We start from the raw sequence: 111,620 nt of genomic DNA on the forward strand, positions 1-111,620 counted from the left end.
GCCCCCGGGGGTCACTCTCTTTTGTGAGTCCCACCCCGCCCCCCCCCCCCCCAAAAAACCACCCAACACCCCCCCCCCCCCCCAGGGGGGTGGGGCAGGGTGGGGCGGGGCAGGGTGGGTGGGGTTGGGGGGGTTAGTCGCGGGTGGGGGTTTCGGCGGCGGTGCTGAGGTTGGGGGCGCTGGCGGGTTCGGCGATGCCGCCCGGGGTTCCGGCGAAGGACGGGTCCTGGGCGGTCTCGGCCGCGACGAGGGGCTGGTCCGGCGGCATGACGTCGGGCACCGTCGGTGCCACGATCACGGCGGTGCCGTAGGCGCAGATCTCCATCCACATCTCGCCGCAGTCGCGGCTGTCGAACCGCATGCCCACGACCGCGTTCGCGCCGAGCCGCCGGGCCTCCTCACCGAGCCGGGCCACCGAGTCGGTACGCCAGCGGGTGAGGTTGTCCGGGGCCGACGGGTCGTACGCGCCACCGCGCAGGTTCTTCACCCCCTCGCGGTAGGGGTTGCGGGTCCTGGCCATGGAGGAGACCACCTCGCCGAGGATCTGGCGGATCTCGTAGCCGGGAAGTTGGTCCGTCGTCACGACCAGCACGTTTCTGATGCTGGCAGTCGATGCGGGTCGCCAACGTGAGGGTTGTTCACCTGATCGGATGCTGCAAAACGACGCGGCGCGGACGGCGGGCGCGTAGCCCACCATCCGCGCCGACCGGGCGCTAACCGTCAGACACCGGCCACCGAGGTGATCCAGGCCCGGTTGAACGCGACACTGCCGTAGTTCTGGATGCTCACACCGTCGGCGGTCGAGGCGACGCCGACCTGCGCGCCGTTGTAGAACTGCGGGCCGCCCGAGTCGCCCCGCCAGGCGTTGCCGTTGACCCGGGTGCTCCGGATCGCCTGCCCGCCGTACGCGTCGGTGACGCTGGTGCTGGTCACCCGCACCGACGCGGTCTTGAGCTGGGGGGAGGCCGCGCAGCCGCTGTAGCAGGTCCGGCCCCAGCCGTAGATCGAGTTGGTGGAGTTGACCGGCGGGTTGCTGCTGGCGAGCGTCACGTAGCTGGTGCTCACCGCGCTGGACAGCCGCATCAGGGCCAGGTCGTAGCGGCCGTAGGTGGCGCTGACCGTGCGGGTGACGCCGCCGGAGGAGAGGTTCACGCTGCCCACCCGGACGGACATGCTGCTGCCGATGCAGTGTTGGGCGGTGAGCACCCACTGCGGGGCGATGATCGTGCCTGAGCAGGTGAACGAGCCGTTGCTGAACACGGCCGCCGCCCAGGGCGCCGAGGAGACGGTGCTGCCGCCGATGATGTACGGGCTGACGGGGGAGGCGACGGCGCCGGAACTGGCGCCGACGACGCCGACCATGGCTGTGGCGAAGGCCACGATCAGGGATCGGATGCGCATCGGTAGGGCTCCTTCGGGGTTCGGTGACTCGGGTTCACCGAGTCGATCTGCGCTGGCGGGAGGGGGTGAACCGCCACCGCTACGCCAATAAATCGACGTATGACGATGTACCGTAGGGCTCGGTGAGGTGTTTCACAAGAGGCGCATCGAAACAATCGGATGTAACAGCCGGATCGTCCGACGTCGGGGAAGGAGGGTCGATTGGTCCCCTGTCGCCCGCCCTGAGGGGGTCGAGACCCGTCCGGACCGGGCCTCCCGGCAACGAACCCGTATCGAGACTGCAACGAACCCGTATCGGTCCCGAAGGCCCCACGCGGGCACGGTCGGACACCGCCCGGACCGCGTCCGGCCGGTGCGTCTGGTGCCGTATCTGCCAGGTAGGCTGGCTGCGCTCGCCCGTTGTGGGTCGGCACCCAACTGCGTACACAGTCAGGAGTGCCCAGTGCCTCGCGTCGTCGTCGACGTCATGCTCAAGCCCGAGATCCTCGATCCTCAGGGCCAGGCCGTCGCAAACGCGCTGCCCCGGCTCGGCGTCAACGACGTCGCCTCGGTACGGATCGGCAGGCGGATCGAGATCGACTTCACCGGTGAACCGGACCTGGACCGGGCCCGGGAGATCGCCGACAAGTTGCTCGCCAACCCGGTCATCGAGGACTTCACCGTCCACCTGGTCGAGGCCGACGAAGCCGCGGACGCCCGCTCGTGACCGCCCGGGTCGGTGTGGTGACGTTCCCCGGCTCGCTCGACGACGGGGACGCGGCCCGGGCCGTCCGGATCGCCGGCGCGGAGCCGGTCCGCCTCTGGCACGGGGACGCGGAGCTGCACGGGGTGGACGCGGTCGTCCTGCCCGGCGGCTTCTCCTACGGTGACTACCTCCGTTGCGGTGCCATCGCCCGGTTCGCCCCGGTGATGGAGAGGGTCGTCGACGCCGCAGCGGGTGGCCTGCCGGTGCTCGGCATCTGCAACGGCTTCCAGATCCTCTGCGAGGCCCACCTGCTGCCCGGTGCGCTCACCCGCAACCAGCACCTGCACTTCCGCAATCGCGACCAGGTCCTGCGGATCGAGGCGACCGGCACGGCCTGGACGAACGTGTTCCAGCCCGGCCAGGAGGTGCTGATCCCGGTCAAGAACGGCGAGGGTTGCTACGTCGCCGACCCGGCGACGCTGGACGAGCTGGAGGCCGAGGGGCGGGTCGTCGCCCGGTACCTCGGCGGCAACCCGAACGGGTCGCAGCGCGACATCGCCGCGATCACCAACCCCGCCGGCAACGTGGTCGGCATCATGCCGCATCCCGAGCACGCGGTGGAGGCGCTCACCGGCCCCTCCCTCGACGGCCTCGGCTTCTTCACCTCGGTGCTCAAGCATCTGGTGGGGACGCCGGCGTGACCGTCGGCTGCGGGATCAACGGTCAGCTCATCCGCCCCGACGGCGGCGAGCGCAACGAGGAGATGTCATGACCACGCATCCGGACCCGGTACGGGAGACCCCGGAGGCATTCTCGGCCGCGCCGGTCCAGCCGAACCCGGCTGCCGCCGCGCCCTCGGCCGTCGTGCCCCGGCACGCCGCCGCGCAGGACGCCACCGACTGGACCGACGGGGTGGACACCGTCCCGGCCGCCGACGGCAGCCCGGACGAGCTACAGCCCTACGCCGAGCTCGGGCTCCGGGACGACGAGTACGACCGGATCCGGCACATCCTGGGCCGCCGGCCGACCCAGTCCGAGCTGGCGATGTACTCGATTATGTGGAGCGAGCACTGCTCCTACAAGTCGAGCAAGGTCCACCTGCGGCAGTTCGGCGAGAAGGCCCCGCCCAGCGACCGGTTGTTGGCCGGCATCGGCGAGAACGCCGGTGTGGTGCAGATCTCCGACGAGCTGGCGGTGACCTTCAAGGTCGAGTCGCACAACCACCCGAGCTTCGTCGAGCCGTACCAGGGCGCCGCCACCGGCGTCGGCGGCATCGTCCGCGACATCCTGGCCATGGGCGCCCGCCCGGTGGCGGTGATGGACCCGCTGCGCTTCGGTGCCGCCGACCACCCCGACACCGCCCGGGTGCTGCCCGGCGTGGTGGCCGGCGTCGGCGGGTACGGCAACTGTCTCGGCCTGCCCAACATCGGCGGCGAGGTCGTCTTCGACCCCTGCTACCAGGGCAACCCGCTGGTCAACGCGCTCTGCCTCGGCGTCCTTCCGGTGAGCCGTCTGCAGAACAAGGCCGCCGTCGGCCCCGGCAACGTCGTGGTGCTGATGGGCGCCAAGACCGGTCGGGACGGCATCGGCGGCGTCTCCGTCCTGGCCAGCGCCACCTTCAGCGAGGGCAGCGAGAAGCGTCGCCCGTCGGTGCAGGTCGGTGACCCGTTCATCGAGAAGTTGCTGATCGAGGCGTGCCTGGAGCTGTACGACGCCCAGCTCGTCGCCGGCATCCAGGACCTCGGCGGTGCCGGGCTGACCTGCGCGCTCACCGAGACCGCCGCGGCGGCCGGCACCGGCATGCGGGTCTGGCTGGAGCGGGTGCCGCTGCGCGAGCCGTCGATGGAGCCGCACGAGATCCTGGCCAGCGAGTCGCAGGAGCGGATGCTCCTGGTGGTCGAGCCCGACAAGCTCGACGCGGTGCTCAAGACCTGCGAGAAGTGGGGCGTACTGGCCACCGCCATCGGTGAGGTCACCGCGCCGCAGCCGGACGGCCAGCCCGGCCGCCTGCTGATCACCTGGCGGGACCACCTGGTGGTCGACGTGCCGCCGGGGTCGCTGGTGGACGACGGCCCGGTCTACGCCCGCCCGATGCGGGAGCCGGCAGACCTGATCCTGCTCCAGGCCGACCGGGCCGAGACGCTGCCCCGGCCGACCGACCCGGACGCGCTGCGCGAGACCCTGCTGCGCATGGTCGCCTCGCCGAACCTGGCCGACAAGACCTGGGTCACCGAGCAGTACGACCGGTACGTGCTGGGCAACACCGTGCTCGCCCAGCCGGAGGACTCGGGCGTGATCCGGATCGACGAGCGGACCGGCCTGGGCGTGGCGCTCTCGGTGGACGGCAACGGCCGGTACGCCCGGCTCGACCCGTACCACGGTGCCAAGCTGGCGCTGGCCGAGGCGTTCCGGAACGTCGCCGTCACCGGCGCGACGCCGATCGCGGTCACCGACTGCCTGAACTTCGGCTCGCCGGAGGACCCGGGCGTGATGTGGCAGTTCGCCGAGGCCGTGCGCGGCCTGGCGGACGGTTGCGCCGAGCTGGGCATCCCGGTCACCGGCGGCAACGTCAGCTTCTACAACCAGACCGGGGCGGCGGCCATCCACCCGACCCCGGTGGTCGGCGTGCTCGGCGTGCTGGAGAACGTGGCCGAGCGGGTCGCATCCGGCTTCGTCGCGCGCACCAACAACGACCACGACCAGCTCTTCCTGCTCGGTGAGACGCACGTGGAGCTCTCCGGCTCGGAGTGGGCCTGGGTCACCCACGAGCACCTCGGCGGCGTACCCCCGCAGGTCGATCTGGCGCGGGAGAAGCAGCTCGCCGGGCTGCTCGCCGCCGCCGCCCGGGTCGGTCACCTCAGCTCCGCGCACGACCTCTCCGACGGCGGTCTCGCGCAGAGCCTGGTGGAGTCCTGCCTGCGCCACGACGTCGGCGCGCGGATCGCGGTGCCGGAGCGGTTCGAGGGCGGCTCGATGCCGTTCGTCTTCCTGTTCAGCGAGTCCGCCGGTCGGGTGCTCGTCTCGGTGCCGCGTGGACACGAGAAGGCGTTCACCGCGCTCTGCGCCGAGCACGGCGTGCCGTGGGAGCTGATCGGGGTCACGGACTCCACCGCCGCCGCGCTCGAGGTGCACGGCCAGTTCCGGATCGAGCTGGACGAGCTGCGCGAGGCGCACACCAACACGCTGCCCAAGCTATTCGGGGGCGTGCAGCAGTTCGAGGTGACCGCGGCGGTGGCCGTCGAGACGCCGGCCGAGGACGAGGCACCCGAGACTGCCGGGTCCACGGACGACGCCCCGACCGCCGAGGCGGCTCCGGTCGCCGACGTGACGCCGGAAACCGCCGCCGTGGCGGACGAGGCGCCGACGTCGACGGACGAGGTCTCCCCGACCGACGGCCCGGTCGCCGAGCCCGAGGAGCCGACGACGCCGACCGCCGAGGCCGAGCCGGAGACCGCCACGGTCGCCGAGCGTCCGGCCGAGCGGGCGACGCCACCGGTCCGGGCGACCGCCGCCGGTGAGACCTCGCCGGTCGGGGACGACCCGGCAGACCGGGCCGGGGCCGAGGTTCCGCAGCCCGGTGCGACCGAACAGCCTGCCGCGCCCGACGAGCGCTGAGGCGGTGGCCTCGGCCGTCTTCGCCCAACCCGGATCGGGAGCCCGGTTCGACTGGGGCCTTGCCGGCGCGGCCGAACTGGGCCGGGTCTGCGCGGCACTGGTGGTGGTGGACGTGTTGTCGTTCACCACCACCGTCGAGGTGGCCGTCGGGCGGGGGATGCGGGTACACCCGTTCCCCTGGAGAGCCCAGGCCGCCGACTACGCACAGCGGATCGGCGCGGTGGTCGCGACCGGTCGCCGGCAGAGCGCCCGACATCCGTGGTCGCTGTCGCCCGCCGCGCTGAGCCGGGCACCCTTCGTCGCCGAGCTGGTGCTGCCCTCCCCGAACGGCTCGGCCATCAGCGCTGCCGCCAGCGCCACCGGCGTACCGGTGGTGGCCGCCAACCTGCGTAACGCCCGCGCCGTCGGGAGCTGGCTGCTGCGCCAGGGGTACGGCTCGACCACCGACCCGATCGGCGTGGTCGCCGCCGGCGAGCAGTGGCCGGACGGCTCGCTCAGGCCGTCGGTGGAGGACCAGCTCGGTGCGGCCTGCGTCCTGGACGCCGTCTCCGGGGTGCCGGGTGGCCTGTCGGTGGAGGCGGCGGTGGCACTCGCCGCGTTGGCCAGCACGCCGGACATCCCTGCGGCGGTCCGGGGCTGTGTGTCCGGCCGCGAGCTGATCGAGGCCGGCTTCTCCGACGACGTCGAGATCGCGGTACGGGTCGGCGACTCCGACGTGGTCCCGCTGCTGCGGCACGGCGTCTTCTCCGCCGCCTGACCGGGTCCCGTCCGGTCACCGTGGACCCCGTGTGAGACCGGGTCCACCGTCGACGACGAGAGCCGTGGACCTTCTCCGGTCCACGGCTCTGCTCGTCGGTGCTCCCGCATCAACGGGTACGCGGTATGGGTCGTCAGTCGTCCATCCAGTCCAGCCGACGCCCGCCCCGCTCCTGCCCCGGGCCGTCCGGCCGACCGCGACCGGCCTGCGCCGGATCGCCGTAGTAGCCGTCACCCTGCTGTTGCTGCTGCTCGTAGCTGTTGTCGTAGCCGCCGCGCTGACGTGGCGGCTCCTGGCCGTAGCCGCCGCCCTGGCCGTAGCCACCCTGCTCGTAGGCGTTGTCGTAACCACCGCGCTGCTGCGGTGGCTCCTGGCCGTAGCCGCCGCCCTGGCCGTAGCCACCCGGGGCGTACCCGGTGGGTTCGTTGTAGTTGTCGTAGCCCGCGCGCTGCTGCGGTGCTTCCTGGCCGTAGCCGGCGGGCTCGTGGTAGCCGCCGGTCGGCTCCGCGCCGTGGCCGTAACCGCCGGTCGGCTCGCCCCGGCCGTAGCCTCGGGTGCTGTCGCCGCCCTGGCCGTAACCGCCGGGCTCGCCCTGTCCGTAGCCTCGGGTGGTGTCGCCGCCCTGGCCGTAGCCGCCGGTCGGGTCACCCTGGCCGTAACCGCCGGTCGGGTCACCCTGGCCGTAGCCTCGGGTGCTGTCGCCGCCCTGGCCGTAGCCGCCGGTCGGCTCGCCCCGGCCGTAACCGCCGGGCTCGCCCTGGCCGTAACCCTGGCCACCCTCCGGCTGGTAGACGCCGGTCGCGTACGGGTCGGCCGGTGCCGGGTAACGGGTGTCGTCGCCCTGGTAGCGCCCGGTCGGCTCGTCGTACCGCTCGCCGCCGTAGCCGGCGGCGCCACCGGCACCGGCCGGCGGGTACTCGGACCCGCCGCCGCCCGCACCATAGTCACGGCTGCCGTAACCGCCACTTGAGGACGGGCTGGCGCCGTAGCCACCGCCCGAGGAGGGGGCGTTGCCGTATCCGCCGCCGGAGGAAGGAGCGTTGCCGTAACCCGGGCCGCCGCCGTAGCCGCCGCCCTGCTCGTCGCCGTAACCGCCCGACCATGCCTGGCCCGACCCGCCGGCCGCGCCGTACGGCTGCGGAGGTGCACCGTACGGGTCCGGCGGGACGTCGTCGACCACCGGCTGGTGCATCATCGTCGGCGCGTTGGCCAGCCCCGGACCACCCACCATGGTCGGGTCCGGAGTGGAGCCGACCCGGTTCACCACCCGGGTCTGGTCGTCCGCCCCAGCGAACGAGCCCCGGGCCGCGGGTACCGCTCCGGCCGGCGCTCCGCTGGTGGGCTCACCGTCGGGATCGGCGTCCTCGTTCTCCCGGCGCTTCATCCAGAGCAGCACGATCGTGCCGACACCGATCGCCACGAACAGACCGCCGAGCAGGATCAGCAGCCAGTTGCCGAAGCCGCCGGAGCTCTCGTTGCCGGCCGGGGCCTGGGCGACGGGGGTCTCACCGGGCGTCTGCGGCTCGTCGGTCTCGTCGTCCGCGAACGGGTCCTCGGTCGGCTCCACCGACTCGCTGGCCGAGGGGGTGGCGCTCGGGCTGGCCGAGGACTCGATGGGAAGCGTGATCCGCCGCCCGGTGATCTGCTGGCCGGCGTTGGCGGTGAAGCTGACCGTGGCCCGCTTGTCGCCGACACTCGCGCCGATGTCGATCCGGCCGGGCGCGATCGGGTTGTCGCTGTTGCCGGTGAAGCGGAAGTTGCCGTTGCCGTCGCTTGTGGTGTCCCGCTGCCGGCCGGCGCTGTCCACCAGCAGCACGTAGGCGTTCGGCACCGCGGCGCCGGACCGCTCCACGATCTTGCCCGCGATGGAACGCACCGACTGCGGCGCCTGGGAGGTGGGCGGGGCGTTGGGCCCGCGCACCGTCATGTCGCGCTCGTCGCCACCCTGGTCGCCACCGGCCCGGGCGGCGACCCGCACCCGACCGGAGCGCTCCTGACCGGCCGCCACGTCGCCCGCGACCAGGTTGACCGTGATCGACACCTCTTCGTTGGGCCCGATCACGCGCGCGGGGATGTTGCAGTCACCCTGGCAGCTCAGACCGTTGAAGGTGTTGACGGAGATGTTGAACGGCGTCGGCAGCTCGTTGTTGTTCTTGACCCGGAACGTCATCGACGTCTGCTGACCGGACTGGAGAGTGCCGTTCGGCAGGTTGGTGATCTGGACGTCCGGGTTCGCGGCGAGTGCGGGTGTGGCGGGGACGGCGAGTAGGGCACCGACAATCAGCGCTACGACCACACCGGCCCGCTTTTGCCAGGCTCGTCGGTGTGTTGACACGTCCACCGCCTTCCGGACTGACCTCCTCGGACCGGCGAGCGCCGGCCGAAGGAACATCACGGTACGAATACGCCGTCGGCAACTATGCCTTGTCGGGGCGGATCGGCGCGACCCAGGGCCATCGTGACGCGCCGGGCGGCCGGGCCGTATCGTCCCGTCGTGTCCTCTCCGTACATTAAGTCCGCCGCGGTGGCCGCGGCGCTGTCGGCGCTCGACGAGGGGCGCGCGCCCGAACGGCCGGTGCTCCGAGCGGCGGTCAGGGCCCTCCTGACCACCCTCGCGGAGCGCGCCCCCGGCCGATCGGTGGAGGTGCGTGTCCCACCTTACGGTGCAGTTCAGTGTGTTCCGGGGCCGCGACACACCCGCGGTACTCCGCCGAACACGGTGGAGATGGATCCGCAGACGTGGGTCGCCCTCGCCACCGGACGCCTCGACTGGGAGCGGGCCGTCACGGAGGGTCGCGTACGGGCGAGTGGTACGCGGGCGGATCTGTCCGCGTACCTGCCGCTCGAACTGGAGTGACGCCTGTGACGTGATGACACTGCGGGGCATCAGTGTGACTGTATGTGGCGACATGGATTCGCGTACACTGTCAGGCGACGACAGTGTGGTTCCGGCCGATGCAGCGTGGAGCGGCCCCGGTGGCTCCGCCAGGCCAGTCCAGACCAGCAAGAGGGAGCGGCAGGTGCCCCGAGGCGACGGCCGGCTGAGCCACGACCTTGATCCCCAACGACCAGGCCCCCAGGACGCGTGCGGCGTCTTCGGCGTCTGGGCGCCCGGGGAAGAGGTCGCCAACCTGACCTACTTCGGGCTGTACGCGTTGCAGCACCGGGGCCAGGAGGCCGCCGGAATAGCGGTCAGCGACGGTTCCGGCGTGGTGGTCTACAAGGATCTCGGCCTGGTCGCCCAGGTCTTCGACGAGCCGACGTTGGCGAGCCTGCGCGGGCACGTCGCCATCGGTCACACCCGATACTCGACCACCGGTGCCTCGAACTGGGAGAACGCCCAGCCGACCATCCGGGCGACCAGCTCGGGCACCACGATCGCGCTGGCCCACAACGGCAACCTGGTCAACACCGCCGACCTCCAGCGTGAGGTCGCCGAGCGGGGTCTGGGCACCGACGGTTCGACCAACGACACCTCACTGGTCACCATGTTGCTGGCCAGCCGTCCTGATCTCTCCGTCGAGGCCGCCGCGCTGGAGGTGCTGCCGCAGTTGCGGGGCGCGTTCAGCTTCGCCTTCATGGACGAGTCGACGCTGTACGCCGCCCGTGACCCGCACGGGGTGCGTCCGCTGGTGCTCGGTCGCCTGGAGCGGGGCTGGGTGGTGGCCAGCGAGACCGCGGCGCTGGACATCGTCGGGGCGAGCGTGGTCCGCGAGGTCGAGCCCGGCGAGCTGATCGCGATCGACGCCGAGGGGCTGCGGTCCAACCGGTTCGCCGCGCCCGAGCCCAAGGGCTGTCTCTTCGAGTACGTCTACATCGCCCGCCCGGACGCGACCATCGCCGGGCGCAACGTGCACTCGGCCCGGGTGCAGATCGGCCGCCAGTTGGCCAAGGAGCACCCGGTCGAGGCGGACATGGTCATCCCGGTGCCCGAGTCGGGCACGCCGGCCGCCATCGGCTACGCCGAGGAGTCCGGCATCACCTACGGCGCCGGCCTGATGAAGAACCCGTACGTCGGGCGTACCTTCATCCAGCCGTCGCAGACCCTGCGTCAACTCGGCATCCGACTCAAGCTCAACCCGCTGCGCGAGAACGTACGCGGTAAGCGTCTGGTCGTGGTCGACGACTCGATCGTGCGGGGTAACACCCAGCGCGCGATCGTCCGGATGCTCCGCGAGGCCGGCGCGGTGGAGGTGCACGTCCGCATCTCCTCGCCGCCGGTCTCCTGGCCCTGTTTCTACGGCATCGACTTCGCCACCCGCGCCGAGCTGCTCGCCAACGGCCTCGACAACGAGGGCATCCGGCGGTCCATCGGCGCCGACACGTTGGGTTACGTCTCGTTGCCCGGACTGATCGCCGCGACCGAGCAGCCGAAGACCCGGCTGTGTCGGGCCTGCTTCGACGGGGAGTACCCGATCGAGCTGCCCGTCGGCAACCTCATCGGCAAGCACGTGCTCGAAGGGATCAGCCGCCGGGTCGCGAACCGCGTCGACGACGACGCCGGTGAGCAGGCCGGCACGACGGCCCGCACCGACGCGAAGATGTCGGCGACCACACACCGCCCATAGCACCATCCGGCTGCGGCGCCGGTCACCGCCGACGCGGCCGCCGAGAACCACTAAGGGGAGAACCGTGACGCACGTGTCCGAGCGCAGCGGCGCAGGAAGCAGCCCGAGCGGCGCCGGCGGCGACCGTCAGCCCTGGACGGGCGGGACCGGCCGTCCCGCTCGCAAACGTTCCGTCTCGTACGCGGACGCCGGCGTGTCGATCGAGGCGGGCGACCGCGCGGTCGAGCTGCTCAAGTCCAAGGTGAAGCAGACCCGTCGGCCGGAGGTGATGGGCGACCTCGGCGGCTTCGCCGGCCTGTTCCGGCTGGACACCACGAAGTACAAGAACCCGATCCTGGCCTCCTCCACCGACGGTGTCGGCACCAAGCTGGTGATCGCCCAGCAGTTGGACATCCACGACACGGTCGGCATCGACCTGGTCGCGATGGTCGTCGACGACCTGGTGGCCTGCGGGGCCGAGCCGCTGTTCCTGCTGGACTACATCGCCACCGGCGAGGTCGTGCCGGACCGGGTCGCCGAGATCGGCGCCGGTATCGCCGACGGCTGCCGGTACGCGGGCTGCGCGCTGCTCGGTGGCGAGACCGCCGAGCACCCGGGTGTGCTGCGCCCCGACGAGTACGACATCTCGGCCACCGGTGTCGGTGTGGTGGAGGAGAGCGAGATCCTCAGCCGGGAGCGGGTCGAGGTGGGTGACGTGGTGATCGCCATGCGCTCGTCCGGCCTGCACTCCAACGGCTACTCCCTGGTCCGGCACGTGCTGCTGGGTGCCGGCCGGATGCGGTTGGACGTGGTGATCGACGACTTCGGCCGGCAGCGCACCCTCGGCGAGGAGCTGCTGACCCCGACCAAGATCTACGCGCAGGACTGCCTCAAGCTGATCGCCGAGGCGGAGGTGCGGTCGCTGGCCCACGTCACCGGTGGAGGCATCCCCGGCAACCTGGTGCGCATCCTGCCCGAGCACGTGGACGCCGTGGTCAACCGCGCCACCTGGAAGCCACAGCCGATCTTCGACCTGATCCAGTCCAAGGGGCGGATCGAGGACCCGGAGATGGAGGCGACCTTCAACATGGGCGTCGGGATGTTCGCGATCGTCTCGGCCGAGGACGCCGACCGGGCACTGGCCACGCTGACCGGCCGCGGGGTGGACGCCTGGCAGGCTGGCGAGATCATCGAGGGCACCGGCGAGGTGCAGATGGTCGGGCAGCACACCCGGGGCTGATCATCTGACGCAGATCGTCCGACCACCTGGTCGGGGGTTCACCCGAGTGGCCGTCGCGGCCTAGCCTTGAGGCTGCTTCGGAGCTGTGGGTGCGCCCGTGCCGTGGTGCGCCCGGCAGCAGCCGTCAACCGGTGAGGAGGGCGATGGCTGCACGGGGACGGTCGTTGCGTGGGATGCGGGGTCTTTCCGCTGTCCCGTCGTACGTCGTGATGCAGCCCACCACCCTGTGCAATCTGGATTGCGCGTACTGCTATCTGCCGTTCCGGGCCGCCGACCGGCGGATGCCGGTGGCGGTGGCGGAGGCGGTGGCCGCCTCGGTGAACCCGTGGGCTGCCTCGGGGCGGTTCTCGGTGGTCTGGCACGGTGGGGAGCCGCTCGCGGCGGGCCGGGAGCGGCTGGCGGCGTTGATGGCGCCCTTCGCCGCCGAGGTGGAGCACCACGTGCAGACCAACGCCACGCTGATCGACGACGCGTGGTGCGAGTTCTTCGCGGCGCACCGGATCCGGGTCAGCGTCAGCGTGGACGGTCCCCGGGCGCGCAACGGGGACCGGGTGACCCGGGCGGGGCACCCGGCGTACGACCGGATCGTCCGGGGGGTGGCGGCGCTGCGCCGGCACGGCCTGCCGTTCTCGGCGCTGGCCGTGGTGAACGACCCGTCGCCGGAGCGTGCGGCGGAGCTGTACGCCTACTTCCTCGACCTCGGCTGCGAGGTGCTCGGGGTCAACATCGAGGAGACCGAGGGCGTCAACACCCGTGACAACGCCCACGACGTCGCTGCGGTGACCGGGTTCTGGGCCGAGCTGGTCGCGGCCTGGCGTCGCGATCCGCGGATCCACCTGCGGGAGGTCGAGTGGTCGCTGCGGTACGCCGCCGCGGTTCTCGACGGTACGGCGGACGGCCTGCTGCCGGCCAGCCTCGACCCGATCCCCACCGTGGCGTACGACGGCGCGGTGGTGGTGCTCTCACCCGAGCTGGCCGGCTTCACCGATCCGCGCCACGGCGACTTCAGCAGCGGGAACGTTCTGGCCACGCCGTTGCACACGATCCTCGCCGGTGCGGCCGGCACGAGCTGGGTCGGCGAGTTCCTGAGCGGCGTGGAAGCCTGCCGCTCGTCCTGCCCGTACTTCGGCTTCTGTGGCGGAGGCCACGCGGCCAACCGCTACTTCGAGCTGGGCCGTTTCGACGGTACGGAGACCGAGCACTGCCGCAACAGCAAGATCCGCCTACTGGAGGGAGTGTTGGATCATGCCCGAGACCACAAGTCACCGGGAGCCGGAGCGGGTGACGGGTAACGAGGTCGACCAGGTCACCGACCGGGTACGGGAGGCCGCTGCCGGGCTCACCGCGCTGCTTCGGGAGGCAGAGGCCGCACGACGGCTACGGGCGGAGGTGACGGGTGGCGACGGGGCGAGCGCGGTCTGCGCCTGGAACCACTTCGAGAACATCCCGACGTTCTACAACTGGAACAACCGGCCTCGCTGACCGGCCGGAGTCGAGGGCCCGCCACGCTCCCGGAATACCTCCGGGCGTGGCAGGCCCTTGAGCGTCGGGTGGTACGCCGCCGCATGCCGGGCACATACGTGAGCACGCGGGGAGTTACCGCGTGCTCGGATGTGACCGGGGGTCAGCGGGTGGGACGGACCCAGGTGTCCGGGTCGTCCTCGGCGTGGTCCTCATCATCGTCGACGTACTCTTTGTCGTCGTCGAAGTGGTGGTCCGACTTGCCGCTGCCGCCGAGTTCTCGCTGCAAGGCGGCGAGGTCGGTGTTCGGGGAGTGATACTTCAGCTCCCGGGCCACCTTTGTCTGCTTGGCCTTAGCACGGCCGCGCCCCATGGCTCGACCCCCTCGCACAGAATGCGGGGCAGCCCGAAGGCGGGCCCCGATGACGTCAGGCATCTCTCGTGGCTCTTACGGTACATGGGGATGCCACCGTTCGGCACCTCGGGTTACCGTCTACCGCCGCCGCGCGTGGCGGTCAACCGGTCGTCACCCATTGTACCCGGTAAGGAGCGATGCCGGGAACGGTCCTGACACGGGGTAAATCCTCACGAACGCGTCGTATCTTCAGTTTAGCCGGATACGCCCGTTGAGGGCGGAAGCAACGCGGCCCGCCCCCAACGCGCGCCGGATTCACCGCAGATGAATCGTGCGCAGCCGGCCGATGTCGGCCATCCGCCGCTCGGCCAGCCGGTCGGCCGCCACGGCGGGCGGTACGCCGTCGGTGTCGGCGAGCCGGAGGATCTCCCGCGTGGTGTCGAAGATGCGGGTCGCCCGCAGCTTGGCGCGGTCGAAGTCGAAGCCCTCGATCTCGTCCGCGACCTGGATCACACCACCGGCGTTCACCACGTAGTCCGGGGCGTAGAGGATGCCCCGGTCGGCGAGCAGCTTCTCCACGCCCGAGTGGGCGAGCTGGTTGTTGGCCGCCCCGGCGACCACCTTCGCCCGCAGCGCGCCCACCGTGTCGTCGTCCAGGGCGCCGCCCAGCGCGCAGGGCGCGTACACGTCGATGTCGGCGGCGGCCAGCGCGGACGCGTCCTCGACCAGCGTCACCTCGGGGTGGGTGGTCCGGGCCCAGTCCAGCGCGCGGGGGCTCACGTCGGTCGCCACCACCTCGGCGCCGTCCTCCAGCAGGTGGCCGACCAGGTACTTGCCGACCTTGCCCAGGCCGGCCACACCGACCCGCCTGCCGTGCAGCGTGGGGACCCCCCAGACGTGCTCGGCCGCCGCCCGCATGCCCTGGAAGACGCCCCAGGCGGTGAGGATCGAGGAGTCACCGGCTCCGCCGTGCTCGACGCTGCGGCCGGTGACGTAGCGCGTCTCGCGGGCGATCACGTCCATGTCCGGCACGTACGTGCCGACGTCGCAGGCGGTGTAGTAGCGCCCGCCCAGCGACTCCACGAAGCGGCCGTACGCGCGCAGCAGCGCCTCGCTCTTGATCTGGTCGGGGTCACCCCAGATGACCGCCTTGCCGCCGCCCAGGTCCAGCCCGGCGAGAGCGTTCTTGTACGCCATGCCGCGGGACAGGTCGAGCACGTCGGCGAGGGCGGCCTCCTCGCTCGCGTACGGGTAGAAGCGGGTGCCACCCAGCGCCGGGCCCAGCGCGGTGGAGTAGATCCCGATGATCGCCTTCAGGCCGGTCTGCTTGTCCTGGCAGAACACGACCTGCTCGTGGCCCGTGGATTCCGGGTCGTCGGAAGTGGCGAATACGCCCATGACTGGCTCCTGTGTCGGCGGGCGTCCTTGTGGGACGCGGACCTCGGTCGAGCCGGCGGGGATGCTGCCGGTGGTGCGAGCCTAGTATCGGCGGGCGTCGGTCGGCCTCTCCCGGGCGTCCGCATCCCGCCCAGCGGGCGTCCGCACCGGGCGTCCGCTGCTCCCGCCGTCGGGCGCATAGCGGGCTCGAAAGCCCCGTTTCGGCTCGCCACGCGGCACCACCCGGGTGACGCCGAGCAACCCTCGGCTTGCCGTTCGTGGGAGGATCGCGCCGTGCCGTCGCTCTTCGCCTCATACCTGCGCGTGTACGAGCCGCTGACCGCCTTCGATCGCGATCGTCAGGCGTACTGGCGGCGCTACGTCGAGCAGGGGCGGGCGGTGGCGCCGGTGGAGGGGCCGGTGCGGCAGCGGACCTCGGTGATCGAGGCGCTCGGTGCCGGCTGGACCCGGCTGCCCGACCTGCCCGACGAGGCGTACGTGCTGGAGACGGACGAGACGCTGCTGGTGTGCCCGTGGAACCTGCGCATCCGGGTGGCCGAGGCCGCGCTGAGCGCCCGGGACGGGGTGCCGGCGGTGCTGGCCGACGCGTTCGTGCCCCCGGTGCTGGCCGGGCAGGCCAAGGCCGTGGTGGACGACTGGCGCAGCGGGGCCCGGGTGCTGGAGCACGGCGTACCCCGGGTGCACGAGCAGATCGCCACCTGGGGCGTGCCGCTGCGCTGGTTCGTGCTGTTCGAGGCGCAGGAGCGCCATCACGTGACCGCGCCGGAGCGCCGCTCGCTGCGCTTCCGGACGGAGATCTCCAAGGCGCGCCGCCGGTCGTCGCGCGCGCTGTCGGTGCTGCGCAAGTCGGTGGGGGACGCGCCCATCACCGAGGCGGTCGAGGAGGCCGCCCGGTGGTTGGAGGAGTTCCATCCCCGTTCGGTGGTGGAGCTGGACTACGGGGGTCTGGTCGAGTTGCTCTCCGACGAGACGCTCGCCGAGGACGACTCGGCGGAACTCGTCGCCGCCGGACTCGCCGGACTGTCCCGCGGCGAGGCGGAAGAGGCGTCTGCGGCGTACGACAAGCTCGTCGCGCGCTGGCGGGCCGTGCAACTTCTGGAACGCTGCAACTAGTCCGCTTTTGCCCAAATTTCGGGCTGTAACATGAGGTGCTCTCGTAGTTGTTGCGTCACGAACCGTGACTATGAGTCCGAATAAGGTACTTTCTGGCGTGTAAAAGTCGTATAAATCGGGCATGGTTCATCCGTCCGTCTAGGGACGTTCGGCCGTTCGGCCCATGTCGGACATCGGGGACTAGCCGGACCATGGGAGACGCGTCGGCCGGCGGGACCCCGGCCGATGTCTCTACATGTGGAGGAGTGACCGATGGCATCGCGAACGCACGAACCAGAGCCGCTACTCACACCGGCCGAGGTGGCGTCGATGTTCCGTGTCGACCCGAAGACGGTGACCCGCTGGGCGAAGGCCGGCAAGCTGAGCGCCATCCGGACCCTGGGCGGCCACCGCCGGTATCGCGAGTCCGAGGTCAGGGCGCTGTTGCAGGGGCAGATCCCGCAGCAGCGCCAGGGGGACTGACTGGCCGGTAGATAGCAGCAACGCGAAGGGCGACGGATCCACGGATCCGTCGCCCTTCGTCATGTTCCGATCCGGTGCGGCACCGGCCTCAACCGGTCAACTCGACCCGGATCCCCACCGTGCCGCCGGTGCCCCGACGCAGTCGGCTGCCGAGCAGCGTCAGCCGCCCGATCACTCGGTACTTCTGCTTGATCAGCCCCCGGATGCGATCGGTCGCTCCGGGGTCGTAGAGGCTCGCCCGGGCGGGCACCGCCTCGCCATGGGGTCGACCGCGCACGTCGCACGGCGCCACCGTGACATCCCCACTGCGCCGGATCCGCTTCACCTTGCCGGCGTCCGCCGCAGACCACACCGCCAGGGCGTCGCCGTCGCGTACCGCCCAGACCGGGGTCGGCACCGCGCGGCCGTCCTTGCGGAAGGTCGTGAGGAGTATGTACTTCTCCGCCGCGAGGCGGTCCAACGTGGTCACGTCGCCCAGGATACGGGCGTCACGCCTGACTGAGCAGCCCGTTAGCGTTACGGACGTGACGGGGGAACCAAAGATCGGTGACGTCTTCGGGGAACTGCTGCGCGACGCGCTGGCGGTGGCGACCGGGGTCGGTCCCCGGCCGCTGGCCGGCGGGCGCCTGCCCCGACCGGTCATCGAGATCATCGAGCGGGACGACGGGCTGGTCAACGGTGCGCCCGCCGCCCACTACCTGGCCGGGCCGCAGGAGTGGCAACCACACGACCATCGGGCCGTGGACCGGGTCCGGGGCGCGACCCTGGACGTCGGAGTCGGCGCCGGCCGGATCGCACTGCTGTTGCAGGAGCGCGGCGTACCGGTGACCGGGCTGGACGTCTCGCCCGGCGCGCTCGCGGTGTGCCGACGTCGGGGCGTACGCGACCTGGTGCACGGCACGGTCGACGAGCACTGCGCCGACGGGCGGCGCTATGACACGTTCCTGCTGCTCGGCAACAACCTGGGCCTGTTCGAGGGCCGGGAACGCGCTCCCGCCTTCCTGGCGGCCCTGGCCGCGATGGCCAACCCCGGGGCGCAGGTGATCGCGCACGGCACCGACCCGTACGGCACCACCGATCCGGTGCACAGCGGCTACCACGAGCGCAACCGTCGACGGGGCCGCCTCGGCGGACAGCTCCGGCTGCGGCTGCGCTACCGCGAACTCGGTACGCCCTGGTTCGACTACCTGGTCTGCTCGCCGGACGAACTCGCCGAACTGGTCCGGGGCACCGCCTGGCGACTGACCGACGTGGACGACCGCGACGCCCCGTACTACCTGGCGACGCTGCGCCTGGGCACCCGGATGTAAGGAAGGGTCCCCTGCTATGCCGTAGGCGTTAGCAGGGGACCCTTCCTTACATCCGACCCGGAGCGTCAGACCTGGACGGTCGGGGGGAGCTGCTCGGGCGGCAGGCCGCCGTCGCCGTCGACGACCTCGTCGGGCTGGCCGTCCTCGTCGATGTCGACCATCGTGACGTCCACCTTGCCGTCGCCGTCGGTGTCGAACTGGAACAGGTCGGCCTTACCGTCACCGTCGGTGTCGACCACCCAGACGTCGGTACGGCCGTCGTTGTTGGTGTCGGCGCGCAGCAACTCGATGCGCTCGTCGCCGCGCGTCTCGACGGTCTCCTGGGTGCCCGCGTCGCCCGTGGTCTCCGGTGCCTGACTCATCTGTTCGTCCTTCCCTTGGCTGTCGGCGGTCTGTACCCGATCCCGTCCGCCCCCACGCATCGGGCCCGGTCGGTGCTGCATAGGGTCGCAGCATGACTGAGCGGAGCGTACGGGCCGATTGCGGCGTAGCGGCGATCCCGCGCGTCGGCGGCGTCGGAGAGCGTGTCGTCGTCACCCTGCGGTGGTGGCACCATGACTGAACGATTCGTGGTGGTGGGTGCCGGCACCATGGGGCTCGGCATCGCGTACGTGGCGGCCGGCGCCGGCCACGCGGTGGACCTGGTCGAGGTGGACGGGGAACGCGGCGCGGCGGCCATGACCCGGCTCGCCGAACTGTGGGACCGGGGCGTCCGGCGCGGCAAGCTGACCGTGTCGCAGGCCGCCGCCAACCAGGAACGCGTCACCCTGCGGGCGGGGCTGACCGAGGTGGCCGCGCAGCCGCAGGTGATCGTGGAGGCGGTGCCGGAACGGCTCGACCTGAAGCGGACCGTGCTGGCCGAGGCGGAGGCGCTGCACCCGGCCCTGCTGGGCAGTAACACCTCCAGCATCCCGATCGCCGAGCTGGCCGAGGGCCTGAGCCGACCCGAGCGCTTCTGCGGGCTGCACTTCTTCAACCCGGTCTGGGCGATGGCGCTGCTGGAGATCGTGGTCGGCGCGGCCACCGCCCCGGAGACCGCCGCCGCCGCCGTCACGCTCGCCACCCGGCTGGGCAAGGACCCCGTGGTGGTACGCGACATGCCGGGCTTCGCCACCTCCCGGCTCGGGGTGGCGCTCGGGCTGGAGGCGATCCGGATGGTCGCCGACGGGGTGGCCGACGCGGCCGACATCGACAAGGCGATGGTGCTCGGCTACCGGCACCCGGTCGGGCCGCTGGAACTGACCGACCTGGTGGGTCTGGACGTACGCCTCGACATCGCCCGTACCCTCCAGGCCGCGTACGGGGACCGGTTCGCGCCGCCGCCGCTGCTCGTCGAGATGGTGGCGGCCGGGCGGCTGGGCAAGAAGTCCGGGAAGGGCTTCTACCACTGGGTCGACGGTGTGCGCTCCGACGGCACGGCGCAGGCCGGGGCGGGCGACGCCCCCGTGAGGGCGGTCCGATGAGCGGCGGGCTGCGGGTCGAGGAACGCCCGGACCGGCTGGTGGTCACGCTGGACCGGCCGGAGAAGCGCAACGCCATCGACGCCGACCTGATCGCCGCGCTGCACGAGGTCTGCGCCGACCTGGAGGCCCGCCCCCGGATGCTGCTGCTGACCGGCGGCACCGACGGGATCTTCGCCGGTGGGGCGGACATCGGCCAACTGCGCGAGCGGGGTCGCCTGGACGCGCTCGCCGCGATCAACTCGGCCGCGTTCGCCCGGATCCGATCGCTGCCGATGCCGACCGTGGCGGCCGTCGACGGTCCCGCGCTCGGCGGCGGCGCCGAACTGGCGTACGCCTGCGATCTGCGGGTCTGCACCGAACGGGCGGTCTTCGGCCAGCCGGAGGTCCGGCTCGGCATCCTGGCCGGTGCCGGCGCGACCCACCGGCTGCCGGCGCTGGTCGGCGAGGCACGGGCCAAGGAACTGCTGTTCACCGGTCGGCGGGTGGACGCGGCGGAGGCGTACCGGATCGGACTGGTCAACCGGGTGGCGGCGACACCGGAGGAGTTGCTGCCGGCCGCCCACGAGCTGATCGACGAGATGGCGAAGGGCTCGGCGCTGGCGCTGCGGCTGACCAAGCTCGCCGTCGACGCGCCGCCCGCCGCCCATCCGCACCTGGACCTGGTCAGCCAGGCGGTGCTCTTCGAGGACGACGAGAAGCACCGCCGGATGACGGAGTTCCTCCAACGGCGTCGCGGACACTGAGACCGACCGCAGAGACAGCGACGGCCGTACCGGAACCCTCCGGTACGGCCGTCGCTGTCGGATCGGTCAGCGGCCCAGCGCGGCCAGCGGCACGTCGGCGTCCGCCAGCGCCCGGATCACCGCAGCCGACTCGCTGAAGCCGATGATGAGTACGGCGTCGGCACCGAAATCCTTGATCTGCTTGGCGCCGTCACTGAAGTTGATCGGTGCGGCGTCGGCACCCTCGCCCGGCTCGTAGCCGAGCAGCGTCACCTTGTCGCCGCCGAACCCGGCCCGCTCCAGCTCGGCCCGGACGGCCTCCTGGAGGCCCTCGCCGTAGGCGTCCTTACGGGCCACGATGGCGATCTTCTGCGGCCCGTCGCGGAGCACCACGTCGGCCAACGCCCGACCCTGCAGGCTGTCCGGCGGCGCGGTACGGAAGTAGAGACCGTTGTCCTCCGCATCGGTCAGCGACGCGGCGGTGTTCGACGGGGAGAAGAGGATGCGGCCGGCCTTCACCACGTCCGGCAGGACGGCGGCCGAGATGCCGGAGGCGCCGGCCCCGATGATCACGTGCACCCCGGCGTCGACGTGGCTGGCGACCGTCCGCTTGGCGACCGTCGGGTCCGTGCCGTCGTCGCCGTCGATCCAGACCACGTCCTCGTCGAGCACACCGCCGGCCGCGTTGATCTCCTTGATCGCCAGCGCCACCCCCGCTGCGATCGGCGGGTACGCCAGGGCCAGGTCGCCGGTCTTGGGCAGCAGACCGCCGAGGACGAGCGGCGCGGTGCTGGTCTGCCGGTTGCCGCGCGGCGGGGCCTTCGTGCTCGCGGCCGACTCGTCGCCGGCACCGACGAACTCCGTCTTGGCGTCGTTGAGCTGCTGGTTGTCGAAGTGCAGCGTGGCGTAACTGGCGGTGGCGGGCTCACCGGCGTCGGTGAACCCGGCGCGGGTGATCGAGACGCTGCGGTACTCGATGTCGTCGCCGTCGCGGGCCAACTTCAGGCACTGGGCGGCGGTCTCGCAGCGGGTGCCCTCGTTGGTGACGCCGACGATCTGCCGGGCGATGGCCGCCGGGTTGGTGCTGCCGGCGAGTTCCGTGGCGAGGGCGCTGATCACCACCGCGTCGTACGCCTCGGCGGCGTAGAGGAAGTCGTTCAGCCCCGAGTCGATGGAGCGCAGCCGGTTCTTGAAGTCGTCCGGCAGCGGAGTCAGGGGAGTGGTGCCCTTCATGCCGTCGACCAGGTTGGCGCGATCCTGCAACTCTTCCGGGTACGAGTTGAGCATGTTGCCGTCCGTACCGTAGAGGCGCACCTGGTCGGCGCCCGCCTCCTCGGCCTGGTCGTTCCCGCATGCGCTGGTGGCGAGCAGGAGGGTGGCGCAGGTGGCCAGGATTGCCGCCCGCGAGCCGCGTGACATGTGCATCGTCGTCCTTCCTACGGCGAAGGTCCGCTGCGCAGACTAACGTGCCGTGACGCCCGGCGGGACCGTGGAGGCCTGTCTATCCGCAGGTCGCCCTCACTAATCACGGAGAGTGACATCCGACGGTGGCTTGACCGGGCCCCCTACCGTGCGGTGGGTGACCGACTCGCCACAGCAGACGTACGACGACGCCGCCGCCGTCCTCAGTTCGGCGCTCGACGGCGACTCCGACGGTGTGGTCGGGACATTCGACGCGGTGGTGGACCGGGCCGGGCTCGTCGGGGCGTACGACGTGGCATGGTGTCTGGCCGCCACCATGGTCGGCGATCCGGTGCCGCCGGGCGCCTGTGCGCTCGACTTCCCCGACATCGACCAGGCCGAGTACGACGCCCGGTGGGTGGCCCGCTTCGTCAGCGCGTACGCGAACGCGGATCTGGACACGGCCCGGGCCCTGTTCGGCGCGGCGGTGGCCGACGGGCTGCTGCCGGAGTGCCTGCTGACTCTGGCGGGTTCGACGGTGGCCACCCTGCGGCACCGGTCGGGGTGAGTCGGTCCGCCCTGCGGTGCCGCGTGAGCCGGAGCGCCCTGCGGTGCCGGGCCGCCACGATCGGCGGGACCGGTCGGGGCACCGCCCCTCAGGTGCCGGACTGGACCACCGTGCCGGCGTACCGGGACAGCAGCTCGTGCCAGCCGGCGGTCAGCGCCTGCCGGTAGCCCTCGGCGGCCTGGCCGTGCCGGTCGAAGTGCCGGTGTGCGACCTCGACGAGGGTGTCCGAGCCTTCCGGCGTGAACAGCACCTCGACCTCGCTGGCCTGCGCCGGGTCCGGCACCGGTGCGCGATCCGCACCGATCTGCCAGGTGAACACCAGCCGCCGGGGCGGATCCCAGGTCAGCACGCGGCCCCAGTCGTTGCGGAAGCCGTAGGGACCGATCTCGTAGAGCATGCCGCCAGCCTGTTGTTCCATGCCCAGTTCGGCCAGGGCCTCCGGGCCGGACCAGGTGTACTCCGTCACCCACCAGTCGGCGAGCCTGCGGGTGAACACCGCGTACGCCTGCTCGGGGGTGGCCGGGACGACCAGGGCGCTGTGGATCGTGAACCGTTCGTGATCCTGCTGGATGTCGACCGGATCGGTAATGCCCTGTCCCATAGGCCCGGACCATACCGGCTGATGCCCGCCTGCGCAGCTCCCGGCAAGGCCGTAACCTGCCGGAAGATCCGCTTACGGGTTGATTCCGGTCCGCTGCGGACATCGGCGGATGGCGGCCTTCGGAGCGGGTATCCGCCGCGCGGTGCCGCCGGGTGGTCCGGGCGGTGGGGCGGAGCGGAGAGCATGGGCGAACAGCCGCAGGAGTCGGTACCCGGGGCCGGACAGCCGCACGAGCCACGCCTCGGCCCGGAGCGCGCCCGTCCCGGCGCGGACGGCGACGGGCTCGCACGGGACGAGCCGGACGTCCTGCTGGACGTGCCGAGGGTGTCGGTCGACTCGATCCGGCTCTCCGTCGACGGGCTGGACGCCGACCTCTCCCTGCGGGCGCGGGTGGCCGGTCTCGTGGAGATCGACGCCGGGGCCCGTGTCCGTCTGGAGGGTGTGGACCTGGACATCACCGGCGCGCAGGCCCAGGCCCTGCTCAAGGTGCGCCTGGAGAAGCTGGTCACGATCCTCGACCGCGCGCTCACCACGATCGACCACAACCCACAGGTCATCGACGCGCCCGGGCGGGCGAACGGGGCGGAACGCCGACCAGCCGTACAGGCCGGGCCGACCGGGCAGCCCGGCCCGCAGGCGAGGGACCCGAGGGGTGAGCACCCCGGCCACCCGGCGAGCGGTGCCCGGCCCAGGCCCGCTGACCGCCCGGTGGGTGCAACCTCGGTCGGCCAGGTCGCGGACCGGACGGGCGGATCGCCGACCGGCCGGGGTGCCGGACCGGAGGGCCAGGCCGTCGGTCGGACCGCCGACCGGCCCGGCGACGCGCCGGAACCCGGGATCGGACCACCGGGCGGTGCCACCGACGAACTCGGACAACAGGTGGGAGCCATCGGGGCGGTGGCCGACCGGGCACCGGGTGGCGCTGGCGCGGGTCAGGACGGGCCGCCCGCGCGGGACAGGGCCGCGCAGGAGCCGGAGACTGGCACGGCGACGTCGTCCGGGCCCGAGCCGTCGGCGGCCCGCCAGTTGGCCGAGCAGACCGGGGAGAGCATCCTGCACGCGGGTCGCAGCGTCTGGGACGCGATCCAGAGCGGATTGGCGCAACGCCGCCAGGACGGCTGAACCTTCACCGCAAAGCAAAACGCCGACCGGCGAGTGCGCTGGTCGGCGTTTCTGTAGCCCGGCGAAAGGCTATGTGGCCAGGGGCGGGGTCGAACCGCCGACCTTCCGATTTTCAGTCGGACGCTCGTACCAACTGAGCTACCTGGCCGTGGTGCTCGGCTCATGCTACCCGGCCCACCGGCTTCCCGTCGGGAGGGTCACATGCCCCGATACGCAGAACGCCGCGCGAGGTGCGCGGCGTCAGCGCTTGCGGTCCTGACGGGACTTGAACCCGCGACCTCCGCCTTGACAGGGCGGCGAGCACTCCAACTGCTCCACAGGACCTAGCTGGTGTTGCATTCGACCGAAGTCGAACCGTGCCCCCAACGGGATTCGAACCCGTGCTACCGCCTTGAAAGGGCGGCGTCCTGGGCCGCTAGACGATGAGGGCGGCCCCGCTATCATTGCACATTCGCAACGTGAGCGGACTTGCTCCCATCCGGCCCCGCCGGAGGCTTGGAAAGCATACGTGATGTCTCACCGGTCGGCCAAACCGGTATGGCTACAGCCACAACGTCTCGTAAAACGGCAGCTCAGAGCGGGTCTAGTCGAGCTTGGTGATGCCGAGGTCGCGCTTCAGGGCGGCGATCACCCTGGTGCAGGCGGCGAGCGTGGCGGCCCGATTGCCGCCTCCGTCGTGCAGCAGCACCACCGCACCGGGCTTGGCGGCACGCTTCACCCGCTTCGCGATCGTGGCGGCGGTCGGCTTGGCCCAGTCCTGCGGGTCCACCGTCCAGTGCAGCGACCGCATGTCCAGCTTCTTGGCGACCCGGACCACTTCGGCGGTCCATCGGCCGCCGGGCTGGCGGTAGAACGGGATCTCCGCGTCGGGTACCGCCCGCCGGATCTCCTTGTTCGTCCGGACCAGGTCGGCGCGGATCTCGGCGACCGGACGCCGGGCCAGGTCGAGATCGTGGTTCCAACTGTGGTTGCAGAGCTGGTGCCCCTCCTGCACGATCCGCCGGAGCAGGTCCGGGTGCTTGCGGACCTGGCTGCCGACCACACAGAAGGTGGCGGTGACCCCGGCCTTCTCAAGTCGGTCGAGCACCTTGGGCGTCCAGGTCGGATCGGGTCCGTCGTCGAAGGTGAGCGCCACCCCCTCGGCCCCGGTGCTGCGGACCAGCCCGGCCGGCAGCTTCGCCGGCAGTGCCCGCAGCGGGGGCTTGGTCGGGGCCAGCGTCGGCGACGGCGACGGTGACGGCTCCGGCGGCAGGGCGGCCGACGGAGGAGGGCTGGACGGTGCGGTCGCCTGGGGCGAGTCGCCGCCACTGCCGCAGCCGGTGACCAGCAGGACCAGGCTCGTGACACACGCGAGCAGGACACGGGTACGCATCGTTCGCTCCCGAGAGGGGTTCGGGTTCGGCGGACTGCCCGACGCTAGTTCACCCGTTTTGAGTGGACAAACGCCGGGTCAGGGTGCCGCCGCTTTCCGTGCCGGCCGAAAGCCCCAAACATGCATGGATGCGTGCGAAGGCACCCGAAATTTCGATCAGGACGCGGCCGGACGGTCGAGCGAGTCGCGTACGGCGACGACGAGCGAGACCGCCTCGGTCAGGTCGACCGGACGGACCACCCCCGCCGGCAGGCTCTCGGCGAGCCACCCCGGCCCGGCCGCGAGGACCAGCAGGGGTCGACGGGGCACGGTGAGCAGGGCACACAGTTGGGCGGGATCGGCCGTGGCCCGGGTGTGTGACCAGACCACCACGGCGGCCGGTCCGGTCCGGTCGATCGCGTCCAGCAGTGCCGCCACCGGGACCCGGGCACCGAGCATCCGGTGCCCGACGCCGGCCTCGGACAACGCGGCGGCCAGCGCCTCCAGGGGCAGGCTGTGCTGCTCCTCGTCGGCGCAGGAGAGCAGGATGCGCGGCGCCCCGAGGATGGGGCGGCCGGCCGCCGCCGTGGCGAACGCCGCCGAGACGCAGCGCGAGACCAGATGCTCCACCTCGATCAGCGCGGCGGTCGCGGCGTGCCGCTGCCCGATGCCGGCGAGCACCGGGCGCAGTAGCCGGTCCCAGGTGCCGATCACGCCCTCGGTGGCCAGACTGCGGGTGATCGCCTCAGTGATCGCGACCGAGTCCAGTCGCATCGCGGCGCGGGCCAGGCCACGCGCTGCCGGACCGGCGCGACCCACCGGAATGGTGTTGCCACCGCCGTCCCGTGCGGTCCTCGACCGGGCGATGCCGCCCGCCGCCGTGGTCGGGGTCTGCCGGGCCCATCGCGCCGCCTCCGCCGGGCTGACCCCCTCGCCGGTGAGCCGTCGCATGATCTCCAGCCGGGCCAGGTCGGCCGCGGTGTAGCGGCGGTGGTGCCCGGGTACGTGCTCGCTGGGCCCGAGGCCGTAGCGCTGGTGCCAGGTGCGCAGCGTGGTCACCGCGACGCCGAGTCGCCGGGCGACCGCCCCCGCGCTCAGTGCCTCATCGGCCACCCGACCGCTCCGACCCGTCGCCGGCCGAGGCCGAGGGGTGCAGCAGGCGGTCCACCACGCCGGCCAGCCACGGCGCGTACGCGTCGGGGTCGCGGTCGAGCTCGGTGGTCAGCGCCGCAGGGTCGACCCAGCGCAGCTCGGCGACCTCGGCAGGCTCGGGTGTCAGTGGGGTGTCCGGCGAGAACTCGCCGCGCAGGACGTGGTCGTACTCCACCTCGACCCGACCGGTGGCCGGGTCCTCGGCGCGGTACACGTGCACCCCGACCTCGGTCAGCGTCACCGGACCGACGCCGAGTTCCTCGTGCAACCGACGGTTGGCGGACTCGGCCACGTCCTCGCCGGGCTGCGGGTGGCCGCAGCACGTGTTGGCCCAGCGCAGCGGGAACCGGGTCTTCGTCGCGGCCCGGCGCTGGAGCAGGATCCGGCCGTCCGGCGAGACGAGCAGCACCGAGAAGGCGCGGTGCAGTCGACCGGGGGTCTGGTGGGCGGCGGCCACGGTGGCCGACCCGGTCCGTCGGCCCGCCTCGTCGACCAGCTCGACCAGGTGGGCTTCCCGAGACAGTGACATCAGAGCAATCCTCCGTTCACCGGCCACCGCCGGTGATGCGACCGGCGGCCAGCTTGCCCGAGATGAGCACCATGGGCACTCCGACGCCGGGCTGCGTGCCCGAGCCGACGAACACCACGTTGGACAGCGACGGGTGCAGGTTCGACGGGCGGAACGGGCCGGTCTGGAACAGGGTGTGCGCGGCGGCGAACGGGGTGCCGGCGGCCATGCCCTGCTCCGCCCACTCGGCCGGGGTGATCGCCCGGAGCACCTCGACGCCCGCGCCGAAGCCGACGTAGCCGCGTTCCTCGAGAGTGGCGACGAGTTGGTCGGAATACCGGGCGGTGAGGTCGCCACGCCACTCGAAGGGTGCCCGTTCCAGGTTGGGCACCGGGGCCAGCACGTAGTAGGTGTGCCGTCCGGCGGGGGCGACCGACGGATCCGTCCGGCTCGGGTTGGTGACCAGCAGGGACGGGTCGCTCATCAGCTCGCCGCGCCGGATGACCTCGTCGAACGTGCCCTTCCAGGCGCGCCCGAAGTGGATGTTGTGGTGGGCGATGCGTCGGTAGCCCTGGGACGACCCGACGTGCAGCACGACGCAGGACGGCGAGTAGGTCAGTCGGCGCTGCCTGGCCTCCGGCAGCAGGTCGCGGTAGGCCACCGGCAGGTCGGGGTTGAGGACCACCACGTCGGCGGGGACGAACTCACCGTCGGCGGTCAGCACGCCGGTGGCCCGACCGTTGGCGGTCTGCACCCGGGTGACCGTGGTGCCGTACCGGATCTTGACGCCGTGCTTCTCGGCGGCACCGGCCAGCCCCCGGGAGACCGCGTGGATGCCGCCGCGCGGGAAGTAGACCCCGGCCACCGAGTCGAGGTAGGCGATGACCGCGTAGATGGCTAATGCGTCGTGCGGGGCGAGGCCGGCGTACATCGCCTGGAAGGAGAAGATGCGCCGGGTGCGGGGGTCGCGGAAGAACTGGTCGATCTTGGTTTGCAGACGCCGGAAGGCGCCGGTGGCGACCAGCTTGAGCAGGTTGGCGGTGAGCAGGTCGGTGGGCGCGTCCAGGTTACGGTCGATGAAGTCGGCCCGCTCCAGCCGCCAGAGGTTGCGGGCGAAGTCGACGAACCGCAGGTAGCCGTCGGCCTCGCGGGGCCCGCAGACCCGGGAGATCTCCGCCGCCATCCGGGCGGTGTCGGTCAGCACGTCGAGCGTGGAGCCGTCCGGGTAGTAGGCGCGGTACGCCGGGTCGAGCGGCATCAGGTCGACCCAGTCGGACAACTCCTCGCCCACCGCGCCGAGCGCCTCGGCGATCAGGTCGGGCATGGTGAGCACGGTGGGACCGGTGTCGAACTCGTAGCCGTCCACGCTGAGCCGCCCGGCTCGTCCGCCCGGCACCGGCTCACGTTCCAGCAGGGTCACCTGCCGTCCGCTGCCGGCCAGGTGCAGCGCGCAGGCCAGGCCACCGAGACCCGCCCCGACGACCACCACCCGATCCGTACGGCCGTCCACGGTCCGCACCGAGAATCTCCCCATCATGCCCTCCGGTGAGTGGCCACCGCCGCGAGACCGGCCAGCGCCACCCGCGCAGTCTCGTCCACGGCGACGGTGTCGAGCGCCGCCAGGGCCTGGTCGACCCGCTCGTCGATCATCCGCTCGATCCGGTCCACCGCGCCGGTGTCGACGACCACCTCGGCCAGCCGGGCGACCTGAGGCCCGGTGACCGGGCCGCCGGTGCCGTCCAGCTCCTCAAGTTGGGCCGGAGTGGCCATCTCCCGGGCCAGTACGAGCAGCGCGGTCGGCTTGCCGGTGCGGAGGTCGTCGCCGGCCGGCTTGCCGGTGGCGACCGGGTCGCCGTACACGCCGAGCAGGTCGTCGCGGAGCTGGAACGCCTCCCCGACGCAGAGGCCGTAGGCGGTGTACGCCGTAGTGAGCCGGTCGTCGTCGGTGACGCCGGCCAGGCTGGCGCCGAAGAGCAGCGGACGCTGGACGGTGTAGCTGGCGGTCTTGTAACGGGCCACCCGCAGCGCCCGGTCGACCGACCAGCTCTCCGGGTCGGCCTCGCCGAGGATGTCGAGGTACTGCCCGGCGACCGTCTCGACCCGCATCCGGTCGTATCCACGGCGCACCGAGAGCAGCCGACCCGGGGGTAGGGCGGCGCGGGACAGCAACTGGTCGGCCCAGACCATGCAGAGGTCGCCGATCAGCACCGCGACGGCCTCGCCGAAGCGGCCCGAGTCGCCGTGGCGGCCCGCGGCGGCGTGCTGGGCGGCCACCGCCATGTGGGCGGTGGGTCGGCCGCGACGGGTGGCGGACGCGTCCATCACGTCGTCGTGCACGAGCGCGAAGGTGTGCAGCAGCTCCAACGTGGCCAGTGCGGGCAGCACCGGGGCCAGCGGTTCGTCGCCGCCGACCGCGCCACGCCATCCCCAGTAGGCGAATGTCGGGCGGACCCGCTTGCCGCCGGCGAGGACGTAGTCACGTGCCGTTGCGGCGAAACCGCCCATCGCCGCGTCGATTTCGGTCAGCGCGTCGACCTCGGCGGTCAGGAACTCAGTGAGGGTCTCATCGACGGCGGCGACGAGATCCCGGGTGTAAGCGGCCAGGACGGCCCGGATCGGGTCGTCGTTCCCGACCGGCTGCTCAGGCCCCACGCGAAGCAGGTTACCGGTAAGTCGGTCGCTGGCCATGCGGCTGAGCGTACCCTAAGGTTTCAAGTTGCGTCGATTGCTGCGTCGGTTTTCGAGGAGGGCCCGTGGAGACGGATCTCAGCGCCGCCTACGAGAGGTGCCGTGAGCTGCACAAACGCCACGGGCGTACCTACTATCTCGCCACCCGCCTCCTACCCGCATGGAAACGGCGTCATGTGCACGCCTTATATGGATTCACCCGGTACGCGGACGAGATCGTCGACCAGACAGAGGCGTTGCCGCCGCCGGCGCGTGCCGCCCGGCTGGACGACTGGGGCGGCCGGTTCATCGCGGGTCTGCACGGCGAGCAGGTCGACGACCCGCTACTGCCGGCGGTGCTGCACACCATCGCCGTGTTCGACCTGGACCGGGAGGACTTCGCCGCGTTCCTCAAGAGCATGGCGATGGACCTCACCGTGACCTCGTACCGCACCTACGCCCACCTGCTGGACTACATGGAGGGCTCGGCGGCGGTCATCGGCACGATGATGCTGCCGATCCTGGGCAGCTCCGCCCCGGCGGCGGCCCGGGAACCGGCCCGTCAACTGGGCTTCGCGTTCCAGCTCACCAACTTCGTCCGGGACGTCGCCGAGGACCTCGACCGGGGCCGGACGTACCTGCCGGAGGAGGACCTGGAGACCTTCGGGGTGACCCGCGAGGACCTGCTGGCCTGTCGGGCGGCGGGTCGGACCACCGAGCCGGTGCGGGAGGTGATCCGGCACGAGGTGGCCCGCGCCCAGACCCACTACGCCGCTGCCGCACCGGGGGTGCTGCTGCTCGACTCCGCCTCGCAGGCCTGCATCCGCACCGCGTACGCGCTGTACGGCGGGATCCTCGACGAGGTGGCCGCCCAGGACTACGACGTGTTCGTCCGGCGTGCCACCGTGCCCCGGCGACGCCGGTTGGCGGTCGCCTCCCGCGCCCTGCTCACCCCGGCCGGTACGCCGGTCGAGCTGCCCGGGCCCCGGCTGTCGTGAGCGCTCGTACCGCTGTCGTGCTGTTCACCCGCGACCTGCGGGTGCACGACCACCCGGCGCTGGCGACGAGCTGTGCCGCCTTCGACCGGGTGGTGCCGTTGTACGTGCTGGACCCGGTGCTGGCGCGACGCTCTCCCAACCGCACCCGTTTCCTGCACCAGAGTCTCGCCGACCTGCGCGACGCGCTGCGTCGGCTCGGCGGTGACCTGGTGCTGCGGCACGGCGACCCGGTGGCCGAGACGATCCGGCTGGCCGGGGAGGTGGGCGCCGAGGCCGTGGCACTGTCGGCCGACGTCTCCCGGTACGCCACCCGGCGGGCCGACCGGCTGCGCGCCGAGTGCGACCGGCATCGGCTGCACCTGCGCTTCTTCCCCGGTCTGACGGTGGTCGATCCGGGGGCGACGAAGCCGAGCGGTGGCGACCACTACCGGGTGTTCAGCCCGTACCACCGGGCCTGGAGCGGGCAGCGGTGGCGCGACGAACTGGCCGCGCCGTCCCGGGTGTCGCTGCCGGGAGGGGTTTCGGTGGGCCGCCTCCCGGCGCTGCCCGACGGCGAGTCACCGGACGCGGCGGTGGGTGGCGAGACGGAGGCGCGGCGTCGGCTCGACCGGTGGCTGCCGCACCTGGCCGACTACGGCGACCGGCACGACGACATGGCCGGTGACGCCACCTCCCGGATCAGCCCCTACCTGCGGTTCGGCTGCGTGTCGCCGCTGACCGTGGCGAACCGGGCCGGTGACCCCGCATCACCCTTCGTCCGCCAGGTCTGTTGGCGGGACTTCTACCACCAGGTCACCGCCGCCTTCCCGGACATCTCCCGGACGGCCTACCGACGCAACGCCACCGAGCAGTGGCGGTACGACGACGAGGCGATCGAGGACTGGACGGCGGGCCGTACCGGCGTTCCGATCGTGGACGCCGGGATGCGGCAGTTGCGGGCGGAGGGCTGGCTGCACAACCGGGCGCGCCTGATCACCGCCGGCTACCTGACCAAGTCGCTCGGTCTTGACTGGCGCTCCGGGCTGGCGGTCTATTCCCGGTGGCTGCTGGACGGGGACGTGGCCAACAACTCGGGCAACTGGCAGTGGGTGGCCGGCACCGGCAACGACACTCGGCCGTACCGGGGGTTCAACCCGATCCGGCAGGCCGAACGGTACGACCCGGAGGGCGCGTACGTGCGGCGCTGGGTGCCGGAGTTGGCGGCGGTGTCCGGCAAGGCGGTGCACCAGCCGTGGCGGCTGCCCGAGGCGCTCCGCGAGAGCCTGGACTACCCGCCGCCGACGGCGGCGCGTGCGGTGGATCCGGTCTGGCTGCGCTGAGACGCGCCGGGTGGGCCGGGTGGTCGGCGGGCGGCCGGTGCGCGATGCTGACGGCATGGCGGAGCCGGAAGTCGTGGACGTGGTCGTGCTCGGGCTCGGTGTCGGCGGTGAGGAGGTGGCCGGGCGGCTCGCCGAGGCCGGTCTCACCGTGGTCGGCGTCGAGCGGAACCTGGTCGGCGGGGAGTGCCCGTACTGGGGCTGCATCCCGAGCAAGATGATGATCCGGGCGGCCAACGCGCTGGCCGAGGCGCGGCGGGTCGACGGGCTCGCCGGCACCGCCCAGGTGCGGCCGGACTGGGCGCCGGTGGCGCAGCGGATCCGCTCGGAGGCCACCGACGACTGGGACGACCGGGTCGCCGTGGAACGCTTCACCGGCAAGGGCGGGCACTTCGTCCGGGGCGGCGGCCGACTCGACGGCCCGGGTCGGGTACGTGTCGGCGATCGGGTCTTCCAGGCCCGGCACGGGGTCGTGGTGGGCACCGGAACCGCGCCGTCGGTGCCGCCGATCGACGGGCTGGCCGGTACGCCGTACTGGACGAACCGGGAGGCCGTCGAGGTCGAGGAGTTGCCCGAGTCGCTGCTGGTGCTGGGCGGCGGGGCGATCGGCCTGGAGCTTTCCCAGGTGTTCGCCCGGTTCGGCGTACGTGTCACCGTGGTCGAGGCCTTCGACCGGGTGCTCGCGGTGGAGGAGCCGGAGGCGTCCGAGGTGGCCGCCGCCGCGTTGCGTGCCGACGGTGTCGAGATCCACACCGGGGTGCGCGCGGCCCGGGTGGCGCACGGCCCGGACGGGTTCACCCTGTACGGCGCGGACGGCGCGGAGTTCACGGCCGAGCGGCTGCTGGTGGTGACCGGCCGCCGTGCCCACCTCGACGAGTTGGGGCTGGACACGGTCGGGGTCGACGCGAGTCGTCGGTACCTGGCCGTGGACGACCGGCTGCACGTCACCGACGGGATCTGGGCGGTCGGCGACGTGACCGGCGAGGGGGCGTTCACCCACATCGCGATGTACCAGGCGTCCATCGTGGTCGCCGACCTGCTCGACCACGTACGGCGGGCGGACGGCGGCGCGGATCCCAGCGGCACCTCCAGTGTGGTCGGTGGCGCGGTCGGTGTGGCCAGCTCGTTGGCGGCCACCGGGTCGGGCGGCGGGGCCGGTTCGGTGCCCCGCGCCGACTACCGGGCGCTGCCCCGGGTCACCTTCACCGACCCGGAGATCGGCGCGGTCGGTCTGACCGAGCAGCAGGCCCGGGAGCGCGGCGTCAACGTGCAGGTCGGCTTCACCGAACTCGCCTCGTCCACCCGGGGGTGGATCCACCGCACCGAGGGCGCCGGGTTCATCAAGCTGATCGCCGACGCCGACCAGGGGGTGCTGGTCGGGGCCACCTCGGCCGGTCCGGCCGGTGGTGAGGTGCTCTCCGGTCTGGCGGTGGCGGTGCATGCGGCGGTGCCGGTGGCGCAGCTCCGGCACATGATCTACGCGTATCCCACGTTCCACCGGGCGGTGTCCGAGGCGTTGCGGGATCTGGGCTCGTGATCTGACGTCACCCGTCAGTCCGTGACAGATGGCTGTTCTGTTTTTGCAGCCACACGACGTAGGATTGCGGCCGTGACGAAACGGTTGACCGAGGTGGCCCGCAAGGCGGGCGTCAGCGAAGCCACCGTGAGTCGGGTGCTCAACGGCCGCGGTGGCGTGGCCGAGGCGACCCGGACCGCGGTGCTCACCGCCCTGGACGTGCTCGGCTACGAACGCCCGAGCAAACTGCGCGGCGAACGGGCCCGGCTGGTGGGTCTGGTGCTGCCCGAGTTGCAGAACCCGATCTTCCCGGCGCTCGCCGAGGTGGTCACCGGTTCCCTGGCGCAACGCGGGTTCACCCCCGCCCTCTGCGCCCGGACCATCGGCGGGGTCTCCGAGTCGGCGTACGTGGAGATGCTGCTCGACCACCAGGTCTCCGGGGTGATCTTCGCCGGTGGTTCGTACGCGTTGGCCGACGCCTCGCACGAGCACTACCGCCGGCTGACCGACCGGGGCCTGCCGGTGGTGCTGGTCAACGCCGGGGTCGACGAGTTGGGCTTCCCGCGCGTCTCGACCGACGACGCGGTGGCGGTGGAGCAGGCGTACGGCCACCTGCGTTCGCTCGGGCACGAGCGGATCGGCCTGGTGCTCGGCCCGGAGGACCACGTGCCGTCGCAACGCAAGCTGGCCGCCCTGGGGCGGGTCGCCGGCTGGGGCGACGACACCGAGTTGGTGGCCCGGTCCAGCTTCTCCATGGAGGGTGCCCGGGTCGCCGCGACCAAGCTGGTCGACCGTGGGGTGACCGGGGTGATCTGCGCCAGCGACGTGCTGGCCCTCGGCGCGATCCGCGCGGTCCGCCGGCTCGGCCGCTCGGTGCCGGGTGACGTCTCGGTGGTCGGTTTCGACGACTCCGCGTTCATGACCTGCACCGACCCGCCGCTGACCACGGTGCGCCAGCCGATCGAGACCATGGGGCAGGCCGCCGTGGACCTGCTGGTGACCCAGATCGAGGGCGGCGGTGTGCTCACCGACGAGCTGCTCTTCGAGCCGGAGCTGGTGGTACGCGGCTCGACCGCGCCCGCGCCCGGACGTTGATCCCGTCCGTCGGCCCGGGGCGTCGACCCCGGCCGACGTCCGCCCTCCGCTGACCCCGCGCGACCTCTGAAGGCCGCCGACCGCTGCTCGCGGTCGGCGGCCTTCGTCGTCGCGGCGGCGACGAGAGTCCTGTGTCCGTATCTCTCGGAGCAGTGTCGCTAAATTTCATCATCAGATCGAAACCTTGCTGGAATGAGTCGCCTTCGCTACAGTGACTCCACTCACACCCGGCCCCCGGTCGATCACACGGGGTCAGGGTGCGGGGTGGACACCGATCAGCAACAGGCATCGCGGCGGTGACGATCACCGCGGTTCAGCGAACTTCATGGCGACACTTCGTTCCCCGAAGGGATGGACAGATGTCCGTACCGCAGTACCGGAAGGCTGCGGCGTTGGCGCTCGTGGCCGGGCTCAGCCTCACGGCGTGCTCCACCAAGAGCGACGCCGGCGACGACGCGAGCGGCAAGGTCACCATCACCGTCGACTGCCAGCCGGTCGGCGCGCAGAAGGAACTGCTCCAGAACTGGAACGAGGACGTCGCCGAGTTCCAGCGGCAGAACCCCGACATCGTGGTCAAGAGCGTCAGCGTCGGCGAGCAGTGCAACAACCCGCCGGACTTCACCGCCCGTCTGGCCGGCGGCACCGTGACCGACGTGTTCTACGGGTACATGACCGATCTCCAGCAGGTGCTCGACTCCGGTCAGGCGATGGACATCACCGCGCACGCCACCGCCGAGACCATCCCGACCTGGGACAGCGTCGACCCGGCGCTCAAGGAGGTCTTCACCGACGACGGCAGGCTCTACGCCGTACCGGTGAAGAACTACTCGATGGGCCTGGTCTACAACAAGGCGCTGTTCCAGCAGGCCGGGCTCGACGTGAACAACCCGCCCAAGACGTGGAGCGAGGTCCGGGAGGCGGCCAAGAAGATCTCCGCCCTCGGCAAGGGGATCGCCGGATACGCCGAGTACAGCGCCGGCAACACCGGCGGCTGGCACTTCACCGCACTGCTCTACTCGCAGGGCGGCCAGGTGCTGACCGAGGACGGCGGCAAGGCCGCCTTCAACAGCCCGCAGGGCCGCCAGGTCCTACAGAACCTCAAGGACATGCGGTACGGCGACGACAGCATGGGCGACCGCCAGTTGCTCCAGTGGGGTGACCTGCTGACCAACGCCGGTGCGGGCAAGGTCGGCATGTTCGTCGGCGCGCCCGACACCACCCAGGCGATCGTCAGCCAGTTCCAGGGCAGGTTCGAGGACTGGGCGATGGCACCGCTGCCCGGTCAGAACGGCACGGCGCTGGGCACGCTCGGCGGTGGCGAAGGCTACTTCTTCAAGAAGGACCTCACTCCGGAACAGGTCAAGGCCGGTCTCAAGTGGATCGCCTACCAGAAGCTGACGCCGGGCAAGGGTCAGCTCGACTACGCCCGCGCCAAGCCGCAGAACTACCCGGTCGGTCTGCCGCAGCCGCTGCTGTTCACCAACGGCAGCGACGCCCAGAAGCAGGAACTCGAACTGCGGAAGGCGAACGCGAACGTGGACACCGCGAACTTCGCCATCTTCGAGGCCAACCCGGTCCCGATCAAGGGCGAGCCACGCAACGCGCAGGCGATCTACGCGGTCCTGGACGCCGCGATGTCCGGGGTGCTGACCAACCGCAACGCCGACATCGACGCGCTGCTCAAGACCGCCGAGGACAAGGTCAACCAACTCCTCGCCGCGCAGGGCTGACCCGTACGGGCGGGGGTCGGCGAACGGCCCCCGCCCCGCCCCGCCGTACCGCCCAGGTCGTCCCACCCCCACCAGGAGTTGCCTTGGCGATCACCGCTGCCCCGGCCGCCACCCGAGCCCCGGGGCGTACCAGCTCACCGGTCCCGACCGGGCCACCACGGTCCAGCCTCGGCCGCAAGGTCCGGGACAACCTCACCGGGCACGCGTTCCTCATCGGTGCGGTGCTCTGCTTCGCGGTCTTCTCCTGGTACCCGATGGTCCGGGGCGTGGTGATGAGCTTCCAGCGCACCCGGCGCGGCGAGACCACCTGGGTCGGCTGGGACAACTACCTGCGCATCCTCGACGACCCCAGCTTTTGGACGGCCTGGCAGAACACCTTCTACTTCACCGGTCTCGCGCTCGTCCTCGGGTACGCGGTGCCGTTCTTCGTGGCGGTCCTGCTCAACGAGTTCCGGCACGCCCGGGGATACCTGCGGATCCTGGTCTACCTGCCGGTGATGCTGCCGCCCGCATCGGCCCTGTTCCTGTTCAAGTTCTACGCGTACGACCCCGGCGACGCCGGGCTGTTCAACGCGATCCTCAAGGGGCTGGGCCTGCCCACTTCGCAGTGGATGCAGTCCCCGGAGATGACCGTACCGGCCATGGTCATCGCGTCGACCTGGATGAACATGGGCAGCGCGGTACTGATCTACCTGGCTGCCCTGCAGAACATCCCCGGTGAGCTGTACGAGGCCGCCGAACTCGACGGCGCCGGGATCTGGCGGCGCATCCGGCACGTCACCATCCCGCAGACCCGACTGATCCTCGCCCTGCTGGCGATGCTCCAGATCGTCGCCACCATGCAGCTCTTCATCGAGCCGCTGATCCTGGCCAACGGCGCGGGCGCGGAGGACTCGGCGACCTCGGTCGCGTACCTGATCTATCAGCACGGGTTCTTCCAGAACGACCTCAACGGTGCCGCCGCACTCGGCGTGATCATGCTCGTCGTGCTGGCCGGCTTCTCCGCCGTCTACCTGCGGCTGACCGCGAAACAGGACTAGGACACCGACGCCATGGCACAGGACTCCGGCACCCGCACCCTCATCTCGCAGGCGCAACTCCGGCGCGGCCCCGGCCGGACGATCTACTGGACGCTGCTCGTCGTCGTGGTCATCGGCTTCACGCTGGTCTTCCTCGGGCCGCTCTACTGGATGGTCACCGGCGCGCTCAAGTCCGGTCAGGAGATCGCGCAGACCCCTCCGTCGCTGTTCCCGCAGGACCCGCAGTGGCGCAACTACGCCGACGCGTGGCACCACCTGGCCCTGGCCAAGCTGCTGTTCAACACGTTCTACTACGCCGCCGGGGCGGTACTGTTCCAACTCGTCTTCGACACCGCCGCGGCGTACTCGCTGTCGAAACTGCGGCCGGTGCTCGGCTCCGCGATCCTCGGCCTGATGCTGGCCACGCTGATGATCCCGGCGATGGTCCTGATCGTCCCGCAGTACGTCACCGTGATCGACCTGCCGATCCTGAACATCAGCCTGCTCGACTCACCGTTCGCGATCTGGCTGCCGCTGGTCGCCAACGCCTTCAACATCTTCCTGCTCAAGCGGTTCTTCGACTCGATACCGGAGGACCTGATGTCGGCGGCCCTGATGGACGGGGCGACGCCGCTGCGCACCCTCTGGTCGATCGTGCTGCCGATGTCCCGTCCGATCCTCGGCGTGGTCTCGATCTTCGCGGTGACCGCCGTCTGGAAGGACTTCCTCTGGCCGAAGCTGGTGATGCCCTCACCGGAGACCCGGACGGTCAGCGTCGGCATCTACGCCTTCGCGGGCGGCACGCCGATGAACGTGGTCATCGCCGCCTCGGTGATCGCCGCGATACCGACGGTGGTCATCTTCCTGATCTTCCAACGGAACATCATGTCCGGCCTGACCACCGGCGGACTCAAGGGCTAGCCCCCAAACGCAGAAAGCAGGTGCTCGTGTCCCCAGCAGACAGCGGTCCGTGGTGGCGAGGCGCGGTGATCTACCAGGTGTACCCCCGGAGCTTCGCCGACGGCAACGGTGACGGCATCGGCGACGTGGCCGGCATCCGATCCCGGCTGGGCTACCTCGCCGCGCTCGGTGTCGACGCGATCTGGTTCAGCCCCTGGTACCCCTCGCCGATGGCCGACGCCGGGTACGACGTGGCCGACTACCGTGACATCGACCCGGTCTTCGGCACGCTGGGCGAGGTGGAGGCGTTGATCGCCGAGGCGCACGCGGTCGGCATCCGGACCATCGTCGACGTGGTGCCGAACCACTGCTCCGACGCCCATCCCTGGTTCCAGGCCGCGCTGGCCGGCGGCCCGGACGCCCCCGAGCGGGACCTGTTCTGGTTCCGCCCGGGCCGGGGCCCCGACGGTGACCAGCGACCGACCGACTGGGTCGGCGAGTTCGGCGGCCCCACCTGGACCCGGACCACCGACCCGGACGGCCGCCCCGGTGACTGGTACCTGCACCTGTTCGCCCCGCAGCAGCCGGACTTCAACTGGGACCATCCCCGGGTCCGCGCCGAGTTCGAGGACATCCTGCGCTTCTGGTTCGACCGGGGCGTGGACGGCATCCGGATCGACTCCGCCGGGCTGCTGGTCAAGGACGGCACGTTGCCCGAGGTGACGGCCGACCGGCCACACCCCTTCCACGACCTCGACGGGGTGCACGAGATCTACCGGGGCTGGCGGCGGATCGCGGACGCGTACCCGGGGGACCGGGCCCTGATCGGTGAGGTGTGGTTGCCCGACCGGCAGCGGTTCGCCGCCTACCTGCGGCCGGACGAACTGCACGCCGCGTTCAACTTCGACTTCCTCGGCTGCGCCTGGGACGCCGCCGCGTTGCGGGAGAGCATCGACGGCACGCTGAACGCCCACGCCCCGGTCGGCGCACCGGCCACCTGGGTCCTCTCCAACCACGACGTCACCCGGCACGTCACCCGGTACGGCCGGGCGGACACCACGTTCAGCTTCGCCGCCAAACGCGAGGGCATCCCCACCGACCTGGAACTGGGCACCCGCCGGGCCCGCGCCGCCGCGCTGTTGTCCCTGTCGCTGCCCGGTGCCGCCTACGTCTACCAGGGCGAGGAACTGGGTCTCTGGGAGGTCGAGGACATCCCCTACGAGCTGCGTCAGGACCCGATGTGGGAGCGGTCCGGGCGGGTCGACCCGGGCCGGGACGGCTGCCGCGTACCCCTGCCGTGGTCCGGTGAGTCGCCGCCGTTCGGTTTCAGCCCGGACGGCGCGCCGGTCGCGCCGTGGCTGCCGCAACCGGCCGACTGGAAGGACCGCACCGCCGACGCGCAGGCCGGCGACGACCGGTCGATGCTGGAGCTGTACCGCGCCGCCATCGCCGTCCGCCGCGCCGAGCCGGCCCTCGGCGACGGCCCGATGACCTGGCTGCCCGCCCCGGACGGGGTGCTGGCGTTCCGGCGGGACCCCGGTTTCGCCTGCGCGGTGAACCTCTCCCCGGTGGCGGTGCCACTGCCGCCGCACACCGAGCGGCTGCTCGCCAGCGGGCCGCTCGACGACGACCTGCTGCCGCCGGACACCGCCGTCTGGCTGCGGACCGCGCCCCGCTCCGCCTAGGGCACGGTCCCGGTGTCGGCGGCTCCGTCCCGCCGCCGACACCGGGACCGGCGACGACGAGGAGGTGACCGCAGCACCGGCACCACGAACACGGGGGTATCTGGCCACCTGAGGAAAGGGAGAGCGCCGCTCATGGCCGACCACACCGTTCCGCACCATCCCCACCCACCCGGACACCGGTTCCGTACCGCGCTGGCCGCGCTCACCGGTACCACCCTCGCCGCCGCCTCCATCACGGTCGTCACCCTCGCCGGGACCGCGACCCCGGCGCGGGCCGCCGGACTCAGTCCGTTCGACATCGTCGGGCGGGGTGCCACCGTCCCGTTCGTCGAGCACGAGGCCGAGAACGCCGCGCACACCGGCACCCGGATCGGCCCGGACCGCCGCTACGGCACGCTGCCGTCCGAGGCCAGCGGCCGGGAGGCGGTCACCCTCGACGCGGTCGGGGAGTACGTCGAGTTCACCCTCACCGCGCCCGCGAACGCGGTGACGTTCCGCTACAGCCTCCCGGACAACGCCGCCGGCACCGGCCGGGACGCCACGATCGACCTGCGGGCCAACGGCACGCTGGTCAAGCCGGTACCGGTGACCTCGAAGTACGGCTGGTACTACGGCGGTTACCCGTTCAACAACAACCCCGGCGACGTCAACCCGCACCACTTCTACGACGAGGCGCGGACCCTGTTCGGCACCACCTACCCGGCCGGTACGAAGATCAGGCTCCAGGTCTCGTCGACCGCGCAGTCGCCGACGTTCACCATCGACCTGGCCGACTTCGAACTGGTCGCCGCGCCGATCACCAAGCCGGCGAACGTGCTCGACGTGGTCACCGACTTCGGTGCCGACCCGACCGGCGCGACCGACTCCACCGCCCGGTTCCAGGCCGCCGTCGACGCCGGGAAGGCCCAGGGGCGTACGGTCTGGATCCCGCCGGGCACCTTCACCCTCTGGGACCACGTCGTGGTCGACGGGGTGACCCTGCGCGGGGCAGGGCCGTGGCACTCGGTGCTCGGCGGCCGGCACCCCACCGACCGCAAGCGGGCCGCCGGGATCTACGGCAAGTACGTCACCGGCGGCGGATACCGGGGCGAGATCCGGCCGCACGAGGCCGGTGGGCCCAGCCGCAACGTGGTGCTGCGCGACTTCGCCATCATCGGTGACATCCGGGAACGCGTCGACGACGATCAGGTCAACGCCATCGGCGGGGCGATGTCGGACTCGGTGGTGGACAACCTCTGGCTCCAGCACACCAAGGTCGGCGCGTGGATGGACGGGCCGATGGACAACTTCACCATCCGCAACAGCCGGATCCTGGACCAGACCGCCGACGGGGTGAACTTTCACTGGGGAGTCACCAACTCCACGGTGACCAACACCTTCGTCCGCAACACCGGGGACGACGCGCTGGCGATGTGGGCGGACACCGTGCCGAACGTGGGCAACTCGTTCACCCGCAACACGATCGGCGTGACCATCCTCGCCAACCACCTGGTCACCTACGGCGGCCGGGACATCCGGATCACCGACAACGTCACCGCCGACTCGGTCACCAACGGTGGTGGCATCCACGTGGCCAACCGGTACACCGGCGTGCAGGGGCCGACCGCGGTGGCCGGCACGATCACCGTGGCCCGAAACACCCTGATCCGCAACGGCAACTCCGACTACAACTGGCGGTTCGGCGTCGGGGCGATCTGGTTCTCCGCGTTGAACGAGCCGCTCCAGGGCGCGTCGATCCAGGTCAGCGACACCGACATCCTGGACAGCTCGTACGCGGCGCTGCACTGGATCGAGGGCGTCAGCAGCGGCATCAGCTTCAGCAACGTCCGTATCGACGGCACCGGCACGTACGCGCTCCAGGTGCAGGCGCCCAGCCAGGTCTCCTTCACCAACGTACGCGCCACCGGCGTCGCCCAACCCAACCCGATCCACAACTGCGTGGGCAGCGGTTTCCAGATCACCCAGGGTGCCGGCAACTCCGGCTGGTACTCCGCCAACCCGTACTGCGGTCCGTGGCCCGAGCCGCAGTGGGGTGGCGGCCCGACGAGCCCCCCGCCCACCACTCCGCCCCCGACCACGCCTCCTCCGACCACCCCGCCGCCCACCACCCCGCCTCCGACCACGCCGCCGCCGGGCGGGAACCTGGCCCAGGGCCGGACGGCCGTCGCGTCCAGCCACAACCAGACCTACCAGGCGGGCAACGCGGTGGACGGCAACCCGGGCAGCTACTGGGAGAGCGTCAACAACGCGTTCCCGCAGACGCTCACCGTCGACCTCGGCGCGGCCCGTTCCGTCGACCGGGTCGTGCTCAGGCTCCCGAGCGGGTGGGAGCGGCGCACGCAGACGCTGTCGGTGCTGGGCTCGACCGACGGCACCTCGTGGACGACGCTCGCCGCCTCGGCGGGACGGGTCTTCGACCCGGCCACCGGCAACACGGTGTCGATCAGCCTGCCCGCCGGTGACCGCCGGTTCGTCCGGGTCAGCGTCACCGGCAACACCGGCTGGCCCGCGGCGCAGATCGCCGAGTTTGAGGTGTACGGCAGCACCCCGCCGCCGACCACCCCACCGCCCACCACCGGGCCACCGACCGGCAACCTGGCCCAGGGACGGCCGGTCGCGGCGACCAGCCACGTCGACGTGTACGCGGCCGGCAACGCGGTGGACGGCAACGCGGGCACGTACTGGGAGAGCGTCAGCAACGCCTTCCCGCAGACCCTCACCGTCGACCTCGGCACCGCCCGTCGGGTGGGCCGGGTGGTCCTCAAGCTGCCGCCGTCGTCAGCCTGGCAGACCCGTACCCAGACGGTGGCGGTCCTCGGTTCCACCGACGGCACCACCTGGACCACGCTGGCCGCCCCTGCGGGCCGCACCTTCGACCCGGCCACCGGCAACACGGTGTCGATCAGCCTGCCCGCCGGTGACCGCCGGTTCGTCCGGCTCAGCGTCACCGGCAACACCGGCTGGCCGGCGGCGCAGATCGCCGAGTTCGAGGTCCACGCCACCTGACCCGTGGGTGGGCCCCGCACGCCGAAGCGGGGCCCACCCACGCCGCAAGAGCGCCACCCGGTAACGCCTCTCCACACCCCCCGGAAGAAGGTGTCGATCCCCCATGTCCAGATTCCGTACCCGGCTGACCGCCGTGCTCGTCGCGGTCGGCCTCGTCCTCACCGCAGCACCCGCCCCACCGGCCGCCGCAGCCGGTGGACCCAACCTGGCCGCCGGTCGCGCGGCCACCGCCAGCAGCGTCAACGGCGCGTTCGTCGCGGCCAACGTCACCGACGGCAACGCCGGCACCTACTGGGAGAGCAGTGGTGCCCTCCCGCAGTGGGTGCAGGTCGACCTGGGCTCCGCCCACTCCGTCGACCAGGTCAAGCTCAAGCTGCCGGCCGGCTGGGAAACCCGTACCCAGACGCTGTCGGTGCAGGGCAGCACCAACGGCAGTACCTTCGCCACGATCGTCGGGTCGGCGGGCCGCGCCTTCAGCCCGGCCGGCGGCAACACCGTCACCCTCGACTTCCCGGCCACCAGCACCCGGTACGTCCGGATCGCGATCACCGCGAACAGCGGCTGGCCCGCCGCCCAACTGGCCGAGCTGGAGGTGTACGGCGCGGTCGCGTCCTCGACCAACCTGGCGGCCGGTCGGACCATGTCCGCCAGCGGCCACGCCGACGTCTACGTCGCCGGCAACGCCAACGACGGCAACCAGACCAGCTACTGGGAGAGCCCGAACAACGCCCTCCCGCAGTGGATCCAGGTGGACCTGGGCGCCACGGTCACCATCGACCGGCTGGTGCTCAAGCTGCCCGCCGGGTGGGGCGCGCGTACCCAGACGGTGACCGTGCAGGGCAGCACCACCGGCACGAGCTTCACCACCCTGGTCGCCTCCGCCGGATACGCCTTCAACCCGGCCAGCGGCAACACGGTGACCATCACCGTCGGCTCGGCGGCCACCCGCTACGTCCGCCTGCTGGTCACCGCGAACACCGGCTGGTCGGCGGGGCAACTGGCCGAGTTCGAGGTGTACGGGCCGGCCACCGGTGACACGCAGCCGCCGTCCGCGCCGACGAACCTGGCGTTCTCCGAGCCGGGGAGTGGGCAGGTGCGGTTGACGTGGTCGGCGTCGACGGACAACGTCGGGGTGACCGGGTACGACGTGTTCGCCAACGGTGTGCTGCGGGCGAGTGTGTCGGGGACGACGTTGGTGTACACGGACACGCAGTCGGCGGGTGCGACGGTGTCGTACTTCGTCCGGGCCAGGGACGCGGCGGGCAACGTCTCGGCGAACAGCAACACCGTCACCCGCACCGGCAGTTCCGGCGACACCCAGGCACCCACCGCGCCGACGAACCTGGCGTTCTCCGAGCCGGGGAGTGGGCAGGTGCGGTTGACGTGGTCGGCGTCGACGGACAACGTCGGGGTGACCGGGTACGACGTGTTCGCCAACGGTGCGTTGCGGGCGAGTGTGTCGGGGACGACGTTGGTGTACACGGACACGCAGTCGGCGGGTGCGACGGTGTCGTACTTCGTCCGGGCCAGGGACGCGGCGGGCAACGTCTCGGCGAACAGCAACACCGTCACCCGTGCCGGCAGCACGCCCGGCGGCACCAACCTGGCCGCCGGCAAGCCGGCCACCGCCTCGTCGATGGTGCACGTCTTCGCCGCGGCCAACGCCGTCGACGACGACGTCACCACCTACTGGGAGGGTGCGCCGGGCGCGTACCCGAGCACGCTGACGGTCGCCCTCGGCGCCAACGCCAGCGTCAGCGCGATCGTGGTGAAGCTGAACCCGGACCCGGCGTGGGGTCCGCGAACCCAGACCTTCTCGGTGCTCGGCCGGGAGCAGTCGGCCTCCGGCTTCAGCACGCTCGTCGGCTCGGCGAACTACTCGTTCAGCCCGGCGGGCAGCAACACGGTCACCATCCCGGTCTCGGCGACCGCCGCCGACGTGCGGCTCTCCTTCACCGCCAACACCGGATCCTCCAACGGGCAGGTCGCCGAACTCCAGGTGATCGGCACCCCGGCACCGAACCCGGACCTCACCGTCACCACGGTGACCTCCGCCCCGGCCAACCCGGTGGAGACCGACCAGCTCACGCTCACCGCCACCGTGCGCAACGCGGGCACCCTCGGCTCCGGCGCGACCACGGTCGACTTCGCCCTGGACGGGACGAAGGTCGGCCAGGCGAACGTCGGCGCGCTCGCCGCCGGTGCGTCGACGAGCGTGTCGACCACCATCGCCGCCCGGAACGCGGGCAGTTACCAGCTCAGCGCCACGGTCGACCCGGCCAACACGGTCATCGAGCAGAACGAGGGCAACAACTCGTACACCAACCCGACCCGGCTGACGGTCGCTCCGGTGGCCAGCTCCGACCTGGTCGCCTCGGCGGTCACCTGGTCGCCGGGTACGCCCAGCGCGGGCGCCACCGTCCGTTTCACGGTGACCGTGCGCAACCAGGGCACCATCGCCTCGGCGAGCGGCTCGCACGGCATCACGCTGACCGTGCTCAACGACGCCGGTACGGCGGTGCGGACACTCACCGGCTCGACGGGCGGCGGCATCGGCGCGGGCGTCACGGCGAGCCCGGTCGACCTGGGCACCTGGACGGCGGCCAACGGCCGGTACACCGTCCGGGTGGTGATCGCCGCCGACGCCAACGAACTGCCGGTGAAGCGGGCCAACAACACCAGCGAGCGTCCGCTGTTCGTGGGGCGCGGCGCCAACCTGCCGTATGACCACTACGAGGCCGAGGAGGGCTCGGTCGGCGGCGGCGCCCAGGTGATCGGGCCGAACCGGACCATCGGTGACCTGGCCGGTGAGGCGTCCGGCCGCCGGGCGGTCACCCTCAACACCACCGGCGCGTACGTCGAGTGGACCACCAAGGCACCGGCCAACGCCCTGGTCACCCGCTTCTCCATCCCGGACGCCCCGAACGGCGGCGGGATCACCTCGACGTTGAACATCTACGTCAACGGGGTGCTGCACAAGCCGATCAGCCTCACCTCGAAGCACATCTGGCTGTACGGCGCCGAGGCCAGCCCCAGCGACTCGCCGAGCGCCGGGCCGCCCCGGCACCTCTACGACGAGGCGAACGTACTGCTCAACTCCACCATCCCGGCCGGCAGCCGGATCCGGTTGCAGAAGGACCCGGCGAACACCACCACGTACGCCGTCGACTTCGTCAACCTGGAGCAGGTGACGCCCCGGGAGAATCCGGACCCGGCGCGGTACCGGGTGCCCAACGGGTTCAGCCACGCCGACGTGCAGAGCGCGTTGGACGCGGTCCGGATGGACACCACCGGCAACCTGGTCGGTGTCTACCTGCCCGCCGGCACGTACGAGACCGCGCAGAAGTTCCAGGTGTACGGCAAGGCGGTGAAGGTGGTCGGCGCCGGCATGTGGTTCACCCGGTTCCAGACGCCGTCGTCGCAGCAGAACACCGACGCCGGGTTCCGGGTGGAGCCGAGCGCCAGCGGGTCGACCTTCTCCCACCTGGCGTTCTTCGGCAACTACACGGTCCGGCAGGACGGGCCGGGCAAGGTCTGGGGCGAACTCAAGGACGTCGACGACCTCACCCTGGACAACGTCTGGGTCGAGCACATGGTCTGCGCGTACTGGGGGGTGAGCGTCAGCGGCCTGAAGATCACCAACAGCCGCTTCCGGAACACCTTCGCCGACGCGGTGAACCTGACCAACGGCAGCACCGACAACCTGGTCAGCAACTCGGAGGGCCGCTCCAACGGCGACGACGCCTTCGCGTTGTTCTCCGCGACCGACCAGGGCGCGTCGACCGGTAACCACGGCAACGTATTCGAGAACCTGACCGCCACCTTGACCTGGCGGGCGGCCGGGATCGCGGTGTACGGCGGCTACGACAACGTGTTCCGCAACCTCTACATCGCGGACATGCTGACGTACTCGGGCATCACCATCAGCTCGCTGGACTTCGGGTATCCGTTCGTCGGATTCGGATCCAGCCCACCGACCCGGTTCGAGAACATCTCGTTGGTCCGGGCCGGTGGCCATTTCTGGGGCGCGCAGACCTTCCCGGCGATCTGGGTGTTCTCCGCGTCGAAGGAGTTCCGGGGAATCCGCGTCAGCGACGTGGACATCGTCGACCCGACCTACTCCGGCATCATGTTCCAGACCAAGTACACCGGCAGCCAACCGGAGAACCCGATCACCGACACGGTCTTCACCAACGTGTCGATCAGCGGTGCCCGGCGCAGCGGTGACGCCTTCGACGCCAAGTCGGGCTTCGGGATCTGGGTCAACGAGATGCCCGAGGCGGGTCAGGGCCCGGCGGTCGGCTCGGTCACCTTCACCAACCTGCGCCTGAGCGACAACTGGCAGGACATCCGCAACACCACGTCCACCTTCACCATCAACCGCAACTGACCCACCCCCCCACCCTCACGTCGATCATGGAGTTGTGGCACCCCCGAGAGCTCACAGAAGGGGCAGAAGGGACGCCACAACTCCATGATCGCGGGGCGTGTCGAGGTGCGGCCTGCCGCCGTCGCCACCGTTTCGTCCCAAGCGACCGGTTTGCGACCGCGTAGGGCGGGAAGTCGGTACGGGTGCGAGCGTTGTTGACGAAGATCGAGCAAGCGTCCGGGCTGGACCGGTTCGGTGACCGGTTGCAGCGAGCGGTGCAGGGCACCCTGCGCGGGCAGCGGGTCCGGGACCTGCTGCACGGCGTCTGGCTGGGCCATCCGCTGCACCCGGCGATGGTGCAGGTGCCGGTGGGCTCGTGGGTCAGTGCGGCGATCCTGGACCTGATGCCGGGCCAGCGCCGAGCCGCCACCACGCTCACCACGATCGGCACGGTGAGCGCGTTGCCGGCGGCCGTCGCCGGGCTCAACGACTGGGCGGCGCTCTCCCGTGACCAGCGTCGGGTCGGCCTGGTGCACGCCGCCTCGAACACCGTCGCGCTGGTCCTCTACTCCGGCTCGGTGGCCGCGCGGTTCGCCGGCCGCCACCAACTCGGCCGTACGCTCGGCTGGCTCGGGCTTGGCGCGGCCGGTGCCGGCGCGTACCTGGGGGGACACCTGGCGTACAAGCAGGGTGCGCAGGTGAACGTGAGCGTCTCGGACCTGCACCTGATCAGCGACGGCTGGCACTCGGTCGCCGAGATGGCCTCGCTGCCGCAGCGGCAACTGGTGACCCGCAAGGTGGACGACGTCTCGGTGATCCTCTATCGGCACGGCGACGACGTCACGGTGATGCTGGAACGCTGCCCGCACCAGAGCGGACCGCTCGGCGAGGGCGAGGTCACCGAGATCGACGGCCACGCCTGCGTGGTCTGCCCGTGGCACGGCAGCACCTTCCGTCTCAACGGCGGCGAGGTGGTGCACGGGCCGTCCTCGAACGACCAGCAGACCCTGCCGACCCGGGTGGTCCAGGGCCGGGTGGAGGCCCGACTGCCGTAAGGCGGTGCCACCGGTGACGCCGTCCGGCACCGGCGGGACCACCCGAGGGCGGCCCGCCCCAGCGGGTGCGAGCGCCCCCGGTCAGTCCCTGCGGGAGTGCGACGGGCCCGGTCAGTCCTTGCGGTGGCGGCCGACCGGCAGCTCGGCGGGCGGACCGCTCCGGACCGGCTGCCGGGCGGCGGCCACGGGCACCGGTCGACGCCGCAGACCGAGCACCGCACCGATCTGCGCCCCGACGATGCTGGCCACGGCGAGCACCGCGGAGATGGCGAGCGGACGGTTCACCCGGTCCGGTTCACCGGCCCGTGCCGCACCCACCGTCACCACCGGCGGGTGCCCCTCCGGTGCCTCGTCGTGCGGTGCCGGTCGTCCCTGTGGGGTGGCGGCGGGTGGCGGCGTGGGCGCGGCGGACTGCGGCTGCTCGCCGTCCGGCTTCGACGGCGTCGGACGCGACTGCTCGGGCGCGGGACGGGCCTGCGCACCGACCAGCCGACCGGTGGCGTGCGGCCGGGCACCCTGGTCGTTCGCGTCCGACGGCAGCGTGATCAGTTGACCGGGGCGGATCCGGTCCGGGTCCCGCAGTCTGTTGAGCGCGGCCAGCTTCCGATAGTCCTCGAAGTCGTCCAGGTAGCGGTCGGCGACCTTGCCGAGGTAGTCGCCCTTCGCCACCCGGTAGACCGGCGCGTCGGCCGTCGCGCGTTCCGTCCCCGAGGTCACCGGCTCGTACGCCGTGGCCGGCCCGGCCAGCGTCGCCGGTGCGGCGAACGTCGTGGCTGCCGCTGCCGGCGCGGAATAGCTGGGCGCGGTGTACGCCGTGGTGGCGGCGGTGGCCGCCGGGCTCGCGGCGATGATCAACGCGACCGAGCCGACCAGGGCCGCCGCCGCCCGTTGTTGCCGACCCATCCCGGGCAACCGGGGTGCCGGGCGGCGCAGCGACTGCGCGCCCAACTCCACGAGCACCGACAGCGCGAAGGTGGCCCAGCCGAACCACCCGACGATCGCCAGCGCCCGCAGGAAGAGCTGCCCGTCGTCCCGGCTGGTCAGCGTGGTGCCGATCTCGGCGAGTGTGGGCACGTGGTCCGGAAGCGGATTGCCGGCGAACGCCAGTAACGCGATCGGACCGCCGACCAGCAGCCCGATCAGCACCACCAGCGCGCCGAATCCGGTCAGCACCCGACCGACCCGCCGTACGGCGGTGCCACCCGATGCGGCCATGGCTACCTTCCTTCCCTAGGGAGCCCCGGTCAGCGCCCGCGCGGTCGCCTCACCGGAGACGGTGACGGTGTTGGAGAAGCCGAAGAGGCCGAGCATCGCCCGGCGGTAGGTGACGGACACCCGTACCCGGATGACGGTCTCGCCGTCGACCACCGGGAAGGTCACCGCGTGGCTGTTGACCCCGGCGGCGGCGAGGTAGTCCGCGACGGCCGACCGGGCCTCGGTCTGGTCGATGCGTTTCGGACCGCCCTCGATGGCGGTCGCCAGGTCGATGGCCTGGCCACCGGTCCGGGCCGCCTCGGCGGCCAGGTTCTCGGCGCGTTGCAGCGTGCGGAGCTGACCGGCGCCGTCGAACGCCATGCCGATGATGCCGAGTACGCCGATCATCGCCACGGCGAGGAAGATGCTCACCCGCCCGGCGTCGCCCCGCCCGGCCGTCATCCCCGGCTCCGGTAGCGGTCCAGCGGCGAGGTGAACGACACGGTGACCCGGTTGCCGTCCGGCATCCTCAGTGCGGAGATCTTGATGTCCTGGTAGGACACCAGGCAGGTGATCTCCACGGTGACCGCCGCGTCCTGCCCGACGGAACTGCGGAACGCCTCGTCGAAGGTGGTGGACCGGCCGTCGACGGAGCCGCTGAACTCCACCTCCGGCAGGCGGGAGCAGGAGACCCGCCGCCAGTCGAGCTGGCGGCGCGCCGCGTCCCGGGCCGCGTCGCGGGCCGAGGTGGCGTCCCGTGAGATCGAGGCCGCCCGCGCCGCGTCGTGCGCGGCGGCCTCCAGCGCCTCGCTCGCCATCGCGGTACGCCCGGCGACCCCGCCCAGCACCATCAACGCCACGAAGGCGGGTGCCAGCACGGCCACCTCGATCGACACCGAGCCCCGGCTCACGGCGGATTCGTCCATCGTTCTGCGGTGCCGTGCGCGGTCTGCCGCACCGAGAAGCTGACCCCCGGCACGATCGAGAGCGACCGACCGGTCACCGTGCAGGTCACGTCGGTCGCCGTGACGGCGCAGTCCGGACCGGGGTCGTCCCAGTCGACCAGCCAGTCACCGGCCTGGGCGAGGAAGCGCGTGGCGCGTTCCTCGCCGGCACCCGCCGGGGCCTGGTCGAGCCGCTCGGCGTTCACCCCGCTCTGTGCCGCGTGCAACGCGGTGGAACGGGCCACGAAGACGGCGGCGACCTGGATGGCGGCGAAGACCATCAGCAGGATCGCCGGCAGCGTCACCGCCAACTCGACCGGATTCCCGCCCCGCTCGCCGTCGCCGGGCAGCCGACGGTGCCGGACGGCCGCGACCGCCCGGCACCCGCCGGCGAACAGGGCACGGCGCATCGGTCAGGGCGCCGTCGGGTTCTGGTGCCTCGGGATGTTGCTCATCCAGTCGTTGGCCGCGCCGAGGGCCGCGGCGGTGACCGCCATCGCCACGGCCACCAGGCCGAAGATGATCACTGCGGTCGGGACCGGGCTGTCGCCACGGTCACCGCGCAGCTCGGACAGGCGGATCCGGAGTGCGACGTGCGCGCGGGTCATCCGCGTGCCCACCGCGTCGCTGAGGTCGGTCAGTCGCGCTCCCAGCGCGACGTCCCGGTCGGTGTGGACGGACATCGGGGCTCCTTCGGTCGAGGTCGAGTGTCAGAGGCGGGCGAGGAAGGGATAGATGGCGAAGCCGAGCAGGACGAAGACCAGCAGCGCGCCGGGAATGTCGAGCCGGCTGGTCACCCCCTCGGCGCGGGCCAGGTTGTCGGTGCGGATCTGGTCGCGCAGCGAGTCGGCGCGGCTGCGCAGCGTCTCGTGCACCTGGGCGCCCTCGCTGCCGGACGAACGCATGATCGCGCCGACGTCGCCCAGCTCCGGGATGCCGATCCGGTCGGAGAGGTCGCGGAGTTCGTCCCAGGGCGAGTGCATCTGCATCTGGGCCATCCGCAGCGCCTCGGAGATCCGGTCGAAGACCCAGCCCTCGCAGATGGCGGCGGCCCGCTCCAGCGACTGCACCGGGCCGTGCGCGGCGGAGAGCTGCAAGGCGACCAGGTCCAGATAGGTGCAGACCGCCTGCCGGAACTCGTCCCGGGCCGCGTCGGCGCGGGCGATCAGCGACCGGTGCGCGACCAGGGCGCAGAGCACTGCCAGACCGATGCTGCCCAGCACCGGCACGGTCAGCGGCAGCGAGACGCCCACGGCGAACAGCGTGAAGCCGAGCAGGGCCGGTGCGGCGAGTCCGATCAACGCGGACAGCAGCAGCGAGAGGGCGTACTGCTCGGGAGTGCGGTCGAGCAGGGCCAGTTGCCGGTGCGGCGGACGCAGCCAGCGGGCCAGCCCGGTCAGCCAGTCCAGCCGGCGGTCGGCCGGGGCGAGCCGGGCCGTCCCCGGCGGCTGGTGCAGCCGACGCAGCGCCGGACCCAGCGCCGGGGTCGCCGGGACCAGCTCACGCACGATCAGGAAGACACCCAGCCCGACCACGGCACCGCCGAGCACGGCGATGGTGAGGTGCAGGTTCACGCCACCACCTCCCGGGGATCGGGGGCGGGCAGGAAGCGGACCGGTCGCGGCGGCTGGCTCATCGACCGCACCCAGGCCAGCAGGCCGACGAAGGCGGCACCGAGCACCGCCATCACCACCTGGCCGAACGGCGTGTCGTACGGCTGCACGTATTCGCGGTTGAGCAGCCCGTACGCGATGGTGGCCAGGGTCATCCCGGTCAGGAAGCGGACCGCGAAGCGGGGTTGGGTGCGCTTGGCCTCGATCTCGCGCCGGGTGGCGACCTCGGCGGACGCCGCCGAGGCGATCGAACCGAGCACGTCGCCGAGGCGTTCGCCCCGGTCGGTCAGGTGCAGGATGAGCGCCGCCACCACCTGGTCGCAGACCGGGTCACCGATCTCGTCGGCGAACGCCAGCAGGGCGGAGCGGGCCAGCCAACCGGCCTGGAGCCGGGCGGCGAGCAGGCGTACCTCCTCCTGGATCTCCTCCGGGGCGGTGCCGACGGTGCCGATGATCGCCTGCTGGAGGCCCTGTCCGGTGGAGGAGACGTCCTTGAGCCGGCGGGTCCACTCGCCGACCGCCTCGATCCGGGCGATCGCCCGCCGCTCGGCCCGTCCGACCGAGAACAGCCAGGGCGTGCCGGGCACCGCCACCGCGACCAGCAGCCCGACCACCGGCAGCCCGGTCACCAGGAACGCCAGTGCGCCCGCGACCACCGCGCCGATCAGCAGCGCCTGGTGGGTCTGCTGTTCGCGCAGCGTGGTGCCGGAGCCGCGCCACAGCCGACCGAGCCCCGGACCCGCGCCGGGTGCGGGACCGGGCGGACGGCGGGTGCCGACCAGCGCGACGACCGTGAGCACCAGCCCGGCCACGCAGGCCGCCCCGGAGACCACCGCGATGAGTTGGATGTTGTCGAGCACGGGTCACCGCCGCCCGAGTCGGGTCTGCTTGGGACGTCGCCACGCGCCCTGGCCGGCCTCGATCCAGCGGCTCAGCAGCCGGGCGTCGTAGCCGACCCGCAGCAGTTGGTCGCGGATCCGTTCCGGCAGGTGCCGGGGGACGGCCCGGCCGTCCGGACCGGGGCCGAACACCTGGGTGGTGGTGATGCGGCTGGCCTCGCCGACGCCGAGGACCTCCTCGACGTGCGAGACGAACCGGTGCTTGCGGCCACCGATCCCGGTCTCGTCCTCCACGTTGACGTAGACGATGAGGTCGAGGGCGTTACCGGCCATCCGGCGGGCCTGGTCGACGGTCATCTCGCGGCCGTGCGCCAGCGCCAACTCGATGATCCGTTCGCTCACCCCGCCGGGGGTACGCGCGTGGATCGTGCACATCGAGCCCCGACTGGTGGTCATCGCCTGGAGCATCGGCACGATCTCCCGGGACCGCACCTCGCCGACGATGATCCGCAGCACGCCCATCCGCAGCGAGACCGGGATCAGGTCGGCGATGCTCACCTCACCGGCCGGGCGGCCGTCCGGCCCACGTTCGCCGTGCCCCTCCCGTGCCTCGAAGCTCATCACCGCCCGGTGCCGCGCGCCGCGTCGGGCCGGCAGCAGCTCCCGGCTCTCCTCCAACAGCACGTACGGCTCGTCCGGCGCGATCTCGCTCATCAACGCCCGGATGACGGTGGTCTTCCCGGCACCGGCCAGCCCGGCGACCATGATGTTCAGCCCGGCGCGCATGGACGCGCGGAGGAAGTCCCGCAGCAGCGGGTCGATCATCTCGTCCAGGTCGCCCCGCGCCCCGGCCAGGTCGTCCAGGGTCACATCGAGCGTGTTGTGCTTGCGGATCACCGCGTACGGACGGTGGCTGACCAGGAACACCGCGGCCAACCGGCTGCCGTCGGGCAGTTGCAGGTCCAGGGTGGGCTTCGAGGTGGACAGCGAACGCTCGGTGGCGCCGGCCCGGCGGGCGGCTGCCTGGAGGATCTCCACCAGCTCGTCGTCGCTGTCCGCGATCGGATCGGCCCAGTCCACGCCGCCGCCGTGCCGGGTGATGCGGACCTGGTCGCAGCCGAGGATGTGCACCTCCTCGATGCTGTCGTCGACGAGCAGCGTCTGGAGCCGACCGAGACCGGCCAGCTCGGCGGTGACCTGGTCGAGCAGCAGCCGCTCCTCGCCCGCGGCCATCGGCGTGCCGGCCCGGCGCACCGAGTCGGCGTACTCGGCGACCAGTTCGACCGCGAGCCGGGCCCGCTCGGTGTCCTCCTCGTCGACGGTGAACTCCCGGCCGCGCTGCCAGCGGGTGAGCCGCTCGCTCAACTCGCGACGCAGCTCGCGGACGATCTGGAAGTCCACCCGGGGCCGGGGCGGCGGCTCGGGTGCCACCGGTGCGACGGGGGCCGGCATCGGCGGATGGTGCCGTCCGTTGACCGGGGGCAGCGGCGGTGCGGTCGAGGTCGCGCCGGGTGGCAACCGGCGGGGGTCCGACGAGACCGGCTCAAACCGCATCCGGCACCACCTGGGTCACCGGCCAAGCCAGTCGGGCCCGTCGCCGTTCCAGCAGCGCGCCGACCGGCACCTCGAGGCCCCGGGCCGCGCGCAGCAGCGGCCGCGACGCCCGGACGGTGCCGCCCAGGCTGAGCACCTCGGCGGTACGCGGATCGTGCGGCAACCGGGCGATGACGGGCGTGTGCAACGCCTTGCCGACCTCGGTCTTGCCGTGGCCGCCGCCGACCAGCAGCAGCCGGAGCGTGCCGGGCTGCACCCGGTGCTCGGCGAAGTCCCGCTCGATCGTCTGAATCATGGCGCGGGTGCCGGAGAGGTCGGGCAGTCGGGCCCGGCTCACCACCAGCACCACCGACGCGGCTCGCAGCAGCGGCCACGGCGTGCCGACCACGTGCAACCGGCCACAGTCGACGAGCACGTCGTACGGCGGGTCGCCGTGCTCCAGCCCGCTGAAGTAGTCGGCGAACCGCTGCCAGAGCGGGATGACGCTGCCGGCCTGGGCCGGGTCGATGACGCCGGGCAACAGCAGCCGCTCGCGGCGGGGCGCGTCCAGGTCGACCAGTTGCGACCAGAACGTCGACTCCAGGCTGCCGTCGCGCAGTTCCCCGACGGCCAGCTCGCCGATGCCCCGGGGGCCGTCCAGCGCACCGCCGAGGTAGCCGGCGAGCACCGAGCCGCCGGCCGGGTCGCACTCGGCGAGGACCAGTCGCCGGTGCCAGCTCAACGCGCAGGCCAACGCGGCGGTGGTCACCCCCGGCGAGCCCTTGGCCGAGACCAACGCGATGATCGCCATACTCAGGCCGCCTTGGTCAGCACGACCGCGATCCGGTCCTGGGCGGCCAACGCCACCACGGCCGGTACGTCCCGAACGGCGAGCGCCAGATAGACCACGACCTCGTCGCGGCCCTCGGTGCTGACCGCGTCGGTGACGGTGGCGGTGAACCGGGTGGCGCTCGACGAGCCACCGCCGCTGCTGTTGCCGTCGTTGTTGTTGGGGGTGCTCACCAGCAGAACCTGGTCGCCGGGGCGGAGCTTCGGCGCGGGGACCTGGGCCGCGCGCAGCCCGAGGGCGAACTGCTGCTGGCCGGGGCCGAGCAGCGGGTCGTCGGTGAGCTGCGCCATGGTCAGCAGCGTCCCCGGGGCGAGCGAGACGGCCGCCCGCATCCCGATCACCTCGGCGAGCCGACCGGACGGCACCGGGTCGAGCCCCTGCCCACCGGCCACCTGCACGGCCACCAGGTCGTCCGCGCCGAGCACGCTGCCCACCTCGACGGTCTGCGCCACGGCGAGGTAGCTGCCGGTGGCGCGGACCGAGGTGATCGCGAACGCCGAACCCAGGCCGCCGAGGGCGATCAGCAGGACGGCCAGGCCGAGCAGGCCGGGGCGTACCCGACGCTGGCGGACCACCCGGGGCGGGGCGACCGGCGCGTCCACCGAAGGGTTGCCGTTGCGGGTCGCCACGCTCATCGGGTCACCACCTGAAGCTCGTTGATCTGGATCTCGACCGGACCGGTGGTGCGGGTGACGCCGGGGATGGTGCCGCTCCGGCCGCCGCCCACCCACGTCACGTTCCAGTGCGTCGTCGCCTGCACCTCGTACGTGTCGGCTCTCGGGTAGCCGCTGTGATAGCCGCAGTCCGGGGACTTCTTGCCGGCGTGCCGACCATCCCGGTCGTACGCGGTGCCCGGACCCTTGCAGGTGACCTTGACGCCGTTGCCCATGTTCCAGACGACCTCGTCGACCTCGGCGCGGATGCTGACGGTCAGACCGCGGTCCGAGGCGGAGGCGGTCAGCGGACCGAACTGGTTCGGGCCGCGCTCCGCCCACATCCAGACCGGCAGCCCGACCAGGCCGGGGCCGATGTGTTTACGGGGGGCGACCCTGGCTCGGGGAGCGACGAGGCTGATCGAGGCGAACGCCCGACGGGCCAACTCCTCCGGGTCCGGCGGGGCCCCGAAGCCCGGTGGTGCCTCGGGCAGTTCGACGACCTCCACGGCACCGAGATCGCCGCCGTTGCAGGTGCGCGTGTACCACTGGTAGCCCTCGCGGGCCTCCGGCTGCGGCTCAGCGAGCTTGTAGTAGCAACCGTCGTTGCTGTTGAACCAGCCCAACTGGTCGGTGTAACAGGGGATGGTCTTTCCGTTCCACTGGCAGACGCCAGCGCCACCGCCGCCGTTGTCGCCGCCGTTGTTGCCCCCACCGCCGTTGTTGCCACCGTTGCCGGGGGTGCCGGGGTCGTCGTCCCAGACGTTGCAGTTGGGCTGGGCGGGCGGACACTCGGCGCCGGGGTCGGCGTGTGCCGGCACCGCCGGCCCGGTGGTCAGCAGCAGCAGGGCCAGGGCGCTACCGAGCAGCGTCCGGCGGACCAGCCGACGACCGGGACGCGGGTCGTCGTCCCGGGGCCGTGGGGCTCGCGTCGCGCCCGCGGTCAGCACGGCTGGTCCCGGTGGGCGGCCCCGGCGCTGATCAGCCAGCGACCGTCGGGGTAGCGCAGGGCGGTGGCGGTGGCCAGGTGTCGGGAGCCCCGGGTGCCGGGCACCGTCTTCTTCTCGTCGTTGCGGTAGACCAGCCGGTAGCCGGTCGCGTCGAGGCAGTCCTGGATCTCCACGGTGGGCGGCGAGGCGTCCAGGTTGACCGAGGTCACGGCGGGGTCGGAGCGGATCGTGCCGACGCTGACGGCACCGTTGTCCCGGGCCTTGACCAGGCTGAGCCGGACCCGGGTCAGCAGCGGGTCACCGAGGAAGCGGGTCAGGTCCGGATGTTGCGGGTCGCTCCGGCGGCTCGCTGTGCGGGAGGCGGTGAGATAGCCGGTGTAGGCCGCCAGCGCCGCCTTCTCGGCGGCCTTCTCCTCGGCCACCCGCTGCGTGTCGGCCGGTGTCCCGCGTCGCTCGGCCGGTGTCGTGGTGGTCGCCTCCTGCTGAGCGCCGCCGCAGGCGGTGGTCGTGCCGACCGCCGCCACCGCGACCAGACCGGCCGTCCAGCGACTGAGCTGCCGTGCTCGCACCTTCGTGCCCTCCTCGGTGCTGATCCGGCGACCGCCGTCGCCGGCGTTTCCCAGGCGTGCGGTAGTACGACCGGAGGGCCATTCCCCGGTCCTGCCCGAATCGCAGCCGCATTTACCTGTGTAGATTTCTATAAATGCACTGCCTGGCTGGTGCTGCCCCCGTCGACATGGGTTGCGCCACGTCCAAGGGGCGAGCATAAGCTGATGCCGGCCGATGCAACAGAGGCAATTCAACCGAACACGCTGAGTCATGGATGGTGGTGGTGTCGGGTGGTTACCGGTAGGTTGCGGGTATCGGTCGTGACGCCCGGAGCGTCGGGCGGACGCGTACGGTCGGTCGTGCCGAGCCGTCGTTCGTGGAGCGGTCGATCAGCCGTTCGTCATGTGACGGGAAATGGCATGTGGTCCGATCTGTCCCCGGTCATTTCGGGCTTGTTATCGCGCCAATTGCATTCCATGGGAATTGCGTCAGTCGGTCCGGCGCGTTTCGGTCGACACTCCGTGAGAGCCGGAGGAGCCCCGGCCCGACGTTCGTTCCACCACTCGCACCGAGCGGACACACTACGGTCCGTGGTGGGGTCGACTGCGGAGTCTGCCGCATGAGCCGGCGCGACCCGAGCCCGCCGCTCCGCGAGCGGGCACCGGCCGAACACCCACCGTCGGACGCCTCGGCCACCCGCCGGCCGGGTCGGCGTGCCCTGGCCATGCTGGCGATCACCCCGCCGATGCGGTACGCGATCGCGCGGTTCGCCGTACCCGCCGAGGTCGGCAGCAGGTCCGCCTGCGAGGCATGCGGCGCCCCGATCAGCCTGGCCCGGCCGTGGCCGGCGCTCGGGCCGACCGCCCGCTGCGACGGATGCGGCGCGCGGGTCGGCGCGCCACCCGGCAGCGTCGAGCTGGTCGCCGTGGCCGTCCTCGCTGGGCTGCTGCTGACCCGCCCGCCGGTCGCCGAGTTCGCCGCAGCCGCGTGGTGGCTGGCCTTCGCGATTCCCCTGGTCTTCGTCGATCTCGCGGTGCACCGGCTGCCGGACCGGCTCACCTGGCCGGCCGCGACGGGCATCTGGCTGCTGCTCGGCGTCGCCGCGCTGACCGGTGCCGGGGCCACGCCCTGGTGGCGCGCCGTCGCTGCCGGGCTCGGGCTGGCCCTCTTCTTCGCGGTCACCACGCTGCTGCTCGGTGCGCGCGGGTTCGGCATCGGCGACGCCAAGCTCGCGCTCAGCGCGGGCGCGTTGCTCGGCTGGTATGGCTGGAGCCTGCTCGTGACCGGGCTGCTGCTCGCGCTGGTCCTCTCCGGGCTGGTGGCGCTGGCCCTGCTGGTCACCGGACGGGCCCGTTGGTCGAGCCACCTGCCGTTCGGGCCGTACCTGGTGCTCGGCACCCTGGGGGCGCTGCTGCTGGTGTGGTGAGCGGGCCGGCGGGGAAATGACGGTCCGCAGGGCTCGTCGTCGCACCCCAGGAGGCGCTGTGCAGAGCACCCCCGACCGGCCGTCACCGACGTCGGACGGCCGGTGGCGGATCGTCCGCACCCAGGACGACCTGGACCGGCTCGGCGAGACCGAATCGATCTTCGCGTTGAGCAACGGCTGGCTCGGCTGGCGCGGAACGCTGGACGAGGGCGACCCCTGCGACATGCCGGGCAGCTACCTCAACGGGTTCCACGAACGGCGGGCGCTCGACTACCCCGAGGACGGCTACGCCTTCCCGCAGCTCAGCGACAGCGTGATCAGCGCGCCGAACGCCACCCTCGTCCGGCTCTGGGTCGGCGGCGAACCGCTGGACGTCCGCACCGGGACCCTGCGCACCCACGAACAGGTGCTCGACCTGCGGGCCGGGGTGCTCCAACGGGTCACCGAATGGATCTCGCCGGCCGGACACGGGGTGCGGGTCCGCAGCACTCGACTGGTGTCGCTGCCGCGCCGCCGGGTCGCCGCCCTCGACTGGACGGTGGAACCCCTGGACGAGGCGGTCGAGCTGCGGATCTGCGCCGACCTGCTGGCCAACGAGCGAGTCCCGGAGCGCGCCGACGACCCCCGGGCCGCGTCGATCATCCACGACCCGCTGACCGCCGAGCGGCACCACGCCGACGGCGTCGACGGGGTACTGGTGCACCGCACCGAGCACAGTGACCAGCGGATCGCCGTCGCCGTGGCGCACCGCCTGTCGGCCCCCGACGAGATCGCCACCAGCACCGACGCCACCGAGGACCGGATCCGACTCACCCTCACCGGAACCGTCGGGGCCGGCGCACGGGTACGCCTCACCAAGTTCGTGGCGTACGAGTGGGCACCGGTCGACGGCACCGACGCCGAGGAACTCGCCGACCAGGTGACCGCCGAGGCGGACGCGGCCCGTACGGCGGGCTTCGACACCCTGCTCGCCGACCAACGGGCCGCCCTCGACACCGCCTGGCAGACCGCCGACGTGGTGCTCGACGGCGACGAGGAACTCCAACTGGCGATCCGGTTCGCCATGTTCCACCTGATCCAGGCGGGCCGCCCCGACGGTCCGTTGTGCATCCCGGCCAAGGGACTGACCGGCAACGGGTACGACGGACACGTGCTCTGGGACACCGAGCAGTACGTGCTGCCGGTCCTGACGTACGTGGCTCCCGGTGTCGCCCGGTCCGCCCTGGGCTGGCGGCACGCACACCTGCCCCGGGCGCGGGATCGCGCGGCGGAACTGCGGCTGACCGGTGCCACCTTCCCGTGGCGGACCATCGGCGGCGAGGAGTGTTCCGGCTACTGGCCGGCCGGCACCGCCGGGCTGCACGTCAACGCCGACATCGCCGACGCGGTGCTGCGCTACGTCGCCGCCACCGGCGACGAGGAGTTCCGGGCTGGGGCCGGGCTGGAACTGCTGGTGGAGAGCGCCCGGCTGTGGCGCGGTTTCGGGCACTTCACCGACGACGGCGGCTTCCACATCTTCGGGGTCACCGGCCCGGACGAGTACGCCGCACTCGTCGACGACAACGCGTTCACCAACCTGATGGCCCGGCGGAACCTGCGCGGTGCGGCGGACGCCGTCGCGCGGTATCCGGAGGCGGCCGGTCGGTTGGGCGTGGACCCGGCCGAGGTGGCCGGTTGGCGGGCGGCGGCCGACGCGATGGTGCTGCCGTACGACGCCAAGCGTGGGGTGCACCAGCAGGCGGCCGGCTTCACCAGCCAACCGGAGTGGAACTTCGACGACACCGGCGACGACGACTATCCGCTGCTGCTGCACTTCCCCTACCTGGAGCTGTACCGCCGCCAGGTGGTCAAGCAGGCCGACCTGGTGCTGGCCATGCTGCGCTGCCCCGGGGAGTTCACCGTGGAGGAGAAGGCGGCCAACTTCGCCTACTACGAGGCGCGTACGGTCCGGGACTCGTCGCTGTCCGCCGCGCCGCAGGCGGTGCTCGCGGCCGAACTGGGTCACCTCGACCTGGCGTACGACCTGTTCGCCGAGTCGGTGTTGCAGGACCTGTTGGACCTCGGTGACAAGACGGGCGACGGGCTGCACCTGGCCTCGCTGGGCGGCTCGTGGTTGGCGCTGGTGCAGGGCTTCGGCGGCATGCGCGACGACCGTGAGCTGCTCTCGTTCGATCCCCGGCTGCCCGACCGGATCGAGCGGCTGGCGTTCAGCCTGTGCTGGCACGGGCACCGGCTGCTGGTCACCCTCACCGCCGACGAGGCCCGCTACGAACTGCCCGACGCCCCGGGCGACACCGCCGTCGACCTCTGGCATCTCGGCGAGCGGGTACGGGTGGTCGCCGGTGCCCCGGCCCGCCGACGGATGCCGTCGGTGCCGGACTTCGGCGACGAGCCGACCGCCCCTCCCGGCCGCCGGCCCGCCCGTCGCGCCGCCGCCGCGTAGGGGCCGTGTGAAAGGAAGGGCCCCCTGCTAACGCCCGGTGTATAGCAGGGGACCCTTCCTTACGTCTGGGTGCCGGCCATGCGTTGCTGGATCGCCGTCAGCTCCTCGAAGGCGTACGCCCAGTTGTGGCACTTGAAGCTGCGAAGCCCGTCGATCGGTGAGCGACAGTCGGTGCAGCGGACGTCGGGGATGGCGGCGGGCAGTCCGGTGTTGACGTACCGGCGGTCGCCGAGGATCACGGTGGCGATCATCGCCGGGTCGTGGACGCCCTTCAACGCCGAGGCGACGATGTCGTACCAGGTGATCCGGCGACCGCACTTGGGACAGTCCGGCTGGTCGCCGCTGACCCAGAGCGGTGCGCCGATGGTGCGTGGCGGCATACCGAGCAGCTTCTCGATCCGCCGGACGTCGGCCTCCGGAGTGGTCCACCGGTGCCGCCCGGGCAGCGACGCGGGTGAGTCGTAGACGGCCTGGAACAGCGCGGGGTCGACCTCCACGGTCTCGCGTTCACTGGTCATCGGCGTCCCTTCCGGTCGTCGGCGCCCCCACCGTGGTGGCCGGTGGGCGGCGGGCACAACCGGATCAACGACACGACGGCCCGGCCGGTCCGCGCATCGGCGCGCCGTCGTGTCCCGCTGCCGTGTCTCGGCGACGGTGGTCGCGGTGTCAGCGGCGTTCAGGCGGCCGTCGCGGCGGTGGCCCGCGCCGGTTCGGTCAGCGCCGACCGTCGTACGCCCCGGACGATCAGGTAGCCGAGGATCCAGAACTCGCCCACGGTCGCCGGGACGACGAGCAGGTCGGCGAGGATCCCGGCATCGGGTACGAGGTAGGTGACGAACGTGTTGAGCACGTAGCCGACGCCGCCGACGACGAGGGTCCAGCCGAGGGCGCGGGGCAGCCAGCCGGACCGGAGCACGCACCAGCCCATCGGGATCAGCCAGAGGCCGAAGAAGATTCCGCCGACCGTCCAGAGGTCACCGCTGATCAGGTACAGCAGTTGCACGGTGGAGGCGGCGTCGCCGAACGGGTCGGTGGCCACCTGGACGGCGGTCGCGAGCAACGCCGCGCTGCCCAGGATCGCGACGGCGTTGACCATGCCGAACACGGCGATGCTGCCGGCGGTGGTGGCGTCGACGGCGCGGAACAGGCGGTAGAACCAGACGGCGGTGCACGTCTGGGCGAGCACCACGAGCAGTTCGAGAGCGATGCCGACGCGGGCGAGGGACTCGTTGCCGGCCAGGTGGGCCAGGGTGGCGTCGGGGTCACCGGCGGCGAGGATCCGGGGCCGGATGGTGAGGAAACCCAGTGCGCCGGCGATGGCGAGGCTGAGGTAGAACAACCCGGTCGCGCGGGCGGTGCGGATCAACGGGTGCATGGGAAGGCTCCTTCGGGGTGCGCGTCGGCGGCGCGGCCGGTGTCGGGTCGGCAAGGCCATGTCGGGTCGGCAAGGCGGTGCCGGGTGAGAAAGGGCGGTGTCGGATCGGGCAAGCGGTGCCGGGTCGGGAACACGGTGCCTTACGACGTAAGGCAACCATACGATGTAAGGTAAAGGGAAGATGGGGGCCGGATGGGAGCGAGAAGACCTCGGGAGCCGCTGAGTCGGGAGCGGGCCCTCGCCGCGGCGATCGCGCTGGTGGACGCGGAGGGGCTGGCCGCGCTGACCATGCGCCGTCTGGCCGCCGGGCTCGGCGTCGAGGCGATGTCGCTCTATTACCACCTGCCGGGCAAGGAGGGGCTGCTCGACGGCCTGGTAGAGGCGGTCATCGCCGAGATCGAGGCCGCGGCGGAGGCGGCCGACGCGACGGTGGCTGGCGACGACTGGCGTACGCGTCTGCGACAGCGCTTCCTCGCCGCCCGCGCGGTGATGCTGCGCCACCCGTGGGCACCCGGCCTACTCGGCTCCCGCCCGACCGTGCCGCCCGGTGTGTACGCCTACTACGACCAGATCATCGCCACGTTGCGCGACGGCGGTTTCTCCTATCGCATCGCCCACCGTGCCCTGCACGCGTTCGGCAGTCTCGCGCTCGGCTTCGCCCAGGAGGTGTTCCGCCCGGCCGCGGCCGGTGGGGCGACCGATGTCGAGGTCGCCGAGGCGGAGCTGGCCGCGATGGCCGAGAAGCTGCCCCACCTGACGGCGATGGTGGCCGCCGAGGTGCACGAGGCGGACGATCCCACGCTCGGCTGGTGCGACTCGCAGACCGAGTTCGAGTTCACCCTCGACCTGCTCTTCGGCGGCCTCGAACGAGCCCGGGGGTGACGCCCGCAGCGGTCAGAGCGGCAGGAGGTCCTCGGCCAGGCCGCTCTTGACCTGCCACTCGCTCTCCGACCCGGTGGGCCAGGGAAAGCCGCCGCTGCCGAAGACGTGGTTCAGGTAGCCGACGAAGGAGGTGATCGTCTCACCGGCGAACAGGCCGTCCGTGGCCCCGTCGGGCAGCACGAAGCCGTACGGCTCGCCGCCGCTGGTGTTCTCCTTGTGCAGTCGGTCCGGCGCGACCGGGAGCACGAACACCCCGGACTCCTCCTCGGTGTCCTGCTCCTCCTGCCACTGCGCCCACTCCTCGTCGTAGTACTCGCGCAGGGACGACCCGTCGGGGTGGCGGGACCCCTCCAGCTCGATCACCAGCGGGTCGGCCGACGCCGAGGCGGCCCACTCCGGATGCGTGCCGACCAGCCACACGTCGCCCACCAGCCGGACCCAGGAGCACACCGTCATCGGCACCGCCTCGAACCGGTCCCGGAGCCAGTCGGCGTGCGCGTCGGCCTGTGTGGTCGGCGGGACGTGCGGGCGCGTCACCGGCGTCTCCTCGTCGTCGTTCTCGTGGAACCGGTAGCCGGCTGCGGTCAGCCGCGCCACCAGCACCTCGACGTTCTGCCGGGCCCGGTGGGCCATCTCGTCGCAGACGGACTGCGCCTCCTCGGCCAGCTCGGGGCGGAGCCGGATCCTGCTGCCCCACTGGTGCAGCTCGTGCCAGACCTGCTCCCGTTGGCCCCTGCGGTAGCGGCTGAGCCACTGCGGCGACGAGTTCATGGCCGCAGCATGGCGTACCCCTGCGACAGTCCGTCGACTCGGCGCGCCGCGCGGTGGAACTCGTCGTCCACAGGGGACGAACGGCGGCCGTCGCCGGGATCGTCGGGCACGCGGCTCCACCTTTCGGTCAATTGTCTGCCGCCGTTCGACGTAAGCCGGTCGTCAATTTGATCGATCACTTCTCGGGTCGCACACCTCGGTTTCCCAATATCTGCCAACCGGTCGGCTTAAAACGGTCTTATCGCCGCCACGGCGGTCGATCGGAAATCGACGGTCCTGCCTGCTGTAGACGGCGGTCGACCGTGCTCGGGCGGCCACTCGGCGCGCGTCGACCATGCCGGTAAGGGCGCACCTTGCTTGCTGTGATCCATGTCTCCTGTTAGAGTGAACGCCTCGGGAGCGCTCCCATGAAACAAGCCCGAAATCGGATCCACGCACGGGGACACGGCAGTAGGAATATCAGTGGGCCTAATCGGTGGAATCGAATACAGGGATAGCACGTGGGCTTTCAGACAGGTACGCACGACGGACTGGCCGAAGAGATCTTTCGCGAGCATCATCGGCGTCTGGAGTCCGCTTCGATCGCACTGACCCGTAATGCTCCGGTGCTCGGTCAGTTGCGGCGCAACGTCCACGCGATCGTCGCCGACGTGGTGGAGCAGTTCGACCTTCCGGCGCCGATCGTCGACCCGCCCGCCGAGATCGACGAAGTCGTCGATCATGCGTTGCTGCCCACCGAGATCGGGGTGGACCGCGCGTTGCGCAACATCCATCCGATCGAGTCGCTGCGGGCCGCCGCGCTGCTCTTCGAGGTCGCGCTGCCGATCATCCTGCGACGTCACGTCATCACCGACCCGGCCCGGGTCGCTGCCGTCGCCCTCGCCCTGCACGACGCCATCGCCCGACGGGTGTCGCTCTCCTCGTTGGCGTACGTGAACTACCTGATCGAGAAGTTGCAGGCGTCGCGCCGCGAGGAGCGTCGCCGGATCGCCCGTGACCTGCACGACCGGCTCGGCCACTCGATCGGCCTCTCGTTACAACACCTCGACCTGTCCCGGCACTACGGCGCGCACGACCGGCCGCGGGCCGACGCCAAGGTCGGCGCCGCGATGCACGAGATGCGGGAGGCGCTGCAGACCGTGCAGGAGTTGACCGCCGAGCTGCGCCGCTCGTTCGGCGCGGACGGCATCGAGCCGGCCCTGCGGGGCTACCTCTCGTCCAGCGTGCCGGCCACCATCCGTACCGGGCTGACCGTCACCGGTGACGTCAAGGTCATGCCCCGGGAGGTCGGTGAGGAGTTGTACCTCATCCTGCGCGAGGCCGCGCGCAACGCGGTACGGCACGGCGAGGCAACCGAGCTGCGCATCACGATCGTCGCCACCGAGGACGCGATCAACGCCGAGGTGGTCGACGACGGTCGCGGCTTCGACCTGATCGACGCGCAGACCGCCGGTTTCGGGCTACGGTCCATGGCCGAGCGCGCCGACCTGCTCAACGGCCGGTTCACCATCACCTCGGCACCCGGCAGCGGCACGGTTGTCGCGGTCGAGGTGCCGCTCTACGGCCCCGAAGGATGAGCACGTCGGGCATCATCCGCGTGGTGGTGGTGGACGACCACAACCTGTTCCGCGAGGGCCTCAAGGAGGTGCTCGGCACCGATCCGGGCATCCAGATCGTCGGCGAGGGCGGCAGCGGCCCGGAGGCGGTCGAGCTGGTCGTCGCCCACCAGCCGGACGTGCTGCTGCTCGACGTGGAGATGCCCGGAGCGGGTGTCACCGAGACCATCCGGCAGGTGCTGCACCAGCGTCGCGAGGTGCAGATCATCGTGCTCACCATGCACGACGACGCCGAGTTGGTCCGTGAGGTGCTGGAGGCGGGCGCCAGCGCGTACCTGTTGAAGACGATCCTGCGCGACGAGTTGCTGGCGGCGGTCCGGTCGGTGCGCGGGCCGTCGGCGAACGTCCTGCTGGCGGTCTCGCGCGGCACGGTCGAGCAACTGGACCGCCGGCCGCCCGGCTCGGGCGGGCCGGGCACCGCGCTGACCCAGCGTGAACGGGAGGTCCTGGTCCTCGCCGCGAGTGCGCTGAGCAACCAGCAGATCGCCTCCCGGCTGCTCATCACCGAGGCCACCGTGAAACGGCATCTCACCAACGCGTACGCCAAACTCAACGCCGTGTCCCGGGTGGACGCGATCCGCAAGGCGGTCGCCCGCCGGATCATCTCCGACGGGCAGCGGCTCTCCCGCTGACCCGCAGCCGCCAGCGACAGGACCGGCGGGCGGTCACTCAGACCGCGAGGCACTGGGCGATCACCGTCAGGTGCACCGCGTACTGGGTGACCATGAAGGCGCGGTAGGGGCGGCGTCGGCGGCTGCGGTCGCCCTGGCTCAACCCGGTCAGGACGCAGACGCCCAGCACCACCGCACCGGCCAGCAGCAGTCCGGCCGCCGGCACCAGGGTCGGCTCGGCGACGGCGACCGTGGCCAGCCCCGCCGCGACGAGCAGCGCGCCGGCGGCGAGCAGTCGACGCGCGACACGTTCGGGCAGCACGATCGGCAGGGTGTGCCGACCGGCCAGCCGGTCGCCGGCCACGTCCGGCAGGTCCTTGGTCATGCCCACCAGGCCCATCCAGAACGACAGCGCCACGGCCACCGTCACCGCTCGTGGGTCCGGCACGCCGCCGCCGGCCGCGTGCCAGCCCGCCAGATAGGTGGCCAGGCCGCCGCCCACCACCACGCCGACGAAGCCGGGCAGGTTGGCCTTCTGCGGTCGGGGCGCCGCCGAGTAGAGCCAGCCGAGCGCCAGCATGGCCGCCACCAGGACGGTGAAGCCGGGGGAGACCAGCAGGCCGAGGGTCATCGCGAGGACGCTGAGGACGGCCGCCGCCCCACCGGCGGAGGTGGCGGACAGCGCGCCGGTGGCGAGCGGTCGGCCCGAGCCGTTGTGTCGGTCCTCGGTGCGGTCGCAGAGACCGTTGAGCAGATACACCTGCCAGGTGGCGCAGAGCCAGGCCAGTGCGCCCACTGTCAGGTCCCGTACCGCGGTCGGATGAAATGGCGGTGCGGCCAGCAGTGCGCCGGTCAGGAAGCGGAGCTGGAAGACGGCCTGCACCACCGGACGGCTCTCCGAGAATGAGAGGCCGACGACCCGGGACAGCGAACCGCCCGAGAGCGGATCCGCAATCGACTGAATAGACATCGGCGCCCCTCGAATAGCGACACGGCATTGATGCCTCTATTCTCGATCAGTCGGGTGGCAATTTGGCTCCACCGACGACGGCAGTCGTGTCTACTACTTTGGTGGTAGACCGTCTGCCACCTTCGCGCGACCGACGCACCACCTCCGTAGCTACCACTACTGCGGCCAATGCCGCATGTTTATGGTGGCCCTGCGACGCTGTTTCGACGAGCGGAAGCGAGACCGGGGGAAATGGTGCAGAAGATGATCTGGCCGGTGATGTCCGCCGGGTATCGACCGGCACCGCCGGCCGACGACCTGACGATCGCCGTGGTGGTCGACAACGAGGTGACCCGGCGGGGGGTGTCGGCCGTGGTCCAGCAGGTGCCGCAGGTGCGGTTGCGGGCCGGGTCGGACGGGGCGGACGTGGTCATCGCCTCGCCCCGGGCGCTCAGCCGCCCCGACCCGCTCCGGAGGCACGACGACGGGCGGCAGCACAAGCTTCTCGTGCTGCTCGACGAGCCGGACCAGGTGGACGTCGTGCGATGGCTGACGCCGGACGGCTACCTCCTGGCCGCTGACCTGACGCCGGAGTCCCTGCACCGCGCACTGGTGCAGGTGGCCGACGGCCAACTGGTGGTGCCGGCGGACCTGAGCCGGCACCTGCTCGGGTTGGCCACCGGTCGGACGCAGCGGGAACGCGGCCGGGCTCCGGTGCTCACCGCCCGTGAGCGGGAGACGTTGGCGCTGCTCGCCGAGGGGCTCAGCAACCGACAGATCGGCCGTCGGCTCGGTGTCTCGGAACACGGCGCCAAGCGTCTGGTGGGCAGCATCATGACCAAGCTGGACTCACCGAACCGCACCCTCGCGGTGGCGATCGCCCTGCGGGAACGGCTCATCCAGGCCGAACCGGCGTAGCCCGGGCCAGGTCCGCACCACCACCCGGTAGTCGGCGGTCCCGGTCAACGCGACCGAGGCCAGGTGCCCGTCGCCGAGCGGGAGATCCCGCACCACCCACGGACCGGGTAGGCCCGCCGCACCCCGGCAGCGCAGGCCACGACCGTACGGCTGCGAGCCGGCGACCCCTACCCGCAGTCCCTGCACCAGCCGCCCACCGCTGGCCTTCACGCAGGCCTCCTTGCGGGTCCAGTAGCGCAGGTACCACCAGTCCCGGGCCGGACCGCGCGCCCGGCCGACGCGGGACGCCTCGCCGGGCGGGTAGAACCGCGTCGCCAGCCGGTCCACCGGCGCCGGCGTGCCGTGCGGGTCGGGCCGGGCCAGTCGCTCCACGTCGACCCCGACCTCCCGTCCGGTGGTGACCGCCAACAGGGCAAGGTCGGCCGAGTGCGTCAGGTTGGCCTTCGTCTCCGGCCGTCCGAGCAGTGCCGGCTTGCCGTGCCGACCCCGGTGCCAGACCACCTCCTCCGGCGGTACGCCGAGATACCCGCCGAGGATCAACCGGCTGGTGGCGTGCGCGCGGATGTAGCGGCGGCGCAGCCGAGCGTCGCCGAGCCGGTCGGCCCGGCGACGCTCGTGCGGGTCCAGCAGGTGGGCCGGATCGGGATCACCGACGAGTGGACGGCCCAGCGGTATCCGCCAGACGTGGACGATTCCGTCGAGACGCATCACGGTGTCCCGGTCGCCGCCAGGACCCGTTCCTGCGCCGCCTCCGCCACCAGCAACTCCTCGATCTCCCGCAGGATCCCGGCGGCGTCGTCGCGGCCGAGGCGGGTGGTGTCGGCGCGTACGGTCAACTCCAGCCGGTCCGGCCCGTCCTCGATCACCTTGAGGAAGAAGGTCAACTCGTCCGTCTCGTACCCGGGACGGAAGGTGAGTCGGCTGGTCGCCTGCGCGCCACGCAGCCGTTCGGCGGTCACCTCCTCGGTCCGGCCCGTGTCCGGCCCGGCCTGTCGCAGGTCGTTGAAGTAGCAGGACGGATCGGCCGTCGCGGCCAGCGTGCCGCGCAGCGCGCTGATCTCCTGCCGGTCGCTGATCCCGCTCCGGTACGCCTTCACGGCCGTACCCCAGCAGCTCTTGACCAGCACGGCGAAGTCCTCGGCGGAGACGTCGACCGTGGCCGGCACGTCCTGCACCAGGTTGCCGACGTAGCCCCGCAGTTCCGCCCGGTGCCGGTTGCCGGCGATCAGGGTCATCGGCACCCGGCCGTGACCGGTACGTCGGCCGAGAACCTTCGCGGTGGCCGTGAGCAGCACGACCGAGCTGCCGGTGGCGTAGCGGGTGGCGAGGGCCTCCAGGGCCAGCTTGACCGCGCTGGAGTCGAGCGTGACGACGGCGTACCGGGGGTCCTCCGGCTCGCGGGGCGGGAAGATCGCCGACGGGGCGCTCGCCAGTTGCTCCCGCCAGTAGGCCAGCGAGCGTTCCTGGACCCGCCGTCCCGGCTCGCTCCGCTCGAACTCCGCCAACTCGACCGGCTGCATCGCGGGCGGTGGCAGCTCCTCGCCGACCAGCAGCCGGGCCAGTTCGCTGCCGATCACCCGGGTGCCCAGGTAGTCGGTGGCCGCGTGCGACACACAGGTGATGACCACCCGGGGCGCGCCGTCCAGGACACCGACGGCGGGCCGGATCGGCCACTCGGTGGTGTGGTCGAACCGGTGCCCCCGGACCCGTGCCTCCAGGTCGTCGACGAGCGCCCGTGGATCGGGGTCCTCGGCGGTGGCCTCGCAGATCTCCACCGGCAGCTCACCGGCGGCCGTCACCTGCTGCATCAGGTTCCCGTCCGGGTCCCGGTGGAACAGGGTGCGCAGCGCCTCGTGTCGGCGGACCAGGGCACCCAGCGCGGTGAGCACACCCGGCAGGTCCACCCCCTCGGGCACCGGGGTGAAGACCGTCGAGTTGTAGAAGGAGGTGTCCGGCATCTGCCGGTCGATGTCCACCCAGATGCTGCGCTGTCCCAGGGTGGCGGGGGCGAGCACGCCCCGCTCGCCGTCGATGCGTACCGCCTGCCGGGTCATTCGCGCCATGCCGCCGCCTCCTTCGCTGCCTGGTCGTGGTCGGTGGTTTTCGTGGTCGCGGTGCCCGCTCGCCGACGGACGAAGACGACGGTGGCGAAGACGGCGGCGATGCCGAGCAGGTTGGCGATCGCGATCGTCCAGTACAGCGGCTCGGGTCCACCGGCGGACCGGGCCAGGTAGCCGCCGACCGCCACGATGCCGCCGAAGTAGACGACGTTCAGGGCGATCGCGAGCGGCCCGCCGCCGACCTGCTCCAACACCGTGAGCGCGGCGAGGACCAGCCCCATCAGCACGAAGGTGGGCGCGACGATGCCGAGGTAGCGGGACGCCTCGGTGGCCACCGCCGGATCGGCGGCGGTCACCCGGGCCAGCCAGTCCCGGCCGGTCCAGACCAGCAGGGCGCAGACCACGTAGAACGCGGCGGTCACCTGGAGGCCGGCGCGCAGCACGCCGGGCATCCGGTGGCTCTCCCCGGCACCCCGGTACTGGTTGGCGACGATCGCGGTGGCTGCACCGATCGCCACCCCGGCGACGATCACCACGCTCTGCACCACGTACGCCACCGCGAAGCCGGAGACCACGGTCGCGCCGAAGGCGCTCACCACCCAGGTCAGCGCGAAGTTGCTGGCGAAGATCGCCACGTACGAGGCGAAGACCGGCAGGCCCACGCCGGCCAGCAGGCCGAGCAGGTCGGGTCGCCACGTCAGGGACGCGCCGGGCTGCCACACCCGGGTACGCCACAGCAGGTAGCCGCCGAGCGCGCTGCCGACCACGCCGGACGCGGCGATGGCGATCGGCACCGACCACAGGCCCAGGCCCAGACCGCCGGGCAGGCCGAGCGCGGCCACGCCGACGATCTCCACGGCGGCGGCGGCGAGCAGCACCGCGGCGCCCTCCCGGGGACGTCCGGCACCGCGCAGGGTGGCCCCGCAGAGCACCGACCCGAGCCCGAGCAGCGCGGCCAGACAGACCCACCGGACGAACCACACGAAGTCGCTCTGCGCCACCGGGTCGACCCCGAACAACCGGCCCATCCCGGGTGCGGCGAGACCGAGCAGCAGCAACACCACGACCGACGCCACGGCACCGATCCGGGCGAACCCGGCCAGCGCCCGGATGCGGCTGTCGGCGTCGTCACCGCTGAGCGCCGAGGCGACCTGGTTCGGTACGGCGAGCCCGGCGTGCAGGGCGATGATCACGAACATGATCGGGGTGAACAGCGAGCGGATGTAGAGCGCGTCGTCGCCCATCCGGCTCATCAGGGCGACCACCACGAGCGGGACCAGCACGCCCACCAGGTCGCCGAGAACCATCGGCGAGGCCTGGCGCAGCACCTGGCGGCGGTACTCAGTCATCGTCGAACCTGCCCTTGGTCAGTGCGTGACACACGGTGAGCCGCTGCATGTTGCGGGTGCCCTCCATGAACTCGACCCCCCGAGCGTCGCGGGCCAGCTTGTCCAGCCAGGGATGCTCGAACCGGGAACCCGGGCCGAGGATCCGCAACGCCTGCTGGGTGGCCTCCTCGGCGAGCTGGGCGGCCTGCGCCTTGGCGGCCGAGGCGTAGTAGCCGTTGCGGGCGTCCCGGTCCACCTCGTGGGCGGCGCGCAGGATCAGTCGGCGTGTGGTGTGCACGCGATGACCCAGCCGGTCCAGCTCGTCCCGACCCCGTCCGGACTGCGATCGAGCATACTCGATGGCCGCTCGGGCGATCCCCAACGCGATGGCGGCCACCCCGGGGCGCAGCAGGTTGAACGTCCGCAGCGCACTCCACATCCCGCGTGCCGAGGCCGGCAGGTGGGCGCCGAGCACCCGGCCGGGTGCCACCGGTACGCCGTCGAGGCGGATCGCGCTGATCTGCGCGCCGCGTAGACCGACGGTGTCCAGCGCCTGGGCGTGGTAGCCGGGGGCCGACGTCTCCACCAGCACCGCGACCACCCCGAGCGGCCCCGAGCCGGTACGCGCGAAGACCGTGCCCACCTCGGCGCGGGTCGCGTTGCCGACGTACCGCTTCTCGCCGTGCAGGGTCGCCGACCCGTCCGACGCCCTGCGGAGCCGCGTGCTCAGCGACATCGCGTCCGAGCCGCGCGCCGGTTCGGTCAGGGCGAAGAACGTCCAGGTGGGACGCGACCGCACCCGCTCGAAGTACCACTCCTGCTGGGCCTCGTCGCCGAGCATCCCGACCAGGACGCCGGAGAGCGAGGCGCCCGGCGAGGCGAGGAACATCCCGGCGTCGCCGAAGGCGATCTCCTCGGCGGCGACCACCCGCTCCACGGCGGTGCTGCCGTAGTACGTGTACCTGCCGATCCGCATCGGGTCCGGTTGCAGGTGCGCGGGGATCATCGTCTTGCCCACGTAGTTCACCGCGGGCAGGTCCAGGTGCCGGTAGACGGTGTCCGGGTCGCGTTCCAGCTCGAAGGCGTACGGCCGCAGCTCGGCGGCCCACTCCCGGGCGTGCTCGCGCAGCACGCGCAGCCGGTCATCCGGCTCGATGATCGCCATGGTCAACTCCGTCGAGGTACGCGTCGGCCAGCAGTTCGGACAGGTGCGCGATCCCGCCCGGCCCGTCGGTGAGGAAGCCGCCGGCACCGAGCAGCCGCAGCGACGCGCGGTCGGCGTCGGTGAGCTGCCGGTGCAGGTACGCGGCGAGGGACGGGTCCGGGTCGTGCTCCAGCGCGTCGAGGACCGCGGCGACGCCCTGCTGCTCGGTGACGATCTCGGCGAGGCTGCCCTGGACCAGTTGCTGCTGGATCAGTGGCACGCCACCGGAGGTCCGGCCGGTCAGGTACTCCCTGGCCTGGTCGAGCAGCCACTGCGAGACGCCGAGCCGCATCCAGGTCAGGCCGAGCACCCACCCGGCGGGTCGGTCGTCCATCCCGCCGGACCGGGGCTGCCACCCGGGCGGGCACAGCCCGTGTCCGCGCGGCCCGTGCACCGTCTCCGGTGCGCCGGTCGCGGTCACCAGCGCCGTCCAGCCCGCCACCAGTCCGTCCCGCCGGGCGATCGTCCGGCAGTCGGCCGGCGTGACCACCGTCTGCGCGGTCACCACGTCGGGTCCCAGGCGAGCACGTTGAGGTAGCGCAGCACCGGGTCGTACTCGACCAGCACGGTCCGGCCGGTCAGACGCCGGGCGGTGGTCCAGATGCCGGTGCAGAGCGCGCCCGGTGCGACCCGGTGCACCCGCTCGGCCCGCCGCGCGGCCTCGGCGGTGACCGGCACGTCGTACCCGGCCACCAGCGCGAACGGTCGCTCGTCGTAGGCCCGGATCTCGTCCAGGACGTCGACCAGCAGCGCCGCTGCCGCCGTCGGGTCGACCCCGGTGCGCTGAGCGAGCAGCACCCCGGCCTCGCCGGGCGCGGTCGGCCGGAGGGCGTACGCCACCGCGACGTCCTCGGCCGGTACCCGTTCGGTCGCCGCCACCTCCCACGGGAGGTTGCGCTGGTCGAGGACGACCAGTGCGGTACGGGCGTCGGCTGCCGCGTCGCGCAGGTGGTCGGCGGCCAGCCGCAGTGCGGTGAACGGAGCGGTGACGCCCTGGTCGCTGACGCAGAACACGGTCGGGCGGCCGGGTGCCGCCTCGACCAGGTAGCACCCGGCCGAGGCCCGGGAGTCGATGTCCGGGGTGGCGAACGCGAGGACGATCCGCCCCAGCGCGTCCACGCCCGGAGTCAGCTCGGCCACCACCGTCGAGGCCATCGTGGTGTACGAGGTGACCTGGGCCCGGGCGAGGAACTCCGGGTCGTAGGAACGACCGTAGGCGCCCACCATGTCGGCGAGGTAGCGGTCCAGGCCGTCGTCCTCGATCGGCCCGTTGCCGCGGAAGGTACGGTCGGCGGACGCCGCCGACCGGACCGGCAGCTCCCGCAGGAGGCCGGTCCGGTCGGCGGCTAGCCGTGGTGCGACTGTGGTGAACACGGTCAGCGGCTCACGTGCTCGTTGACGTACTCGGAGAGGGTGGTGACGCTCTCGAAGTGCCGCTGCTCCAGGTCGTCCGGGTCGAACTCGGCGCCCAGCTCGTTCTCCAGTTCGAGCAGCAGCTCCAGCACGCTGGTCGAGTCCAGCCCGAGGTCGTCGAAGAGCCGGGTGTCCGGGGTGATGGTCGCCGCGTCCCGCTTGAGGACGGCGGCGAGCGCGGTACGGACGCTGGCCACCACGGCCTCGTCCACCACCGGCGCCTGGGGCTGCCCCTGCACAATCGTCTCGGTCATGACACACGAATCCTTTCGTTCGAGGGGTGTCCGTTGCTGGTGACGGTCGACACGAGCCGGGCCGGTGCGGCCAGCTCGTCGTGCGTCGGCTGTCGGCTGAGCAGGTCCTCCGGGTCGTCCCGGTGCCGGACCAGGTAGGCGTGTCCCTCGTGGACCAGCACCTCGGCGGGATAGCCGTGGCTGAGGAAGTGCACGGGGGAGGCGGTCGGCCCGTACGCGCCGGAGCGCAGCACCCCGATCAGGTCGCCGGGACGGACCGTCGGCAGCGGCACGTTCTTGCCGATGGTGTCGTTGGGCGTGCAGAGCGGGCCGGTCACCTGCCACTCCGCCACGGCCGGCTCGGCCGGACGGTTGAGCAGGACCATCGGGTAGTTGCGCTTGACGAAGGAGCCGGTGCCGACGGCCGCCATGTGGTGGTTGGTGCCACCGTCGGCGACGGCGAAGCGCTGGCCCATCGACTCCTTGACGTAGCGGACGCCCACCACGTAGACGCCGGCGGGCGCGGTCAGGTACCGCCCCAACTCCATGATCACGCGGGTGTCCGGATGCCGGTCGCGGAACGCCTCGACCACCGGGTTGACCCGCTCGGCCACCAGGGCCGGGTCGAGGTCGGTCTCACCCTCGAAGTACGCCACGCCCAGCCCGCCGCCGATGTCGACCATCTCCAGCGGGAAGCCGTGCCGCTGCGCGAGCCGCTCGGCGAGGTCCAGGATCCGCGCGGTGTTCTCGGCGATGACCTCCTCGCTGAGGATCCGCGTGCCCAGGTAGGCGTGCACGCCCATCACCCGGACGTGGGGGAACGCGCCCAGGTCGGGCGCGGCGATGAGCTGCGCCTCGTCGATGCCGAACTGTCGGGGCTTGCCGCCCATGGTCAGCCCGCCGCCCTTGACCGCGAACTCCGGGTTGACCCGGAGCGCGACCGGCGCCACGACGTCGTGCTCGGCGGCCACCTCGTTGAGCAGTTCCAGCTCGCCGAAGGACTCGACGACCACCGCGTACACCTGCTCGCGCAGGCATGCTGCCAGCTCGTCGCGGCTCTTGCCGGGCCCGAGGAAGATGATGTCCCGGGGTGCCACCCCGGCCCGCCGCGCGGTGATCAGCTCGGTCAGCGACGACACCTCGGCGCACGCGCCGTAGCCGTGCAGCACCGCGCAGACCGACAGGTTGGGGTTGGCCTTCAGCGAGAAGAACATGTCCACGGCGGGGTGCAGCCGGTCCCGCAGGCCCTGGTACTGCCGCCGCAACTGCTCGCCGTCGTAGACGAACATCGGCGTGCCGAAACGCTCGGCCAACTCGGTGATGCCGATGCCCTGCACGTCGTGCTCGGCGGTCATGATCCGGTCCTTTCGGTCAGGCCGGCGACCACGCCGGCCACGTGTTCGTCGAGCTGGCGGACCCGCTCCTCGGTCGGGGCGATGACCAGCGCGTAGAGCCGGCCGTCGAAGCCGCCGTCGCCACCGGCCGCGGCGTTGACCGTGGCGAAGTTGTTCACCAGGACGCCCTCCTCGCCGGCCCGGGTGAGCAGGACGTCGCCGAGCGCCCGGTCCAGCCGCTTGAACGGCAGCGGCTCGGGCAGCCGCAGCGGGTACTGCCGGGCCAGTGCCACCCAACCGGCGGGAACGAAGCGCTCCTGCAACGGGAGCTGGTAGGTGGACATGTTGTTGCGGGCGTTGATCTCGGTGACCGGGAAGAGGCGCTCGTCGTCGCCGACCATCGCGTCCACGCCGACCACCCCGACGTAGCCGTCGGCGTGCAGCCGCTCGCCGAGCAGCCGGGCCGCCTCCCGGATCTCCGCCTCCTGGCGCGCGTCCAGCCGGGCCGGGATGCGGTGTCCCTTGTGCACGCCGGACTCGGTGATCGCCTCCTTGACGAAGTCGAACCGGACGTCGCCGTCGCGCCCCACGGTCATCTGGTAGTTGAGGTCGGCCCGCTTGGCCACGAACTCCTCCACCACCAGGGCGACCCGGTCGGAGCCGGTGGTGCGCGCCTTGCGGCTCACCATCCGGTCCATCTGGTCCAGCCGACGCGGGTCGTCGACCACGACGATGCCCTTGCCGGAGACCCCGTACGCGTCCTTGACCACCACCCGGCGGCCGGCGGCCAGTGCCTCCGTGGCCCAGGCGACCGCCGCCGACCACTCGGCGATCGTGACGCAGCCCCGACCGGCCGGCTGCCGCAGGCCCACCTCGTCGGCGACCTGGCGGCTGTAGACCTTGCTGTTGACCGCCTTGCAGGTCTGCGCGGAGCTGCCGGCGATCCGGACGCCGGTGCGGGCGGCGATCTCCTCCTCCAGCACCGAGACGCCGTGCACCGACAGGTACGCGCCCTGCTCCGCCCACTGCGCCATCCGGCCCAGCAGCTCCTCGTCGGCGAGTACGTCCTGGCTGACGGTGTGCTGCGGGTTCTGCGCCGAGACGGTGTGGATCTCCGGCAGCTCGACGCCCAGGCCGGTGAGGAAAGCCAGGTAGTCGGGATCGGGGGCGGCCTTGAGCAGCACCCGGTCACCCGGACCGGCGAGCAGCAGCGCGAACTCGTCCATCCGGTTCACCACCGCGCTGCCGGTGCCGAACGCCATCCGGGGCAGGCCCGGCTCGTCCTCGCCCCACACGTCCTCCACCTCGAAGTTGCCGAGGAAGACGAAACGCGCGTCCGGGCCGCCGGTCACCGCGGTCTTGAGCCGGGGTATGAACGGTGTGGTCATCATGCCTCCTAGTGCTCGAAGACCATGGCGGAGAAGGTCGCGCCGAGTCCGACGGCGACCATCAGGTAGCGGTCGCCCGGCGCGAGCCGCTCCAGTTCCAGGGCCGTCTGGTAGTTGATGAAGGAGTCGGCGCAGAAGCAGTGGCCGGTCGAGGCGACGTTGTCCAGCAGCACCCGGTCCACCGGGTAGCCGAGCTGCTTGCACAGCCGGACCCAGGAGAGCCGGTTCACGTTGTGCGGCAGGATCAGGTCCACGTCGGAGAGGGCGACACCGGCCTTCTCCACCGCCGCCAGGACCACCTCGGCGAGACCGTCCTGATAGATCGCCTCGAACTCGGCGGCCCGTGCGGCGTCCATCCGCAGCCCGGCGTTGAACTGCCCGTACGTCCGGGTGGCGTAGCCCAGCAGCCGGTCGTGGCCGCCGCCGAGGCCGACCAGGACGGCGGCCGAGCCCTCGCCCATGAAGGTGGTGTTCGGGATGAGCTGCGCGGTGGGAGTGAACGCCTTCTCCCCGGCGAAGACCAGGGCCAACGCGTCCGGGTCACCGTCGGCGGCCAGCAGTTCACCGGCGAGGTGCACGGCGAGCAGCCCCGACGCGCAGGCGTGCTGGGTGACCGCGAACGACACCGCGTGCTCCAGACCGAGCGCGGTGCGGACCTGGTGCAGCGGGTTCTCCGGGTACGGCGCCACGGTCTGCAGGGTGCGGGCCTGGAGCACGTACCTGACCTGGCTCTCGCGTCCGGTCAGCGCGGTCAGCTTGCCGGCCGCGTTGATCATCATCTGGGCCAGGTCGCCGTCCGGGTCGTAGCGCACCTCGGACAGGCCGTAGAAGCGGCGGAACGTCGCCACCTGCTTCGGGTCCATCGCCAGTCGGGCACCGATCTCCTCGATCGGTACGACCGTCGACGGGAGATGGGCGGAGACCGCCTCGATGGTCGTCACCGGGCACCCGCGGGCTGCTGCTCGGCGATCAGCTCGGTGAGGTGCGCGGTCAGTTCGTCGATGGTCGGGTGGTCCCAGACCAGGGTCTCGCTGAGCCGCATGTCCAGGTGCGTCTCGATGTCGCCGCAGAGGGCGAGCGCGTAGACCGAGTCCAGGCCGTACTCGGCGAGGCGGACGCTGGGGTCGATCTCGTCCTCGGGCCGGCGCAGGTACTCCGCGACGCAGCGGGTCAACCAGGAACGCAGGTCGCCCGCGCCCTCGGCGTTGGATGCCATGTGGGTTTCCTTCCTCGGATGGTTGGCGGTGCGGACTGGCTCCCGGGTCACCCCGGCAACGCCCGGCGGGACAGGTCGAAGCTGCGTCGCTCCGCGTGCCGGGCGGCCAGTTCCTGATAGAGCGGCTCGCGGTGGCGGCCGGCGCGGTCGTCGCCGGCACGGCCGAGGCTGCGGGCCAGCCGGTCCAGTGCCGCGGTGACCCAGGCCGGGCCGTCGTCGCGGGCCAGCCAGACGTTCAGGCAGGCCGAGGCGGCGAGCACGGTGGCGTACCGGGCGGGCAGGTCGAGCACCTCGACGCGGGCGTCCACGCCCAGGTCCGAGGGGTGCAGCGCGGCTCCCGCCTCGGCGAGGTCACGCAGTTCGGCCCGGAACTGCTCGGCCACCAGACGGAGCCGCTGCTGCTCCGGCCCGGCATCGAGCCGGTCGACGGCCGCGCCCAGCGACCCGGCCAGGCCGTCCAGCCCACCGGCGGAGACCCGCAGCCGGTCGAACGGCAGCTCGGGCAGCTCCTCGCCGATCCGGAACAGCGCCGGGTCGGCCGGCTCCGGGTGCACCCAGCCGCGCCGTGCCAGCAGCGGTACCTGGGGAAGCATGGTGCCCAGGCAGGCGACGCGGGCGGCGTGCCCGAACCCGGCCGGGGCCAGGTCGCGCAGCAGCTTCTGGAAGATCGCGTACCGGCCCTCACGCAGGTAGAAGTGCGCCCCGAGGACCAGGGAGAGCTGGTGCATCGAGTCCATCAGCCGCTTGGCGACCAGGTACTTCACCGCGGAGGCGTACATGCTGGTCTGGCCGGGCAGCAGGTGCAGCGCGCGGGCCGCGACCAGCCCGAGGCTGTCGCAGATCAGCAGATCCAGGTACGCGTCGACGAGCAGCCGCCGCACCTCGGGCTGGTCGGCGACGCGGTGCCCGTAGAGGTGCCGGTCGGCGGCGAAGTCCATGGTCGACCGCAGGCCCGAGTCGAGGACACCGGCGAGCATGCTGGGGATCGCGGTGCGGGTGAGCTGGAACGAGCGCAGCGCGGTCTCGATGCCCTGACCGGGCCGACCCACCACCGCCGCGTCGTCCACCGGGCAGTCGGTGAACTCGATGCCGCCCAACTGCACACCGCGCATCCCCACGCTCGGGTAGCGGGCCAGGTCACGCACCGCGCCGTCCGGCACGGTCTGCTTGTCCACCAGGATCTGCGAGTGGCTGCGGCTGCCCGGCCGCTCGTCGGTACGGGCCAGCAGCACCAGCCCGCGTGCCCGCGTGACGTTGGTGACGACCTCCTTGCGCCCGGTCAACCGCCACCCACCGGTCGTGCCCGGCCGGGCCGCGAACTCGGCGCGGGAGAAGTCGTTGCCGTGCGCCAGCTCGTGGTACGCCGAAGCGATCTTCTGGTTGGACAGCAGCGTGTCGGCGACCCAGCGGGTCTGCGTCGGCGAGCCGGCGGCCCACACGTTGACCGACGAGATGAACGAGCTGACGCCGTAGCCGAGGCCCAGCGACGGGTCCCGCCGGAACACCGTGCGCAGCACCTGGATCAGGTCGTCGGCCCCGGCCAACCGCCCGCCGTGGCGGCGCGGCACGAACTCGGCGTTGAGGCAGTACGCGTCGAGGGCCCGCTCGGCGGTGTCGAACACCTCGTCCTTCTCGTCGGCGGCCAGCGCGGCGGCGGCGCCGGTCGGGTTGCCGTCGTCGGACGGGTCGCCGAGCAGGTGTTCCAGCTCGTCCAGCCGGGCGGGGGCCGTCATGACAGCTCCTTGAGGTCGTCGGTGAGCCGGTCGAAGGCGGCGGGATCGGGCCGGAGACCGCCGAGGCGACCGACGACCAGGGCCAACGTGGCGGCCAGTTCCGGCCGGGCGGGCTCGGCGGACCACCGGTGCAGTACGGCGGCGGCGGCCAGGCACCACTCGTACCGTCGGGCCAGCTCGAACGCCTCGACCCCGGCCGTCACGCCCTGCGGCGGCAGGGCCGCCATCTCGTCGTGCAGCCGCTCGGCGGAGTCCAGGACGTGCGCGGCGAGCCCCAGCACGCTCTCCGGCGCCGTGGCGCGGATCTGTTCGACCAGGAACGGCAGGCTCTGCACCAGGCTGCATCCGGCGCGGGAGAACAGCTCCAGGCGACCCGGGTCGGTGGGCGCGCCGATCTCGACGCCGCGCAGTCCGGCGACGTCCCGGACCCGCTGCCGCCACCCGGCCACCAGACGCGGGAACTGGGTGATCAGCGAGTGTCGGTTGACGAAGGTGTTGCCGTCGAAGATGCCCACGATGCGGTGGTCCCGTTCCAGCTTCTGGAACGCGCCGTCGGCGTACACGGTGGTCAGGAACGCGCGGGCACCGAGCAACTCGCCGCAACGCGCGATCGCCTCGTCGACCAGGGTCGGTGCCAGCGCCTTCGCCACCGCCGAGTAGACGCTCATCTCGCCGGGTAGCGCACCGGCCGCCCGCCCGGCGAACAGCACCACCGACTCGGCCACCAGCGCGGCGGCGGAGATCTCCCCGAAGCCGCGCCGCACGTGCGGCAGTTCGATCAGCCGACGACCGTAGAGTTCCCGCTCCCGCACGTATCGCAGGGTCAGCTCCCGGGCGTGGTCGACCGCGCCGAGCGAGAGCCCGGCCGCCATCACCCGGGTCAACTGGAGTGCCTTGAGCACGATCTCCAGGCCCGCGCCGGGCCGCCCGACCAGCGCCTGCGTCGGCACCACCGCACCGTCGAACGAGATGCCGCTGATGTCCGCGCCCCGGATGCCGTGGGTACGCGCCTTCGGCAGCGTCCGGAAGCTGCCCGGGGTGAGCCGGTCCTTGTCGACCAGGAACAGGCTGTGGCCGCGTGCCCCGCCGTCGGCCGAGGTGCGGGCGAGCACGCAGATCGTCTCGGCCCGGGTGGCGTTGTTGATCGGCCACTTCTCGCCGTCCAACCGGTATCCGTCCGGGCACTCGGTGGCGGTCAGCTCACCGGCCACCAGGTCGCTGCCGTGCCCACGCTCGGTCAGTGCCCAGGAGACCACCGCACCGGCCCGGATCCGCGTACCGAGCCGCTCGGCCCGCTCCGGGTCACCGGCCACCCAGACGCAGACCGCACCCAGATAGGTCTTGGCGTGCGCGATCGCGGCGGTCAGGTCGTGCCGGGCGATCGTCCGGACCACCTCGACGAGCTGCGCGTGATCGGTCAACGCGCCGCCGAGGCGCGCCGGCACGTACCAGTCGGGCACCCCCAGCTCGTCCAGCAGCCGGACGGCGTCGGTCGGGAACGTCTCGGTCCGGTCCAGCTCGGCGACCCGGTCCGGCCGGAACGGCCCGGCCGTGGCCAGGACGGCGTCCAGCAGGCCCGGCGAGGTGGTGACGGCGCTCATCGGGCCACCCCGGCCAGCTCCCGGTCCCGGTCGGCGGCGTCCAGGTGGGCGCGCACCTCCGGAGTGAGGTCGGCGTACGTGCCGACGAGCGAGCCCTCCTGGAAGGCACGACGGACCGCGACCCGCTGGATCTTGCCGCTGGTGGTCCGGGACACCCCGCCCGGGCGGACCAGCAGCACGCTCGCCTCCACCCCGAACTCGCGGGACAGCCGGTGCCGCACCGCCGCCGAGATCCGGGCCAACTCCTCCGGCGTCGCCCGCCCGGCCCGCACCTCGTGCACCAGGACCACCTGCTCCTCGGGCACCGGCACGCTGAACGCGGCACCGACCCCGAGTGCCAGCGCGGGGTGCACCGCGCGCGCCTCGGCCTCCAGGTCCTGCGGGTACAGGTTGCGACCCCGGATGATCAGCAGTTCCTTGATCCGCCCGGAGATGTACAGCTCGTCGTCGAGGCGTACCCCGAGGTCGCCGGTGCGCAGGAAACCGCGCTCGCCACAGGCGGTCCCCGCGTCGAAGACGGCGGCCGTGGCCTCGGGGTTCTCCCAGTAGCCCCGGGCGACACCCGGGCCGCGCAGCCAGATCTCACCGACCTCGCCGTCGGGGAGCAGCACGTGGCGCTCCGGGTCGACGATCCGGATGTCCATCTCGGACGTCGTGCCGCAGCCGACCAGGTCACGGGTCGCCTCGTCGGCCTCCGGCCCGACCGGTCGGGCCCGCCCCCGGCCCAGGTGCGCGGCGTCGACGCGGGTGATCCGGGGGAGTCGGTACTGCCCAGCGCAGGAGACCGCCAGCGTCGCCTCGGCCAGCCCGTAGCCGGGGCCGATCGCCTCCGGCCGCAGTCCGTAGCGCGCGAACCGGTCGCGGAAGCGGGCCAACGTGCTCGCCTGGACCGGTTCGGCGCCGTTGACCGCCACCCGCCAGCGGGACAGGTCCAGACCGGCCAGCCTCTCCTCGGCGATCCGGTTCAGGCACATCTCGTAGGCGAAGTTGGGTGCCGGGGAGATCTGCACGTCGAAGCGGTCGACCAGGAACAGCCAGCTCTGCGGGTGTCGCAGGAACACCGAGGCGGGCATGTGCACGGTGGTGCTGCCGACGTACAGCGGGGAGAGGAAGAGCCCGATCAGGCCGAAGTCGTGGTGCATCGGCAGCCAGCCGCCGTGCCGGGCGTCCGACGGCGCACCGAGGATGCGCTGGTACACCCCCGCGTTGTCGGCCAGGTTGCCGTGTGTCACCACCACGCCCCGGGGCTGGCTGGTGGACCCGGACGTGTACTGGAGGAAGGCGATCCGGTCCGGGTCGTCGGGCAGGGCGCGGAACCGCCCGACGTCGGGCAGCGCGGTCGCGTCGGTCACCAGGCACGGCAGGTCGCCCACCCCGGCCGCCTCCGCCCAGGCGGCCACGTCACCGGCCACCCGTTCCTCGGTGAGTAGGGCGGCGGCCCGCGCGTTGCGGACGATCGCGGTCAGTCGCTGGCTGCGGTGCTGCTGCCCGTCCGGCACCGGCACCACGATCGGGATCACCCCGGAGTACAGGCAGCCGAGGACGGCGAGGGCCAACTGCGGACCCGGCGGGTAGAGCAGCATCGCCCGGTCACCGGCGTCCAACCGGTCCTGAAGCAGCGCGCCGACCCGACGGGCCGCGTCGTGGATCTGGGCGTACGAGTAGTTGATCGGGGCGTCGTCGCGCATCGGGTCGGCCACGTAGGTGAACGCGGTCCGCTCGCCGAACCGGGCGACGTTGACCTCCATCCGGGCACTGAAGCTGGTCACCGTTCACGCTCCTGCTGAGTCGTCTGAATCGAGATCGCTCGGTTGGGGCACAGTTGCGCGGCCTCCCGTACGGCCGGGACCCGATCCGGCTCCGGCTCGGCCACCAGCAGCACGACCGTCCCGTGGTCGTCCTCGTCGAACACCTCCGGCGCGAGCCGGACGCAGTGGCCCGCGCCGAGACAGCGCTCCACCGCGACGGTGAGCAGGACCGTCATCGGTCACCACCGCACCGGCAGCCGGCCGAGCCCGAACACCACGCCCTGCCTGACCGGGATCTGCTCGACCGGTACGGCCAGGTGCAGCCCGGGGATCCGGGTGAACAGGGCCCGCAACGCGATCAGCAGCTCCAACCGCCCGAGGTGCTGGCCGACGCACTGGTGGATGCCGAAGCCGAAGGTCAGATGACCGCGCGCGGCCCGCCGCACGTCCAGCACATCGGGGTGGGCGAACCGCTCCGCGTCCCGGTTGGCCCCGGGAAGCAGCAGCACGATGCCCTCACCGGCCCGGATCAGCTCGCCGTCCACCTCCAGGTCGGCGGTGGCGACGCGGACCGTGGCGCCGGTGAGCGACAGGTACCGCAGCAACTCCTCGACCGCGTCCGGCCAGCGCTGCGGCTCGGCCCGGAGCAGGTCGAGTTGGGTACGCTCGGCGAGCAGCGCGAGCACGCTCATGCCCAGCGTGTTGACGGTGATGTCCTGCCCGGCCAGCACGATGGCGATGCCCAACCCGGCCGCCTCCTCGACGGTCAGCTCACCCCCGTCGATCCGCTCGACCAGATCACGCAACTGGCCGTCCCGCAGGTCGTCCCGACCGTCGGTGAGCAGGTGCGTCAGGTAGCCGGTCATCGACCGGACCGGGTTGAACCGCTTGTAGGTCAGCGTCTGGAAGTGCTCGACGTCCGCCCCCGGCACCCCGAGCAGCCGGCCCAGTACCTCCGCGACGAGCGGCTTGGCGAACACGTCGAGCAGATCCACCGGTGGCGAGTCGGCCAGCATCCGGTCCAGGTAGGCGTCGGTGTACCGGACGATCTCCGGCTCCCAGGCGCTGATCCGCTTGAAGGTCAGGCTGGGCAGCACCGCCCGTCGCTGCCGCGAGTGCTCCGGCGGATCGGTCCGCAGCAACGCCTCGATGGTCGCCGAACCGCTCTGCCGCAGCCCCGCCATGCCGGGCACCGGCAGCGGCATGGTCGGCTGCCGTACGTCCACACTGGTGTCCGGGCTGGCCAGGATCGTCCGGGTCGCCGCATACCCGGTGACCACCCAGACCGGTCGGCCGTCGTACAGCCGCGCCCGGCTGACCGTCCCGCGATCCCGCAGTTCCCGATACTCCGCCGGCGGCTGGTACGGACACTGACGCTGTAGCGGCAGCTCAGGAAGCTGCGCGACGTCTTGCGTGGCCACGGCTCTGCTCACCGGTACCGCCCCTCTCCCCCGCTTGTCCCGTCGAGAGACGAGTCTGCTGAGGTGAGAGGGTTTCGATAAGCGACCGCCGGGCGGCGGAAAGCGCGCCCGCTCGGGTATGCCCGACCGGGTATGGGCCGTTCGGTCAGGGTGGGCCGGTCCGGCGCCTTGACCGTCCGCACCCCGCGCCCCACCGCCGGTGGCCGGGTGGCCGCGCATCCGGTGCCGGTGGTGGTGAACTCTCCAGGACGGTGCGGGTGGGGTAGCGGGGTGGTGGTCACCACGCCGGAGTCGGCCGAGCCGCTCCACAGCGTCGAACCCCAGACGGCGGGCCGAATGGATGTCGGTCGTCGTGGTTAGGGTGCTGGCGTGGAAGACGACCGTCGTGGACTGCCCGCCCCGTTGGCCGAAGCACATGCGGGGGACTTCGACTACCGCGATGGAGCCGGTGTCGACTTCGAGCCGTACACGGAGTTCCTGGACCCGGACGAGACCACCGACTGGTGGCGGTCCTGGACCGGCAACGCCGAGCTGGACGGGGCCGGGTTCCGCGTCTTCGGGCAGGACGGCACCGGCGGCCTCGCCGCATTCTGGCTGGTACGCGCCGACGAGCCGATCGAGCGGCAACCGGTGGTGTTCCTCGGCTCGGAGGGCGAGACGGGCGTGGTGGCGCAGGACCTGGGAAGCTACCTGTGGCTGCTGGCGGACGGCTTCGGTCCCTGGGAGGCGGCGCAGTACCCGGAGCACGAGCACGAGCCGCAGCCGGACTCGCGTCTCACCGAGATCGCGCAGCGGTTCGCACCGGATCGTCGGCGGTCGGCGGGCGAGGTGATTGCGGCGGCACGCGCGGAGTTCCCCGACTTCGACATGCAGATCGACGCCCTGTGCCGATAGCGTCGCTCCTGCGGCCACGGGCGGACCTCAACCCGGAGGCGGGTGATCGGGTAGCCTGATGGCCCGAGGGCCGTTAGCTCAATGGCAGAGCTGAGGACTTTTAATCCTTAGGTTCTGGGTTCGAGTCCCAGGCGGCCCACCGCACACCCCCGATGACCTGCGATAACGTCAAGCAAAGATCATCGGGCACAACGAGGGCACAACTCAGTTCCGATCTTGGCTCGTCGGAGCTTCCCGCCGCTCGCTGCCTGCCTGCCGCAGGAGGCCACCGACCAAGCCACGCGGCCGGTCCTTCTTCGGCAACCAGTGGACGTAGGTCTCCAGCGTGATCCGCAGGTTGGCGTGCCGAAGCGCCTTCTGCACCTCCTGAGGCTCGACGCCGTTGCTCATAAGAGTCGTGGCAAAGAAGTGGCGCAAGGAGTGGAACGTGCCACCCTTCGGCCATCCCGCAGCCTCGCGCCAGTCCGCCCACAACTCCGCCCAATAGGTGTCGGTCAGCAGCTTCCCTCGCGCCGAGGTGAACAGAACGGGCACAGGACGAGTCAGCCGCTCCCCCGTGGTGATGTCGGGCAACTCGAACTCAACGGGACCGACCTCGCTCAGGTGGTCGGCCAGCTCCTCAGCGACCACCGGGTCCAGGTCCACGGTGCCAATGGAACCGCTTTTGGGCGTCGAGAGGTAGAAGCCACCGAAATGCTCCGGCGAGTGCCGCAACTGCTGGACGACATGCAGGTCACCACTGTCGAAGTCCGCGCAGCGAGGCCCAGCCTCCATACCCAGCACCTCACCCAGGCGAAGCCCTTCCCCAGCTCCAAGCCAAATGGCAGCCCGGAATCGGCGTGGCACCACCTCAGCGAGCCTGAGAACCTGGTCGTTCGTCGGAACCCACTTCGGTACCCGAGAAAGACCACGCAGGATCTGCGCGAGCTTCACCCCGTTGCAGGGATTGTCGGGAATCACCTTGTCGATAACGGCCGCGTTCATGATGGTCTTGAACAACCCGAAATACAGACTCACCGACGTCTTCGGCACCCCGTCATCGAGGAGGCGGCCCAACCAAGCCAACACATCGGTCAGGTTGATGGAGCGAATCGGCTTCTCGCCGAAGACAGGCAAGAGGTGTTTCCGCAGGTTCTGCGGGATGCGCCGCCGTGTCTCCGTGGCCCAGCCCGACTCACGCGACTCCCGCCAACGCTGCGCGTACTCAGCGAAGACCAGCCGGTCGGTCTCTCGCGTGGCCTTCACCTCCGCCGCGACACCCGAACGGCACTCCAGGTCGAAGGCTTCCGCGTCGGTCTTGCGCTCGAACAGCTTCTCTCGGGACTCGCCAGCGGCGTCGGTGTAGCGGACCCGCCAGCGTTTGCCCCGGCCGTGCCGCTTGGCGGGGAGCCGCTTCTTGTCCGGTCCGCGTTTGGTGAGGTACCAGAGGTCATCGATGGGCATGGTCAGGCTGCTTTCTGGTGGAGCCAGGTCCGCACGTCGGCGGGGTCGTATCGGAGGTGTCGGCCGACGCGGGAGGCGCGGGGGCCGATGCGGCGGTGTCGCCACTGGTAGAGGGTGCCGACGGGGATGCCGAGGAAGGCCGACACGTCGCGCACGCTCCACAGCCGTTCGGTGGTGGGGGTGGTGTTCATTCGGGTTCCTTCCGTGTCGGGCGTGCGGCGCGGATGCGGTCTCCGATCGCGGCGGCGAGTTCGAGTTGCTCGGGGGTGTCGTAGCCGATGCCGAGGATCTGCCAGTCGTTGACGACCAGGACGTCGGTGGTCTCGGGCAGTCCGGCGTCGGTGAGTGCCGTGCGGAGCTGGTGGGCCTGACGCTCAGCGCGGAGCTGTTTGAAGGTGGTGGAGTAGATCCGGGACTTGGTGAGGAAGTGGCCCCGGAAGCCGAGCATGTGCGCCCAGTGGCGGAGCTTGAGGTCGGCGTACTGATCGAGGCCGCCGAGGTCCCAGGCGGCTTGGATCATGGCCCGGTGGTGGTCGGAGACCGTGAGCAGGTCGATGTGTGTCTGTGAGCGGATGCGGCGGTCGCCGGTCTCGGTCGCTTCGGTGCCCTTGGTGGCGTACTTGGCGATGTAGCCGGCTAGCCGGTTGTCGGCCACGGCCTGGTCCTCGTCGTCGCCGGTGTTGTCGGCTACGTCGATGTCGGTGGCGGTGATGTCCTTGACGTCGACCTGGGCGCCCCAGCCGAGGGGCAGGGGTGTGTCGTCGGGGCGGGTGGTGTCGACCCGGACGGAGGAAGCCGCGGAACGGACCGCGTCGGCCAGGACGTCGGGGGTCAGCCAGGCCGGTGGTGGTGAGTCCGGTCCGGCCGGTCCGTCGACCCGGATGACGGCGTGGAAGTGGACCAGGCCCCGCCGTTGGTATTCGGCGACTTTGGCGTAGGAGATGCGTAGGTGTGAGCCGGAGGCGCGGACGGTGAGGCCACCAGCGGCGGCGGCAGCGCGGCGTAGGGCGATGGTGAAGCGGTGCCACAGCTTGCCGGAGTGTGCCTGCCACAGCACCGCCCCGGTGTAGTCGTAGGAGTCCGGGTTGACCGGGCTGCCCAGTAGCGGGTAGCCGTCGGGGTGCCAGCGTCCGCAGGAGCAAGGCCGTTTGCCGGGCCGGTTGTGGACAGCGCCGAACGAGGGGGCGGTGAGGGTGACGAACAGGCGGGTTGACCGGGCCACGGTCTGCGGGACGCCTTTGCCGCCGGACATGCCCGCGTGGATCAGGTGCCAGGCGTCAGCGGCGTACCGGTCGGCGCAGGTCGGGCAGACCGCAGCGCGGCGGGTACCGCAGGACGCCCACACTTTGCCCTGCCGGGAGGCGATGAGGTCGCCGGTGCCGAGGTGTCGAACTTCCCACTTGCCGACGAGGCGGACCGGCTGGAGGCAGCCTTTGACGCTCTCGACGCCGGTGCGCCATTGCTTGTAGGCCGGAGACCGCATCCACCGGGTCAGCGCGGCCTCAGCGTCATGGCCCACGGGTGCGGGTTGTGGTGGACGGGGAGGTGAGGACATGGAATCCCTCCGGAGACAGGCCCGCCGTGCCCCTGCGGGTCGAGGAGCACGGCGAGCCAGAACGGGTGTGGGACGGTCAGTGCGCGTAGCCGTTGGCGGTGACCGGGGTGAGCCGGTCGACCACCCGTGCCGCGATCGGCAGTGGCAGGCGCGTGGCGCGTTGGATGTCGACGGCGGTGACCGCAGTGGCCGAGTCCGCGACGAGTTGCCGGATCTGGGCCTGCATCGCCACGGGGATACCGAGCCCATCCAGCTCCACCGCCGCAGCCGGAACCGCCGTTGGGGTGCGCGGGTCGGCCAGGCGCTCGACCGGGGCCAGCGGGGTGACCGGCGGCGCAGCGACGGACGCGGCAGTGGCCGGCACTTCCGCCGAGGAAGCCGGGGCCGGGTCGGCGTTGTCAGGCGCCGTCAGGGTGATGGCCCGGCGTGCCTGGGTACAGCGCGCCTGGACGATCGGCATGACTTCGGCGAGGAAGAACACCAGGACCGGAACCATGATGTGCGCGGCGAGCATGCCCGCGCTGATCCCGCCTTCCCGAGGCCACAGCGCCGGTACCACGTTCATGACCAGGGTCGAGCCGAGCAGGAACCGTTTCAGCCAGTCGACCGCGCGGGAGTCGATGTCGATGCCCCGGGCGATCATCGCGGCTTCCCAGCGCAGAACGGTGATGAGGATGCCGACCAGGCACGGCTCCACGCCCCAGCAGCCCCACCAGACCGGGTCGGCCGGGGTGAGGTCGCCCGCGAGGAAGTCGTGAACGCCGGTGGTGGTGAACACCGACCCGACCGCGAGGAAGAACCACATCGAGCGAGTCACGGACACCCGCAGCCGTTCGATGTCCACGATGTCGAGTGCGGCATCCTGCTCCAGGTCGTGAAGCTGCCGCGCCACCTCCAGCCGCCGGGACAGCTTGCGGACCTGCCGAGGCTGCCGGGCGGCCTTGTCGTCGCGCCGCATGACGGTCACCGCTTCCCTGCCGTGGTCAGCTCGGAGACGGGCCAGCCCGCGACTCGCACCAGCTCGGCAATGTCGGCGTCATCGCAGTACGCCGCCCGGACGCGCACCGGGGTACGGGAACGCTGCTTGACCACGAAGCCGATCCCGGCCGACTCCGGCACGTTCGGGATCTCGTCAGCCAGCGCGCCCCGACGCCGCATGTCCTCACCGAGAACCATGTCGACGTGTCCGGCCGAGGTGGTCCGCAGGCACACCCGCAGGGAGAACAGATCACGCTGCGGAAGCACGTCCTTGGTGGGTTCCTGGAGCGCACCGATCACGCTGCCGCCCAGCGCCCGCGCCTGCGACAGGATCAGCGGCAACGCCGCCTGAGCACCCTTGGTCAGGGACCGATCCCCGTACCCGGTCACCGCGCCCAGCTCGTCGACGACCAGGACGTCCAGCGGGGTCTCGCGTGACAGGGCGAACGTGCGCCGTCCCTGCTCCGCCAAGACCTGCTTACGGTCGCGCATCGTGGCCCAGAAACCCTGGATGACCTCCACGATGTCGCCGTCGGTCTCGGCGTACCGGTGCGACACCGGCCGCAGGGCGTTGAGTTCGGTGCCCTTGGGGTTGACCACGTGCAGGCGCACCAGGCCGTCACGGATCAGCGGCGCGCACGCCCGCAACGCCATCCACGTCACCGAGTTCTTTCCCGAACCGGTGGCCCCACCGACAAGCCAGTGTTGCCCGATCAGCGGCGCGGACCAGTCGGTACCGTGCTCGGTCTCACCCAGGTACACCCGCGACAGGTCCACCGCATCCGAGTCGGCCAGCAGGTCCGGCGGGATGATCGGCTCAGTGAACGGCTCCGACCGCTGCACCACCAACGCGATCACCTGCGGACGCACCCGCTCGACACCCACCCGCTCCGCCCCGAGCGCGACGGCCAGGGCGTCAGCGGCTTCCTCCCACATCTTCGGCGTCTGCCCGAGCAACAGCCGCACGTACACCGTCTCCGTGGACGGGGAATGCGACCGGACCCGGATGATCCGAGGCACGTTGATCACACCCGTGGACCGGTGAACCGTCACCAGGTTGCACGCCTCGGTCACCCGGCTCCACCACGGCCCGAGGTAGGCCCGCGACAGCCACCGGCGACGCACCGCCCGCAACCGGGGAGCCGCCCACCGCGACCACGAATCCGGGTGACCCCGGTACCAACCCACACCGGCCGCCACCGCACCCGCGACCACACCACCGGTGCCCACCGGCCCGAACTCCACCAGCGACACGGCCGCAGCCGCCGGAGTCGCCACGAACCCCGGGTGCCGAGCAGCCCAACCCGCCACCCGCCATTCCCAACCCTGAACGCGCTTACCCATCTCCCACACCCACCTTCGACAATTCGATTGAGATCTCTTCTGCCTGCTTTTGGGGACAAGAAAGGCCCGGATCGGATTCACCAACCCGGGCCTTTCCATCGAACAGTTGTCAGCGGACCGTGTCGCGCAACCTCTTCGCGAGCGCCGTCGCCTTCTTCGCCTTGTCGGTCTCCTCCATCCACGGCGTGGCCTCTTCAAGGAGGATCAGCAGCACCGCCACCTGCCGCCGCAACTCGTCGTAGTGCTTCATGTAGCGGTACCGCTCCGGCATTCCTTTCATCGACCGCCGCAGCAGCCGCATTCCCTGATCGATAGCGTCGTAGGTGTCACTGATCCGGTACGACATCAGGTCACCTTCCACGGCTTAGCGATCAGATCCGCCTCGTACGTCTTGACCCGCACATGAAACGCGCGAAGCGTCTCCACGGCCTGCCTGTGCGCGTCCTCCAGGTCCTCGATCCGGGCCGCGAACTGGTAGAGCGTCCCCGGAGGTGGCTCACACGCCTTGATCAGGCTGTTCACACCCTCCAGCAGCATCGCCAGACCATGAACGTTGCCCACCAAAGCTTCATACCTCGCCCGGCCGGTCAACGACTTCACGACCTCCGGCACCAAATCCATCCCAGCCCCTTCCCGACGTCGGAAACCCACCCGATCGGTGGACACCACCCGCTCCCGGAACACGCGCCCCAGGGAGCGGATAGAAGCCACCGGCGGGGCTACTCCCGACCGGTAAGACGCCACACGCGACGCCACCGACGCGTCTCGCGGCGAATCAAGCCGACGTTGATGGAAATCGACAACAGCAGCAAACCGATAAGGATCAACTCGAAGTCCGACACAGCACCTCCCTCCTGAAACCCGAATAGCGTTATCAAACCTGTTTTAGGCAAGAATCTATCCACTGTGGAATTCTCAATGAACAAGACGCCCGGGAGGAATCCAGCACAGGCCCCGTCCCCGAACGAACGTGCCCCAACCCGACTCGAACGGGTCGCCCACCTAAAAGGGGCGGGGCGAAAAGCCTTCGATCAGAGCGGCTTGACGCCCTGCGCCTTCCACGTCAGGCCCGACCGGCCGTCGCGCTCCCAGTGCGACACCGTGGCCCCGATCAGCTCGACCAGGTCCCCCTCCTCGACCCCCTGCGGGTTCACCGACAGCGTCACCTTCAGTTCCTCACCCTTGCCCCGGTGGCCGTCCTCCGTCGCGACCGGCTTGGCGAACACCCCCATGACGTACAGCGGCTCATCCGTCCCGTAAGCCGTCAGCACCCTGCCCTCCATGTCCGTCTTGATCGCAGGCTCCTCCACCACGCGCAGCTTGAAGCCAGCCAGGTTCACCGGAATGTTCCGCATCTCTTGATCTCCCTCGATCTCGCTACATCAACTCGCGTCAGCGTCGACGCCAACAAGGCCGCTTCCGCCTGAACTCGAAGCCGGGTCGTCTTGCCCTGCCTGGCTAGTCAGGTGAAGCTCCTTGAAGGTAGGCGTTCCTGGCTAGCCAAGTCAAGGTTGCATGCAGAAGTTTCCTTGCTTGGCTAGTCAGGGCTACTGTGATGCTGTGAGCGAGAACCTTGATTTCCTTGGTCAGCTAGATCCCGACGACCCAAGACAGGCGTCGCAGCAGATCGCGAACAAGCTGCGAGCGGCCATCCTCACGCGCCGACTCGCACCCGGTGACAAGCTGCCGTCACAGCCCGAGCTGGCAGCGCGGTACGGCGTGGCACGGGAAACCGTCAAGCGGGCGCTCGACCTGCTCCGGACGGAACGGTTGATCGTGTCTCGACAGGGAAGCGGCGCGTTCGTCCGTGCCCAGACTCAGAGAGCCGTTGAGCTACGCCCGCACATCGAAGCCGCGTTCGCGCGTGTTCACGTCAGCATCGACTTCGCCGGGTTCTCAGGGGAGACGTTGCGGGACGCACTCGCCGAAACGCTCGACAAGGTGCGCGTCGGGCAGCTTGCACCGGAGACGATCGCCGTGCGCGTCCTGATCTCTGACATGACCGTACCGATGGCCCTGCCCGCACGAGCCGAGACACAAGCCGACGATCCGGCCGTACGCGAACGCGCAGAGCGCATCACCCGCCGTGCAGCAGACGGCATCATCGACCAGGTGACCGAGCTGGGCGACCTCGGCCTCATTCGTTCGACCACCGTCGAGGTGCGGATGCACCGGGCGGCTCCGCTGTTCAAGCTCTACATCCTCAACGGGGAAGAGGTCTTCTATGGCTTCTATCCGGCCGTTGAGCGAACCGTCTCGATCAAGGGTGAGCCAATGGCGATCTACGACCTGATGGGCAAGGACGTGCCGCTGTTCCACTACGCCGTGACCGACGACGACGCATCCCACGGCACGCAGTTCGTGGAAGCGTCCCGCCAGTGGTTCGACTCGGTGTGGTCGACCATCGCGTACCGGTACGACACATGAGCGCCGACCTTGGCCGGCTGTTTGACGAAGTCGGTGCCGTGCTACTCGATTTCGACGGACCGGTGTGCAGTGTCTTCGCTGGCTACCCAGCGCCACGGGTAGCTGCGGAACTGATCGACGTGCTCCATCGTCAAGGCGTCGACGTGCCGCCAGACCTCGTCAGCGAACCGGACCCGCTTGAAGTGCTACGCCGAACTGGTGCCACCGGCAACCAGAGCGCGACGCGAGCAGTAGAGGACGCACTGTGTGCAGCCGAGCGCCAGGCCGTCGAGACCGCCGAGCCGACCCCGTACGGCCGGGAAGTCATCGTGGCGTCCCGGCAGGCCGGGCTGCCCGTGGCGGTAGTCAGCAACAACTCTGCCGGTGCCGTAAGCGCTTACCTGGTAGCTCACCGCCTTGCCGTCCATGTCTCGCCAGTTGTCGGCCGGGCATACGCCGACCCGGCGCGAATGAAGCCCAACCCAGCACCGATTCTGCAAGCCGTGCAGGCGATAGGGGAGTCGCCAAGCCGGTGCGTACTGGTTGGCGACTCCCTCACGGACATCGACGGGGCGCGCGCGGCCGGAGTGCGGGTAATCGGGTACGCGAACCGTTCGGCCAAGGCTGAGCAGTTTCGGGCAGCCCGAGCGGACGTAGTAGTCACCAGGATGCGGGAGCTCGCTCAGGTGTTAGTCAGCAAGTTTAGTACCTGACTTCAACATGGCGTCGGCCTGCGGGCTCGACAGGTCAAGTGCGCTGGTCGTTTGATATACGATCAACCTGACGGCTACCCTGCTGACCTGCAATCACACTTAGCGTTGCCGATCAGCGTTAATCGCCGCCATTTCCCGTTCGACCACGCAAGAGCAACTCTTGGCATCTTCGACGTCACCGCAGGTCGGCTCGCACCGCTCCGACGCCAGGCTCCCGGTCGGAGATCTCGCCTGTTCGGCGCTGCTCCTCAGCGCAGCTTTTCTGGGTAGGGCCTCCCTTCGAGTTCATTTTTGAGGCACACGGCTACGTAGTCGAGCTTAGCGAGCGCCCCCTCAAGAGCCCTCGCCCAGTGGCAGCGAGTTCCGTTCGGCTTGCCTAGTATGGTGGGGTTGAACCGGGGAACATCGCACGTCGTATCCCACATAGCATCCTCAACATACTCTAATTCATGCGCTGGATCTGATGGCAAGAACGCACGGTAGGCGCGTTTGACTCGGTCACTCTCCTCGATTAGCTCATCCATGCCAGGCAGGCGAACAGGATCGGGGCAAGAACCGTCGGGCAGTGGACCGTGTCCGTGTAGCTCCACCAACTCGTAGAGCGCCTGATGCTGCTTATCGGTAAGGTGGTAATAGGCGTTTACTGCCTCGCGCTTCAGCTCTTCTCGACGCAGGACTCGCTGCGCTTCCAAGCTGTCCTGAACCTGCATCTTTGCGACTCGAATCGCGCCTCTTACCTGCACAGTGGCAGCTGCCCAGCTAGCAACGCCACCTACAGCGGCCCCGATAAGTGCGCTAGCCGCCCCACTCCAAAAATCATTCACATCGGCAATGGTCGCAAGCTCACACAAGGCTGATCGACAAACCGTCACCGCTCCGCCTGTGCGACCCTTGCCACCCCGTCGGCCTTCGTCCGCACACCTGTGGAGTGGGTGGGGCCTGCCTGGTCAAGGTCGTTCAGCCGCTGCTCCACCCTGAACAGGCAGGCCCTACCCACTCGGCTCTGCCCGGACGGAGGTTGTCGGGATGGCGCCATCCAATCCCAGAGCGCCCGAGCGCCCCGCCGGAGGCACTGCTCTTGTGACTCCCCAACATGAAGCCCCGGAACTGCCATCGACCATGGCGGTCCGGGGCTTCGTCGCATGTCGCGCCGCCTGCGGGGCTGGAACCGACACGCTGGCGGCCGAAGGCCAGAGGCACGGCGGCGGGCCGGCTCTGGTTTGGCGGCGCGAACGGCCTCGAAGCGGGCCGCCTTGATCCCGTACAGAAACTTCTCACACTGTCGCATCCAATGTGTAGCCTGACTCGGATATCAGGACAGGGTGGAGCACCCTGCGACTAGAGAGCCCCCGATGCCAGGTCTACCTCAACGCCCCCCGGCCCACGTCAACGCGCAGAGATCAGAGAAGGCTTTTGCGGCACTCTTCAGTGACGACAGGTGGGTCTTGCGACCCGTGACGCCCGACTACGGCAGAGATTTGGAAGTCGAGCTGTTTGAGGACGGTCAGGCGACAGGCATACTATTCGGGGTTCAGCTAAAGAGCATCGACAAAGCTCCTCGCAAAGGACGACTTAGCAAACCTGGAATTGAGACTAGCAGTCTCAGGTATTGGCAGAAGCTAGATTACCCTTTGATGGTCGCGACCTATAGCGTTCCAGCAAGTCAGTTCTATGCGCGATGGGCGCACAGCTACGATTGGCACCACAAGAACCATTCCGGGCTCTGCACGGACATCTGTACACCTGGACCCAAGACCGTAACCTTCCACTATGGCGTTGCCCACCAACTCACGCTCGAATCCGTCGACAAGCTCTCTGAGCAGTTGCAGTTCTTTCGAGCCGCCCGCACTGGCGCCCTTCGCCACAGCCCGATGCCAATTCGCGTGGACGGCGAGAATGTCGATGGGCACTCCGTGGCTAGCACCACGAAAAAGCTCCGAAAATTCACTGAGAGCTGCGGCTGGATACGGCTCGCGGAGCCGGGTGAAATGGCAGTATCACTGACTTTTACACAATCAGAGATTCGGGCAGTACTGCCAGGTGATATGAGAAGCGCGACCCTCCACCTTCAAAAGGGAATTTACAGCGGCCCTCAGGGATGCTCCGCCCTTGCCGCCGACGCACTGGTCGCACTCTCGCATTTATTCTTCGAACTGAACGGCGATAACGCTGCGGCTGACCTAATCATGATCGCAGCATCAAACTCTCACGCGCTCGTTTGGTCTAGCTTCGATCTCATCCTGAAGCCGCGACTGCTCGAAGCGAGGCGACTCGACGCCATAGAGGCCATCGCGAAGGCGCATACCCGGCGGCTACGCGATCCACTTCTTTCTTGACGCCGAATATGGACCGCTGTCGAATGACTTCGGCCGAAGCTTAGTGTGTTCAGACTTTCTTTACTTGGTCAAGGGCGGGCCTGCGGCCCGCCGCCGTGTCGCGCCGGGGCGCGCGTGCGGCCTGGCGGCCGGTCACGCCCCGGCGCACGGCGCGACATGGAAGAACGGAACCGGCAGGCAGCGAGGCAGAGCGGCAGCCCGGACGCGGGGAGGCTGCCCGTGTGCGCCGCAGGCAGGTCCGAGAATGCCGCGCAGGGTTGACCGGCAAGCCCCAAGCATGGGGGCGGTGGCGTCGAGGGCATGCGGGTCGCCCAGGAGCCGACGCCGTAGCCGTGCGAGGTGAGAGCAACTGCTCACCTGGGAGGGGGAGGGGTGGCCGTGGGTGGCCGGCTGCGCCGCCAGGGGCCGGGATCGTGTCGGGCGAGGTTGGGTCAACTGCGCCGCTGTGGCGGTGTCCGTCGGGGTCGGGGTCCGTAACACGAAGGCCGACTAGTCGATCTATCGTGCGGAGATGACCTTGGGGGAGGGCACGAAGGCGCGCCGCCGGTCACGTCGATGGGTGCTGCTGCTCGCCGCTGCCCTGGTGCTGTGCACCGCTGCCCCGGTGGCCGCCGCAGCCGCAGGAGCGGGGTGGGTGATGGTGAAGACACGTCAGGCGGAGCAGGGACAGCCGACACCGGCCGCCGCTGCCAACGTCTTCATGCTCGCCGTGTCGTCCGGCCAGGAGCTGGGGCTCCGCGCCGTGCTGGCACCGGAGCGCCGTGACGAGCTGGTCGCTGAGTGGCGCAGTATCCGACGCGACATCAGCCGGACTGCCCCGAACGTCTCGAAGGTGAGCACGAGGTCGTTTGTCGTTGAGGACCAGGCCGATGACCGCGCCATGGTCGTGACCGAGGTCTACCCGGTGTGGCGGTCGGTCGAGGTTGGCGGACTCATGGTGCACGGTAGTTCGCACCCGTGGCGGTTCGAGGCTCGCCGTGATGGCGGCGGGTGGCGTGTATGGTCCGTCGCTCCGTACGCATGGTGCGGTGGCCATGTTCGCGCCAGTGCCTGTCAGCAGTAGCAGGAGTCCAGGACGCGGACCGTTCGCCGCCGAGTCACCGGACGAGGCGACGGGCGGGGCGCAGACCGGCCACCTGCACGAAGATCTCCCGCTTGTCTGTCGCGCTGCCCTGCTTGTCCAGCACGTACCCGGTCAGCCAAGCCCACCCGTCGTAGGTGGGCTTGGGGCACACCGAGATCACTCGAAACAGGAAGCGTTTGCTCGCGAACTGCACTGATGCGTCACGGGTGATCCAAAACTCCTGGCCAGCGACCGGGGGCTGAACCTTCGCCAAGCCGCACCTCCTCGACGCTGAGCCCTGCCCGGTCGGTACGGGGGAGACCAACCGGGCAGGGGGGTACCGCCGCACTGAGGCGAGTTCGGGTCCTCCACGACCAGCACAGCGGGATGGCCGCACCGTACCAACCGTGGTCTACCTACGTCTAGATACGTAGAAGGTCGGAGCGGCTCGTGTCGAGACTTCTAGCGTCGAGAACATGGAGCCCGACCCGGACGCCGACATCGACCACGGCGCACCGCTGCCGCCTTACCGGCAACTGGCGGGAATCCTGACGGCCCGGATTCGTCGCGGTGACTGGCAGCCCAACCGGGCCATCCCGTCCGAGGCCCAGCTTGTCCAGGAGTACGGCCTTGCCCGCGCGACCGTCCGACGCGCGATCGCCGTGCTCGTGGATCAAGGCGTGCTGTTCGTGGTGCCCCAGCGCGGAACGTTCGTCAAGCCGGAGAGCGAACAACCGTCGATGCCCGACGCATGATCATCGGGCACAGATCCGGCACAACTGAGCCCGAAAACGGGTGTAAAACGCCGTGAGGCGCTGATGACTCCCGCGCAGGCCAGAGAGTCAATCCGCCCGATTCGCCATGATCCATGGAGCGCGAGAAGGGTTCTGGGTTCGAGTCCCAGGCGGCCCACCGACCGCACCATTGTGCGAACCGGTGGTTGTTCATCGTGAGTGCCCCCGTCCGGGTTGGGCGGGGGCATCGTCGTGTCGGTGGGGATCTTGAAGACGGGTACGACGCCCTGGTCGGTGAGTCGGACTTCGGCGATGAGGGTCTCGATGGCGGCTTTGCGTTCGGTGGTGGTGCCGCTGGCCATGATCGTGGTGAGGTAGTCGCGGATCATGGCGATCGTGGTGGGTGCCGGCGGCTCGGGTTGATCGGCGAGGTCGGCTTCGAGTTCGGTGTGCCGGGTGTGGAGTTGCGCGAGTCGTTGGCGGAGTTCGCGGATGCGGGGTCCGGCGGTGGCGTCGTCCATGGTGCCGTTTTCGAAGGCGGTGTGGTAGCGGTTGATGGCTGCCTCGGTGGTGGTGATCTGGTGGGCGGTGGCGTCGAGTTCGGCGCGTCGGTCGTCGCTGGTGGTGTCGCGTTGGGCGTGGGCGCGTTCGATCATGGCGGCGAGGACGGGCTCGGCGGTGGTGTAGAAGTCGTGCAGGGCTTTGAGGATCATGTGGTCGAGGTCGTCGGCGGGGAGCCTCGGTGCGGTGCAGGTGGCGTGTTTGCCGTAGCGGGTGCGGGTGAAGCAGGTGTAGTAGCGGTAGCGGCGGGTGCGGCCGTTGGCGGAGGTGCCGATGTAGCGCTGTCCGCATTGTGGGCAGGTGAGTAGGCCGGTGAGGTAGTAGTCCGAGTCGGACATGGCGCGTTGAGTTTGGGTGTCTCCTCGGGCGTTGGCGATGTCTTGGGCGCGTTGGAAGGTGGCCCGGTCGATGAGGGGGTCGTGGGCGTCGGGGACGTAGACGTCGCGGTAGGCGATGTCGCCGACGTAGGCGGGGTTGTCGAGGATCCGGTTGATGGTGTGTCCGGACCACTTCTTGCCGGTGCGGTTGGGGACTCCGCGTTCGTTGAGGATGGTGGCGATGGCGCGGGTGCCGTGTCGGTCGCGGGTGTAGAGGCGGTAGATGTCGCGGAGGACGGGTGCTTCGTCGGGGTGGGGGACGAGGCGGTGGTCGGGGTCGAGTTGGTAGCCGTAGGGGCGGTTGCCGCCGGTCCATTTTCCTTTGCTGGCTTTCGCGGTCATGCCACTTTTTACTCGGTCGATGATGATGTTGCGTTCGAATTCGGCGAAGACGGCGAGGAGTTGGAGCATCATGCGGCCGAAGGGGCCGCCGGTGTCGACGGGTTCGGTGGCGGAGGAGAATCGGACGTTTGATGCTTCGAGGATGGTGATGAGGTCGAGGAGGTCGGCGACGCTGCGGCTGAATCGGTCGAGTCGGTAGACGAGCAGGATGTCGTAGAGGCCGGCTTTCGCGGCGTGGAGTGCTTTCTTGAGGCCGGGGCGTTCGGTGGTGGCGCCGGAGGCGTCGTCTTCGTGTTCGGCGACGATGGTCCAGCCGGGCTGAGAGGCGACGTATTTTTCCAAGGCGGCGCGTTGGGCGTCGAGGGAGAAGGGTTGGTGTTCGTCGTCGGTGGAGCGGCGGATGTAGACGCACACCCGGCGTGGGCCGGTCGGCGCCTGGGTGGGGGTGTGAGCGCGTCGGCCGCGTCGGCGGGGTGGGGTGAGGGGTGGCGTGTCGGGCATGGTGGCCGGTTGTCCTTCGAGGTCGCTGGGCTGGTGCGCTGGCGGCCAGGGGCAGGCCGCCAGCGCTTGTTCGGGTCCGGGTGGCTTACAGGTTCAGGTCGGGGTGTTCGTCGAGGAAATGGTTGAGTAGGACGGCGAGGGCTTCGGCGGCGTTGTCGAGTTCGTCGGCGGTCATGGGTACGGTGTCGATCCGCGCGATAACCATCGGGATCGGATCTCGCATTGTGTGGGTGTGGTCGGGGATTGCGCCACCATTTGTTGTGGCGGCACCGGGATGCGGTTCGTCAGGATACCTCCCGACGGCGTTTTCGTGGTGGGGCGGTTTCGCCACTGTCCTCCGAAAAGCATGCGGACCAGTTCGAGTCGGAGTCCTTTTTCATGGGTGTCCTTTCTGCGCGGAATCAACGCGGTCGGTGTCAGGGCTACCGGGATGACTTGACCTTTCGGCAGAGGTGGGCGTCGATCGTGTCCGTGCCGTCGGCGGGTAGGCGGGCGGCGCGACCGGATGTCTCCTCGGAGGAAGGGTCTGCCATGCCCCGCGAACGACTCAGCTGCCTGGCTGTCATCCCTGACGACGTGACCGATCCGTTGCTGTGGCGGCTCGCCCTCGACGTTGTCGCCGCTCATCAGCCGGACTCGCGGGGCGACTGCAGGAACTTGCAGTGCGTCGGGCAGCGGGGTGTGTGCGCCGCCGCCCGCAACGCCCGCCGCGCCATGAGCCTCGCCCGCGCGAGCCGCCCGGCGCCTGATCGGCCGACGCCAGCAGTGGTGCGGGGCCGTGCTCCTGTGCCCGCCCGGCAGCGAGGCGCGTCGTTCGGCTGGTTCACTCGGCCAACGTCGGCGCCGGGTCGGTCGGCAGTGCCGCTGGCAGCCGCCTGACGGCTGGTGGGCGCAAGGCGCCCATCGACGGGGGGACGATGCGGCCAGTGGGCGAACCGCTCGGGCAACACGCCGCCCAGCGTGCCGGTCCTCTTGGCTGTCAAGGCGCCCGTCGGTTCGGCCCTGCGGGCCCGGGTGTGGGGAACTGGGTGTCGTGGTGGGTGTCGGTGTAGGGCAGGTCGACCAGTCGTCTCCGGCCGATGGTGCTGCCCGCGAGGTGCCACACCGGTTCGGCGGGGCTGACGCCGAGGGTGGTGCGGAGTTCGGCCGTGGTGGTGGCGATGACCGCCTCCGACGGGAAGGCAGCGAGGCGGCGGTGCAGGTTCGTCTCGCGGCGGGCGGAGGGCAGGTGGAACAGCACCGGCCACGCCCAGGTGCTCATCGCGTACAGCCGTTCGTACTTGGCGATCTTCGCGGTGAGGATGTCGAGGCGTTCGCTGCCGGTGTCGTATTCGAGGAAGAAGGGCACGGACCGTCCGTGCTCGGTCCACACCCCGGCACCGTCCGGGCGGGGCAGCCCGGTCGGTCCGTGGACCATCATCTGGGGGTTGCCACCGTGCCGGTAGAACACGCCGGGATCGTGGAAGGCGGAGGCGGGCTGCCAGCGGTCCAGGACCGTGCCGGTACGGGTGCGGGCGTGGGCGGCGAGGTCGATGAAGATCTGGTTGCCGCCGAGCAGATGCGGCAGGTCCGGCCGGGCGGTGAGGGACTGTTTGCGACGGCGGGCCTGGTCCCGGCGTGGCGGTCCGAGCCCGCGTTGGGCGTGGACGTGGTCGTAGCCGAGCTGGTCCAGGACGTAGTGATACGGGTACGAGCCGCCGTCGGGGCGGTTGGGCCGGAACCGGTCCACCGCCCGCAGAGTGGACAGGCGCAGGAGCCGGCGTTGGGCGAAGTCCAGTGACGGGAACAGGGCGGCGGCGATCTGGTCGGTGGTCAGGACGCCGTGGTCGTAGAGCCAGCCGAGGAGGCGGTCGTCGCGGGCGGTGATGCTGGCCTGCAGCCGCAGCAGCGGATCGGGAGCCGGTAGGCGGCTACGCATACGCGCCCCCAGGGGAGAGACCCCCGAGATGAGGGTCTGCCTGGAGCAGGACCGCAGCGGTGACAGCGGGGCTGACCTGGGCTGTCAGTCGGGGCGGGGGGTCGGTTCGGGGGTCGGTGTCAAGCCGGACGGTAGATCGGGGATCGACACCGACCCCCGCACCGCCGACGACACCGCACCCTCGGTCCTGGCGGATTACGAGAACGTCCGGCGCGGGTCGGTGGCAGTGTGGACGGCGTGGGCGGATGGCGTTGAGCTCGGTGGACACGTTTCTACTCCATGATCGGGATGCGAGTCGGAGACCGGTGAGCACCGGTCGTTCTTGCGGGGACAGGGCCGCGCCGCCCACAGCCGGGGCTGGCGCTGAACTCCTTGCTGGAGCGCGGACGCGCTCCGCTAGGTGGGGTCAGGTTCTGTCGGACCCGGACATCCTGAAGGTGCCCGTCATCGGCGGCGACGCTTCGTCTGACAGAAGACGGGACGTTCTGTCACGCGGTAGGTGGTGGTGACAGATCCGGTCAGGGCTGGTGGGGCGTGGTGGTCTCGGCGCGGAGGACCCGGACGAGCGCCGAGGCGGTGGCGTTGGACAGGTGATGGCCGTCGGCGCGGAGTTGTCGGGCGACGGCGGTGCGGGACAGCGTCGTCCCCTGGGCCGTGAGGGCACGGGCGGCGGCCTTGGCGGCCGGGACCAGCGCCGTGACCTCCGGTCCGCTGTCCCGGACCGGCACGTGACCGTCGCGCCGGTCCGGGACGGTCGGCTGCTGGTCTGCGGCGGCTGTGACCGCGGTGGTGGAGTCCCGGACCGCTACCGCGCCGGCGTGGACCAGCGCAGGCGGTCCCGGGACCGGCTCGAAGGCGTCCGGGACAGTGGCGTCGGTGGCCGGCACTGGCCCCGATCCGGCCCGGACGGTCCGGGTGGGCGGAGCGGGGTCGGCGCGGCCGAGGGCGATCTTCACCATCGCCAGGAAACCGAGCGCGGGCAGCGCGGCGGCGATCCAGCCGATGACCGAAGGCTCCGCCTCCACCACCTGAGCCGCCAGCGACAGCAACACCGCCACCGTCAACACCGTCGCGGGAAACGCGACGCTCTTGCCCAGCCGCCGGTTGCGGCGCAACTCCAGACCCGCCGCGATCGACGTCAACTCCAAGACGACCGCGTCCGCCCACGCCAGCCAACCCGGCTGGCCGTGCCCGGCGGCGACGTCATGAACATGACGGAAGGATGCCGCGCCCGCCGCACCGCCGATCAACAGCATGATCAGCACCTGGACCCAGTTCTCCAGCCGCTCGCGCCCCGACCGCCCCTCACCCGGCGGGTCATGTGGTCGATACTCAGGTCTCGCCAACGGCCCACCACCCGTCGACGGACAGCCCGCGCATGGCCTCGACCAGAACGGCCGGGCCAGTACGGACCGCGATTGCAGAGGCGACGGACACCGCCGCCACCCCCGCCAGATTGATGTCGAACGAAATCACGTTGAAGCTCCATCGTTGGTTGTGGGGTTCGAAGTGCGGTGAATGAAGGCCACCCGCAGACGCCTTGGGCTACGCCGAAAGCGCGACCGCGCGAGCCACCTTCCGGGCAGACGCGCTCCCGCCGAATGGCCCTCCGGCAGTGCGGGCCACCCCATCCACGCGCGGGGGCCGTGAAGTCACTGTGGACGAATCAACGAACGAGCCAGGCCCACGCAGGGCAGGGGAAGAGGACAGTAGGCATCGCCGCAACCCGCACAGCGGGCCGCGCTCAGCAACGGACAGGGACAGAGGCCAGCCGAGCCGCAGGGGGCCAGGACTCACCGAGGGCGCCACGCGGAGCGCCAGAGGTGGAGCGGCGGCTCAACTCGCCGACAGCCGAACCTTCATGTGGGTCCTCCCATCTCTCCGCGCCCCCGACATCGCCGCCACGAACAACAGCAGACATCCCCACACCCGGGAACGCCTGCCCCTCAATGACCGACCACACCAACCAGCGGGACGGGGACGCACAACCAGTACGCCCCGGCCACACCTGCCACGTCAACCCCGAATTCCAGCAGGCGCCACACCCGAACCGAGCCGCCAGTCCAGCCGAGTCCAGGAACGTCACCTCCAGCAACCCGCAGTGCTCCCGCGTCCACACCGCCAGCGCGAAATTCCCCACCACTTCGCCCATTCCTCAGGACGGCGATCTCGCCATTCGGTAAGGAACTGAGAATGCTCACGCGAAGGCGACGAGACTGACAGCGCAGGTCTGCCGAAGCCCTCCATGCATCCGGTTACACCCATCGGCGACCCGCCCAGCCCGCTGACTGCGCACGGTAAGTTCATCTCGTGCTTCCGATGACCTTGCAGGAGATCGCGGCCGTTGTCGGCGGAGCCGTCCACGACGCCCCCGGAGCGGTGACGGTGAGGGCCCCGGTGGTGTTCGACAGCCGGCGTGTGCAGCCCGGCGGGATGTTCGTGGCGTTGCCCGGTGAGCGCGTCGACGGGCACGACTTCGCCGCCCAGGCGATCGAGGCCGGCGCGGCGGCGGCGCTGGCGTCACGGCCGGTGGGAGTGCCGGCGGTGGTCGTCGAGGACGTTCCGGCCGCGTACGGTCTGCTCGCCCGCGCGGTGGTGGATCGGTTGCCGCAGACCACGGTGATCGGGGTGACCGGGTCGGTGGGCAAGACGTCGACCAAGGACATCCTTGCCCAGGTTCTCCCCACCTGGGGTGAGACGGTGGCCAACCGAGCGTCGAACAACAACGAGCTTGGGCTGCCGTACACGGTCACCCGCGCCACCGCCGCCACCCGCTATCTCGTGTTGGAGATGGGAGCGCGGGGCATCGGGCACGTGGCCTACCTGACCCGCATCGCCCCGCCCACGATCAGCGTCGTGACCCGTGTCGGGCACGCGCACCTTGGCGAGTTCGGGTCGGTGGAGAACATCGCCCAGGCCAAGGGCGAGATCGTGGAAGCCCTGCCCGACGCGCACGGCGGCGGGTTGGCGGTGCTCAACGCCGACGACGCGTTGGTGGCCGCCATGGCGAGCCGCACCAGCGCCCGCGTCCTGACCTACGGCATCGACAGCCCGGCGGATGTGCGTGCCGAGGGCGTGACGGTGGACGAGTTGGGCCGCGCCGGCTTCCGGCTGACGTACGACGGCCAGGCCGCCGAGGTGCGGTTGCGTCTCTACGGGCTGCACCAGGCATCCAACGCCCTGGCCGCCGCCACCGTCGCGCTCGGGCTCGGCCACCCCATCGAGGCCGTGGCCGACGCGGTGTCCCAGGCCGAGGCGATGTCACCGGGCCGGATGCAGGTCACCACCCGCGCCGACGGCGTGACGGTCATCAACGACGCCTACAACGCCGCCCCCGACGCCATGCGCGCCGCGCTGCGCGCCCTGCACACGATGACCGGGGACGGCCGGCGGGCGGTCGCGGTGCTGGGCGAGATGGCGGAGCTGGGCGAGCACGCCGCGCAGGTGCACCGGGAGATCGGGCAGCAGGTAGCCGAGATCGGGGCCGGATGGCTCGTGGCGATCGGCGGAGCCGACGCCGCCCAGTACGCGGACGGAGCCGCCGGCGACGGCACGACGGTGGACCGTGCGGCGAACGTGGCCGAGGCGTGGGAGTTGCTACGCGACGGGCTACGGCCCGGGGATGTCGTGTTGGTCAAGGCAGCCAACAGCGCCGGGCTCCTCGCGCTCGCGGATAAGCTGATCGAGGAACCCGGCGCTGTCATCGCCCAGCGGTAGGGTCAGGCCGACAGTGCGACCTCGGAGCGGCTGCTCAGCGCGTCCAGGATCGCGGCACCGTAACCGGTCACGTCACCGGTGCCCATCGTCAGCACCACGTCACCGCGTCCGGCCAGCCGCGCGACCACCCGGGCCGCGTGGTCGGGTCCGAGGGGCAGGCAGTAGTCGCCGTCGCGCAGCCGCGCCTTGATGGCGGTGGGGTCGGCCAAGGGACGGCCCTCCAGCACGGTGCCGTGTACGTCGAGCAGCAGGACGTGATCGGCCTTGTCCGCGAGAACCCCGCCGATCCGCTCTCCGAACGCCAGGACGCGGGCGTGTCCGGAGGGCTGGAACACCACGAACACCCGCCCCCGGGCCAGGGTCCGCGCGGCGTCCAGGTCGGCGGTAATCTCGTTGGGGTGGTCGGCGTAGGAGTCGATCACGGTCACTCCGGCGCGGGTGTCGATGTGCTCGAACCGGCGGCGCACCCCGCCGAAGGTGCACGCCGCCCCGGCCGCCTCGGCGGGGTCCAAGCCCAGGGCCACCGCGCACGCCAGGGCCGCCGCCGCGTTGTCCAGGTGGTGCGTCGCCGGGGTCGGCAGGGTCAGTCGTACCTCGGTGCCGTTGGGCATCCGCACCGTCGCCGACGCCGACCAGCCGTCGGCGTGCACGTCCAACAGCCGCACGTCCGCCGTGCGGTCGCGGCCGTAGCGCAGCACCGTCAGGTCGGGCCGCTCGTCGGCGATGACCTGGGCGGCCACCGTCGCGCCCACGCAGTCGGCGTTGACGATCAGGAACCCGTCCGGCGCGATCCGGCAGCCGAACCCGACGTAGGCGCGCAGCACGTCGGCGTGGCTGACGAAGTTCTCCGGGTGGTCGTCGGTCACGTTGGTGACGACCGCGATCGACGGGGTGAGGAAGTGGAACGACCGGTCCGACTCGTCGGCCTCTGCGACCAGCAGCCGGGACCGGCCGAGGTGCGCGCCGGAGCCCGGCCCGGTCAGGTCGGCGCCGATCAGGCAAGTCGGGTCCTCCCCGAGGGTGCGCAGGACGTGAGCGAGCATGCCTGCCGTGGTGGACTTGCCGTGCGAGCCGGACACCGCCACCAGCCGCCGCCCGGCGGCCAGCTTGTCGAGCACCTGCGCCCGGTGCACCACCGGGACACCGGCGGCGCGCGCCGCCCGCACCTCCGGCGTATTCCGCGCAACGGTGGTGTAGACGACGCAGCTCGCGCCCTCGATGTGCGAGGCGTCGTGCTCCGAGCGCACGACGGCGCCGGCCGTCCGCAGCGCCGCCAACCTGTCGGAGTCCTGCACGTCGCTTCCGCTGACCTGGTGGCCCAGCTCAGCCAGCAGCCGAGCCAGACCGGACATCGCGGAACCGCCGACGCCCACGAAGTGGGGGCGGGACAGGTCGATCGGGCCGGAGTACGCCTCGATGGTCGGATTACCAGTGATCGTGTCGGTCATGGTGCCGTGTCTCCTTCGATGTGAGAGCTGACAGGTAGCTGCCATGAGCTGATGTGCTAGAGGGGACAAGCTCCTTCCACTCGTGCGATCCCTTGCGCGCGGCCGAGCTGGCCTCGGGTCACGAGCTCGGCCGCGCGGGTCCAATCGATCTGCGTCGGCCCATCCACCGCGTCGGGAGGCGCGACACTGACGCCAGGAGGCCGGCGGAAGTCGTCGAGCCGCACCGCAGGGTTGGGAGGCTGCCGCTCCCGCTTTCGCTCCATTCGGCAGGCCGGACAGATGCAGGGCCGACCACCTGGGAACCGGTGTGACCGATGCCGGCGATGCCTCGGCCGGAACAGCGCCGCATCGTCGTCATCCACGATCGCTCCCATCCGCTCCGACAAGCGCAGCGGACACGCATTCGAGGGACAACGACGCGCCAGGTCCAGCGAGCGAGCGAAGATGATCACCACACGCGCAGCTCAGCTGCCGCCGCGCCAAACGCCGCCGGAACAGCTCCACCGCCTTCTGCTCCCGCAGGCGACGCGACAACACCTCCAGCCGCTCCCACCCAGCCAGCAGGGCCCCTTCACCGTCCAAGGCCGCATCACAGGCCGCCCAGAACTCCATCGGCGCCGCCTGACGGGCTATCTCCACATTGGCCACCGTGCTGCGCGACCAAGACACCATCCGTGCCAGGCGCACCTGAGTCACACCGGCAGCCCGTCGAGCCGCGGCCAGCCCATCCCCTGCCAGCCTGCGGGCGTCCGCCACCTCCTCCGGCGTCACCAACTCCGCCGACGAACGAGTCGCTGTCGGAACCTGCTCGAACACCACGACGCGGACCACGCCACCCCCACCCGAGACCTCCACCGACCCGCTACCAATCCGGCAGGTGTGCTGGTGCCTGCCCTGCTGCTGTCCGCCGGATCGGCTCACTCCATGCCGCTCCGCGTCGACGGAGCGTGGTCGTAAGCCAGCAGCGTCATGGGGGCGGCCCATCAAGGGGTCGGACGGGCATCGCCGCAGAGGCTCGCCATGGTGGTTCAACTCCCCGCGCTCGACGACGTCCACGGGTTCGTCCTTGCGCTGGAACCACTTCCATCGGGGCATCCAAGTCACCTTCGGTGTCCGTGCATCAGCCTTGCTGCCAGCTACGATCCGGCAGGATCAATACACCTTGCAACACTCTTAGTGAGACGTTCAGACTGAGACGCGACTAGCGGATGGTGATGCAACAGCCGTCTCGCGGCACGGCGAACGACGCATCAGCATGAGACTGGGAGGATGGTGCCGATGACTGAAGCGGGATCGACGGTGCCACGGCGGGAGCTTGGCCGGCTGCTGAGGCAAGCCCGGGAGCAAGCCGGTATCGGCCTGGAAGCTGCGGCCTCTGACCTTGAGTGGTCACGCGCCAAGATGTACCGCATCGAATCAGGGCAGACCCCCGTGCGCGCGCTCGATGTCGACCAGATGTGCCGCCTGTACGGGGCATCACCGGAGATGACCGAAGTCCTCATCAGCCTCGCCAAGGAGTCCAAAAGCAAAGGCTGGTACCACGCCTACGGAGAGGTCATCCCTCGATGGTTCGAGCTGTACGTAGGACTTGAGTCCGCAGCCAACCGGATACGAACCTACGAACACGCCCTGGTGCCCGGCCTGCTGCAGACACCCGACTATGCCGCCGAGGTGGCACGAACTCGACCAGGTGTCAGCGACGAAGAGGTCGCCAAGCTCGTCGGTCTACGGACGGAGCGCCAACGCCTGCTAGTCCGAAAGCGGCCCGCCGCCCCCACTTTGGAAGTGATCATCGAAGAGGCGCTCCTACATGCCAGCGTGCCCGGCATGGCCGGGCAGATCGATCGACTCGTGGAGGCGAGCACCGCACCCAACGTGTCCGTCAGACTCCTACCACTGAGCAAGAGCTTGAGCCAGGCAGCCATCGCTGGCAGCTTCGTCATCCTGGACTTCCCGACGAACGGCGCCCGCTCCGCAGAGCCGACCACCGTCTACAACGAAGGACTCTCCGGAGCCCTCTACATCGACCGCCTAGAAGAGGTACGAGCCTACGCCGAGGTGTGGAACACCCTTATGCATCAAGCCCTGGGTGTTGAGGAGTCCCGCAAACTCATGCAAGAAATCAAGGAGGAGGATCATGACTGACCTGACCGGCGCAACTTGGCGGAAGAGCAGCCGCAGCAGCTCCCAGGGCAACTGCGTGGAAGTCGCAGCCAACATCCCAGGACTCGTCGCCGTTCGAGATAGCAAAGACCAGCACGGGCCGGCGCTGGTCTTCACTCCTGCTCGATGGGCCGCTTTTCTCGGCTTCGCCAGGGCTCCAAGGATCCTTGCCAAAGCCGACGGCAACCCCGCTGCCTACCCCGCCACCACGGACACGGCATGAGCCGACGGCGATACGTGGCACGCGGAGTCCCCGGCGGATACCGAGTCTGGGACAACAAAGCCCGCCGATGATGGGAGACCTCTACCAACTCTGCCCCGACGACCTCCTCACCGAACTCAACGGCGAAGCTCACCCACACAAGATAACAGCACTACTCATGAGGTATCGAGCACTGAAACGCTAACGTCCAAACACTTCGGACACGCGACACTAGTCGCGAGTCCGAAAAGTCGGATGGCCTGGATCCTGCTCTGGTCGCTCCCCGAGTATTGCAGCCACAGTCGGACCGCCGGTGATCACCTCATCGCCGCCGAATGTCAGCGGCTTGCCATTCAGCATCCACACGGGACGTGTAGAGAGTAGCTGTTCTTTGGTCAGAACATAGCGCGGCGCGCCCTCGCTTCGTTCGGCGCTTCGCCAAATCTCAGTGCAGTCCTCTGCAGAGTCCAAGGTAGCAACGAATGACCAAGGGGAACCAAGCCAGCTAGTCAGCTTTTCGAGCTTTCGCAGGTCTGAATCCTTGAGTCCAGCCGACGTCCGCTTGCACTCGCCTGGAATCAGCGAGCCATCTGCGAGAAGAAGCAACACATCGGCGTCGGCTTCCTCTCCATCTTTTCGGATCAGAACACCTGGATATGCCCCGTAAACGGTGTTGGCCTCACGCGTGGAGCCAAGGATCTCTAGAAGAAACCGTGCTGCATACAGATGCGGTAGGCTGTCGTGCTCCACGAGACTAATCATCTGTTCCGACAATCGGTATCTGAACTCGATGCGGTCGGACGGGTAAGGGCGTTGCACGCTCGCACCGCATCGTCGGCAGATGACCGGCGGAGCCACCTGCGCCAAAGGCATCCACGCCGACTTCCGGCACTCTGGGCAGAGCATGGAGATACCGCGATGCACAAGCCGTCGATCTTCCGCCCAGCGGATCCACTCCTTGGCGGCTCGCGCAGATCCAGTCATCGCCGCCCTAATCTGGTGAAAGGTTATCTCGTTCAGTTCTTCATCGGCCTGGGCAACGATACTGAGATCTGAGATTCGCCTCTCCAACTCAGCTCCTCGTCCGCCTGCATCTTCCTTGAAGACTGCGCGAGAGATCTGCGTTGCACGATTCCTGAACCAGGACATGCCGCTTTTCTGTGATTTCTCGTAAAGCAATTCGATGATCTTTGTATCCAAGACTGGCAACATCTCATCCCATCCCCCGATCTGGTGGAGGAACTCAGCAGCTAGATGCCCTGGGATGCTCTGTGTAGCGGTCATCCCTAGGCCGCGGACAGCCTCGGCCAGCACGGTCCAGCCGCTTGGCCATACCACATCGAGGAACTGTTTATCGGTGGTCCGCCTCGCATAGACCCCGCCATGCGAGACACGGTCTGCAAAGAGTTCCCCTACGTTGAGCGACGGAACGATGGGAAGATTCCGGCCTCGGAGCACGAAGCGACTCTCAAACTGGCCCTTCCCGAACGCTGAGGTGAGGTCTGCGATCTCCGTTTTGTCTTGATAGGTCAGAGCGGGTAG

At 70.8% G+C, this 111,620-nt stretch carries 106 protein-coding genes, 4 tRNA genes and 1 pseudogene (1 of these 111 running past the window's edge); 44 read left to right on the forward strand and 67 right to left on the reverse strand.

What is annotated here, in order from left to right:
* Nucleotides 1–133: 133 nt before the first annotated feature.
* Nucleotides 134–697 (reverse strand): YbjQ family protein, encoded by a 564-nt coding sequence (locus ACIBMZ_RS08270; RefSeq protein WP_396691916.1) that lies wholly within the window; start codon nt 695–697, stop codon nt 134–136.
* 23 nt (nt 698–720) lie between these two features.
* A complete protein-coding gene (locus ACIBMZ_RS08275; protein WP_396691917.1) occupies nt 721–1,401 on the reverse strand; it encodes a S1 family peptidase in 681 nt (226 codons plus the stop codon).
* A gap of 442 nt (nt 1,402–1,843) precedes the next feature.
* On the opposite strand from ACIBMZ_RS08275, the gene purS reads away from it, so the two are divergent.
* From purS to ACIBMZ_RS08295, 4 genes are all read left to right on the forward strand, one after another.
* Nucleotides 1,844–2,107 carry a phosphoribosylformylglycinamidine synthase subunit PurS gene (purS, locus tag ACIBMZ_RS08280; RefSeq protein ID WP_131051412.1) on the forward strand — a complete coding sequence of 88 codons (264 nt, stop codon included), beginning with the start codon at nt 1,844–1,846 and terminating at the stop codon, nt 2,105–2,107.
* Nucleotides 2,104–2,787 (forward strand): phosphoribosylformylglycinamidine synthase subunit PurQ, encoded by a 684-nt coding sequence (gene purQ, locus ACIBMZ_RS08285; RefSeq protein ID WP_396691918.1) that lies wholly within the window; start codon nt 2,104–2,106, stop codon nt 2,785–2,787. Before purS ends, purQ begins: the two co-directional genes overlap by 4 nt.
* 67 nt (nt 2,788–2,854) lie before the next feature.
* Complete coding sequence (gene purL, locus ACIBMZ_RS08290) at nt 2,855–5,701, forward strand: phosphoribosylformylglycinamidine synthase subunit PurL (protein ID WP_396691919.1); 2,847 nt, start codon at nt 2,855–2,857, stop codon at nt 5,699–5,701.
* 4 nt (nt 5,702–5,705) lie between these two features.
* Nucleotides 5,706–6,458, forward strand: a complete 753-nt coding sequence (locus tag ACIBMZ_RS08295) for a 2-phosphosulfolactate phosphatase (protein ID WP_396692688.1) — start codon at nt 5,706–5,708, stop codon at nt 6,456–6,458.
* Nucleotides 6,459–6,591: 133 nt separating this feature from the next.
* Here the strand turns inward: ACIBMZ_RS08295 and ACIBMZ_RS08300 are convergent, their stop codons facing one another.
* On the reverse strand, nt 6,592–8,754 hold the full coding sequence (locus ACIBMZ_RS08300) for a carboxypeptidase-like regulatory domain-containing protein (protein ID WP_396691920.1): 2,163 nt from the start codon (nt 8,752–8,754) through the stop codon (nt 6,592–6,594).
* A 228-nt stretch (nt 8,755–8,982) separates the two neighbouring features.
* On the opposite strand from ACIBMZ_RS08300, the gene ACIBMZ_RS08305 reads away from it, so the two are divergent.
* The 5 genes from ACIBMZ_RS08305 (at nt 8,983) to amcA (ending at nt 13,727) form a co-directional block, all read left to right on the forward strand.
* Nucleotides 8,983–9,315 carry a sterol carrier family protein gene (locus ACIBMZ_RS08305; protein WP_396692690.1) on the forward strand — a complete coding sequence of 111 codons (333 nt, stop codon included), beginning with the start codon at nt 8,983–8,985 and terminating at the stop codon, nt 9,313–9,315.
* 163 nt (nt 9,316–9,478) lie between these two features.
* Nucleotides 9,479–11,026: an amidophosphoribosyltransferase gene (gene purF / locus ACIBMZ_RS08310; RefSeq protein WP_396691921.1), complete on the forward strand. Its 1,548-nt coding sequence runs from the start codon at nt 9,479–9,481 to the stop codon at nt 11,024–11,026.
* 64 nt (nt 11,027–11,090) lie between these two features.
* Nucleotides 11,091–12,245: a phosphoribosylformylglycinamidine cyclo-ligase gene (gene purM / locus ACIBMZ_RS08315; RefSeq protein WP_396691922.1), complete on the forward strand. Its 1,155-nt coding sequence runs from the start codon at nt 11,091–11,093 to the stop codon at nt 12,243–12,245.
* A gap of 173 nt (nt 12,246–12,418) precedes the next feature.
* Nucleotides 12,419–13,537 carry a cyclophane-forming radical SAM peptide maturase AmcB gene (amcB, locus tag ACIBMZ_RS08320; protein ID WP_396692692.1) on the forward strand — a complete coding sequence of 373 codons (1,119 nt, stop codon included), beginning with the start codon at nt 12,419–12,421 and terminating at the stop codon, nt 13,535–13,537.
* Entirely contained in the window at nt 13,491–13,727 is a 237-nt protein-coding gene (gene amcA, locus ACIBMZ_RS08325; protein ID WP_396691923.1) for a multiple cyclophane-containing RiPP AmcA, read from the forward strand. Before amcB ends, amcA begins: the two co-directional genes overlap by 47 nt.
* 142 nt (nt 13,728–13,869) lie before the next feature.
* On the opposite strand, the gene ACIBMZ_RS08330 is transcribed toward amcA, so the two are convergent.
* Both ACIBMZ_RS08330 and ACIBMZ_RS08335 read right to left on the reverse strand, forming a co-directional pair.
* The gene (locus tag ACIBMZ_RS08330; protein ID WP_131051420.1) at nt 13,870–14,079 is read right to left on the reverse strand and encodes a DUF3073 domain-containing protein; all 210 of its coding nucleotides are present in this window, start codon (nt 14,077–14,079) and stop codon (nt 13,870–13,872) included.
* A 297-nt stretch (nt 14,080–14,376) separates the two neighbouring features.
* Nucleotides 14,377–15,459 carry a Glu/Leu/Phe/Val dehydrogenase gene (locus ACIBMZ_RS08335; RefSeq protein WP_396691924.1) on the reverse strand — a complete coding sequence of 361 codons (1,083 nt, stop codon included), beginning with the start codon at nt 15,457–15,459 and terminating at the stop codon, nt 14,377–14,379.
* A 273-nt stretch (nt 15,460–15,732) separates the two neighbouring features.
* On the opposite strand from ACIBMZ_RS08335, the gene ACIBMZ_RS08340 reads away from it, so the two are divergent.
* Nucleotides 15,733–16,572 (forward strand): hypothetical protein, encoded by an 840-nt coding sequence (locus ACIBMZ_RS08340; protein WP_396691925.1) that lies wholly within the window; start codon nt 15,733–15,735, stop codon nt 16,570–16,572.
* Nucleotides 16,573–16,824: 252 nt separating this feature from the next.
* Nucleotides 16,825–17,034 carry a BldC family transcriptional regulator gene (locus ACIBMZ_RS08345; RefSeq protein ID WP_007073996.1) on the forward strand — a complete coding sequence of 70 codons (210 nt, stop codon included), beginning with the start codon at nt 16,825–16,827 and terminating at the stop codon, nt 17,032–17,034.
* Nucleotides 17,035–17,122: 88 nt separating this feature from the next.
* On the opposite strand, the gene ACIBMZ_RS08350 is transcribed toward ACIBMZ_RS08345, so the two are convergent.
* On the reverse strand, nt 17,123–17,503 hold the full coding sequence (locus ACIBMZ_RS08350) for a PPOX class F420-dependent oxidoreductase (RefSeq protein ID WP_396691926.1): 381 nt from the start codon (nt 17,501–17,503) through the stop codon (nt 17,123–17,125).
* A 55-nt stretch (nt 17,504–17,558) separates the two neighbouring features.
* Between ACIBMZ_RS08350 and ACIBMZ_RS08355 the strand changes: the two genes are divergently transcribed.
* Entirely contained in the window at nt 17,559–18,344 is a 786-nt protein-coding gene (locus tag ACIBMZ_RS08355) for a class I SAM-dependent methyltransferase (RefSeq protein WP_396691927.1), read from the forward strand.
* Between the two features lie 65 nt (nt 18,345–18,409).
* Here the strand turns inward: ACIBMZ_RS08355 and ACIBMZ_RS08360 are convergent, their stop codons facing one another.
* On the reverse strand, nt 18,410–18,706 hold the full coding sequence (locus tag ACIBMZ_RS08360) for a hypothetical protein (protein WP_350697571.1): 297 nt from the start codon (nt 18,704–18,706) through the stop codon (nt 18,410–18,412).
* Between the two features lie 192 nt (nt 18,707–18,898).
* Here ACIBMZ_RS08360 and ACIBMZ_RS08365 point away from each other — a divergent pair, with 192 nt between their 5' ends.
* Together ACIBMZ_RS08365 and ACIBMZ_RS08370 are read left to right on the forward strand one after the other, a co-directional pair.
* Nucleotides 18,899–19,807: a 3-hydroxyacyl-CoA dehydrogenase family protein gene (locus ACIBMZ_RS08365; RefSeq protein ID WP_396691928.1), complete on the forward strand. Its 909-nt coding sequence runs from the start codon at nt 18,899–18,901 to the stop codon at nt 19,805–19,807.
* Nucleotides 19,804–20,550 carry an enoyl-CoA hydratase/isomerase family protein gene (locus ACIBMZ_RS08370; RefSeq protein ID WP_396691929.1) on the forward strand — a complete coding sequence of 249 codons (747 nt, stop codon included), beginning with the start codon at nt 19,804–19,806 and terminating at the stop codon, nt 20,548–20,550. Before ACIBMZ_RS08365 ends, ACIBMZ_RS08370 begins: the two co-directional genes overlap by 4 nt.
* A gap of 66 nt (nt 20,551–20,616) precedes the next feature.
* Here the strand turns inward: ACIBMZ_RS08370 and ACIBMZ_RS08375 are convergent, their stop codons facing one another.
* Nucleotides 20,617–21,954, reverse strand: coding sequence for an ABC transporter substrate-binding protein (locus ACIBMZ_RS08375; protein ID WP_396691930.1), 1,338 nt, complete (start codon nt 21,952–21,954; stop codon nt 20,617–20,619).
* Nucleotides 21,955–22,108: 154 nt separating this feature from the next.
* Between ACIBMZ_RS08375 and ACIBMZ_RS08380 the strand changes: the two genes are divergently transcribed.
* Nucleotides 22,109–22,498, forward strand: coding sequence for a hypothetical protein (locus ACIBMZ_RS08380; RefSeq protein WP_396691931.1), 390 nt, complete (start codon nt 22,109–22,111; stop codon nt 22,496–22,498).
* Between the two features lie 88 nt (nt 22,499–22,586).
* Here the strand turns inward: ACIBMZ_RS08380 and ACIBMZ_RS08385 are convergent, their stop codons facing one another.
* A complete protein-coding gene (locus tag ACIBMZ_RS08385; protein WP_396691932.1) occupies nt 22,587–23,099 on the reverse strand; it encodes an SRPBCC family protein in 513 nt (170 codons plus the stop codon).
* A gap of 183 nt (nt 23,100–23,282) precedes the next feature.
* On the opposite strand from ACIBMZ_RS08385, the gene ACIBMZ_RS08390 reads away from it, so the two are divergent.
* On the forward strand, nt 23,283–24,221 hold the full coding sequence (locus ACIBMZ_RS08390; RefSeq protein ID WP_396691933.1) for a hypothetical protein: 939 nt from the start codon (nt 23,283–23,285) through the stop codon (nt 24,219–24,221).
* A gap of 74 nt (nt 24,222–24,295) precedes the next feature.
* Here the strand turns inward: ACIBMZ_RS08390 and ACIBMZ_RS08395 are convergent.
* The 8 genes from ACIBMZ_RS08395 to ACIBMZ_RS08430 all read right to left on the reverse strand — a co-directional run bounded on the left by ACIBMZ_RS08395 (nt 24,296) and on the right by ACIBMZ_RS08430 (nt 29,920).
* A tRNA-Phe gene (locus ACIBMZ_RS08395) sits at nt 24,296–24,369 on the reverse strand.
* A gap of 102 nt (nt 24,370–24,471) precedes the next feature.
* Nucleotides 24,472–24,545 (reverse strand) — tRNA-Asp (locus ACIBMZ_RS08400).
* 33 nt (nt 24,546–24,578) lie between these two features.
* Nucleotides 24,579–24,651: transfer RNA gene (locus ACIBMZ_RS08405), tRNA-Glu, on the reverse strand.
* A gap of 153 nt (nt 24,652–24,804) precedes the next feature.
* The gene (locus tag ACIBMZ_RS08410) at nt 24,805–25,593 is read right to left on the reverse strand and encodes a polysaccharide deacetylase family protein (protein ID WP_396691934.1); all 789 of its coding nucleotides are present in this window, start codon (nt 25,591–25,593) and stop codon (nt 24,805–24,807) included.
* A 156-nt stretch (nt 25,594–25,749) separates the two neighbouring features.
* Complete coding sequence (locus ACIBMZ_RS08415) at nt 25,750–26,685, reverse strand: MerR family transcriptional regulator (RefSeq protein WP_396691935.1); 936 nt, start codon at nt 26,683–26,685, stop codon at nt 25,750–25,752.
* Nucleotides 26,675–27,253 carry an isopentenyl-diphosphate Delta-isomerase gene (idi, locus tag ACIBMZ_RS08420; protein WP_396691936.1) on the reverse strand — a complete coding sequence of 193 codons (579 nt, stop codon included), beginning with the start codon at nt 27,251–27,253 and terminating at the stop codon, nt 26,675–26,677. The genes ACIBMZ_RS08415 and idi overlap by 11 nt, the downstream gene beginning before the upstream one ends.
* 16 nt (nt 27,254–27,269) lie before the next feature.
* On the reverse strand, nt 27,270–28,751 hold the full coding sequence (gene crtI / locus ACIBMZ_RS08425; RefSeq protein WP_396691937.1) for a phytoene desaturase family protein: 1,482 nt from the start codon (nt 28,749–28,751) through the stop codon (nt 27,270–27,272).
* A 14-nt stretch (nt 28,752–28,765) separates the two neighbouring features.
* On the reverse strand, nt 28,766–29,920 hold the full coding sequence (locus tag ACIBMZ_RS08430; protein WP_396691938.1) for a polyprenyl synthetase family protein: 1,155 nt from the start codon (nt 29,918–29,920) through the stop codon (nt 28,766–28,768).
* Between the two features lie 65 nt (nt 29,921–29,985).
* On the opposite strand from ACIBMZ_RS08430, the gene ACIBMZ_RS08435 reads away from it, so the two are divergent.
* The 11 genes from ACIBMZ_RS08435 (at nt 29,986) to ACIBMZ_RS08485 (ending at nt 48,588) form a co-directional block, all read left to right on the forward strand.
* The gene (locus ACIBMZ_RS08435) at nt 29,986–30,897 is read left to right on the forward strand and encodes a phytoene/squalene synthase family protein (protein WP_396691939.1); all 912 of its coding nucleotides are present in this window, start codon (nt 29,986–29,988) and stop codon (nt 30,895–30,897) included.
* The gene (locus ACIBMZ_RS08440) at nt 30,894–32,216 is read left to right on the forward strand and encodes a cryptochrome/photolyase family protein (RefSeq protein WP_396691940.1); all 1,323 of its coding nucleotides are present in this window, start codon (nt 30,894–30,896) and stop codon (nt 32,214–32,216) included. Before ACIBMZ_RS08435 ends, ACIBMZ_RS08440 begins: the two co-directional genes overlap by 4 nt.
* Before the next feature lie 55 nt (nt 32,217–32,271).
* Entirely contained in the window at nt 32,272–33,750 is a 1,479-nt protein-coding gene (locus ACIBMZ_RS08445; protein ID WP_396691941.1) for a dihydrolipoyl dehydrogenase family protein, read from the forward strand.
* Nucleotides 33,751–33,822: 72 nt separating this feature from the next.
* A complete protein-coding gene (locus ACIBMZ_RS08450; protein WP_396691942.1) occupies nt 33,823–34,824 on the forward strand; it encodes a LacI family DNA-binding transcriptional regulator in 1,002 nt (333 codons plus the stop codon).
* A gap of 359 nt (nt 34,825–35,183) precedes the next feature.
* On the forward strand, nt 35,184–36,554 hold the full coding sequence (locus tag ACIBMZ_RS08455) for an ABC transporter substrate-binding protein (protein ID WP_396691943.1): 1,371 nt from the start codon (nt 35,184–35,186) through the stop codon (nt 36,552–36,554).
* An 83-nt stretch (nt 36,555–36,637) separates the two neighbouring features.
* The gene (locus ACIBMZ_RS08460; RefSeq protein ID WP_396691944.1) at nt 36,638–37,594 is read left to right on the forward strand and encodes a carbohydrate ABC transporter permease; all 957 of its coding nucleotides are present in this window, start codon (nt 36,638–36,640) and stop codon (nt 37,592–37,594) included.
* 12 nt (nt 37,595–37,606) lie between these two features.
* Nucleotides 37,607–38,494 (forward strand): carbohydrate ABC transporter permease, encoded by an 888-nt coding sequence (locus ACIBMZ_RS08465; RefSeq protein ID WP_396691945.1) that lies wholly within the window; start codon nt 37,607–37,609, stop codon nt 38,492–38,494.
* A gap of 26 nt (nt 38,495–38,520) precedes the next feature.
* On the forward strand, nt 38,521–40,158 hold the full coding sequence (locus ACIBMZ_RS08470) for a glycoside hydrolase family 13 protein (protein WP_396691946.1): 1,638 nt from the start codon (nt 38,521–38,523) through the stop codon (nt 40,156–40,158).
* 132 nt (nt 40,159–40,290) lie between these two features.
* Nucleotides 40,291–43,164, forward strand: coding sequence for a discoidin domain-containing protein (locus ACIBMZ_RS08475; RefSeq protein ID WP_396691947.1), 2,874 nt, complete (start codon nt 40,291–40,293; stop codon nt 43,162–43,164).
* 103 nt (nt 43,165–43,267) lie between these two features.
* Nucleotides 43,268–47,554: a discoidin domain-containing protein gene (locus ACIBMZ_RS08480; RefSeq protein ID WP_396691948.1), complete on the forward strand. Its 4,287-nt coding sequence runs from the start codon at nt 43,268–43,270 to the stop codon at nt 47,552–47,554.
* Nucleotides 47,555–47,736: 182 nt separating this feature from the next.
* Nucleotides 47,737–48,588, forward strand: coding sequence for a Rieske 2Fe-2S domain-containing protein (locus ACIBMZ_RS08485; RefSeq protein ID WP_396691949.1), 852 nt, complete (start codon nt 47,737–47,739; stop codon nt 48,586–48,588).
* A 111-nt stretch (nt 48,589–48,699) separates the two neighbouring features.
* Here the strand turns inward: ACIBMZ_RS08485 and ACIBMZ_RS08490 are convergent, their stop codons facing one another.
* From ACIBMZ_RS08490 to ACIBMZ_RS08545, 12 genes are all read right to left on the reverse strand, one after another.
* Complete coding sequence (locus ACIBMZ_RS08490) at nt 48,700–49,803, reverse strand: LysM peptidoglycan-binding domain-containing protein (RefSeq protein ID WP_396691950.1); 1,104 nt, start codon at nt 49,801–49,803, stop codon at nt 48,700–48,702.
* Nucleotides 49,804–49,818: 15 nt separating this feature from the next.
* Nucleotides 49,819–50,244 (reverse strand): pilus assembly protein TadG-related protein, encoded by a 426-nt coding sequence (locus ACIBMZ_RS08495; RefSeq protein WP_396691951.1) that lies wholly within the window; start codon nt 50,242–50,244, stop codon nt 49,819–49,821.
* Complete coding sequence (locus ACIBMZ_RS08500) at nt 50,241–50,708, reverse strand: TadE/TadG family type IV pilus assembly protein (RefSeq protein WP_396691952.1); 468 nt, start codon at nt 50,706–50,708, stop codon at nt 50,241–50,243. Before ACIBMZ_RS08500 ends, ACIBMZ_RS08495 begins: the two co-directional genes overlap by 4 nt.
* On the reverse strand, nt 50,690–51,136 hold the full coding sequence (locus tag ACIBMZ_RS08505; RefSeq protein ID WP_396691953.1) for a TadE/TadG family type IV pilus assembly protein: 447 nt from the start codon (nt 51,134–51,136) through the stop codon (nt 50,690–50,692). Before ACIBMZ_RS08505 ends, ACIBMZ_RS08500 begins: the two co-directional genes overlap by 19 nt.
* Nucleotides 51,137–51,139: 3 nt before the next feature.
* Complete coding sequence (locus tag ACIBMZ_RS08510) at nt 51,140–51,334, reverse strand: hypothetical protein (protein ID WP_396692694.1); 195 nt, start codon at nt 51,332–51,334, stop codon at nt 51,140–51,142.
* A 102-nt stretch (nt 51,335–51,436) separates the two neighbouring features.
* Entirely contained in the window at nt 51,437–52,300 is an 864-nt protein-coding gene (locus tag ACIBMZ_RS08515; RefSeq protein WP_396691954.1) for a type II secretion system F family protein, read from the reverse strand.
* The gene (locus tag ACIBMZ_RS08520; RefSeq protein WP_396691955.1) at nt 52,297–53,199 is read right to left on the reverse strand and encodes a type II secretion system F family protein; all 903 of its coding nucleotides are present in this window, start codon (nt 53,197–53,199) and stop codon (nt 52,297–52,299) included. The genes ACIBMZ_RS08515 and ACIBMZ_RS08520 overlap by 4 nt, the downstream gene beginning before the upstream one ends.
* 3 nt (nt 53,200–53,202) lie before the next feature.
* Nucleotides 53,203–54,732, reverse strand: a complete 1,530-nt coding sequence (locus ACIBMZ_RS08525) for a CpaF family protein (RefSeq protein WP_396691956.1) — start codon at nt 54,730–54,732, stop codon at nt 53,203–53,205.
* Entirely contained in the window at nt 54,722–55,522 is an 801-nt protein-coding gene (locus ACIBMZ_RS08530) for a ParA family protein (RefSeq protein WP_396691957.1), read from the reverse strand. Before ACIBMZ_RS08530 ends, ACIBMZ_RS08525 begins: the two co-directional genes overlap by 11 nt.
* Before the next feature lie 2 nt (nt 55,523–55,524).
* Nucleotides 55,525–56,196 (reverse strand): SAF domain-containing protein, encoded by a 672-nt coding sequence (locus ACIBMZ_RS08535; RefSeq protein ID WP_396691958.1) that lies wholly within the window; start codon nt 56,194–56,196, stop codon nt 55,525–55,527.
* Nucleotides 56,193–57,098 carry a hypothetical protein gene (locus tag ACIBMZ_RS08540; RefSeq protein ID WP_396692696.1) on the reverse strand — a complete coding sequence of 302 codons (906 nt, stop codon included), beginning with the start codon at nt 57,096–57,098 and terminating at the stop codon, nt 56,193–56,195. The genes ACIBMZ_RS08535 and ACIBMZ_RS08540 overlap by 4 nt, the downstream gene beginning before the upstream one ends.
* A 59-nt stretch (nt 57,099–57,157) precedes the next feature.
* Nucleotides 57,158–57,733: a hypothetical protein gene (locus tag ACIBMZ_RS08545; protein WP_396691959.1), complete on the reverse strand. Its 576-nt coding sequence runs from the start codon at nt 57,731–57,733 to the stop codon at nt 57,158–57,160.
* Nucleotides 57,734–58,437: 704 nt separating this feature from the next.
* On the opposite strand from ACIBMZ_RS08545, the gene ACIBMZ_RS08550 reads away from it, so the two are divergent.
* Nucleotides 58,438–59,139: a prepilin peptidase gene (locus tag ACIBMZ_RS08550; protein ID WP_396692698.1), complete on the forward strand. Its 702-nt coding sequence runs from the start codon at nt 58,438–58,440 to the stop codon at nt 59,137–59,139.
* Nucleotides 59,140–59,197: 58 nt separating this feature from the next.
* Entirely contained in the window at nt 59,198–61,582 is a 2,385-nt protein-coding gene (locus ACIBMZ_RS08555) for a glycoside hydrolase family 65 protein (protein WP_396691960.1), read from the forward strand.
* Between the two features lie 59 nt (nt 61,583–61,641).
* Here ACIBMZ_RS08555 and ACIBMZ_RS08560 read toward each other — a convergent pair whose 3' ends face one another.
* A complete protein-coding gene (locus ACIBMZ_RS08560; protein WP_396691961.1) occupies nt 61,642–62,100 on the reverse strand; it encodes a hypothetical protein in 459 nt (152 codons plus the stop codon).
* 158 nt (nt 62,101–62,258) lie between these two features.
* Complete coding sequence (locus ACIBMZ_RS08565) at nt 62,259–62,957, reverse strand: DUF4386 domain-containing protein (protein ID WP_396691962.1); 699 nt, start codon at nt 62,955–62,957, stop codon at nt 62,259–62,261.
* A 192-nt stretch (nt 62,958–63,149) separates the two neighbouring features.
* Here ACIBMZ_RS08565 and ACIBMZ_RS08570 point away from each other — a divergent pair, with 192 nt between their 5' ends.
* Entirely contained in the window at nt 63,150–63,839 is a 690-nt protein-coding gene (locus ACIBMZ_RS08570; protein WP_396691963.1) for a TetR/AcrR family transcriptional regulator C-terminal domain-containing protein, read from the forward strand.
* A gap of 12 nt (nt 63,840–63,851) precedes the next feature.
* Here the strand turns inward: ACIBMZ_RS08570 and ACIBMZ_RS08575 are convergent, their stop codons facing one another.
* Nucleotides 63,852–64,610, reverse strand: a complete 759-nt coding sequence (locus ACIBMZ_RS08575) for a hypothetical protein (protein WP_396691964.1) — start codon at nt 64,608–64,610, stop codon at nt 63,852–63,854.
* Between the two features lie 500 nt (nt 64,611–65,110).
* Here ACIBMZ_RS08575 and ACIBMZ_RS08580 point away from each other — a divergent pair, with 500 nt between their 5' ends.
* Nucleotides 65,111–66,187, forward strand: coding sequence for a sensor histidine kinase (locus tag ACIBMZ_RS08580; protein WP_396691965.1), 1,077 nt, complete (start codon nt 65,111–65,113; stop codon nt 66,185–66,187).
* Nucleotides 66,184–66,858, forward strand: a complete 675-nt coding sequence (locus ACIBMZ_RS08585) for a response regulator (protein WP_396691966.1) — start codon at nt 66,184–66,186, stop codon at nt 66,856–66,858. Before ACIBMZ_RS08580 ends, ACIBMZ_RS08585 begins: the two co-directional genes overlap by 4 nt.
* A gap of 37 nt (nt 66,859–66,895) precedes the next feature.
* On the opposite strand, the gene ACIBMZ_RS08590 is transcribed toward ACIBMZ_RS08585, so the two are convergent.
* A complete protein-coding gene (locus ACIBMZ_RS08590; protein ID WP_396691967.1) occupies nt 66,896–67,807 on the reverse strand; it encodes a UbiA family prenyltransferase in 912 nt (303 codons plus the stop codon).
* Nucleotides 67,808–68,050: 243 nt separating this feature from the next.
* On the opposite strand from ACIBMZ_RS08590, the gene ACIBMZ_RS08595 reads away from it, so the two are divergent.
* The gene (locus tag ACIBMZ_RS08595) at nt 68,051–68,704 is read left to right on the forward strand and encodes a LuxR C-terminal-related transcriptional regulator (RefSeq protein ID WP_396691968.1); all 654 of its coding nucleotides are present in this window, start codon (nt 68,051–68,053) and stop codon (nt 68,702–68,704) included.
* Here ACIBMZ_RS08595 and ACIBMZ_RS08600 read toward each other — a convergent pair.
* The 16 genes from ACIBMZ_RS08600 to ACIBMZ_RS08675 are packed head-to-tail and all read right to left on the reverse strand — an operon-like array spanning nt 68,636 to nt 85,383.
* Nucleotides 68,636–69,412, reverse strand: coding sequence for a 4'-phosphopantetheinyl transferase family protein (locus tag ACIBMZ_RS08600; protein ID WP_396691969.1), 777 nt, complete (start codon nt 69,410–69,412; stop codon nt 68,636–68,638). The genes ACIBMZ_RS08595 and ACIBMZ_RS08600 overlap by 69 nt on opposite strands.
* Nucleotides 69,412–70,767, reverse strand: a complete 1,356-nt coding sequence (locus tag ACIBMZ_RS08605; protein ID WP_396691970.1) for a condensation domain-containing protein — start codon at nt 70,765–70,767, stop codon at nt 69,412–69,414. The genes ACIBMZ_RS08600 and ACIBMZ_RS08605 overlap by 1 nt, the downstream gene beginning before the upstream one ends.
* On the reverse strand, nt 70,755–72,113 hold the full coding sequence (locus ACIBMZ_RS08610; RefSeq protein WP_396691971.1) for an MATE family efflux transporter: 1,359 nt from the start codon (nt 72,111–72,113) through the stop codon (nt 70,755–70,757). The genes ACIBMZ_RS08605 and ACIBMZ_RS08610 overlap by 13 nt, the downstream gene beginning before the upstream one ends.
* Nucleotides 72,106–73,257 carry an acyl-CoA dehydrogenase family protein gene (locus tag ACIBMZ_RS08615; RefSeq protein WP_396691972.1) on the reverse strand — a complete coding sequence of 384 codons (1,152 nt, stop codon included), beginning with the start codon at nt 73,255–73,257 and terminating at the stop codon, nt 72,106–72,108. Before ACIBMZ_RS08615 ends, ACIBMZ_RS08610 begins: the two co-directional genes overlap by 8 nt.
* On the reverse strand, nt 73,235–73,801 hold the full coding sequence (locus tag ACIBMZ_RS08620; protein WP_396691973.1) for an acyl-CoA dehydrogenase family protein: 567 nt from the start codon (nt 73,799–73,801) through the stop codon (nt 73,235–73,237). Before ACIBMZ_RS08620 ends, ACIBMZ_RS08615 begins: the two co-directional genes overlap by 23 nt.
* Nucleotides 73,798–74,670, reverse strand: coding sequence for a hypothetical protein (locus ACIBMZ_RS08625; RefSeq protein ID WP_396691974.1), 873 nt, complete (start codon nt 74,668–74,670; stop codon nt 73,798–73,800). Before ACIBMZ_RS08625 ends, ACIBMZ_RS08620 begins: the two co-directional genes overlap by 4 nt.
* 2 nt (nt 74,671–74,672) lie before the next feature.
* Nucleotides 74,673–74,963: an acyl carrier protein gene (locus ACIBMZ_RS08630; RefSeq protein WP_396691975.1), complete on the reverse strand. Its 291-nt coding sequence runs from the start codon at nt 74,961–74,963 to the stop codon at nt 74,673–74,675.
* The gene (locus ACIBMZ_RS08635; RefSeq protein WP_396691976.1) at nt 74,960–76,297 is read right to left on the reverse strand and encodes a type III PLP-dependent enzyme; all 1,338 of its coding nucleotides are present in this window, start codon (nt 76,295–76,297) and stop codon (nt 74,960–74,962) included. Before ACIBMZ_RS08635 ends, ACIBMZ_RS08630 begins: the two co-directional genes overlap by 4 nt.
* The gene (locus ACIBMZ_RS08640) at nt 76,294–77,664 is read right to left on the reverse strand and encodes an ATP-grasp domain-containing protein (RefSeq protein WP_396691977.1); all 1,371 of its coding nucleotides are present in this window, start codon (nt 77,662–77,664) and stop codon (nt 76,294–76,296) included. The genes ACIBMZ_RS08635 and ACIBMZ_RS08640 overlap by 4 nt, the downstream gene beginning before the upstream one ends.
* An 8-nt stretch (nt 77,665–77,672) precedes the next feature.
* Nucleotides 77,673–78,605, reverse strand: coding sequence for a 3-oxoacyl-[acyl-carrier-protein] synthase III C-terminal domain-containing protein (locus ACIBMZ_RS08645; protein WP_396691978.1), 933 nt, complete (start codon nt 78,603–78,605; stop codon nt 77,673–77,675).
* Nucleotides 78,602–78,880 carry an acyl carrier protein gene (locus ACIBMZ_RS08650; protein ID WP_396691979.1) on the reverse strand — a complete coding sequence of 93 codons (279 nt, stop codon included), beginning with the start codon at nt 78,878–78,880 and terminating at the stop codon, nt 78,602–78,604. Before ACIBMZ_RS08650 ends, ACIBMZ_RS08645 begins: the two co-directional genes overlap by 4 nt.
* Before the next feature lie 47 nt (nt 78,881–78,927).
* Nucleotides 78,928–80,613: an acyl-CoA dehydrogenase gene (locus tag ACIBMZ_RS08655; protein ID WP_396691980.1), complete on the reverse strand. Its 1,686-nt coding sequence runs from the start codon at nt 80,611–80,613 to the stop codon at nt 78,928–78,930.
* Nucleotides 80,610–82,214 (reverse strand): acyl-CoA dehydrogenase family protein, encoded by a 1,605-nt coding sequence (locus ACIBMZ_RS08660; RefSeq protein WP_396691981.1) that lies wholly within the window; start codon nt 82,212–82,214, stop codon nt 80,610–80,612. The genes ACIBMZ_RS08655 and ACIBMZ_RS08660 overlap by 4 nt, the downstream gene beginning before the upstream one ends.
* A complete protein-coding gene (locus ACIBMZ_RS08665; RefSeq protein ID WP_396691982.1) occupies nt 82,211–83,983 on the reverse strand; it encodes a fatty acyl-AMP ligase in 1,773 nt (590 codons plus the stop codon). Before ACIBMZ_RS08665 ends, ACIBMZ_RS08660 begins: the two co-directional genes overlap by 4 nt.
* The gene (locus ACIBMZ_RS08670) at nt 83,980–84,198 is read right to left on the reverse strand and encodes a ferredoxin (RefSeq protein ID WP_396691983.1); all 219 of its coding nucleotides are present in this window, start codon (nt 84,196–84,198) and stop codon (nt 83,980–83,982) included. Before ACIBMZ_RS08670 ends, ACIBMZ_RS08665 begins: the two co-directional genes overlap by 4 nt.
* A gap of 3 nt (nt 84,199–84,201) precedes the next feature.
* The gene (locus ACIBMZ_RS08675; RefSeq protein WP_396691984.1) at nt 84,202–85,383 is read right to left on the reverse strand and encodes a cytochrome P450; all 1,182 of its coding nucleotides are present in this window, start codon (nt 85,381–85,383) and stop codon (nt 84,202–84,204) included.
* Nucleotides 85,384–85,752: 369 nt separating this feature from the next.
* Here ACIBMZ_RS08675 and ACIBMZ_RS08680 point away from each other — a divergent pair, with 369 nt between their 5' ends.
* Both ACIBMZ_RS08680 and ACIBMZ_RS08685 read left to right on the forward strand, forming a co-directional pair.
* Nucleotides 85,753–86,277, forward strand: a complete 525-nt coding sequence (locus tag ACIBMZ_RS08680) for an SMI1/KNR4 family protein (RefSeq protein WP_396691985.1) — start codon at nt 85,753–85,755, stop codon at nt 86,275–86,277.
* Between the two features lie 67 nt (nt 86,278–86,344).
* A tRNA-Lys gene (locus tag ACIBMZ_RS08685) sits at nt 86,345–86,416 on the forward strand.
* A 65-nt stretch (nt 86,417–86,481) separates the two neighbouring features.
* Here ACIBMZ_RS08685 and ACIBMZ_RS08690 read toward each other — a convergent pair.
* The 8 genes from ACIBMZ_RS08690 to ACIBMZ_RS08725 form a co-directional block, all read right to left on the reverse strand.
* Nucleotides 86,482–87,720 carry a tyrosine-type recombinase/integrase gene (locus ACIBMZ_RS08690; protein ID WP_396691986.1) on the reverse strand — a complete coding sequence of 413 codons (1,239 nt, stop codon included), beginning with the start codon at nt 87,718–87,720 and terminating at the stop codon, nt 86,482–86,484.
* Between the two features lie 2 nt (nt 87,721–87,722).
* Complete coding sequence (locus ACIBMZ_RS08695; RefSeq protein WP_396691987.1) at nt 87,723–87,911, reverse strand: helix-turn-helix transcriptional regulator; 189 nt, start codon at nt 87,909–87,911, stop codon at nt 87,723–87,725.
* Nucleotides 87,908–89,203: a replication initiator gene (locus tag ACIBMZ_RS08700; RefSeq protein WP_396692702.1), complete on the reverse strand. Its 1,296-nt coding sequence runs from the start codon at nt 89,201–89,203 to the stop codon at nt 87,908–87,910. The genes ACIBMZ_RS08695 and ACIBMZ_RS08700 overlap by 4 nt, the downstream gene beginning before the upstream one ends.
* 148 nt (nt 89,204–89,351) lie before the next feature.
* Nucleotides 89,352–90,233 (reverse strand): hypothetical protein, encoded by an 882-nt coding sequence (locus ACIBMZ_RS08705; protein ID WP_396691988.1) that lies wholly within the window; start codon nt 90,231–90,233, stop codon nt 89,352–89,354.
* A gap of 5 nt (nt 90,234–90,238) precedes the next feature.
* Nucleotides 90,239–91,327 (reverse strand): FtsK/SpoIIIE domain-containing protein, encoded by a 1,089-nt coding sequence (locus ACIBMZ_RS08710; RefSeq protein ID WP_396692704.1) that lies wholly within the window; start codon nt 91,325–91,327, stop codon nt 90,239–90,241.
* Between the two features lie 379 nt (nt 91,328–91,706).
* Entirely contained in the window at nt 91,707–91,943 is a 237-nt protein-coding gene (locus ACIBMZ_RS08715) for a hypothetical protein (protein ID WP_396691989.1), read from the reverse strand.
* Complete coding sequence (locus ACIBMZ_RS08720) at nt 91,943–92,218, reverse strand: hypothetical protein (protein WP_396691990.1); 276 nt, start codon at nt 92,216–92,218, stop codon at nt 91,943–91,945. Before ACIBMZ_RS08720 ends, ACIBMZ_RS08715 begins: the two co-directional genes overlap by 1 nt.
* 410 nt (nt 92,219–92,628) lie before the next feature.
* A complete protein-coding gene (locus ACIBMZ_RS08725; protein ID WP_396691991.1) occupies nt 92,629–92,952 on the reverse strand; it encodes a hypothetical protein in 324 nt (107 codons plus the stop codon).
* Between the two features lie 205 nt (nt 92,953–93,157).
* Between ACIBMZ_RS08725 and ACIBMZ_RS08730 the strand changes: the two genes are divergently transcribed.
* Both ACIBMZ_RS08730 and ACIBMZ_RS08735 read left to right on the forward strand, forming a co-directional pair.
* Nucleotides 93,158–94,024, forward strand: coding sequence for a GntR family transcriptional regulator (locus ACIBMZ_RS08730; RefSeq protein ID WP_396691992.1), 867 nt, complete (start codon nt 93,158–93,160; stop codon nt 94,022–94,024).
* The gene (locus ACIBMZ_RS08735; protein ID WP_396691993.1) at nt 94,021–94,716 is read left to right on the forward strand and encodes an HAD family hydrolase; all 696 of its coding nucleotides are present in this window, start codon (nt 94,021–94,023) and stop codon (nt 94,714–94,716) included. The genes ACIBMZ_RS08730 and ACIBMZ_RS08735 overlap by 4 nt, the downstream gene beginning before the upstream one ends.
* 248 nt (nt 94,717–94,964) lie before the next feature.
* On the opposite strand, the gene ACIBMZ_RS08740 is transcribed toward ACIBMZ_RS08735, so the two are convergent.
* Entirely contained in the window at nt 94,965–95,426 is a 462-nt protein-coding gene (locus ACIBMZ_RS08740; RefSeq protein WP_396691994.1) for a hypothetical protein, read from the reverse strand.
* A 642-nt stretch (nt 95,427–96,068) separates the two neighbouring features.
* Here ACIBMZ_RS08740 and ACIBMZ_RS08745 point away from each other — a divergent pair.
* Together ACIBMZ_RS08745 and ACIBMZ_RS08750 are read left to right on the forward strand one after the other, a co-directional pair.
* Complete coding sequence (locus ACIBMZ_RS08745; RefSeq protein WP_396692706.1) at nt 96,069–97,052, forward strand: DUF4365 domain-containing protein; 984 nt, start codon at nt 96,069–96,071, stop codon at nt 97,050–97,052.
* A 511-nt stretch (nt 97,053–97,563) separates the two neighbouring features.
* Nucleotides 97,564–98,115, forward strand: a complete 552-nt coding sequence (locus ACIBMZ_RS08750; protein ID WP_396691995.1) for a hypothetical protein — start codon at nt 97,564–97,566, stop codon at nt 98,113–98,115.
* A 34-nt stretch (nt 98,116–98,149) separates the two neighbouring features.
* Here ACIBMZ_RS08750 and ACIBMZ_RS08755 read toward each other — a convergent pair whose 3' ends face one another.
* The gene (locus ACIBMZ_RS08755) at nt 98,150–98,389 is read right to left on the reverse strand and encodes a hypothetical protein (RefSeq protein ID WP_396691996.1); all 240 of its coding nucleotides are present in this window, start codon (nt 98,387–98,389) and stop codon (nt 98,150–98,152) included.
* Nucleotides 98,390–98,591: 202 nt separating this feature from the next.
* Here ACIBMZ_RS08755 and ACIBMZ_RS08760 point away from each other — a divergent pair, with 202 nt between their 5' ends.
* Nucleotides 98,592–98,870 carry a GntR family transcriptional regulator gene (locus ACIBMZ_RS08760; RefSeq protein WP_396691997.1) on the forward strand — a complete coding sequence of 93 codons (279 nt, stop codon included), beginning with the start codon at nt 98,592–98,594 and terminating at the stop codon, nt 98,868–98,870.
* Here ACIBMZ_RS08760 and ACIBMZ_RS08765 read toward each other — a convergent pair.
* Both ACIBMZ_RS08765 and ACIBMZ_RS08770 read right to left on the reverse strand, forming a co-directional pair.
* A complete protein-coding gene (locus tag ACIBMZ_RS08765; protein ID WP_396691998.1) occupies nt 98,789–100,630 on the reverse strand; it encodes a recombinase family protein in 1,842 nt (613 codons plus the stop codon). The genes ACIBMZ_RS08760 and ACIBMZ_RS08765 overlap by 82 nt on opposite strands.
* A gap of 85 nt (nt 100,631–100,715) precedes the next feature.
* Nucleotides 100,716–100,853, reverse strand: coding sequence for a hypothetical protein (locus tag ACIBMZ_RS08770; RefSeq protein WP_396691999.1), 138 nt, complete (start codon nt 100,851–100,853; stop codon nt 100,716–100,718).
* A gap of 308 nt (nt 100,854–101,161) precedes the next feature.
* On the opposite strand from ACIBMZ_RS08770, the gene ACIBMZ_RS08775 reads away from it, so the two are divergent.
* On the forward strand, nt 101,162–101,509 hold the full coding sequence (locus tag ACIBMZ_RS08775; RefSeq protein WP_396692000.1) for a hypothetical protein: 348 nt from the start codon (nt 101,162–101,164) through the stop codon (nt 101,507–101,509).
* A 100-nt stretch (nt 101,510–101,609) separates the two neighbouring features.
* On the opposite strand, the gene ACIBMZ_RS08780 is transcribed toward ACIBMZ_RS08775, so the two are convergent.
* From ACIBMZ_RS08780 to ACIBMZ_RS08790, 3 genes are all read right to left on the reverse strand, one after another.
* Nucleotides 101,610–102,548 (reverse strand): replication-relaxation family protein, encoded by a 939-nt coding sequence (locus ACIBMZ_RS08780; protein ID WP_396692001.1) that lies wholly within the window; start codon nt 102,546–102,548, stop codon nt 101,610–101,612.
* A gap of 518 nt (nt 102,549–103,066) precedes the next feature.
* Nucleotides 103,067–103,894 carry a DUF2637 domain-containing protein gene (locus ACIBMZ_RS08785; protein ID WP_396692002.1) on the reverse strand — a complete coding sequence of 276 codons (828 nt, stop codon included), beginning with the start codon at nt 103,892–103,894 and terminating at the stop codon, nt 103,067–103,069.
* Nucleotides 103,881–104,024: a hypothetical protein gene (locus tag ACIBMZ_RS08790; RefSeq protein ID WP_396692003.1), complete on the reverse strand. Its 144-nt coding sequence runs from the start codon at nt 104,022–104,024 to the stop codon at nt 103,881–103,883. Before ACIBMZ_RS08790 ends, ACIBMZ_RS08785 begins: the two co-directional genes overlap by 14 nt.
* An 843-nt stretch (nt 104,025–104,867) precedes the next feature.
* On the opposite strand from ACIBMZ_RS08790, the gene murF reads away from it, so the two are divergent.
* Nucleotides 104,868–106,265: a UDP-N-acetylmuramoyl-tripeptide--D-alanyl-D-alanine ligase gene (gene murF / locus ACIBMZ_RS08795; protein ID WP_396692004.1), complete on the forward strand. Its 1,398-nt coding sequence runs from the start codon at nt 104,868–104,870 to the stop codon at nt 106,263–106,265.
* Between the two features lie 2 nt (nt 106,266–106,267).
* Here the strand turns inward: murF and murC are convergent, their stop codons facing one another.
* Entirely contained in the window at nt 106,268–107,713 is a 1,446-nt protein-coding gene (gene murC, locus ACIBMZ_RS08800; RefSeq protein ID WP_396692005.1) for a UDP-N-acetylmuramate--L-alanine ligase, read from the reverse strand.
* Nucleotides 107,714–108,067: 354 nt separating this feature from the next.
* Entirely contained in the window at nt 108,068–108,544 is a 477-nt protein-coding gene (locus tag ACIBMZ_RS08805; protein ID WP_396692006.1) for a helix-turn-helix domain-containing protein, read from the reverse strand.
* Between the two features lie 447 nt (nt 108,545–108,991).
* Between ACIBMZ_RS08805 and ACIBMZ_RS08810 the strand changes: the two genes are divergently transcribed.
* Both ACIBMZ_RS08810 and ACIBMZ_RS08815 read left to right on the forward strand, forming a co-directional pair.
* Nucleotides 108,992–109,858: a helix-turn-helix domain-containing protein gene (locus ACIBMZ_RS08810; protein WP_396692007.1), complete on the forward strand. Its 867-nt coding sequence runs from the start codon at nt 108,992–108,994 to the stop codon at nt 109,856–109,858.
* Nucleotides 109,851–110,030, forward strand: a pseudogene (locus ACIBMZ_RS08815) (DUF397 domain-containing protein); the annotation flags it as partial. The gene ACIBMZ_RS08810 and the pseudogene ACIBMZ_RS08815, both read left to right, overlap by 8 nt.
* Before the next feature lie 279 nt (nt 110,031–110,309).
* Here ACIBMZ_RS08815 and ACIBMZ_RS08820 read toward each other — a convergent pair.
* Nucleotides 110,310–111,620, reverse strand: partial view of a hypothetical protein gene (locus ACIBMZ_RS08820; protein WP_396692008.1) — the 3' portion only. It continues 1,134 nt past the right edge of the window; only the last 1,311 of its 2,445 coding nucleotides appear in the window; the start codon falls outside the window, past its right edge — the gene reads right to left on this strand; it ends in the stop codon at nt 110,310–110,312.

This window comes from Micromonospora sp. NPDC049900 (genome assembly GCF_044461025.1).
Taxonomy (GTDB): Bacteria; Actinomycetota; Actinomycetes; order Mycobacteriales; family Micromonosporaceae; genus Micromonospora.

What these genes read in the sequence shown, in the direction of transcription:
- ACIBMZ_RS08270 (WP_396691916.1), bottom strand. Translation starts at nt 697, where the DNA reads ATGGTGGGCTACGCGCCCGCCGTCCGCGCCGCGTCGTTTTGCAGCATC.
- ACIBMZ_RS08275 (WP_396691917.1), bottom strand. Translation starts at nt 1,401, where the DNA reads ATGCGCATCCGATCCCTGATCGTGGCCTTCGCCACAGCCATGGTCGGC.
- purL (WP_396691919.1), top strand. Translation starts at nt 2,855, where the DNA reads ATGACCACGCATCCGGACCCGGTACGGGAGACCCCGGAGGCATTCTCG.
- amcB (WP_396692692.1), top strand. Translation starts at nt 12,419, where the DNA reads ATGCGGGGTCTTTCCGCTGTCCCGTCGTACGTCGTGATGCAGCCCACC.
- amcA (WP_396691923.1), top strand. Translation starts at nt 13,491, where the DNA reads ATGCCCGAGACCACAAGTCACCGGGAGCCGGAGCGGGTGACGGGTAAC.
- ACIBMZ_RS08330 (WP_131051420.1), bottom strand. Translation starts at nt 14,079, where the DNA reads ATGGGGCGCGGCCGTGCTAAGGCCAAGCAGACAAAGGTGGCCCGGGAG.
- ACIBMZ_RS08335 (WP_396691924.1), bottom strand. Translation starts at nt 15,459, where the DNA reads ATGGGCGTATTCGCCACTTCCGACGACCCGGAATCCACGGGCCACGAG.
- ACIBMZ_RS08345 (WP_007073996.1), top strand. Translation starts at nt 16,825, where the DNA reads ATGGCATCGCGAACGCACGAACCAGAGCCGCTACTCACACCGGCCGAG.
- ACIBMZ_RS08360 (WP_350697571.1), bottom strand. Translation starts at nt 18,706, where the DNA reads ATGAGTCAGGCACCGGAGACCACGGGCGACGCGGGCACCCAGGAGACC.
- ACIBMZ_RS08365 (WP_396691928.1), top strand. Translation starts at nt 18,899, where the DNA reads ATGACTGAACGATTCGTGGTGGTGGGTGCCGGCACCATGGGGCTCGGC.
- ACIBMZ_RS08370 (WP_396691929.1), top strand. Translation starts at nt 19,804, where the DNA reads ATGAGCGGCGGGCTGCGGGTCGAGGAACGCCCGGACCGGCTGGTGGTC.
- ACIBMZ_RS08375 (WP_396691930.1), bottom strand. Translation starts at nt 21,954, where the DNA reads ATGCACATGTCACGCGGCTCGCGGGCGGCAATCCTGGCCACCTGCGCC.
- ACIBMZ_RS08385 (WP_396691932.1), bottom strand. Translation starts at nt 23,099, where the DNA reads ATGGGACAGGGCATTACCGATCCGGTCGACATCCAGCAGGATCACGAA.
- ACIBMZ_RS08390 (WP_396691933.1), top strand. Translation starts at nt 23,283, where the DNA reads ATGGGCGAACAGCCGCAGGAGTCGGTACCCGGGGCCGGACAGCCGCAC.
- ACIBMZ_RS08410 (WP_396691934.1), bottom strand. Translation starts at nt 25,593, where the DNA reads ATGCGTACCCGTGTCCTGCTCGCGTGTGTCACGAGCCTGGTCCTGCTG.
- idi (WP_396691936.1), bottom strand. Translation starts at nt 27,253, where the DNA reads ATGTCACTGTCTCGGGAAGCCCACCTGGTCGAGCTGGTCGACGAGGCG.
- ACIBMZ_RS08430 (WP_396691938.1), bottom strand. Translation starts at nt 29,920, where the DNA reads ATGGCCAGCGACCGACTTACCGGTAACCTGCTTCGCGTGGGGCCTGAG.
- ACIBMZ_RS08445 (WP_396691941.1), top strand. Translation starts at nt 32,272, where the DNA reads ATGGCGGAGCCGGAAGTCGTGGACGTGGTCGTGCTCGGGCTCGGTGTC.
- ACIBMZ_RS08455 (WP_396691943.1), top strand. Translation starts at nt 35,184, where the DNA reads ATGTCCGTACCGCAGTACCGGAAGGCTGCGGCGTTGGCGCTCGTGGCC.
- ACIBMZ_RS08465 (WP_396691945.1), top strand. Translation starts at nt 37,607, where the DNA reads ATGGCACAGGACTCCGGCACCCGCACCCTCATCTCGCAGGCGCAACTC.
- ACIBMZ_RS08475 (WP_396691947.1), top strand. Translation starts at nt 40,291, where the DNA reads ATGGCCGACCACACCGTTCCGCACCATCCCCACCCACCCGGACACCGG.
- ACIBMZ_RS08480 (WP_396691948.1), top strand. Translation starts at nt 43,268, where the DNA reads ATGTCCAGATTCCGTACCCGGCTGACCGCCGTGCTCGTCGCGGTCGGC.
- ACIBMZ_RS08490 (WP_396691950.1), bottom strand. Translation starts at nt 49,803, where the DNA reads ATGGCCGCATCGGGTGGCACCGCCGTACGGCGGGTCGGTCGGGTGCTG.
- ACIBMZ_RS08495 (WP_396691951.1), bottom strand. Translation starts at nt 50,244, where the DNA reads ATGACGGCCGGGCGGGGCGACGCCGGGCGGGTGAGCATCTTCCTCGCC.
- ACIBMZ_RS08500 (WP_396691952.1), bottom strand. Translation starts at nt 50,708, where the DNA reads ATGGACGAATCCGCCGTGAGCCGGGGCTCGGTGTCGATCGAGGTGGCC.
- ACIBMZ_RS08505 (WP_396691953.1), bottom strand. Translation starts at nt 51,136, where the DNA reads ATGCGCCGTGCCCTGTTCGCCGGCGGGTGCCGGGCGGTCGCGGCCGTC.
- ACIBMZ_RS08510 (WP_396692694.1), bottom strand. Translation starts at nt 51,334, where the DNA reads ATGACCCGCGCGCACGTCGCACTCCGGATCCGCCTGTCCGAGCTGCGC.
- ACIBMZ_RS08525 (WP_396691956.1), bottom strand. Translation starts at nt 54,732, where the DNA reads ATGCGGTTTGAGCCGGTCTCGTCGGACCCCCGCCGGTTGCCACCCGGC.
- ACIBMZ_RS08530 (WP_396691957.1), bottom strand. Translation starts at nt 55,522, where the DNA reads ATGGCGATCATCGCGTTGGTCTCGGCCAAGGGCTCGCCGGGGGTGACC.
- ACIBMZ_RS08535 (WP_396691958.1), bottom strand. Translation starts at nt 56,196, where the DNA reads ATGAGCGTGGCGACCCGCAACGGCAACCCTTCGGTGGACGCGCCGGTC.
- ACIBMZ_RS08550 (WP_396692698.1), top strand. Translation starts at nt 58,438, where the DNA reads ATGCTGGCGATCACCCCGCCGATGCGGTACGCGATCGCGCGGTTCGCC.
- ACIBMZ_RS08560 (WP_396691961.1), bottom strand. Translation starts at nt 62,100, where the DNA reads ATGACCAGTGAACGCGAGACCGTGGAGGTCGACCCCGCGCTGTTCCAG.
- ACIBMZ_RS08565 (WP_396691962.1), bottom strand. Translation starts at nt 62,957, where the DNA reads ATGCACCCGTTGATCCGCACCGCCCGCGCGACCGGGTTGTTCTACCTC.
- ACIBMZ_RS08570 (WP_396691963.1), top strand. Translation starts at nt 63,150, where the DNA reads ATGGGAGCGAGAAGACCTCGGGAGCCGCTGAGTCGGGAGCGGGCCCTC.
- ACIBMZ_RS08575 (WP_396691964.1), bottom strand. Translation starts at nt 64,610, where the DNA reads ATGAACTCGTCGCCGCAGTGGCTCAGCCGCTACCGCAGGGGCCAACGG.
- ACIBMZ_RS08585 (WP_396691966.1), top strand. Translation starts at nt 66,184, where the DNA reads ATGAGCACGTCGGGCATCATCCGCGTGGTGGTGGTGGACGACCACAAC.
- ACIBMZ_RS08590 (WP_396691967.1), bottom strand. Translation starts at nt 67,807, where the DNA reads ATGTCTATTCAGTCGATTGCGGATCCGCTCTCGGGCGGTTCGCTGTCC.
- ACIBMZ_RS08595 (WP_396691968.1), top strand. Translation starts at nt 68,051, where the DNA reads ATGATCTGGCCGGTGATGTCCGCCGGGTATCGACCGGCACCGCCGGCC.
- ACIBMZ_RS08600 (WP_396691969.1), bottom strand. Translation starts at nt 69,412, where the DNA reads ATGCGTCTCGACGGAATCGTCCACGTCTGGCGGATACCGCTGGGCCGT.
- ACIBMZ_RS08605 (WP_396691970.1), bottom strand. Translation starts at nt 70,767, where the DNA reads ATGGCGCGAATGACCCGGCAGGCGGTACGCATCGACGGCGAGCGGGGC.
- ACIBMZ_RS08610 (WP_396691971.1), bottom strand. Translation starts at nt 72,113, where the DNA reads ATGACTGAGTACCGCCGCCAGGTGCTGCGCCAGGCCTCGCCGATGGTT.
- ACIBMZ_RS08615 (WP_396691972.1), bottom strand. Translation starts at nt 73,257, where the DNA reads ATGGCGATCATCGAGCCGGATGACCGGCTGCGCGTGCTGCGCGAGCAC.
- ACIBMZ_RS08630 (WP_396691975.1), bottom strand. Translation starts at nt 74,963, where the DNA reads ATGACCGAGACGATTGTGCAGGGGCAGCCCCAGGCGCCGGTGGTGGAC.
- ACIBMZ_RS08635 (WP_396691976.1), bottom strand. Translation starts at nt 76,297, where the DNA reads ATGACCGCCGAGCACGACGTGCAGGGCATCGGCATCACCGAGTTGGCC.
- ACIBMZ_RS08640 (WP_396691977.1), bottom strand. Translation starts at nt 77,664, where the DNA reads ATGACCACACCGTTCATACCCCGGCTCAAGACCGCGGTGACCGGCGGC.
- ACIBMZ_RS08650 (WP_396691979.1), bottom strand. Translation starts at nt 78,880, where the DNA reads ATGGCATCCAACGCCGAGGGCGCGGGCGACCTGCGTTCCTGGTTGACC.
- ACIBMZ_RS08655 (WP_396691980.1), bottom strand. Translation starts at nt 80,613, where the DNA reads ATGACGGCCCCCGCCCGGCTGGACGAGCTGGAACACCTGCTCGGCGAC.
- ACIBMZ_RS08660 (WP_396691981.1), bottom strand. Translation starts at nt 82,214, where the DNA reads ATGAGCGCCGTCACCACCTCGCCGGGCCTGCTGGACGCCGTCCTGGCC.
- ACIBMZ_RS08670 (WP_396691983.1), bottom strand. Translation starts at nt 84,198, where the DNA reads ATGACGGTCCTGCTCACCGTCGCGGTGGAGCGCTGTCTCGGCGCGGGC.
- ACIBMZ_RS08690 (WP_396691986.1), bottom strand. Translation starts at nt 87,720, where the DNA reads ATGCCCATCGATGACCTCTGGTACCTCACCAAACGCGGACCGGACAAG.
- ACIBMZ_RS08695 (WP_396691987.1), bottom strand. Translation starts at nt 87,911, where the DNA reads ATGAACACCACCCCCACCACCGAACGGCTGTGGAGCGTGCGCGACGTG.
- ACIBMZ_RS08700 (WP_396692702.1), bottom strand. Translation starts at nt 89,203, where the DNA reads ATGCGGTCTCCGGCCTACAAGCAATGGCGCACCGGCGTCGAGAGCGTC.
- ACIBMZ_RS08705 (WP_396691988.1), bottom strand. Translation starts at nt 90,233, where the DNA reads ATGCGGCGCGACGACAAGGCCGCCCGGCAGCCTCGGCAGGTCCGCAAG.
- ACIBMZ_RS08715 (WP_396691989.1), bottom strand. Translation starts at nt 91,943, where the DNA reads ATGTCGTACCGGATCAGTGACACCTACGACGCTATCGATCAGGGAATG.
- ACIBMZ_RS08720 (WP_396691990.1), bottom strand. Translation starts at nt 92,218, where the DNA reads ATGGATTTGGTGCCGGAGGTCGTGAAGTCGTTGACCGGCCGGGCGAGG.
- ACIBMZ_RS08725 (WP_396691991.1), bottom strand. Translation starts at nt 92,952, where the DNA reads ATGCGGAACATTCCGGTGAACCTGGCTGGCTTCAAGCTGCGCGTGGTG.
- ACIBMZ_RS08735 (WP_396691993.1), top strand. Translation starts at nt 94,021, where the DNA reads ATGAGCGCCGACCTTGGCCGGCTGTTTGACGAAGTCGGTGCCGTGCTA.
- ACIBMZ_RS08740 (WP_396691994.1), bottom strand. Translation starts at nt 95,426, where the DNA reads ATGCAGGTTCAGGACAGCTTGGAAGCGCAGCGAGTCCTGCGTCGAGAA.
- ACIBMZ_RS08745 (WP_396692706.1), top strand. Translation starts at nt 96,069, where the DNA reads ATGCCAGGTCTACCTCAACGCCCCCCGGCCCACGTCAACGCGCAGAGA.
- ACIBMZ_RS08750 (WP_396691995.1), top strand. Translation starts at nt 97,564, where the DNA reads ATGACCTTGGGGGAGGGCACGAAGGCGCGCCGCCGGTCACGTCGATGG.
- ACIBMZ_RS08760 (WP_396691997.1), top strand. Translation starts at nt 98,592, where the DNA reads ATGGAGCCCGACCCGGACGCCGACATCGACCACGGCGCACCGCTGCCG.
- ACIBMZ_RS08765 (WP_396691998.1), bottom strand. Translation starts at nt 100,630, where the DNA reads ATGCCCGACACGCCACCCCTCACCCCACCCCGCCGACGCGGCCGACGC.
- ACIBMZ_RS08770 (WP_396691999.1), bottom strand. Translation starts at nt 100,853, where the DNA reads ATGCGAGATCCGATCCCGATGGTTATCGCGCGGATCGACACCGTACCC.
- ACIBMZ_RS08775 (WP_396692000.1), top strand. Translation starts at nt 101,162, where the DNA reads ATGCCCCGCGAACGACTCAGCTGCCTGGCTGTCATCCCTGACGACGTG.
- ACIBMZ_RS08780 (WP_396692001.1), bottom strand. Translation starts at nt 102,548, where the DNA reads ATGCGTAGCCGCCTACCGGCTCCCGATCCGCTGCTGCGGCTGCAGGCC.
- murF (WP_396692004.1), top strand. Translation starts at nt 104,868, where the DNA reads ATGACCTTGCAGGAGATCGCGGCCGTTGTCGGCGGAGCCGTCCACGAC.
- murC (WP_396692005.1), bottom strand. Translation starts at nt 107,713, where the DNA reads ATGACCGACACGATCACTGGTAATCCGACCATCGAGGCGTACTCCGGC.
- ACIBMZ_RS08810 (WP_396692007.1), top strand. Translation starts at nt 108,992, where the DNA reads ATGACTGAAGCGGGATCGACGGTGCCACGGCGGGAGCTTGGCCGGCTG.